Here is a 112,600-nt window from a genome sequence, read left to right on the forward strand (position 1 = left end):
CCCCCCCCGGCCCCCCCCCCCCCCCGCCGCGGAAAGCGGGTTTTCGGCGATCGCGGCCAAGGCCGGCCCCGGCGGCAAAAAGCCCGCCAAGAAGCCTGCCGAGGAAGCCAGCCCCGCCCAGCCCGCCAACCCGCACGCGCTGCAGGCGCTGCGCATCGCCGGCGCCAGCGGCCACAACCTGCGCCAGGTGACGGTGGACTTTCCGGTGGGCCTGCTCACCTGCGTGACCGGCGTCTCCGGCTCGGGCAAGTCCACGCTGGTCAACGACACGCTGTACGCGGCGGCGGCGCACCAGATCAACCGCGCGCAGGACGAGGCCGCGCCCTACGAGAGCATCGAGGGGTTGGACCACTTCGACAAGGTGATCAACGTCGACCAGTCGCCCATCGGCCGCACGCCACGCAGCAACCCGGCCACCTACACCGGCCTGTTCACGCCGATCCGCGAGCTGATGGCCGAAACCAATACCGCCAAGGAGCGCGGCTACGGCCCGGGGCGCTTCTCGTTCAACGTGGCCGGCGGGCGCTGCGAGGCTTGCCAGGGCGACGGCGTGGTGAAGGTGGAGATGCACTTCCTGCCCGACGTCTACGTGCCCTGCGACATCTGCCACGGCCAGCGCTACAACCGCGAGACGCTGGAGGTGCAGTGGAAGGGCCGCAACATCGCGCAGATCCTGGAGATGACGGTGGAGGACGCGCACGCCTTCTTCAAGGACGTGCCCACCATCGCCCGCAAGCTGCAGACCCTGCTGCAAGTCGGCCTGTCGTACATCCGCCTGGGCCAGAGCGCGACCACGCTGTCGGGCGGCGAGGCGCAGCGCGTCAAGCTGGCGCAGGAGCTGTCCAAGCGCGACACCGGCCGCACGCTCTACATACTGGACGAGCCCACCACCGGCCTGCACTTCGCCGACATCGACCTGCTGCTCAAGGTGCTGCACCAGCTGCGCGACGCGGGCAACACCATCGTGGTCATCGAGCACAACCTCGACGTGATCAAGACCGCCGACTGGATCATCGACATGGGCCCCGAGGGCGGCGCCGGTGGTGGCCAGGTGGTGGCCACCGGAACGCCCGAGCAGGTGGCGGCCAACCCGGCCAGCCATACGGGGCGATACCTGGTGCCTTATCTGGAGAAAACCAAATAACTCATCAAGTTGTTGCTACATTTTTTTAGCAATCAAGACCAATATGATCCATTTTGGACGAACATATAATCCATTTTGGACGCCAAAATAGTCCATAATGGCCGACACCGTTCTTCAATTTGGCCGCCATCCATCGCCATGCATTCCAGCTCCGCCCCCCTGGTGCAACGCCATCTGGCGCCGCTGATCGCAGAATCCTTGCAGGATACGCCGGCCGTGCTGGTCAACGGGCCCCGCCAATGCGGCAAGACCACGCTGGTGCGGCAGTTCGCGGATGAAATGGCCTACTTCACCCTCGATGACCCTAACCTGCTGGCGGCGGTCCAGCAAGATCCACTGGGGTTTGCGCGGCAACTCGACCGGGCCATCATCGACGAAGTGCAGCGCGTCCCGCAACTGCTGCTGGCACTCAAGCTCGTGATCGACCAGGATCGCCGACCCGGGCGTTTTCTGCTCACCGGCTCGGCCAATATCATGGTGCTGCCGAGCATTGCGGACAGTTTGGCGGGCCGCATGGCACTGCATGCCTTGTTGCCCTTGTCGCAGTCCGAAATACAAGGCCGCGCCAATGATTTCCTGCAACGCGCGCAAGCACAGGATTGGCCTGTGATACACCCCGGCTGGGCCATGCCACAGGGAGGGCTGGTGCGCCATGTGCTAGCGGGCGGCTACCCGGAAATGCGCCTGCGCCCCACGCAAGCGCGCCGGCAGGCATGGGCGCGCTCGTACATGCAGACCCTGGTGGAACGCGACGTGCGCGATGTGGCTGAAATCGACCACTTGAATCAGCTGCCAATGCTGCTGGCGGTGGCCGCGGCGCATACCGGCCAGCTGATCAATGCCACGCAAATGGGCGCCCAGATGGGGTTCACCAGCAAGACTGCCGACAAGTACCTCGGCATTCTGGAAAAGCTTTTTCTCGTACAACGCCTTGCGGCCTGGAGCCGCAACGAGCTCAGCCGCCTCATCAAGGCACCCAAGCTCCATTTTCTCGATGCGGGGCTGCATGCCACGCTCACACGCCTGTCGCCCGAGTTGGTGCTCACGCAGCGCGAGCGCTGGGGCGCCACCCTGGAAACCTGGGTCTACGCAGAGCTGCGCAAGACCTTGAGCCTGAGCCCCGAGCCCTGGTTCATCAGCCACTACCGAGACAAAGACCAGGTGGAGGTGGACTTCATTCTGGAATCACCGTTGCGTGACCTGATCGGTATCGAGGTCAAGGCTTCTGCTACCGTCGATGCCGGTGATTTCAAAGGCCTGAGAAAGCTGCAATCCATGACCGGCACGCAGTTCAGCAGCGGCATCGTTCTCTACGATGGCGCCCAGGCCCTGTCGTTCGGCGACCGGCTATGGGCAGTTCCGCTGTCGGCGCTTTGAGCATGGAGCCGGCACCAGGCGTGGATAGCGCCCACGCCGGCATCTGGCCGGCCCGCGCAGCAGACAATATGGCCATGACCGATCACCCCCCTCTTGCCCTCTGGGATTTCGCCGTCATCGGCGCCGGCATGGCCGGTGCCTCCACGGCCTGGCAACTCGCGCAGGCCACCTCGGTGCTGGTGCTGGAGCGCGAATCGCAGCCCGGCTACCACACCACCGGCCGCTCGGCCGCGCTGTTCGAGGAGCACTATGGCCCCGCCCAGGTGCAGGCGCTCACCCGCGCCAGCCGCGCCTTCTACGAGCAGCCGCCCACAGGCTTTGCCGAACACGCGCTGATCAGCCCGCGCGGCGTGCTGTACGTGGCCACGGCCGGGCAGTTGCCGCAGCTGCGGGCCGCCTACGCCGAGGCGCTGGTGCACTCGCCCGGCGCCACCTGGCTGGACGCAGACGGCCTGGCCCGGCTGCTGCCGGCGCTCAACACCGAGGTGCTGGTGGCCGGCTTCACCGACGCGGGCGCGCGCGACATCGACGTGCACGGCCTGCACCAGGGCTTTGTGCGCGGGCTGCGCCAGCGCGGCGGCGCGCTGTGGACCGATGCCGAGGTCGGCGGCCTGCGCTGGGACGCGGCCCAGGCCTGCTGGCACATCGCGCTCGCCGACGGCCGCGAGGCGCGTGCGCGGCACCTCGTCAACGCCGCCGGCGCCTGGGCCGACCTGGTGGGGCAGCTGGCCGGCGCCGGCGCCATCCACCTCGTGCCCAAGCGCCGCAGCGCCTTCACCTTCGCCGCGCCCGAGGGCCTGCGGGCGCAGGCGGCGCACTGGCCGGCGGTGATCGACATCGCCGAGCAGTGGTACTTCAAGCCCGATGCCGGGCAACTGCTGGGCTCGCCCGCCAATGCCGACGCCACCATGCCGCACGATGTGGCGCCCGAGGAGCTGGACATCGCCATCGGCATAGACCGCATCAGCCAGGCGACGCACTTCGAGATCCGCCGCCCGAGCCACAGCTGGGCCGGGCTGCGCAGCTTCGTGGCCGACGGCGAAATGGTGGTCGGCTGGGACGGCGCCGTGCCGAACTTCCTGTGGGTCGCGGCGCAAGGGGGCTACGGCATCCAGAGCGCTTTCGGCTATTCGCTGCTGGCGCGCAACCTGGCACTGCGCGAGCCGCTGGATGCGCGCCTGGCGGCCCAGGGCGTGGCACCCGCAAAGCTGTCGCCGCAGCGTATCGCCCCCGGCCAGGGCGCGGAATCCGGCCCCCATGCCGGCAGCTAGCATGCCAGGCCGGCACGGCTGGCGCTGGCCGGTGGCGCTGGCCGGTGGGCTGCTTGCCGCCGACGGCATCGCGCTGGCGGTGGTGGTGGGGGGCTTGAACTTCGGCATCGTGCTGCCCGGCCTGCTCGGCCTTGCGCTGCTGGCCCTGGCATGGCGTCGCGCGCTGGCGGGCCGCCCGGCCCTGGCGCCAACGGCTGTGGCGCCTGGGCTGGGCCACGCTGATCGCCTGGGCGGCCAGCGTGGCGCTGTTCTTCCAGTTCATCCAGCGCAGCATGGACGGGCTTGCGCCGCAGCCTTCGGCGGCGCCGCAAGCCATCCTCATCCTGGGCTCGGGCTCGTCCAACTGCCAGGTCTCGGCCACGCTCGCCGCGCGGCTCGACGAAGGCCTGCGCCAGGCACAGGCCATGCCCACAGCCGCGGTGGTGGTGAGCGGCGGCCCGAACTTCGGCGGGCGGCCATGCACGGAAGCCGGCATCATGGCCCGCTACCTGCAGGCTCGCGGCCTGCCTGCGAGCCGGCTGGTGCACGAGGAACGCAGCACCAGCACCGCCGAGAACATGGTCTTCAGCCACCAGCTGCTGCTGCAAGGCGGCCGCATGGCGGACCCGGTGCTGGTGGTGACCAGCGATTTCCACCTGCTGCGCGCCGAGCGCATCGCACGCAAGGTGGGTTTTCCAAGGGTCTTCGGCGCGGCGGCGCTGACGCCGCTCCATATCCGCTACAACGCCTGGCTGCGCGAGTATTTCGCGTACATCAGCGGCTGGCTGCTGAACGAATATTGAGCATGCGTCGCCGCCCTACTTGGCCGCCAGGCCCAGGCGCTCGATGAGCAGCTTGTCCTTGGCATAGGCCTCCTTGGCCCACTGCGCGTACTCCGGCCCCGAGCGGTACCAGACGTCCTGGTTGAGCTGCGCCAGCACCTCCGCGTGGCGCGGGTCGTCCATCGCGAGCTTGAATGCATCGTGCAGCTTCTTCACCACGGCGGGGTCCATGCCCTTGGGGCCGACCAAACCATAGGGCGAGGAGGAGACCACGCCGTAGCCCAGCTCCTTGGCGGTGGGCACCTCGGGCCAGCGCTTGGTGCGCTTGTCGCCAAAGGTGACCAGCAGGCGCATCTGGCCGCCGTCCACGTACTTGTCCCAGCCCGTGGCATCGCTTTGCGCGGACACATGGCCGCCCAGCAAGGCCTGCTGCAGGTCGGCGTTGCCCTTGAACGGCACATGGTTGAGCCTGACCTTGGCGTTCTCGGCCAGCTCTTCCATCAGCAGGTGCGGCGACGAGCCAGCGCCGGTGGAGCCGTAGTCCACCGCGCCGGGGTTCTTGCGTGCGGCGGCGATGTAGTCGTTGAAGGTCTTGTACGGCGAGTCGGCCCGCACGGTGAACCCGAAGGTATAGCCCGAGACGCCGATGATGTAGGTGAAGTCGGTCACCGGGTTCCACGCGGTCTTCTGCATGTGTGCCATGCGCAGCATGGACATGGGGAACTGCGTGATGGTGTAGCCGTCGGGCCGGGCGGTGCGCGCCAGGGTACCCGGGCCCAGCGTGCCGCCGGCGCCGGGCTTGTTCTCGACGATCACCGGCTGGCCCAGGTGCTTGCCGGCGATCTCGGCCAGCAGGCGCATGTGGCGGTCGGTGGAGCCGCCGGCGGGAAATGGCACCTGCAGCGTGATCGGGCGGGTGGGAAAGTTCTGCGCAGCGGCCGGCAGCGCTGCGGCCAGCGCGGTGGTGCAAACAAGTGCGGCGGTGAAGCAACGGCGTTGCATGGCGATCTCCTGTAGTGGTATGCGGGCCGGTTTACCCGATGCTGCGTGCGAGGCGCTGGGCGATGATGGCCTCGGCCTGCGCCATGATGCCGTCGATCAGCTGCCGCACGGTTGGCACGTCGCGCACCAGGCCGGCGACCATGCCGCAGGACCATACGCCCGCGTCCATCTCGCCCTGCTGCATGATGCGCGGGTAGACGCCGGCCACCTCGGGCGCGATGTCGGCGAAGCTGATCGCCGCGCCCAGCTCGCGCTCCTTTTGCAGCACGCGCTCGGTGGCGGGGTTGGTGAGCACGCGCTCGGTGTTGCGCAGCGGGCGCATCACCAGGCGCGTATCGAGCTCGCTGGCCGCGACGATGGCCTGCTTGACGTTGTCGTGCACCGGCGCCTCCTGGGTGGCGATGAAGCGCGTGCCCATGTTGATGCCGTCGGCGCCCAGCGCCATGGCCGCCACCAGCGAACGGCCGTCGGCCATGCCGCCCGAGGCGACGAAGGGCACCTTCAGCTCCTCGGCCGCGCGCGGCAGCAGGATGAAGTTGGGGATGTCGTCCTCGCCGGGGTGGCCGCCGCATTCGAAACCGTCCACGCTGATCGCGTCGCAGCCAATGGACTCGGCCTTGAGTGCATGGCGCACCGAGGTGCATTTGTGGATGACCTTGATGCCGGCCTCCTTGAGCGCGGGCAGCCACTTCTGCGGGTTGTTGCCGGCGGTCTCGACGATCTTCACGCCGCCGTCGATGATGGCCTTGACGTAGCCCGGGTAGTCGGGCGGATTGACCGAGGGCAGGAAGGTCAGGTTCACGCCGAAGGGCTTGGCGGTCATCTCGCGGCAGCGCGCGATCTCGCGCGCCAGCAGCTCAGGCGTGCGCTGCGTGAGGCCGGTGATGATGCCCAGCCCGCCGGCGTTGGAGACGGCCGCGGCCAGCTCGGCATAGCCCACATGGTGCATGCCGCCCTGGATGATGGGGTGCTCGATGTTGAAAAGCTCGGTGATGCGTGTCTTCATGGTGTGTCTCCTGTGCGCTGCTGTGTTTACTCTGACGCGATGCCCTTGTCGCGGATTACCTGGCCCCACTTGGCGTAGTCCTGCCGGATGCGCCCGCCAAACGCGGCCGGCGGCAGGTAATGGGCGAAGGCGCCAGCGCCCATGATCTTGTCTTGCACCTGCTTGTCGGCCAGGATCTGCTGCACCTCGGCGGCCACGCGGTCGATGATGGCCTGGGGCGTGCCCGGCGGCGCGACGAAGCCGCCCCACGACACCGCCTCGTAGCCCTTGAAGCCCTGCTCCGCCACGGTCTTGACGTCGGGCAGCGTGCTCACGCGCCGGGGCGAGCCGACGGCGATGGCGCGCAGCTTGCCGGCCTTGATGTGCGGCAGCGCGGCGACAAGATCGGAGAACATCACCGGCACCTGGCCGCCGATGGTGTCGGTGATGGCCGGCGCGCTGCCCTTGTAGGGCACGTGCTGCATGTCGAAGCCGCCCATCTGCTTGAGCAGCTCCATGCTCAGGTGGCCGAAGCTGCCGTTGCCGGCGCTGGTGTAGTTCATGGGCAGCTTCTGGACCTTGGCATGCTGCACGAGCCTGGCCAGGTCGCTCACCTCGGGCAGTAGCGCGGGGTTGACCACGATGACGATAGGCAGGTCGTAGACCATCGCGACGGGCGCGAAATCCCGGGCACTGTCGTAGCCCGCGGCCTTGTACAGGTGCGGCGCCAGCAGCGTGGGCGTGGCCAGCGTCATCAGCGTGTAGCCGTCGGGCGCGGTCTTGACGATCTGGGCCGCAGCGATGGAGCCCGAGGCGCCAGCGCGGTTGTCCACGATCACCGACTGCTTGAGCCGCTCGCCGAGCTTTTGCGCAACGATGCGCGAGGCGGTGTCGGTGGGGCCGCCGGCCGGGAACGGCACGACCAGCTTGATCATCTTGCCGGGCCAAGCCTTGCCGGTCTGCGCTGCCGCGGTGCCCAGTACCTGGCTGCCGCCCAGTGCGGCCAAGCCTTGCAGCAGCCTGCGGCGGCTCAGATCGTCGAATGTCATAGGGTTTCCTTCATGCAAAGAAAGCCGCGCGCCGCATGGCGGCGCGGGCCTGGTTCATCTGCGCCGGCTCAGCGTTCCGGCAGCGTCAGCACGCCCTTGTCGCGCAGGGCCTGCAACTCTTCCTCCGGCAGCTGCAGCAGCTGCTGCAGCACCTCGCGCGTGCCTTCGCCCAGCGTGGGCGGCGCACGGCGGATCGGCAGGCGCCGGCCGTCCAGGCGATAGGGTGGCGCGAACACCGGCGTGGTGCCGACCACCGGGTGCGGCATGTCCTGCACCAGGCCGCCCTGGCGGGTGCGCTCGCTGGTCAGCGCCTCATGCAGGCCGGCCACGCGGCCGCAGGGGATGCCGGCGGCCGAGAGGCGTTCGAGCAGTTGCTCGCGTGGGAAGCTGCGGATCAGCTCGCGCAGCATCGCGCCCAGCTCGTGCCGGTTCTGCGTGCGGTTGACGTTGGTGGAAAAGCGCGGGTCCTCGACGATGTCGGGCCGCTGTATCACCTGGCGGCAGAACTTCTCGAACTGCGCGTTGTTGCCCACCGCGATGATCATCGGGCCGTCGGCCGATTCGTACATGCCGTAGGGCACGATGGACGGATGGGCGTTGCCGTAGCGCTCGGGGTCGTGGCCGAGCTTGAGCGCATCGAGCCCGTAGTAGCCGGTGACCATGATGCCGCTGTCGTACAGCGCCATCTCGATGAGCCGGCCCTGGCCGGTGCGGCTGCGCCGGAACAGCGCCGCCAGGATAGCCTGGGCCGCGTACATGCCGGTCATCAGATCGACCACCGCCACGCCGAACTTCAGCGGCGGCATGCTGGCGTCGCCGTTGAGCGCCATGAGCCCGGCCTCGCCCTGGATCACCAGGTCGTAGCCGGGGCGCGCGGCCTCGGGGCCGCTGCTGTTGTAGCCGGACACCGCGCAGTAGATCAGCTCGGGCTTGATGGCCTTGAGCTGCTCGTAGCCCAGGCCGAGCTTTTCGGCGCCGCCGGTCTTGAAGTTGTGGATCACCACGTCGAACTGCGGCAGCATCTCGTGGATGAGTTTCAGCCCCTCGGGGCTTTGCAGGTCGATGGTGATGGACCGCTTGTTGCGGTTCATGCTGTTGTAGTAGGTGGTTTCGGTCTTGCCGATGCGCATGCCCCAGTCGCGCGTATCGTCGCCGCGGCCAGGGTGCTCCACCTTGACCACCTCGGCGCCGAAATCGGCCAGCACCATGCCGCACAGCGGACCGGCGAACACGCGCGACAGATCGAGCACGCGCACGCCCTCCAGCGGAAAGTCCATGCCATCCAGGCCATTCGGGCGGTCATTGCCTGCCATTGCTTGTCTCCTTGGGTTGGGTTTACTTGCGCAGCTTGGCGTAGTCGGGGCTGCGTTTTTCGAGGAAGGCGCCTATGCCCTCGCGCGACTCGCCCGTCTCCTGCGACTGGATCATGAACTGCGCCTCCAGCTCCAGCTGCTGCTCCAGCGTGTTGCGCGGCGCCATGCGGCACAGCTGCTTGATGCGCGCCATGGCCAGCTCGGGGCCCTCGCCCACCTGGCGGGCGAGCGCGATCGCGGCCGCCAGCGCCTGGCCGGGCTCGGCCAGGCGGTTGACCGCGCCCAGCGCGTGCAGGCGCTCGCCGCTCAGGCGCTCGCCGGTGAGGCACAGCTCGGTCAGCACCTGGCGCGAGACGAACTCGGCCAGGAAGGCGGTGGCGCCGCCGTCGGGCGTGAGGCCGACCTTCACGTAGGCCACCGAGAACACCGCGTTCTTCGCCGCCACCAGCATGTCGCAGGCCAGGGCCACCGACAGGCCGGCGCCGGCGGCCGCGCCCTCGACCGCGGCGATCACCGGCTTGGGACAGTCGCGCAGCGTGCGCACCAGGTTGTGCAGGCCTTCGAGCTTGATGCGGCGCGCGGCGATCGGCAGCTCGCGGCGCGTGGCCAGCTGGCGCAGGTCGCCGCCGGCGCAAAAATGCCCGCCCTCGCCGGTGAGCACGATGGCCGTGACCGCGGGGTCCACCGCGGCCGCGTTCAGCGCCGCCGTGACGGCCGCGTAGAACTCGGGCGAGAGGGCATTGCGCGCGGCCGGGTTGTTGTTGCTCAGCACCAGCACGCCGCCTTCGCGGCGCGCCAGCAGCGCGGCAGTCGTATCCGGCGCGGCGCTCATGCCAGGCCCAGCGCCATGTAGCGGGCGAGGTGGTGGTCCATGTCGCCGAGCTGGTGGTCGATCATCACGATGCGCTTGGCATAGTGCGCCAGCGGCAGCTCCCAGGTCACGCCGATGCCGCCGTGCATCTGGATCGATTCCTCGGCGATCAGCGTGCCGATCTGGCCTACGCTGTACTTGGCGGCCGACAGCGCCTTCTCGCGCGCGCTGCGGTCGCTCTCGTCGATGGCGGCGGCGGCGTTGATCACCGCCGAGCGCGCCTGCTCCACTTCGAGCAGCATGTCGGCCATGCGGTGCTGCAGGGCCTGGAAGCTGCCGATGGGCACGCCGAACTGCTTGCGGGTGCGCAGGTATTCCAGCGTGTGGTTCTTGGCCACGTCCATCGCGCCCAGCGATTCGGCGGCCAGCGCCAGCAGGCCGAAGCCGCTCACGCGCTCCAGCAGCGCATGGCCCTGGCCCTCGCCGCCCAGCAGCGCGTCGGCGCCGAGCTTCACATCCTTGAACACCAACTCGGCCGCATGGCCGCCGTCGATGCGGCCGTAGCCGCGGCGGGTGATGCCCGCGGCATCACCCGGCACCAGGAACAGCGAGATGCCGGCCTCGTCGCCCACGGCGCCCGAGGTGCGCGCGCTCACCAGCAGCAGCTGCGCCTGGTCGCCGAACAGCACCACGGCCTTGCTGCCGCTCAGCACCCAGCCGGCGCCATCTTTGCTGGCGCTGGTGGCGACGCGGTTGAGCTCGTAGTGGTTGGCGGGCTCGTCGTGCGCCAGCGCGCACACCGTCTCGCCGCCGATGATGCCTTCAAGCCGCGCCTTCTGCGCGTCGCTGCCGGCCTCGGTCAGCGCGCGGCCGACCAGCAGGGCGCCCAGCAGCGGCTCGGCCACCAGGTGCGTGCCCAGGGCCTCGAACACCACGCTGATGTCCACGCCTTCGCCGCCAAAGCCGCCGTCGGATTCCTTGAACAGCGCGCCGATGGCGCCCAGTTCGGCCAGCTTGGCATAGGTCTCGGCGCTGTAGCCGGCCTCGCCGTAGGCCATCTTGTTGCGGTACTCGGTGGCGTACTGCTCGCTGAGGTAGCGGTTCAGCGCGTCCGCCAGCATGCGGCGGTCTTCATCCAGTTGGAAGTTCATCGTTGTCTCCTTACAAACCCAGGATCATCTTGGAGATGATGTTGCGCTGAATCTCATTGGAGCCGCCGAAGATCGACAGCTTGCGGTAGTTGAAGTAGGCCGCCGCCGCGGTGGCGGCCTCCTTCGGGCCCACCGGCTCATCGGCGTATTCGGCGAACTGCGCCTCCTCGATGTAGGGCAGCGCATACGGGCCCATGGCGCGGCGGATCAGCGACAGCAGCTCCTGGCGGATCACCGTGCCCTTGATCTTGAGCATGGAGCTTTCCGCGCCCGGCACGCCGCCGTGCGCCACCGATGCGATCACGCGCAGGTTGGTGGTGGCCATGTTCTGCAGCTCGATCTCGACCTTGGCCATGCGGGTGGCGAACTGCGGATCCTCGATCAGCGGCTTGCCGTTGCGCTGCACGCGCTGGGCGATCGCCTTGAGCTTTTCCAGCCCGGCCATCGAGAAGCCCACGCCGGCGATGCCGGTGCGCTCATAGGTGAGCAGGTACTTGGCGTAGGTCCAGCCCTTGTTCTCCTCGCCCACCAGGTTCTCCAGCGGCACCTTCACGTCGGTGAGGAAGACTTCGTTGACTTCCTTGTCGCCATCGAGCGTGCGGATCGGGCGCACTTCCACGCCGGGCTGGTTCATGTCGATCAGCACGAAGCTGATGCCTTGCTGCGCCTTGACTTCCTTGTTGGTGCGCACCAGGCAGAACATCATGTTCGCGTGCTGGCCCTGGGTGGTCCAGGTCTTCTGGCCGTTGACGATGTAGTGGTCACCCTGGCGCACCGCGCTCGTCTTGAGCGACGCCAGGTCGGAGCCCGCGCCCGGCTCGGAATAGCCCTGGCACCACCAGTCGTCGCCGTTCAGGATGCGCGGCAGCCAGTGCTGCTTCTGCGCGTCGTTGCCGTACTTGATCAGCACCGGGCCGAGCATGGACAGGCCGAACGGCACCAGGCGCGGGCCGCCGGCGAGCGCGCACTCGTCGTCGAAGATGAACTTCTGCACCGCCGTCCAGCCGGTGCCGCCGTGCTCCTTGGGCCAGTGGTAGGCCAGCCAGCCCTGGGCGTTGAGGATGGCGTGCCAGCCCTCCTGGTCGGCGCGCGTCAGGCGCTGGCCGTTCTTGACCTTGGCGGCCAGCGCCGGGGGCAGCTTGTCTTTCAGGAAGGCCCGCACCTCGGCGCGGAACGCTTGCTCTTCGGGGGTGAATTGCAGATCCATGGCGCTCTCCTCAGAAAATTTCGAACAGCCCGGCCGCGCCCATGCCGCCGCCGATGCACATGGTGACCACGCCCCACTTGGCCTTGCGGCGCCGGCCTTCGAGCAGGATGTGGCCCGCCAGGCGCGCACCGGTCATGCCAAAGGGGTGGCCGATGGAGATCGCGCCGCCGTTGACGTTCAGGCGCTCGTTCGGAATGCCCAGCTTGCGCTGGCAGTACAGGGCCTGCGAGGCGAAGGCCTCGTTCAGCTCCCACAGGTCGATGTCGTCGACCTTGAGGCCGGCGCGCTCCAGCAGGCGCGGCACCGCGAACACCGGGCCGATGCCCATCTCGTCGGGCTCGCAGCCGGCGATGGCAAAGCCGCGGAAGGCGCCCAGCGGCGACAGGCCCCGGCGCTCGGCTTCCTTGGCCTCCATCATCACGCAGGCGGCCGAGCCGTCGGACAGCTGCGAGGCATTGCCGGCGGTGACGAACTTGCCCGGGCCCTTGACCGGCTCGAGCTTGGCCAGGCCTTCGAGCGTGGTCGAGGGGCGGTTGCAGTTGTCCATGGTGGCCACCACGTCCTTGTAGCTGAGCTCGCCGGTCTCCTTGTTCTTCTCGGCCATGCGCGCGGCGCAGGGCACGATCTCGTCCTCGAACACGCCGCCCGCCTGCGCGGCGGCGGTGCGCTGCTGGCTTTGCAGCGAGAAGGCATCCTGATCCTCGCGGCTGATGCCGTAACGCTCGGCCACGATGTCGGCGGTGTCGATCATGGCCATGAACAGCTCGGGCTTGTGCTCGACCAGCCAGGGATCGGCATCGGCCGGGTTGGTGTTGCTGGAGCGGATCAGCGAGATGCTCTCCACGCCGCCGGCCACGATGGCGGGCACGCCCTCGGCCACGATGCGGCCCGCGGCCACCGCGATGGCCTGCAGGCCCGACGAGCAGAAGCGGTTGATGACCGTGCCGCCCACCGTCACCGGCAGGCCCGCGCGCAGCGCCGCCTGGCGGCCGATGTTGCGGCCGGTCGTGCCCTCGGGGTAGCCGCAGCCCAGGATCAGGTCTTCGAGCAGGGCCGGGTCCAGGCCCGAGCGCTCGACCGCGGCCTTGACCGAGTAGGCCGCCAGCTGCGCGCCGGGGGTGACGTTGAATTCGCCGCGGTGGGACTTGGCCAGCGGCGTGCGGGCGGTGGATACGATGACGGCTTCGCGCATGCTTGCTCCTTGGGTGATTGTTGGAATACGATTTTGATAGCTGTCAGCACTTAACCACATTGGTTTTCAATATATTTTCACATTGAAAACCTTGCTGATAAATCGCCAGCAGCTCCTGTTTTTACTTGGCAGCCTGGTTCAGGCTGTCGAAGTTCTTGCCTTCGGCCACCAGCTTTTGCAGCAGCGGCGCGGGTTGCCAGAACAGCGGGTCTTCCTTGGCGAAGGCCTGCACGTCGGCCAGCACCTTATCGAGGCCCACCATATCGGCGTACTTCATCGGGCCGCCGCGAAAGCGCGGAAAGCCGTAGCCGGACAGGAAGGTCACGTCGATGTCGAGCGGGCGCAGCGCGATGCCCTCCTCCAGCACCTTGGCGCCTTCGTTGATCATCGCGGCCAGGTAGCGGCGCATGATCTCCTCGGCCGTGAACTTGCGCGGCACCACGCCCTTCTTGGCGCGCTCGGCATCGACGATGGCCAGCACCTCCGGGTCGGGCTGGCCCACGCGCGCGCCCTGCGGGTAGAGGTAGAAGCCGCGGCCGGTCTTCTGGCCGAACCAGCCGCGCTCGCAGATGCGGTCGGCGACCTCGACATAGCGCGCCTTGGGGTCGCGCGTGGCGGCCTTGCGCTTGCGCGTGGCCCAGCCGATGTCGCCGCCGGCCAGATCGGTCACCTGGAACGGGCCCATGGGGTAGCCGAAGCCGCGCACCGCCTCGTCGATCTCGTAGGGCGAGGCGCCGTCTTCCATGATGTAGTCGGCCACCTGCTTGTACACGGCCAGGATGCGGTTGCCGATGAAGCCGTCGCACACGCCGGCGCGCACCGGGATTTTCTTCATCTTCTTGGCCAGCTCGAAGGCGGTGGCCACCACGTCGGCGCTGACCTTGGCCGGCACCACGATCTCCAACAGCTTCATGATGTTGGCCGGGCTGAAGAAGTGCAGGCCGATCACGTCCTGCGGGCGGCTGGTGGCGGCGGCGATGGCATCGATATCGAGGTACGAGGTGTTGGTGGCCAGCACCGCGCCCGGCTTGCAGACGCGGTCCAGCTCCTTGAACACGCCCTTCTTGACCTCGATGTCCTCGAACACCGCCTCGATCACCAGGTCTGCGTCGGCGATCGCGTCATAGCTGGTGCTGGGCGCGTAGCGCGCCAGGATCGCGGCCTTGGCCTCCTCGGTCATGCGGCCCTTGGCGATCAGGCCGTTGTAGACCTTCTCCACATTGGCCTGGCCGCGGGCGATGGATTCGGCATCGCGCTCGACCATCACCACCGGCAGGCCGGCATCCAGCGCGGCCACGGTGATGCCGGCGCCCATGGTGCCGCCGCCGATGACGGCGATCTTGCCCAGGGGCCGGGGCTGGGCCGCCTTGGCCTCGGGGATCTTGGCGGTCTCGCGCTCGGCGAAGAAGGCATGGACCAGGCCCTGGCGCTGCGGGCTGTTCAGGCATTCCACGAACAGCGCGCGCTCCTTGGCGATGCCCTGGTCGAACGGCAGCTCCACGGCGGCGCGCACGCACTCGACGATCTTCAGCGGCGAGAACAGGCCGCGGCTCTTCTTGGCGGTCTCGGCGGCCAGCGCATCCAGCTCGGCCAGCGCGGCGGCCTTGTCGGTGATTTCAATGTCGCGCGTGCGGCGCGGCGCGGCCTTGGCGGCCAGCAGCTCGTTGGCATAGGCCAGGCCGGCGGCCACGGGGCCGTCGCCCTCGGCCAGCTGGTCCACCAGGCCGGCGGCGAGCGCCGCCTTGGCCGACAGGTGCTTGCCACTGAGCATCAGCTCGGCGGCGGCCTTCACGCCCATCAGGCGCGGCGCGCGCTGCGTGCCGCCGGCGCCGGGCAGCAGGCCCAGGTTCACCTCGGGCAGGCCGAGCTTGGCACCAGCCAGCGCCAGGCGATAGTGGGCCGAGATGGCGACTTCGAGGCCGCCGCCCAGCGCCGGGCCATGGATGGCGGCGACCACCAGCTTGTCCGAGGCCTCAAGGCGGTTCAGCACCTCGGGCAGCGAGGGCGGCATCGGCGGCTTGCCGAATTCGCGGATGTCGGCGCCAGCGATGAAGGCCTTGCCCTCGCCCACGAGCAGCACCGCCTTGACCGCGGCGTCGGCCTCGGCCTGCTCGATGGCGGCCAGCAAGCCGGCGCGCACGGCCTGGCCCAGGGCATTCACGGGGGGATTGTTGATGCTGACGACCAGGACCTGGCCGTGAAGATGCGTTGAAACAGCGGCTGCGGACATGCGGGAGTCTCCTGGATGAATTTTGAGGAAAAACCTTTGCATTGTGTTGATGACAATGCACTTTGACAATCCTAGAATTTATTGACAAACTGTCATATCTATTTAGACAATCGCCATGGATCTGCAATCCCTCACCCTGCTGGTGGAAATCATAGACTGCGGCAACCTCAGCCAGGTTGCCCGCAAGTTCAACATGACGCGCGCCAACGTGAGCTACCACCTGGCGCAGCTGGAGAAATCGGTGGGCGCGCAGCTGGTGCGCCGCACCACGCGGCGGGTCGAGGCCACCGAGGTGGGCCTGCGCCTGTACGAGCACGGGCGCAACATCCAGAACGAGATCCTGGCCGCGCGCGAGACGGTGGCGCGCCTGGGCCAGGGGCTGCAGGGGCGCGTGGGCATCAGCGTGCCCAGCGGCTACGGCGACCTGGTGGTGGCCGACTGGCTGGTCGAGTTCAAGCACCTGTACCCGGGCATCGTGCTCGACGTGCTGTTCGAGAACCGCACCGACCACCTGCGCGACGAGGTGGACCTGGCGATCCGTGTGATGACCGATCCGCCGCAATCGCTGGTGGCGCGCCGCCTGGGCGACGTGCGCTGCATCGCCTGCGCCTCGCGCGAATACGCCGAGGCCCACGGCATGCCGCAAACGCCGCAGCAGCTGCGCGAGGCTCCCATCATCTCGGTGGGGGCGCTGGGCCGGCAGATCCGCATGTACGCCGACGACGGCGCCACCCGCCACGAGGTGGTGCTGGAGCCCACGCTGATCTCGGATCACTTTCCCTTCCTGCGCAAGGGCATACTCGCCGGCCTGGGGGTGGGCCTGGTGCCCGACTACGTGGTGCCCGACAAGCTGGCCAGCGGCGAGGTGGTGGCCGCGCTGCAGGACTACCGCCTGAGCATCTACGGCGACCACATGTACCTGCTGTACATGCCCAGCCGCCACCAGACCAAGGCCATGCGCACCTGCATCGACTTCCTGCTGGAGAAGGCGCGGGCGGCGCAGCCCGGCGCGCAGTGACCACAAGCGTTTCTCTACAGTTGCCCAGCCCCGGCGGCCGCACCATCGCGGCATGAACCCTTCATTCGCTCCCTCGTCGGCCTTCGGCATTGCCCTGGTATCGCTGGCCGGCGTGCTCTGGGGCACCAGCGGCACCGCGCAGCACCTGGGCGCGGCGGGGCTGTCGCCGTTCTGGGTGGGCGCGGCCCAGCTGGCGGCGGCCAGCGTGTTTCTGCTGGCGGCGCTGCTGCTGTCGCTGCGCCGCCGCCCGCCCGATTTTTCGCTGAACCCGCGCGCGGCCGGGCTGCGCTGGTCGTGGTTCGCCTGGGCGTCGCTGGGCATCGGCGGCTACAGCGTGTTCTTCTACGAGGGCGTGAAGCTCGCCGGCGTGGGCGTGGGCACCGCGGTGGCCATCGGCAGCAGCCCGATCTGGGCCGGGCTGCTGCAGGCGCTGGTGCTGCGCGCGCCGCTGGCGCTGCTGTGGTGGGTGGGCACGCTGGTGAGCGTGGCCGGCGGCGCGGCCATGGTCATGGGCAAGGGCGCGGGCGGCGCGGTCTCGTGGCCGGGGCTGGCCCTGTGCCTGCTGGCCGGGCTGTCGTATGCGGGCTATGCGCTCATCAACAAGCGCCTGGTCGGCCAGCTGCCGCCCAAGGTGGTGAATTTCTATGTCTTCACCGGCGCCGCGCTGCTGGCGGCGCCCGTGGCCTGGCTGCAAAGCGGCCCGCCGGCGTTCACGCTATCCGCGCTGCTGGTCGTGGTCTACCTGGGCGCGGTGGTCTCCGGCATCGCGCACATGCTGTTCTCGGTGGGGCTGCGCCACATCTCCGGGCCCACCGGCGTGGCACTGAGCCTGATCGAGCCGGTGGCCGCCTTCGTGCTGGCGGTGTGGGTGGTGGGCGAGCGGCAGCCGCCGCTGGCCTGGATGGGCCTGGCCGCGGTGCTGGCCGGCCTGCTGGTGGTGGTGCGGGCCGAGATGCGGGCGCAGCGCCGCGCCAGCCGGCTGCAGGCCACATAATGCGGGCATGCAACCCGCCCCAGCCACTCCCCTTCGCCGCCGCTGCCGGCTGTTCGCCCTGGCCGCCATGCTTGCCGCCGCGCCGGCGCTGGCCCAGGTGGACGTGGGCCGCTCCTCGACGCTGCGCACCCTGGTGCCGGCCGAGACGCTGGAGCAGGCCGCGCGCCAGCAGTACGGGCAGATGCTGCAGCAGGCCGCCGCCAAGGGCGCGCTGGCCAAGCCGGGCGATGCGCAGCTGCAGCGGCTGCGCGCCATCGCCCAGCACCTGATCCCGCAGGCCATGGCCTGGAATGCGCGCGCCCGCGACTGGAAGTGGGAGGTGAACCTGATCGACAGCAAGGATGTCAACGCCTTTTGCATGCCCGGCGGCAAGATCGCCTTCTTCAGCGGGCTGCTGGCCCAGATCCAGCCCAGCGACGACGAGATCGCCATGGTGATGGGCCACGAGATGGCGCATGCGCTGCGCGAGCATTCGCGCGAGCAGCTGGCCAAGAATCAGGCCACCAGCCTGGGCATAGGGGTGGTCACCTCGCTGCTGGGCCTGGGCGACATGGGCACCGCCGCCGCCAACCTGGGCGGGCAGCTGCTGTCGCTCAGGTTCAGCCGCAGCGACGAGACCGATGCCGACCTGGTCGGCCTGGAGCTGGCCGCGCGCGCCGGCTACAACCCGCAGGCCGCGGTCAGCCTGTGGGAGAAGATGGGCCGCATCACCGGCAGCGGCGGCGTGGGCTTTCTCTCCACCCACCCCACCGGGCCGGACCGCATCCGCATCCTGCAGGCCAACGTGCCCAAGGTGCAGGGGCTGTACGCGCAGGCGCGGCGGCGCTGACTACGATAGCGCCGGCTGCTGGCGGGCGGCGGACCAGACGCTGTCCTGCGGGCCGCCGCGCACGCGCCGCGCGGTGGCCCGCGCCATCCAGGCCAGCGCCAGCGCCCCGGCGAGCGCGGTGAGGTCCACGCCCAGCAGCGCGCGCTCGGCCCAGGCGCCCGTGCCCGGCGCCAGCCAGCCCAGCAGGCTGGAGGCCGGAATCGCCAGCGTGCATGCCACCGCCAGCCACAGCAGCGGCACCGCGGCGCGCGCCGCACCGCGCGCGAAGGCCCAGGCGATGCAGGCGAAGAACACGCTGTAGTAGATGCCCACATGCCAGGCTGCCAGGCCGTCCACCCGCCCTGGCAGCCACTTCGCGGCGGCCACGGTCAGCGAGATGCCGGCCACGCAGCCGATGCACACGCCGACCGTGGCCGATGCCATGAGGGCGGTGTCGCGCCGCTGCGCCGGCAGCTCTCCGCCCCTGCGCTGGGCCTTGCGCCGCGTCTCCACCCACAGCAGGTTGCCGCTGTAGAACAGCCAGGCGCCCGCCAGCCCGAGCAGCAGGTACAGCCAGGGCACGGCCGCGCCGCCGAACGAGGCCATGTGCAGCGCGAAGAAGCTGCTGATGAACAGGTTGGGCGTGCTCTGCGCGCCCGTCAGGTAGTCGCTCGACAGCAGCTTGCCGCTATAGGGGTCGAGCGCGGCAAAGCCGCCCAGGGCGCGCGGCGAGACGGCCTCGGGGTTCTTGCCCCAGACGCGCACCATGGGCTTGGGCCCGGTGACCTGCGAGTACTGCAGCCCGACCGGCTCGAAGCCCGGCGCGGCCTCCTGGACGATCTGCACCAGCCGCGAGGGCGGGAGCATGTCGGCCGTGTTGCGCGGCGGCGGCGCCTCGCCAGGCTTGGCCTGCTGCCGGGGAAACGCCTGGGACCACTGGCCCTGGTGCACCAGCTTGTCCTGCAGCGCGAAGATCTGGTCGTGGTAGGCGAACACCACCGCGCTCAGCGCCATGACGATGTGGAACGGCAGGCTGACGATGCCCACCACGTTGTGCGCGTCCAGCCACATGCGCTTGAGGTTCTTGCCCACGCGCAGCGCGAAGAAGTCCTTGACCAGCGAGGGCAGCAGCACCACCACGCCGGACACCAGGGCCAGAAAATACAGCGCCGAGATCACGCCCATGATCCAGCGGTTCGGGTCCGAATCCACCGGCAGGCCGACGACGCGGTGCAGCACGTCGATGAACTCCACCAGCCGCGACGGCGGCCGCTCGCTCACCTGCACGCTGCCGTCGCCCGCCAGCATGGCGCTGAAGTGGCGCACGGCGCTTTCGTCGTGGTCATCGGCCTTGGGGTTGCGCACCTGCCACTCCAGGCGCGCAATGGCCTGCCCGCCTTCGAGCTGCAGCGTGGCGCCGCGCCCGGCGGCGGGCGTTGTCGCCAGGGTCTGCACGATCAGCGGCTGCGCCGCGTCCATCGGCACCGGCTGCAGCCGCGCGGCGGGCGGCGTGGACCAGCGGCGCAGCGGCTCCTTGAACACGGTGAGCGCGCCCGCATAGAAGGCGATGAACAGCGCCATGCCGGCGACGATGCCCGTCCAGGTATGGACGGACTTGTAGATGCGGATATAGTCGGCCCTCATGCCGCGCCCCCTTGCCGGATCAGCCACCACAGGCCCAGGGCCAGCGCATTGGCGCCCAGCAGCCAGGCCCAGGCGCGCAGCCCGCTCTCGAAGAAATACACGCAGGCCAGCACCAGCAGCCACACCGGCGGCACCAGCCACATGGCGAGCTGCCCGCTGACCGCCACCGGCAGCTCGCGCAGCTGCGTCATCAGCAGGCCCGAGGCGATGATCGACAGGCTCGCGCCCAGCAGCAGCCCGGCCAGGGTCTTGGACAGCCAGTCGGCGCGCACCGGGCGCGGCCTGGCGCGCCGGCCGGCTTCGGTTTCAGCGGGTGCGGCGGACATGGCTCAGCGCTCCGGCATAGGGCAAGACGGCGAGCACCAGCATCAGCATGGTGCCCAGCAGAAAGCTGGCGGTGAGGCGCTGCATCTCCTGCACCAGCGCCAGCCAGCCAAGCGCCAGCAGCAGCACGCAGGCGCTGCGCGCGGGCCGGCGCGGCCACGGCGCGGCCCACAGCCGCTGGTTGGGCGAGGCCGCGTACAGGCACAAGCCCGCCAGCGCGGTGGCGGTCAGGCCGAGTAAGGTAAAGACAGGCATGGGCTTGCGTCAAAAAATTGGCCCCCGCCGGCCCGGGCGGCCGGCGGGGAAGCGCGCAGTGCAATAGGCCACAAGGGGCTGCTTAGAACGACACGGTTGCCGACAGGCGCAAGGTGCGCGGCGCGCCGGGCATCACGAAACCGTCGGTGAACATGCCGATCCAGTAGTTCTTGTCGGTCACATTTTCCACGCTGGCGTTGAAGCGCACCGGCGTGGTGCCGAACTTGGTCGCATACCTGGCCATCAGGTCCAGGCGGTTCCAGGACGGCACGCGCAGCTTGTTGCCCGAGTCGGCCCACTGGGCGCCGGTATGCAGCACGCGGGCGCCCACCGACAGGCCGGTGACCGGGGTCTCCCAGTCCAGCCCGATGCGGGTGCGCAGCTTGGGAACGCCGTAGTTGTCCAGCCCGGTGTTGATCTGGCGCGACTGGATGTACTCCACGCCGCCCAGCAGCGACAGCGTGCGCGAGAGCTTGCCGAAGGCGCTCCACTCCAGCCCGCGCAGACGCTGCTCGCCGTCGAGCACCTGGTAGTTGTCCTTGGTGGTGACGACCGAGGGCTTCTTGATCTGGAAGGCGCTGATGGTGTGCGTGGTCTCGCCCGACTGCAGCTTCACGCCGACCTCGCCCTGCTTGGAGTGCATGGGCGCCAGCGACTCGCCGGCGTTGGCATAGCCGGTGCCCACGATGCGGCCGGGCTCCAGGCCTTCGGTGTAGTTGGCGAACAGCGAGACGTTGTCGCCCCAGGGCCGCACCACCACCGCGGCCATGGGCGAGAGGCGGCTTTCGCTGTAGTCGGAGGCCGCGCCGTTGACCAGCGGGGTCTTGACCGTCTGGTGGCGCGCGCCCAGCGTCAGCAGCACCTTGTCATCGGCGAAGCTCATGATGTCGGCCACCGCCAGCGAGCGGAATTCGTTCTCGGTGGTGTAGGCCTTCCAGGTCGGCTCCGTCGGGAACACCGGCGTCGTCGGGTTGTACATATTGGTGGTGTAGCAGTAGTTGCAGGGCGTGTTGACCGTGCCTTCCTTGTGCTTGAGCAGGTTGAACGACAGCTGCAGGCGGTGCTTGACGCTGCCGGTGTCGAACTTGCCGATGACGCCGGCCTCGGCGGTGCGGCGCTCGGACTTGGTGTGCACGTTGTAGATGGCGCCGCGGGTGGTGCCATCCGCGCCGGTGACGATGGCGCGCGTGCCGAACAGCAGCCCCTGGCCCTCGGCCTCGGAGCCGCCCACCGCGAAATAGCCCTGCCAGTTGTCGCTGAAATCGGCCTCGGCGCGGGCCAGCGCGCCGCTGTTGTCGTACTGGCCGTGCGTGCCGCGGAACATGTTCACGTCGCCGCTGGGCGGCGCGAGCAGATGCCCCACGCCGGGAATCGCCGCATTGCCAAGGAAGTTGAACATGCCAGGGCTGCCGCCGTCGATCTTGTTGACGCTGTTGTACAGGTCGAGCGAAAGGCGGACCCGGTCGCCCAGGTAGTCCAGCGCCAGCGCGCCGACCTTGCGCTTCTGGCTCTCGTCCTGGGCGCCCATGTCGCCCGAGCCATAGACGCCGTTGAAGCGCAGGCCCAGGCGCTGCTCGGGACCGAAGCGCTTGCCCACGTCGGCATGGACCTGCAGGTAGGAGTCGGAGACATAGGTGGTGGTGAGCTCGGCGATCGGCTGGGCCAGCGCGCGCTTGGTGACCATGTTCACCGAGCCGGCGACGCTGGCCAGCGGCGGCATGCCCGACAGCAGCACGTTCGGGCCGCGCATCACCTCGACGCGCTCGAACATCTCGATCGGTACCGAGTTGGCCGGCGCAATGCCGTACAGGCCGTTGGTGGCGATGTCCATCGCGGTCACGTCCAGGCCGCGCAGGTTGAAGTTCTGCAGCAGGTGGCCCTTGTTGGTGGTGAAGACCACGGCCGCGTCGTTCTCCAGCACGTCCTGCAGCGACAGCGCCGACCAGTCCTCGGCCAGCTCGCGGGTGTAGGCATTGACGTGCACCGGCGCATCAACGATGGAGGTTGCGCCCAGGATGCCCAGGCGCGCGCCCTTGGCGGCCTTGCGCCCCGGCGCGAGCGAAGGCAGATCCTCGCGCTCGTAGCGGTCGCGTACCGTCACCTGCGGCAGCGTGCTCACCTCGCCTTCGGCCTGGCGTTCGGCCTGGGCCTCTGCCTGGGCCTCTGCCTGGGCCTGGGCCAGCGCCGCGGGGGTTGCGCCAGCGGCCATCAGCGCCAGCACCAGGGTGTTGAGCCGCAGCTTGCGGCCATGGGTTGTTTGCATGGTTCTCGATCCTCAATGACAACAAAAAACAAGGGCCGGCGGCGCTCAGGCGCCATCGGCGGATGGGCCGGGGTGCCAGTGCACCGCCAGCGGATGCTTGCGCGAGAACAGCGCGATATGCCCGTCGATCGCCTCGCGCACGCGCGCCAGCGCCTCGTCGCTGTCGGCCGCGCAGGCGAAATGCAGCGCGGCCTCGTCGGCGCGCATCTCGCAGCTGCCCCAGGGGAATTGGGCATGGCCTGTGCGCTCGTCGTAGCGCACCGCGATCTTGCGGCTGAAGTGAAAGCACAGGCGCTGCAGCCAGCGGCTGGCCTCGGGCGTGGCGACTTGGCCTTGGGCGTGGATCATGGCGTCTCGTGGTTCTCTGGAATGGGGGCGATGGCCGCTTCGGCCAGCACGATGGGATGGCCCAGCGAGCATTGCTCTATGCGGGCGCGCACGCCGTAGGCGGCGCGCAGCAGCTCGGGCGTGAGCACCTCGGCCGGGCGGCCCGCGGCCAGCAGCCGGTTGTGGGCCTGGCCCGGCCCCAGCACCACGATGCGGTCGCAAAAGCGCAGCGCCAGGTTCAGGTCGTGCACCGCGATCAGCGCCAGCGTGCGGCCGCCGGCCACCTGCGCGCGCACCGCCTGCAGCACCTGCAGCTGCCAGCGCAAATCGAGCGCGCTGGTCGGCTCGTCGAGCAGCAGCAGGCGCGGCTCGCGCACCAGCACCTGGGCCAGGCCGATCATCTGGCGCTGGCCGCCCGAGAGTTCGTTCAAGGGCCGCAGCGCCAGCGCGTCCAGCCCGAGCTCGGCGAAGACGCCGGCAATCGCCGCCTCGGCCTGCGGGCGGCTGAGCTCGGCGCGGCTGGCGCGCAGCGCGCTGAGCATGGCTTCGTAGGCCACCAGCGAGCTGGCCTGGGGCAGCGCCTGCGGCAGGTAGCCCACGCGGCGCAGGCGCTCGCGCGGCGCCAGCGTGGCCAGGTCGGTGCCGTCCAGCAGCACCTGCCCGCGCACCGGCCGCAGCCCGGCGATGGCCTTGAGCAGCGTGGACTTGCCCACCGCGTTCGGGCCCGCCAGCGCGACCAGGCTGCCGGGCGCGATGCGCTCCAGGTCCAGCCCCTGCAGCACCGGCCGGCGCGCATAGCCGGCGCCCAGCTGGCGCAACTCCAGGCCCTGGCTCATACCCCTCTCCTGCGGGCCAGCACCAGGGCCATGAACATGGGCACGCCGACCAGCGCGGTGATGATGCCTATGGGCAGCACCACGCCGGGCACCAGCGTCTTGCTGAGGATGGATGCGCCCGAGAGCATGAGCGCGCCCGCCAGCGCGCTGCCGGGCAGGTAGTAGCGGTGGTCCTCGCCCAGCAGCAGCCGCGCGATGTGCGGCCCCACCAGGCCGACGAAGCCGATGGTGCCCACGAAGGACAGCGCGGTGGCCGCGAGCAGGCTTACGCGCAGCAGCGTCACCAGGCGCAGCCGCTCCACCGCGATGCCGAAGCTGCGCGCCTGGTCTTCGCCGGCGCGCAGCGCGGTCAGCAGCCAGGCGTTCTTCGCCGACCACAACGCGCACAGCAGCAGCACGGCGGCGACCAGCGCGATCTTGTTCCAGGTGGCGCGCGCCAGGCTGCCCATGGTCCAGAACACGATCTGCTGCAAGGCATTGCTGTCGGCGATGAACTGCATCAGCCACAGCAGCGCCTCGAAGGAAAACAGCAGGGCGATGCCGAACAGCACCACCGTGTCCACCGTGGCGCCATAGCGCCAGGCCAGCAGCTGGATCAGCAGCGTGGCCGCGGCGGCCACCACGAAGGCCGACAGCGGCACGGCCAGGTTTTCGCCGAACGCCATCAGCGTGAAGCCGCCCACCACCGCCACCGACGCGCCCACGGCCGCCGCGGCCGACAGGCCCAGCGTGAAGGGGCTGGCCAGCGGGTTGTTGAGCACCGTCTGCATCTCCGCGCCCGCCAGGCCGAGCGCGGCACCGACCAGCAGCGCCATCACCGCATAGGGCAGGCGCACCTCCCAGAGGATCACGCGCTGCTCCAGCGCCAGGGCCGAGGGCCGCAGCAGCCCGGCCACCACGTCGCCGAACGGCAGGCCCGAGGGGCCGGTCGCCAGGTCGAGCGCCAGCGTGGCGCAGAGCGCGCCGGCCAGCGCGGCCAGCAGCCACAGGCGCAGCGCGGCGAAGCGGCGGTAGCGCGCGGCGAGCGAGTTCATCCGCGCCCTCCGGCCCCAGCCCCACCGATCGCCAGCGCCAGCGCCTGCTGCACCGCCGGCAGCATGCTGCTGCCGTGGTCGGCGCCGGCAAACGAGGCAAAGCGCAGATCCAGGCCGGGCACGCCGCGCAGGCCGTCGAGCAGCGCACGCAGGCGCTCGCCGCCCTGGCGCTCGCGCACCAGAGCCGCGCGGGCGGGGTCTTGGGGCGGCTCGACGGCAGCTTGCGCCTCGCGCTCGCCCTGGGTGACCAGCAGGCGCAGCGGCGGCGCGCCGGCGTGCCGCCCGGCCACGAAGCGGGCCTGCTCTTGCAGCACAAAGCCGCCGCGCCACCACAGCGAGGGGCTGGCGGCCACGTAGTTGCGAAAGCCGCCGGGCCGCGTGAACAGCGCATGCAGCGCGCACAGCCCGCCGTAGGAATGGCCGAACAGCGTCTGGCGCGCCGCATCCACGCGCACCGCGCGCGCCACCTGCGGGCGCACCGTGGCGTCGATGAAGTCGAGGAAGGCATCGGCCCCGCCCTCGCGGCGGCCGCGCGCGTCCGTGGCCGGCCCCGGCGCGGGGGGCGTGTAGTCGTAGCTGCGCGCGTCCAGATCGAGCACCTGCTCGCCCCCATAGCCCAGGCCCACCACCACGGCGCCCTCGGCCGCCACGCCCGGCCCGCGCGCGAAGCGGTTGCGCATCAGCTGCGCGGCCAGCGCGAACAGCAGGTCGCCATCGAGCACATAGAGCACCGGCCAGCCCTGCGCCGGCGCCGCCGCGGGCGGCAGCGCGAGCATGATGCGGCGCACGCGGCCTGCGGCATCACCGGCCGCGACATCGATCTGCCGCGTGCCCGGCAGCGCCACCGGCGGCGCAGCTTGCAGCGAGGGCTGCACGGCGCAGCCGGGCAAGGCCAGCGCCGCGCCCAGGCCCAGCAGCGCGCGGCGGGAGCAGGCGCGCGTCATGGCTTGAGCTGCGTCCAGTAGACGCCTTCCAGGGGAATGGGTTGGAAGCGCTCGTACATCGCCTGCAAGGTGGCGCGCGGCTCGAGATCGGCGAACAGCTCGGGGTGCAGCCACTTGGCGAACACCTGCACCGCCACCACGTTGAATGGCGAGTTGTAGAAGTGGTGCCACATCGCATAGGCGCGCCCTTGCTGCACGGCCTGCAGCTGCGCGATGCCGCGCCGCTGCACTGCGCGCGCCAGCGACGCCTGCGCGGCCTCGGGCGTGGCGTCGGCGCCGAGCACGATGCGCAGCGGCGTCTGCTTCGCGCCGGCCAGCGAGCCGATGCCGGTGCCGATGTAAAAGCGTGGCTGGCGCGCGATCAGGAACTCGGGGTTGAGCGTGCCGAACTCGCCCGGGATCAGGTCCTTGGCCACATTGCGCGAGCCCGCCGCGTCGAGCAGCTTGCCCACCAGGCCGACCATGGTGTCGCAGCAGCCCTCCGACAGGCCCACCCGGTTTTCGAGGAACACCGTGGGCGCCTCGGGCCGGGCCTGGGCCAGGCGCCCGGTCACCAGCGCGAGCTGCTCGCGCCAGAATTTCACGAAGGCCTCGGCCTCGGCCTTGCGGCCCAGCACCTCGCCCAGCAAGGCCATGCTGCGCGGCGTATTGCCCAGCGGGTCGTGGCGCAGGTCGATGAACACCACCGCCACGCCCGCGGCCTCCAGGCGCGCCAGGGTCTCGCGGTCGCGCTCGCTCGGGCCGTGGCCGCCGGCCAGGCCCAGGATGGCCAGCTGGGGCTTGAGCGCGATGGCCTGCTCTTCGCTGAAGCTGCCGCTGCTGGTGCGGCCCACGCGCGGCACCTTGTCGAGCTGCGGAAAGCGCCGCGCCCACTGCGCGTAGCCGGGCGCATCGAGCTTCTCGAACTCGCCCATCATCGCGACCAGGCGGCGCGCGGGGTCGGCGCGCTCGAACACCGCCAGCGCGGGCAGCAGCCGGCCTTCGCCCAGCAGTATGCGCTCGACCTTGGCGGGCACCTGCACGCTGCGGCCGGCGAGATCGGTAACAGTGACGGCGGCCCCCTGCTGCGCACGGGCCGTGGCCAGGGCCGACAAGGCCAGGCCCGCGCCGATCATCCGGCGGCGCCAGCAAAATAGAGACGAATTCATGACAGGCTCAAGTTTGCAAATCTGCTTATTTTATTGAGAATGATTTGCATTAGTAATCTCGACCGAATAGGATGGCACAATCTGCCACAGTCCACGTTTGCCGCAGCAACAAAGATATTTGCCAGCACCTGGCTTTTCTCATGGTGTTCCACGCTCCCTCCCCGCCTGCCGACGACGGCGCAGCACCCGCCGAGGCGCAGCTGCGCGAGCACCGGGCGCGCCTGCACCGGCTGCGTCCCGGCCTGCTGCTGCACTACGACGACGCGCGCAGCCGCTGCGACCTGACCGCGCAGGCCACCATCGCCGCCAGCCTGTGCCTGGTGGTGGTGCTGGAGGGCAAGGTGGATGTCTCCTACGGCCTGCTGCGCGTGGCGCTGTCGCATACCGGCACCGGCGCCAGCGCCGCGCTGGTGACGGTGGCCCAGGCCGAGAGCTTCACGCGCCGCGTGCGCCGGGGCGTGTATTCGCGCTATGTGTGCCTGGTGCTCGAGCCCGAGTGGCTGGCCCAGGCCGGCGGCAACGGCACCCCGCCCGGGCTGGAGCAGTTTCTGCGGCAGCACCTCGCCATCCAGCGCTGGCAGCTGTCGCCGCGCGTGGCGGCGATCGCCGAGCAGATCGTGCGCCCGCCGGCGCTGGCGCCGATGCTGCAGCACATCTACCTCGAAAGCCGCGCGCTGGAGCTGGCCGGCGAGGCCCTGGGCACGCTGTGCCAGGCCGCGCCCGCGGCCAGCGCGCAGGCGCTGCTGCCGCGCGAGCACCAGCGCCTGCGCGAGCTGCATGCCTTGCTGGCCTCGGGCCAGGCCGACGAATGGTCGCTGGATGCGATCGCGCGCCACGCGGGCGTGAACGCCAATACGCTGCAGCGCCAGTTCCGCAGCGTCTACGGCACCACGGTGTTCGAGCACCTGCGCGAATGCCGCCTGCAGCGCGCGCGCCAGGCGCTGGAGCACGACGGCATCACCGTAGGCCAGGCCGCCCTGGTGGCCGGCTACACCAGCGCGGCCAACTTCGCCACCGCCTACCGGCGCCGCTTCGGCCTGCCGCCCAAGCTGGCGCGGGCGCGGGTATAGCGCAAAAACAGGAGCTGCTGGCGCTTGACCACATTGGTTTTCAAAGCAAAAACCATCTCAAACCATTTACTGGCAAGCGCTAACAGCTCTCATTTTAGACAACCCTCTCCCGCCAACGCCTCAGGTGCCGCCCACATAGGGGTTGCTCTTGCGCTCACGCCCGAAACTGCTCTCGGGCCCATGGCCGGGGATGAACACCGTCTGGTCGCCCATGGGCCACAGGCGCTGGGTGATGCTGTCGATCAGCTGCTGGTGGTTGCCGCGCGGGAAATCGGTGCGGCCTATGCTGCCGGCGAACAGCACGTCGCCGACGAAGGCACGGTCGATCTGCGGCGCGTGGAACACCACATGCCCGGGCGTGTGGCCCGGCGTGTGGCGCACGTTCAGCGTCTCGCGGCCGATGGTGACCGTATCGCCGTCGTGCAGCCAGCGCGTGGGCACGAAGGGCAGCGCCTCGGGAAAGCCGAACATCGCGCTTTGCTGCGGCAGGCCGTCGATCCAGAACTGATCTTCCTGCTGCGGCCCGATGATGGGCAGCTGCAGCCTGCGCGCCAGCTCGCCGGTGCCACCGGCATGGTCGATGTGCGCATGGGTGAGCCAGATGGCCTTGAGCGCGAGGCCCAGGCGCTCCAGCTCCCACTCGATCTGCTCCAGGTCGCCGCCCGGATCGATGACGGCCGCCTCCATCGTCTGATCGCACCAGACCAGGGAGCAGTTCTGCTGGAACGGGGTGACGGGAACGGTGTGGTATTGCAGCATGACAGCGTGGGAAAGAAAGCCAACCACGCAGTGTAGCGGCAAGCCCCCAGCCCGCGCCCGCCACACGCCACTGCGGGAAATGCGAAGATGGCCGCCCTGTTCATTGCCGAAATCTATCCGCCATGCCCCGCAGCCCCCGCCCACGCACCGCGCCCGCTCCAGCCACCCGCCCCCCGGACCAGGCCGTCAACAAAGCCGTCAAAGCACTGGTGCTGCAGGGCGGCGGTGCGCTGGGCGCCTACCAGGCCGGGGTGTACGAGGCGCTGAGCGAGCAGCACCAGGACCTGGACTGGGTGGCCGGCGTGTCGATCGGCGCGATCAATGCAGCGCTGATCGCGGGCAACGCGCCCGAGCGGCGGGTGCAGCAGCTGCGCGCGTTCTGGCAGTCGGTCTCGTCCGGGCCGGGGCAGATGCTGCCGGCCTGGGCCGGCGAGCGCAGCCTGCTCGGCCAGTGGAGCGCGGCCGCCGCGGTGCTGGGCGGCATTCCCGGCTTCTTCGAGCCGCGCTCGCCGCTGGCGCTGCTGCTGGGGCCGGCCGCGCCGGTGCAGAGCTACTACGACACCAGCCCGCTCAAGGCGACGCTGGAGCGCCTGGTCGATTTCGACCGCATCAACCATGGCGAGGTCCGCCTGTCGGTGGGCGCGGTGAATGTGAGAAGCGGCAACTCGGTGTACTTCGACAGCCGCAGCGACACCATCCGCGCCGAGCACATCATGGCCAGCGGGGCGCTGCCGCCGGGGTTTCCGCCAGTGCAGATCGACGGCGAGGACTATTGGGACGGCGGCATCGTCTCCAACACGCCGCTGCAGTATCTGCTGGACGAGCACCAGCGCCTGCGCCGCCTGCTGGTGCTGCAGGTCGACCTGTTCAGCGCGCGCGGCGCGCTGCCGCGCACGCTGGCCGAGGTGGCGGCACGGCAAAAGGACATCCAGTACTCCAGCCGCACCCGGCTGAACACCGACGTGCTGGCCGCCGGCGTCAACCTGCAGCAGGACCTGGCCGCGCTGCTGCAGAAGCTGCCGCCGCGGCTGCGCAATGCGCCCGAAGTGGCCGCGCTGCGCGAGCGCCTGCACAGCGCGCCGATCGACATCGTCCACCTGATCTACCGCCACAAGCCCTACGAGCTGGACTCGAAGGACTACGAGTTCTCGCGCGTCGCGGTCGAGGAGCATTGGGAAAGCGGCATGCGCGACATGCGCACCACGCTGGCCCACCCCGAATGGCTGCGCCGCCAGGCCGAGCCCAGCGGCGTGACCACCTACGACCTGGCCGAGCCGCAGGCGCCGCAGGTGCGCCACCCCCATGCGGCCGAGAGCGGCCGGCCCGGCTGACACCGCTGTGCAGCGCCCGCTTCAGTTTCGTCTAAGCCGGCGGGCGCAGGCTATGGAGCCAGGGATTTCCCTCATCTTCAACCCACACCGCTTTGCCATGAATGCAGCCGAACTCCGCCAGAACGCCTTTGCCATGCCATTCACCAGCCCGGCATTCCCGCCGGGCCCCTACCGCTTCGTCAACCGGGAGTTCGTGGTGATCACCTACCGCACCGACCCGGACGCGCTGCGCGCGGTGGTGCCCGAGCCGCTGGAGATCACCGAGCCGCTGGTCAAATATGAATTCATCCGCATGCCCGACTCCACCGGCTTCGGCGACTACACCGAATCGGGCCAGGTGATACCGGTGCAGCTGCGCAGCGCCCGCGGCACCGAACAGGGCGCCTACGTGCACGCCATGTACCTCAACGACCACCCGCCCATCGCCGGCGGCCGGGAGCTGTGGGGCTTTCCGAAGAAGCTCGCGTCGCCGCAACTCGCGTACGAGACCGACACCATCATCGGCACCTTGGACTACGGCAAGGTGCGGGTGGCCACCGCTACCATGGGCTTCAAGCACCGCACGCTGGAGCCCGGCGCCATCCTGGCGGGCATCGCGCAACCCAATTTCCTGCTCAAGATCATCCCGCATGTGGACGGCAGCCCCCGCATCTGCGAGCTCGTGCGCTACCACATGGTGGACGTGCAGCTCAAGGGCGCGTGGTCGGCGCCGGCCACGCTGGAGCTGCATCCGCATGCGCTCGCGCCGGTGGCGCAGCTGCCGGTGCTGAAGGTCGAATCGGCGGTGCACTACATCGCCGACATGACGCTGGCGCTGGGCAGCGTCGAGCACGACTATCTCGCCTGAAACAGACCAACCCCGCACAACGAAAGGACTACCCCATGCAACTCAAGGACAAAGTCGCCTACATCACCGGCGCGGCCAGCGGCATCGGCAAGGAGATCGCCATCGTCTACGCCCAGGAGGGCGCGAAGATCGTGATCGCCGACCTCAACAAGGAGGCGGCGGACGCCGCCGCGGCCGAACTCAAGGCCACCGGCGCCGAAGCCATCGGCGTGGCGGTGGACGTGACCGACGAAGCCCAGGTGAACGCCTCGGTCGAAGAGGCGGTCCGCGCCTTTGGCGGCATCGACATCCTGGTCAGCAACGCGGGCATACAGATCGTGCACCCGGTCGAGGAATTCAGCTTCGCCGACTGGAAGAAGATGCTCGCCATCCACCTGGATGGCGCCTTCCTCACCACCCGCGCCTGCCTCAAGCACATGTACGCGCAAGGCCGCGGCGGCAGCGTGATCTACATGGGCTCGGTGCACTCCAAGGAGGCCTCGCTGCTCAAGGCGCCCTACGTGACCGCCAAGCACGGCCTCATCGGGCTGGCCAAGACCGTGGCGAAGGAAGGCGCCAAGCACGGCGTGCGCGCCAATGTGATCTGCCCCGGCTTCGTGCGCACGCCGCTGGTGGACAAGCAGATCCCCGAGCAGGCGAAGACGCTGGGCATCACGGAAGACGAGGTGATCAAGAACGTGATGCTCAAGGAGACGGTGGACGGCGAATTCACCACCACCGACGACGTCGCCCGGGTGGCGCTGCTGTTCGCCGCCTTCCCCACCAATGCGCTGACCGGCCAGTCGCTGGTGGTCAGCCACGGCTGGTTCATGCAGTAAAACCTGGCTGCGGCGCCAGCCGTTTCCTGCAAACCGCCGCGCGGGCCTGAAGGCCCCCGCGGCGGTTTGTCGCATATAGGCGACTCGCGCCGACGTTTTCCCTATGGCCCGCGCCATGCGCCTATGCTACAAGTCTGCCCAACACGCAGGCGCGCGCGGCCCAGGGGATGCGGCGCGCCTGGCATAACGATTACCAAACTCCAGGAGAGATCCTTCATGCAGACACAATCCACCCCAGCGGTGCCGCCAGGCAACGCCCCGCCCGGCGCTGCCCAGCGCAGCGCCGCCCAACGCATAGGCATTCCGCGCGAGACCTTCCCGCTGGAAAAGCGGGTCGCCACCGTGCCCGACGTGGTGGAAAAGCTCATCAAGCTGGGCTTTCAGGTCGCGATTGAAGCCGGCGCCGGCGAGGCCGCCAACTTCAGCGACGACGCCTACCGCGCCGCCGGCGCACAAATCCTGCCCGATGCCGCGTCGCTGTGGGCCGCATCCGACATCGTGTTCAAGGTGCGCCCGCCAAGCGAGGCCGAAGTCGGCCTGATGCGCGAAGGCGGCACACTGATCGACTTCATCTGGCCCGCGCAAAACCCCGGGCTGATGCAGCAGCTGGCCGCCAAGAAGACCACGGTGCTGGCCATCGACTGCCTGCCGCGCACGCTCTCGCGCGCGCAGAAGATGGATGCGCTCACTTCCACCGCCGGCGTCTCCGGCTACCGCGCCGTGATCGAGGCGGCCAATGCCTTTGGCCGCTACTTCAACGGCCAGATCACGGCCGCGGGCAAGGTTCCTCCCGCCAAGGTCTTCATCGCCGGCGCCGGCGTGGCAGGCCTGGCCGCCATCGGCACCGCGGCCAACCTGGGCGCCATCGTGCGCGCCAACGACACGCGCGCCGAGGTGGCCGACCAGGTCAAGTCGCTGGGCGGCGAGTTCGTCAAGGTCGATTACGAAGAGGACGGCTCGGGCGGCGGCGGCTACGCCAAGGTCATGAGCGAGGGCTTCCAGGCCGCGCAGCGCCAGATGTATGCCGCGCAGGCCAAGGATGCCGACATCATCATCACCACCGCGCTGATCCCCGGCAAGCCGGCGCCGAAGCTCATTACCGCCGAGATGGTGCAGAGCATGAAGCCCGGCAGCGTGATCGTGGACATGGCCGCCGAGCAAGGCGGCAACTGCGAGCTGACCGTGCCCGGCGAGGCCGTGGTGCGCCATGGCGTGACCATCATCGGCTACACCGATCTGGCCTCGCGCCTGGCCAAGCAGTCGTCCACGCTGTACGCCACCAACCTGCTGCGCCTGACCGAGGAGCTGTGCAAGGCCAAGGACGGCGTGGCGGTCGTGAACATGGAGGACGACGCGATCCGCGGCCTCACCGTCATCAAGGATGGCGAGATCACCTGGCCCGCACCGCCGCTCAAGCAGGCGCCCGTGCCCGCACCCAAGGCGGCCGCCGCACCGGTGGCCGAGAAGAAGAGCGGCCACGGCCATGGCGCCGGCGCGCCCATGGCGGTCAAGTCGCTGGTCATCGTCTTCGCGGTGGCGGCCGTGCTGTTCGCGCTGATCGGCGCCTATGCGCCCGCGGCCTTCCTGGGCCACTTCACGGTCTTCGTGCTGGCCTGCTTCATCGGCTACATGGTGGTGTGGAACGTGACGCCCGCGCTGCACACGCCGCTGATGAGCGTGACCAACGCCATCTCCAGCATCATCGCCATCGGCGCGCTGGTGCAGATCGCGCCACCCGAGGCGGGAGCGAACGGACGGCCCGATGGGCTCATCATGTGGCTGGCATTCGCCGCCCTGGTGCTCACGGCCGTCAACATGTTCGGCGGCTTTGCCGTCACGCGCCGCATGCTGGCCATGTTCCGCAAGTAAATAACGACAACAAGAAAGAAGACGAACATGTCCCAATCCCTCGCTACCGTCGCCTACCTGGGCGCGGCCATTCTTTTCATCCTCAGCCTGGGTGGCTTGTCCAACCCGGAAACCTCGCGCCGCGGCAACCTGTTCGGCATGATCGGCATGGCGCTGGCCGTGCTGGCCACCGTGTTCGGCCCGCGCGTGAGCCCGTCCGGCATCGCCTGGATCGTCGCCGCGCTGGTGATCGGCGGCGGCATTGGCCTGTATGCAGCCAAGATCGTCAAGATGACCCAGATGCCCGAGCTGGTCGCGCTGATGCACAGCCTGGTGGGCCTGGCCGCCTGCCTGGTGGGCTTTGCCAGCTACGTCGACACCTCGGTGCAGTTCAGCGGCGCCGAAAAAGCCATCCACGAGGTGGAGATCTACGTCGGCATCCTGATCGGCGCGGTCACCTTCAGCGGCTCGCTGATCGCCTTCGGCAAGCTCAACGGCCGCATCGGCGGCAAGCCGCTCTTGCTGCCCGGGCGCCATTGGCTCAACCTGGCCGCGCTCTTGGTGGTGATCTGGTTCGGCAAGCAGTTCCTGAACGCCCATGACGTGCAGGCCGGCATGACGCCGCTGATCGTGATGACCGTGATCGCGCTGCTGTTCGGCGTGCACATGGTGATGGCGATTGGCGGCGCGGACATGCCGGTGGTGGTCTCCATGCTCAACAGCTACTCGGGCTGGGCGGCCGCGGCCACCGGCTTCATGCTGAACAACGACCTCTTGATCGTCACCGGCGCGCTGGTGGGCTCGTCGGGCGCGATCCTGTCGTACATCATGTGCCAGGCGATGAACCGCAACTTCATCAGCGTGATCGCCGGCGGCTTCGGCTCGGGCGCGCCCAAGAAGGCGGCCGGCGGCGGCGCGGCTGCAGAACCCCAGGGCGAGGCCGTGCCGGTGAGCGCGGCCGAGACCGCCGAGATGCTGCGCGAGGCCAAGAGCGTGATCATCGTGCCCGGCTACGGCATGGCCGTGGCCCAGGCCCAGCACACGGTCTACGAGATCACCAAGGCCCTGCGCGAGAAGGGCGTGGATGTGCGCTTCGCCATCCACCCGGTGGCCGGGCGCATGCCGGGCCACATGAACGTGCTGCTGGCCGAGGCCAAGGTGCCCTACGACATCGTGATGGAGATGGACGAGATCAACGAGGACTTCCCCGACGCCGACGTGGCGATGGTGATCGGCGCCAACGACATCGTGAACCCCAGCGCGCTGGACGACCCCGACAGCCCCATCGCCGGCATGCCGGTGCTGGAAGTGTGGAAGGCCAAGCACTCCATCGTGATGAAGCGTTCGATGGCCTCGGGCTACGCGGGCGTGGACAACCCGCTGTTCTACAAGGACAACAACCGCATGCTGTTCGGCGACGCCAAGAAAATGCTGGACGAGGTGCTCTCGGTGCTCAGGGGCTGAGCCGGCATCCTCAAAACCATAGCGGCTGGCGCTTGCCTGATGGTGAATTCAGGGTAAAAACACTTCGAATTCAGCGATTGGCAGGCGCTGGCCGCTATATTTTTAAATCCTAACCAGAGCGCCGCCCCAGCGCCCCCCCGCAGGAGCAGCCCATGAGAGTCGAAAACGGAATGGTAGTCGGCGATGTCCGGATCACCGAGCGCGTGGAGATGCGCGGCCTGTACACCGGCTCGGTCACGGTCGAGGCCGGCGGCGAGCTCATCCTCAAAGGCATGGTGAGCGCAAACCTGGTCTGCAAGCCAGGCGGCAAGGCCCAGGTGCATGGATTCGTGTGCGGCGACCTGATCGCCGAAGGCGAGGTGACGGGACAGGGAATGGTGGGCGGCAAGCGGGTGGTTGGCTGAGGCAGGCCAGGAATGCGCGCTCCCGCTCTTCGGTAAAGCACCGCTTTGCCACATGGCGGCAAGCCCCCGCCATGGTCTGCCCAGCGGCGGCTCGTTACGCGACACAATTTTGTCGCGTAACCTACTTTCGCGACAAATTGCGCGACACTTTTTGCCGTAGGCATGGGCTACGATGCCTGCATTGCAGCAATCTTGGCGAGTTCCCCCATGACCCAGCTTGGTTTCGATCCCGCGCGCCTGGCCCGCATCGGCCGCCACTTTGCCGCCTATGTCGACGACGGGCGCCTGCCGGGCTGGCAGGTGCAAGTCTGCCGCCATGGCGAGATCGCCTACCGCGAGAACTATGGCTGGCGCGATGTGGAGAACCAGCTGCCGGTCGAGGACGACACGGTGTTCCGCATCTACTCGATGACCAAGCCCATCACCACGGTGGCGGCCATGATGCTGTACGAAGAGGGGCGCTTCGAGCTGACCGATCCAGTGGCCAAATACCTGCCCGCGTTCGCGCAGATGCAGGTGCTCACCGGCGGCACGGCGCTCAAGCCGGCGCTGCGGCCGGCCACCGGGCCGATGCGCATCGTGCACCTGCTCAACCACACCTCGGGCCTGACCTACGGCTTTCACCATGTCCACGTGCAGGACGAGATGTACCGCAACGCGGGCTACGAATGGGGCGCGCCCAAGGGCCATACGCTGGCGCAATGCGTTCAGGACTGGGCCCGGCTGCCGCTGCGCTTCGACCCGGGCACGCGCTGGAACTACTCGGTGGCCACCGACGTGCTGGGCCACCTGGTGGAGGTGATCTCGGGCCAGAACCTGGAGCAGTTCTTCCACGAGCGCATCTTCGCCCCGCTGGGCATGAAGGACACGGCCTTGCGGCTGCACGGCGACCAAGGCAAGCGCTTGGGCGGGCGCCTGGCCGCGCTCTATGTGCCCGGCGAGCAGGGCCGGGCCACGCGCTTCGAGGATCCGCTGGCGCGCGGCGAGGCCGGCTTTCTCTCGGGCGGCGGCGGGCTGGTGTCCACAACCGCCGACTACCACCGCTTCACGCAAATGCTGCTGCGCGGCGGCGAGTGGGGAGGCCAGCGCCTGCTGGGCAGCCGCACGCTGCGCTACATGACCACCAACTCCCTGCCCGGCGGGCAGGACCTGAGGCAGTTCGGCATTCCGCTGTTCGCCGAGGTGGGCTTCGACGGCCAGGGCTTCGGCCTGGGTTTTTCGGTGCTGCAGGACCCGATGGCCGCCGGCACCCTGGGCTCCAAGGGCGAATATGCCTGGGGTGGCGCGGCCAGCACCGCGTTCTGGGTCGACCCGGCGGAGCAGATCACCTGCATCTTCATGACCCAGCTGCTGCCGTCGAGCACCTACCCGCTGCGCACCCAGCTGCGGCAGCTGGTGTATTCGGCGCTGGTGGATTGAAGAAGCATGGGCCGGCGGCCACGGCTTTCGCAGCCTACAGCGCCAGCTCGTAGTCAATCGTGATCGGCGCGTGGTCCGAGAACTTCTGCTGCTTGTAGATATGCTCGGCGCGCGCCAGCAGCGCGGTGGCCGGCGTGGCCAGGTGGTAGTCCAGGCGCCACCCCACGTTGTTCGCATAGGCCTGGCCGCGGTTGCTCCACCAGGTGTAGCAGGCGTCGGTGGTGTCGGGCTGCAGCAGGCGGTACACGTCCACCAGGCCGCCGGCCTCGGCTTCCTTTTCCAGCACCCGGGTCATCCAGGCGCGCTCCTCGGGCAGGAAGCCGCTGTTCTTCTGGTTGCTGCGCCAGTTCTTCAGGTCGGCGTTCTGGTGCGCGATGTTCACGTCGCCGCAGAGGATGAATTCGCGCTCGCCCTTGAGGCGCATCAGCAGCGGGTGCAGCTCGGCCAGAAAGCGGTACTTGGCCAGCTGCCGGTCCTCGCCCGAGCTGCCGCTCGGGAAGTAGCAGCTGATGATGGAGAGCTTGCGCCCCGGCTTGTCGAAGCGCAGCTCCACGTAGCGGCCCTCGGCGTCGAATTCGCCGGGCGAAAAACCGGTGATCACGTCGCTGGGCTCGTGGCGGCTGTACACGCCCACGCCGGAATAGCCTTTTTTCTCGGCGAACTGGAAGTAGCCGTGCATGCCGCCGATCTGCTCGAACTTGCCTTGCATGTCCGCGTGCTGCGCCTTGATTTCCTGTACGCAAATACAATCGGGCCGGGTCGCCTCGACCCAGGGAATCACTCCTTTGTTGGCCGCCGAGCGGATGCCATTGAGGTTGAGGCTGGTTAATTTGAACAAGGATTGGGTCATGGTGGATAGTCTCCCACAGTCGGGCGATGCCGGCGAGCTGGCGCAGGCGTTCGTGCGTTTTGCGGTGGAATCGGGCGTCTTGCGGTTTGGAGAATTCAAAACCAAAGCCGGGCGCATGAGCCCGTATTTCTTCAACGCCGGGCTGTTCGACGACGGCGCCAAGATGGGCCGGCTGGCGGCCTTCTATGCCAACGCGATCACGGCCAGCGGCATCGAGTTCGACATGGTCTTCGGCCCGGCCTACAAGGGCATCCCGCTGGCGGCCACGGTGGCGGTCGAGCTCGCGCGCCTGGGCAAGAACGTGCCCTTCGCCTACAACCGCAAGGAAGCCAAGGACCACGGCGAGGGCGGCACGCTGGTGGGCGCGCCGATCCGGGGCCGGGTGCTGATCATCGACGATGTGATGTCCGCCGGCACCGCGGCGCGCGAGTCGATCGCGCTGATCAAGGCCGCCGGCGCCACGCCGCATGCGATGGCGATCGCGCTCGACCGGCAGGAAAAGGCCACCGAGCATGGCCAGGACGTGCCCTACAGCGCGGTGCAGTACGTGCGCGACCAGCTGGGCATGCAGGTCTGCACCATCGCCAGGCTCGAAGACCTGCTGCGCTACCTGGGCGCCGGCGCGGCCAGCGAGCACCATGCGCGGGTGCAGGCCTACCGCGAGCGCTACGGCGTCTAGCCACGGTGTCCGGCATGGCCACGACCACCCCGCCCGAAGGCTTGTTCGCCGGCAGCGACGGCGCGCTGCGCTGCGCCTGGTGCTCGGCCACCCCGCTGTACCAGCGTTACCACGACGAGGAATGGGGCTTTGCGGTGCACGACGACCGGCGGCTGTTCGAGAAGATCTGCCTCGAAGGCTTCCAGGCCGGGCTGTCGTGGCTCACCATCCTGAACAAGCGCGAGGCCTTTCGCGCCGGCTTTGCCGGCTTCGATCCGGCGCAGGTGGCCCGTTTCGGCGCGGCCGACGTGCAGCGCCTGCTGGCCGACGCCGGCATCGTGCGCCACCGCGGCAAGATCGAATCCACCATCAACAATGCGCGGCGCGTGCTGGAGCTGCAGCAGGAGTTCGGCAGTTTCGACGCCTATGTCTGGCGCTTTGCGCCCGCCCCCGAAAGCCGCCCCCGGCTGCTCACCTGGGCGGCATTGCGCGCGATGACGACCTCGGCCGAGGCGGTCGCGATGTCCAAGGACCTGAAAAAGCGCGGCTTCAGCTTCGTCGGGCCCACCACGGTCTACGCCTTCATGCAGGCCATGGGCATGGTGAACGACCATGTGCAGGGCTGCCATGTGCGGCAGCGCTCGCCCCAGGCCTGATCACGGCGCCGGCAGCTCGCCGCGCAGCAGCGAATAGCGCTTGAGCGATACGTAGCGCGCGCCCCGGCGCGTGCATTCGCGCAGCAGCCCTTCGTATTGGAAGCCGCCGGCCAGCAGCACCCGCTGCGATGCCTCGTTGGCCGGCTCCGCATAGGCCACCAGGCTGTGCAGGCGCAGCCGCGCAAACACCAGCGGCGCGAACCGCCGCAGCGCCTGGCGCATGGCGCCCCGCCCCCAGTACGCCGGCAGCAGCCAGAACCCCAGGTCGGCGCTGTCGCCGTCGTCGTCGCGGTCATAGGCGCCTATGCCGCCCACCAGGGCGCCGTCGCCAGCCGCCACGACGGCCTGCCACCAGCCCTCGCCCTGCGCCTGCAGCTCGCGCAGCCAGTCCAGTTGCTCGCGGGCGATGGCCTGCGGCGTGCCGGCCTCGGTGCCCAGCCCGTAGTACGCGGTCACGCGCGGGTCGGTGAATGCCTGCGCCAGGACGGGCAGGTCGGCGTCGGCAAAATCGCGCAGGCGAATGGCCGGCGCGCCAGGGGTTGCATGCATCAAAAGTACCCGAATGGCCTGTGGAAACAGCGTCGGCAGGTACTTTATCAGCGCCAATCAGGCCACATGCCAGCGCTGCGGCGCCTGGCTGGCATCGCCCGGCACGGGCTGTATGCCCAGCAGCGCCGCATTGCGCAGCAGCAATTGCTCGAACTGGATGTGGCGGCTGGTGGTGACGAGGCCGCCGAACTCGTCTCCCTTGGCGCTGTCCCAGTAGTCGGCCGCCACCTGCGCGGCGGTGAAATCGCGGTGCTGGAACTTTTGCACGATATTGCGCAGCTTGTCGAGATTGATCCTGTGAACGTCCGTCATGGCGACTCCTGCCCGCACTGCGCTGCGGGTATGCAGCTGTTGTAGGACCAAAGCCGGGGCCTGTCAATCAGGCGAACGCTGGGGATAGCGCTATTCTTTCTCGCACAGCATCTCGTCGGCCAGGCTGCCCACCAGCACCCGCATCTTGCTGCCCTGCACCGCCTGCACCGTCCAGGTGTCGCTCAGGTCTTCGGGCACCAGGTCCTTGTCCTTGAGCAGCTCGGGGTTCTTCTGCTTGGAGCGGTCCTGCCGCACCACCTCGGGCACGATCAGGGTGATGGTGTCGCCCTCCATGCGCCAGTGCCCGCTGCCCTGCAGCACATAGGCGTATTGCTGGCGGGTGCTGGGCATGTCGTAGACCAGGTAGGCCTGCGAGCGCAAGCTGCCGTCGCCTTGGAACTGGTCGGTGTAGGTGAAGTTGGCCACATCCTCGCCCATGCGGATCTGGAAGCTGCATTCCCACACGCCCTGCAGCTCGCCCGCGCCGATGCGCGCTGCCCCGGCCTTGCCGGCATCGGCAGGCGCGGCGCTGTTGGCGGCGGGGGTGCTTTTGGCGGCGGCCTGCGTTGGCAGCGGGGCTTCGGCGGCCTTCTTGGCGGGCCACAGCGAGCAGGCCGACAGCGCCATCGGGGCCGCGGCCAGCAGCCAGGCCCGGATCAACAAGTGTTTCGACATAGCCGCGACTGTAGCAAATCGTCCCGCCGCGGCCATGGCGACCTGCATGGCTAAACGCATACCGGTTTGCATTCGAAGCGAGAGTCAGGCGCGAAGCCGCAGACAGTATGGGCATACGGCAAGGCGAAGCAACGCAGTTATCGCTTTGAAGGCGAATCGGTATCAGGCCGGCTGCAGCGCGGGGTAGTCGACATAGCCCGCCTCGCCGCCGCCGTAGAAGGTGGCGGAGTCGGGCTTGGCCAGCGGCGCATCGCGGCGCAGCCGCTCGACCAGGTCGGGGTTGGAGATGAAGGGCCGGCCGAAGGCCACCATGTCGGCATAGCCGCTGGCCACGGCCTGCTGCGCCAGCGCGCGGGTGTAACCATTGTTCACCATCCAGGCGCCGCGCCCGCCCGCCTGCCGGTAGGCGTGCTTGAGCGCGGCGAAGTCGAACGGCCGGCCCTCGACCTCGCGCGGGCCGCCGGTGGCGCCCTCGATCACATGCACATAGGCCAGGCCCAGCGGCGCCAGCTGCCGCACCACATGCTCGAACAGCGGCTGCGGATCGCTGTCGCTCACGCCGTTGGCCGGAGTGACGGGCGACAGGCGTATGCCTACCTTGCCATGGCCCACCGCGTCGGCCACCGCGCGCGCCACCTCCAGCGTCAGCCGCGCGCGGTTGGCGATGGAGCCGCCGTAGTCGTCGCTGCGCTGGTTGGCGCCGTCCTTCATGAACTGGTCCAGCAGGTAGCCGTTGGCCGCATGGATTTCCACGCCGTCGAAGCCCGCGGTTTCCACCGCATTGCGTGCCGCCACCGCAAAGGCGTGGACCACGCCGGGCAGCTCGCCCGCGTGCAGCGCGCGCGGCGCGGAGGTCGGCAAAAAGCCTCCCTGTCCGGTGCCACGGTCGATCACATAGGTCTTGGCCTGGGCCGCGATGGCCGAAGGCGCCACCGGCGCGGCGCCGCCCGGCTGCAGGCTCACATGCGACACGCGCCCCACATGCCACAGCTGGCAGGCGATGCGGCCGCCGTGCGCGTGCACCGCGTCGGTCACCTGCCGCCAGCCGTCGAGCTGGCCGGTGCCGTACAGGCCCGGCACGTCCGAATAGCCCTGGCCCTCGGGGCAGATCGCGGTGCCTTCGGAGATCAGCAGCCCCGCCGATGCGCGCTGCGCATAGTAGGTGGCCGCCATCGGCTGCGGCGTCGCCTCGGGCGAACGGTTGCGCGTCAGCGGCGCCATGGCGATACGGTTGCGCAGCTGCAGGTCGCCAACCTGCACGGCATCAAACAAACTCGGGGTGGGGTGCTCGGTCATGCCAGGGCTTTCGTCAAAAAACACCCGCCAGGTTGTACCACGCTGCCAGAATCCGTGTGTCAACCTGATAAACACTAGTGGCATCCATTCTGGGCCATGATCGCCCGCAACCCAATGCATTCCAAGACCCTGAGACCCTCTATGGCCAAGACCTCGCTCGATAAATCGAAGATCAAGTTCCTGCTGCTCGAAGGCATCCACCCGTCTGCGCTGCAGGTGCTGCGGGATGCGGGCTACACCAATGTGGAAGCCCTCGCCGGCGCGCTGGAGGGCGACGAGCTCAAGCGCAGGATCGCCGATGCGCATTTCGTCGGCATCCGCTCGCGCACCCAGCTCACCGCCGATGTGTTTGCCGCCGCCCACAAGCTGGTGGCCGTGGGTTGCTTTTGCATAGGCACCAACCAGGTGGACCTGGACGCCGCGCGCGAGCGCGGCATCGTCGTCTTCAACGCCCCCTACTCCAACACCCGCTCGGTGGCCGAGCTGGTGCTGGCCGAGGCCATCTTGCTGCTGCGCGGCATTCCGCAGAAGAACGCGGTGGCGCACCGCGGCGGCTGGCTCAAGAGAGCCGACGGCGCCTACGAGATCCGCGGCAAGACGCTGGGCATCGTCGGCTACGGCTCCATCGGCACCCAGCTGTCGGTGCTGGCCGAGGCGCTGGGCATGCAGGTGCTGTTCCACGACGTGGTCACCAAGCTGCCGCTGGGCAATGCGCGCCAGGCCGCGAACCTGAAGGATCTGCTCGCCCAGGCCGACATCGTGACCCTGCACGTGCCCGAGCTGCCTTCCACGCAGTGGATGATCGGCGCCGACGAGCTGGCAGCGATGAAGCCGGGCAGCATCCTCATCAATGCCTCGCGCGGCACCGTGGTGCAGATCGACGCGCTGGCCGAGGCGCTGGCGGCCAAGCGCCTGCTGGGCGCGGCGGTCGACGTCTTCCCCACCGAGCCCAAGAGCAACAAGGACGAGTTCGTCTCGCCGCTGCGCGGCATGGACAACGTGATCCTCACGCCGCACATCGGCGGCTCCACCATGGAGGCGCAGGCCAACATCGGCCTGGAGGTGGCGGAGAAGCTGGTCAAGTACAGCGACAACGGCACCACCACCTCGGCCGTGAATTTCCCCGAGGTGGCGCTGCCCGCGCACCCCGGCCAGAACCGCATCCTGCATGTGCACCACAACGTGCCGGGCGTGCTGTCGGCGATCAACCTGGTGTTCGCCGACAACGGCATCAACATCGCCGGCCAGTACCTGCGCACCGACGAGAAGGTGGGCTATGTGGTGATCGATCTGGATGCGCAGTCGTCGGCGCTGGCGCTGGAAAAGCTGGCGCAGGTGCCGGGCACGATCCGCTGCCGGGTGCTGTTCTGAACTAGGCCTTGGCGGCCCTGGCGGCCGCATTCAATGCCACCGCCGCCCGCACCAGGGCCTGGAACGCCTGCGCATCGACCTCCTCGCCCTCGCGGATGTCGATCGCGCGCCGGGTGTTGCCGTCGAGGCTGGCATTGAAGAGCCCGGCCGGATCGGCCAGCGCCGCGCCCTTGGCGAAGGTCAGCTTCACCACCGCCTTGTAGGTTTCGCCGGTGCACAGGATGCCGCCGTGCGACCAGACCGGCGTGCCACGCCATTTCCACGCTTGCACCACCTGCGGCTCGGCCTGGTGGATGAGCTCGCGCATGCGGCGCAAGGTGGCGCCGCGCCAGTCGGCCAGCTCGGCGATGCGCCGGTCGATCAGCGCGGATGCCGAGGCTTGCGCTTCGGGCTTGGGTGCTTGCATGGCTGTCTCCTGAAGTGCCGATGGTAGGCGCTTCCCACACCCGGCCCGCCGATACTTGCTTTCGGCATATCCAAACGCGAAAACCTTCGTTCTCCGACGCGGGTCGGCTGCCTAGCATGGCCTTCCCAGCTTGCAACCACGATCTTCGGAGAACAGCCCATGAATGCAGTCACCCATGCCCACCATCTGTCCACCCGTGCCGACGACGATGCCGCCCAGGCGCTGCGCATCACGCCGGTATCCGCCCGCATCGGCGCCGTGGTGCATGGTGTGCGGCTGTCGGGCGAGCTGCCGGCGGGGCAGTTCGCGGCCATCCGGGCCGCGCTGCTCAAGCACCGCGTGCTGTTCTTTCGCGACCAGCAGCATCTGACGGACGAGGGCCACCAGGCCTTCGGGCGGCTGTTCGGCGAGATCGAGTCCCATCCCACCGTGCCCGCGCCCGGCGGCACCGCCTTTCTCGAACTCGACTCGCAGCATGGCGGGCGGGCCGATTCCTGGCATACCGACGTGACCTTCCAGGCGGCCTTTCCCAAGGCCTGCGTGCTGCGCGCGGTGGCGCTGCCCGAGGTGGGCGGCGACACGGTATGGGCCAACACCGTGGCAGGCTACGAGCACCTGCCCGCGCCGCTGCAGCAGCTGGCCGAGCAGCTATGGGCGGTGCACGGCAATGACTACGACTATGCCGAGAACTTCCGCCACGGCAATGCCAGCGCCGACGAGCTCGCCGGCCGTGCCGCCTACCGCAAGACCTTCACGCGCCGCACCATCGAGGCCGAGCAGCCGCTGGTGCAGGTGCATCCCGAGACCGGCGAAAAGGCGCTGTTGCTGGGCCACTTCGCCAAGCGCATCAAGGGCCTGCGCAACAGCGAATCCAGCGCGCTGCTGCAGCTGTTTCACGAGCGCGTGACGCGGCTGGAGAACACCGTGCGCTGGCAATGGCGCGAGGGCGACGTGGCGCTGTGGGACAACCGCGCCACGCAGCACTATGCGGTCAACGACTACGGCGATGTCCGCCGCGTGGTGCGCCGCGTGACCGTGAGCGGCGACCGCGCCACCGCGGTGGATGGCCGCCGCAGCGTGGACCTGAGCCAGGCTGCCGCCTGAGCCGCTCCATCCACCTTGTTCCCCACTACCGCCTTTCCTCCATGACCCGTACCACCTACCATCTCGAAGGCGGCGTGCTGGTGCCGCGCCGCAGGCTGCTGGCCTCGGCCCTGGCCGCCGGTGCCAGCCTGGGCTTTCCCGCGCTGGCCTTCAGCAAGCCGCTCAAGGGCGTGACGCTCAACACCTCGCTGTACAGCTCGCCGTACTCCAAGCTGATCCGCCCCTGGATTGGCGAGTTCGAGGAGGCCACCGGCGCCAAGGTCAATTTCGACACGCCGGGCTTTCCGGTCTACAACCAGCGCGCGGACCTGGAGCTGTCCACCAAGGGCGCGGCCTTCGACGCGGTGAACCTGACCTTCATCTACTCCAGCCGCTGGATCAACTCGGGCTGGCTCACCCCCCTGGACGATTTTCTTGCCGACCCCAACAAGACGCCCGCGGGCTTCGACGTGAAGGACTTCCTCGAAGGCGCGCTGGCGCCCGAGCGCGGCAGCGACGGCAGGCTCTATGGCATTCCCTGGCAGGCCGAGGTGACGATTGCCGCCGCCTCGCGCTTCGACCTGCTGCGCCAGGCCGGCCTGTCCTTCCCCGATACCACGCAGGATCTGCTGGCCGCCGCCAAGGCGCTGAACCGCAAGGAGCGCGCCGCGGGCTTTGTCACCGACAACCACTACGGCTGGACCTTCATCCCCTTCCTGCAGGCCTTCGGCGGCGATGTGTTCCGCAAGGCGCCGAACGACCTGTTCCCCACGCTCGACAGCCCCGAGGCGATTGCCGCCGCCGACTACTTCTCGCGCCTGCTGCGCGAATACGGGCCGGACGGCGTGGTCTCGTATACCTCGGACCAGGCGGTGCAGTCGCTCAAGGCCGGGCGCAGCCACCTGAGCGTGCAAGGCCAGATCAACCTGTCGCAGCTGGCCGACAAGGCCAGCAGCAAGGTCGCGGCATCGGCCGCCTGGGGCCAAGTGCCCAAGGGGCCGGCAGGGCGCTTTCCGGGCACGGCCATCCATGGCTGGGCGATTCCCGTGGGCAGCAGGAACAAGGATGCGGCCTGGCAGTTCATCACCTGGGCCACTTCCAAGGCCATCCTGCAGCGCGCGATTGCGGCGGGCTATGGCTCGCCCACGCGGCGCTCGGACATCGACTCGCCCGCCTACCGCGAGCGCCAGCGCGCCAACGGCTTCGACATCGCCTCGCTGGTCACGCAATCCATCGAGCTGTCGGGCCGCCAGGGCCACATGAAGTACCGCACGGTCGCGGCCTATCCGCAGGTGGACCAGCAGATCAACAAGGCCATCGAGCTGATCGTGACCGGCCAGCGCACGCCCGAGCAGGCGATGAAGCAGGCCCAAGCCGCCTCGATTGCCGAGCTGCGCCGCGCCGGCGTGGCGATCTGAGAGGGGGATTGCCGATGCCGCCCACCGCCTCCCTGCCCGCCGCGGGCGCTCAGCCCGGCAGCGCCCAGGCGCCCATCGCCCGGCCCCGCAAGGCGGCGCCGGCAACCCCGCTGCGGCAGCCACGGCAATGGCGGCGCGAATCGGCGCGCGCCTATGGCCTGGGCCTGGCACCCGCGCTGGTGGTGCTGGGCGGCATCACGCTGGCGCCGCTGCTCACGCTGCTGGCCGTGAGCCTCACGCCGCTGAGCCTGACCGATCCGGCCGCCAGCTTCCGCTTCGATGCGCCGCTGGGCAACTACGCGCAGCTGCTGCACGACGAGCGCTTTGTGCATTCGCTGTGGGTGCAGGCCAGGCTGTCGGTGGCGGGCGTGCTGCTGCAACTGCTGGTGGGCCTGGGCCTGGCCCTGCTGCTGAACACCCCGGGCCGGGTGGCCTCGGGGGTGCGCACGCTGTTCCTGATTCCCATGGTGCTGCCGCCCATCGTGGTGGCGCTGATCTGGAAGATCATCTACACGCCCGACATCAGCCCGGCCCATGCGCTGCTGGAGCAGTGGGGTTGGCCCGTGCGCTCGCTGATCGCCAACCCGGACACGGCGCTGTGGGCCATCGTGGCAGCCGATGTCTGGCAGTGGTTTCCCTTCACCATGCTCATGGTGCTGGCCCAGCTGCAGATGGTGCCGCGCGACCCCATCGATGCCGCGCGCATCGACGGCGCCAGCCGCTGGCAGGTCTTTCGCTACGTGGTGCTGCCCTATCTGCAGCGCATCCTGGTGGTCTGCGCGCTGTTCCGCCTGATCGACAGCTTCAAGGCCTTCCCGCTGCTGTATGTGCTGACCAACGGCGGCCCGGGCACGGTGACCGAGGTGACCAATTTCTACGGCTTCATCCAGGCCTTCAACTTCTCGTACTGGGGCTATGGCAGCGCCATCGCGGTGGTGATGCTGGCCATCATCTTCGTGCTCAGCGCCCTGGTCAGCCGGCTGGGCCGGGCAGGAGGCAGCGATGGCCGTTGAAGCCCTGGCGCGGCGGCCACCCTTGAGCCGCCTTGCACGGCGCCATGCCCGCAGCACGGCATCGGTGGCGCTGCTCATCGCGGTGCTGCTGCCCTTCGCCTGGATGGTGCAGATGGCGTTTCGCCCGGCCGCCGACGCGCTGGAGCTGAGCCTGGCCTTCAGCCCCACGCTGGAGGCCTTCGCCGGGCTGTGGCAGGACAGCTTTGCGCGCTCCTTCGGCAACAGCCTGCTGGCGAGCACGCTGTCCACCGGCCTGTCGCTGCTGCTGGGCGTGCCGGCGGCCTATGCGCTGTCGCGCTGGCGCTTTCGCCACCGGCGCCATGTGGCGCTGTGGATACTGTGCACGCGCATGGCGCCGCCCATCGCCTTCACCATTCCCTTCTTTCTGGCCTTTCGCTGGCTGGGGCTGCTGGACACCGTCTGGGGCCTGGTGCTGGTCTACCTGACCTTCAACCTGGCCATCGTGATCTGGATGATGCAGGGCTTTTTCGACGCCATTCCCGCCGCGCTGGAAGAGGCCGCCTGGCTCGACGGCTGCGGCATCTGGAGCGCCTTCTGGCATGTGACCCTGCCGCTGACCCGGCCCGGCCTGGTGGCCACGGCCGTGCTGTGCTTCATCTTCTCGTGGAGCGACTTCTTCTTCGCGCTCATCCTCACGCGCACCCAGGCGGTCACGGCACCCGTGGCCATCGTCAACTTCCTGCAGTACGACGGCTGGGAGTGGAGCAAGATCGCCGCGGCCGGCACGCTGGTCATGCTTCCCGTGCTGCTGTTCACCGTGCTGGTGCGCAAATACCTGGTCCACGGCCTCACGGCCGGGGGCGTCAAGGACTGACAACCATGGCTTCCATCACATTGAGCGAGGTGCGCAAGCACTTCAACGGGCACGAAGTGCTCAAGGGCATCTCGCTGGACATCGCCGACGGCGAATTCGTCGCCCTGGTCGGTCCCTCGGGCTGCGGCAAGTCCACCCTGCTGCGCATGCTGGCGGGGCTGGAGGAGGCCAGCGGCGGCGAGCTGCGCCTGGGCGAACGCCTGCTCAACGACGTGCCGCCGCGCGAGCGCAATATCGCGATGGTGTTCCAGAACTACGCGCTCTATCCGCACATGACGGTGGCCGACAACCTGGGCTTTGCGCTCAGGCTGCAGCGCCAGGATGCCGCCGCCATACGGCGGCGCGTGCAGCAGGTGGCCGAGGTGCTGGGGCTGCAGGCGCTGCTGCAGCGCCTGCCCGCCCAGCTGTCGGGCGGACAGCGCCAGCGCGTGGCCATGGGCCGGGCCATCATCCGCGAGCCGCAGGCCTTTTTGTTTGACGAACCCCTGTCCAATCTCGACGCCAAGCTGCGCGTGCAGATGCGCACCGAGATCAAGGCGCTGCACCAGCGCCTGCGCACCACCACCGTCTATGTCACCCACGACCAGATCGAGGCCATGACCATGGCCGACCGCATCGTGGTCATGCGCGAAGGCGTGATCGAGCAGGTGGGCACACCGCTGCAGCTCTACGACCAGCCGCGCAATGCCTTCGTGGCGCAGTTCATCGGCTCGCCGTCGATGAACCTGGTTGCGGCGCGCACCCGGGTCGCCGATGGCCAGCTGCAATTGGTGACAGACGATGGCCTGGTCTTGCCGACGGCGCCGGGCGCCGACCTGCCGCACGAGCGCGAGATCTGGCTGGGCGTGCGGCCCGAGCACGTAGCGATCGCCGACGCTGCCGACCAGGCCTGGCCCGCGATGCTCGAAGTGGTGGAGCCCACGGGCGCGGAAACGCTCGTGGTCTCGCGCCTGGGCTCGCAGCAGATCACCGCCACAGTCAAGGAGCGGCTGCAGCTCACGCCCGGACAGCGCCTGCACCTGCGGCCGGATGCCAGCCGCTGGCACGTATTCGATCGAGCCAGCGGGGCACGCATTCGATAGCCCATGGGGGGCGGAGCCCGCCGCCCCCCGGGGCGTTTGCCTGGGATCAGCGCAGAGAAATCCCGGCCGACTGGATGGCCTGCGCATACAGCGGGCGCTCGGCCCGCAGGCTGCGCGCCAGATCGCCGGGCGTGCTGCCCGCGATCTTGAAGCCGATGTGCTCCAGCTGCGCGCGCACGTCTGGCGCCTGCAGCACGGTCTGGATGTCGCGGTTGATCTTCTGCACGATGGCCGCCGGCGTTCCCTCGGGCGCGAAGTAGCCCTGCCAGCTTTCCACCGCAAAGCCAGGCACGCCCGCCTCGGCCATGGTCGGCACCTGGGGTAGCGCATCGGAGCGGTATGGCGTGGTCACCGCCAGTGCGCGCAGCTTGCCGGTGCGCACATGCTCGGTCACGGCGGCCAGGGTGATCAAGGTGGCATCGGCATGGCCGCCCAGCACATCCAGCGTGGCCGGGCCGCCACCGGAGTAGGGAATGTAGTTCACCTTGGCGCCGGTCTGCTGCGAGAGAATTTCATGCGCCACGTGCGCGATGCCGCCATTGCCCGGCAACGCCAGGTTGATGCTGCCGGGCCGGGCCTTGGCGCGCGCGATGTAGTCGTGCAGCGTGTTCAGGCCGGTGGCCGGGTTGACCACCAGCACCTGCGGGTTGACCACGGCCTTGATGATGGGCGAGAAGCCTTTTTGCGGATCGTAGGGCAGGTGCGGGAACAGCAGGCTGTTGAGCGTCAGCCCCTCGCCCTGCTGCAGCAGCGTGTAGCCGTCGGGTGCCGCCTTGGCCACGCGGGCCGCGCCAATGGTGCCGCTGGCACCGGGCACGTTCTCCACCACCACGGTCTGGCCCCACAGCGCGCCCAACTTGTCGGCCAGCGTGCGGGTGAGCTTGTCGGCGCTGCCGCCCGCCGCCACGGGCACGACGATGCGCACGGGCTTGCTGGGCCAGGGCGCATCCGCCCAGGCAGGCGGTGCGGCCAGGGAGGAGGCGGTCAATGAAAGCGCAAATGCGCGCAGCAGGGTTCTTCGCGGTATCCGGGACATGGCTGGCAATCAAGAAAATGAGATGCCCGCCAATCTAGAAAAACAGGGCTGCCAAGGGAACGAAGCTTTCCGCATATCGATGCACGCTTTTTGCGGCGCGGCACAGCGATTTTTCGCATATGCACATGCGCAAAGCGTTGTTCACGGAACGGCCGCCGCTCCGTAATCTGGCGCGCTGCATTGTTTTCACCGCTTCTGCCACTACCGCATGACATCCCTTCAGCCCTCCAGCCCCGATCCACGCACCCGACTGGCCGTCGACGTGGGCGGCACCTTCACCGACATCGTGCTGCTGCGCGGCGCCAACAAATACACCGCCAAGGTCCTGACCACGCCCGGCGCCCCCGAGCAGGCCGTGCTCGCCGGCATCGACGACATCCTGCGCCAGGCCGCGCTGGGCTGGAGCCAGGTCGACCTGGTGATCCTGGGCACCACCTTGGCCACCAATGCGCTGATCGAGCGCAAGGGCGCGCGCACCGCGCTGATCACTACCGAGGGCTTCCGGGATCTGGTCGAGATCGGCCTGGAAGACCGATTCGCGCAATACGACGTGTTCCTGGACAAGCCGGCGCCGCTGGTGCCGCGCCACTGGCGCCATGGCCTGCCGGAGCGCGTGGATGCCGCCGGTCAGGTGCTCGCGCCGCTGGATGAGGGGCAAGTGGCCGGGCTGGCGCGCCGGCTGGTGGCAGACGGCATCGAGAGCGTGGCCGTCTGCTTTTTGCATGGTTACGCCAATCCGGTGCACGAGCGCCGCGTGCGCGAGCTGCTGCGCGAGCATGCGCCGGGCCTGTGGGTATCGCTGGCCTCGGACGTATGCCCTGAAATCCGCGAATACGAACGCCTGTCGACCATCTGCGCCAACGCCTATGTGCAGCCGCAGGTGGCAGGCTATCTGGAGCGGCTGCAGGCTGGCGTGCAGGCGCGCGGCCTGCGCGCCGAGCTGTTCCTGATGACTTCGGGCGGCGCCATCACCACGCTGCAGACCGGCATCGCCGAGCCGGTGCGCCTGGTCGAATCGGGCCCGGCGGGCGGTGCGGTGCTGGCGCGCCAGGTGGCCGAGCAGATCGGCGCGGCGCGCGCGCTGTCGTTCGACATGGGCGGCACCACCGCCAAGATCTGCTTCATCGACGACTACCAGCCGCAGATCAGCCGCAGCTTCGAGTTCGGCCGCGTGCACCGGCACCTCAAGGGCTCGGGCCTGCCCATCCGCATTCCGGTGATCGAGATGGTGGAAATCGGCGCGGGCGGGGGTTCGATCGCCCGCGTCAACCACCTGGGCGTGGTGCAGGTGGGGCCGGACAGCGCCGGCTCCGCGCCCGGCCCCGCCGCCTATGGCCTGGGCGGCACGCAGCCCACCGTGACCGATGCCCATGCCGCGCTGGGCACGGTAGACCCGGGGCGCTTTGCCGTGGGCAAGGTACGGCTCGATCCAGCGCTTGCCCGCACCGCGCTGCAGCAGGCGCTGGCCGGCGAGACCGGGCTGGAGGTGGAAGCCGCCGCGCAGGCCGTGGTCGAGATCGTGACCGAGAACATGGCCAACGCCGCGCGCGTGCATGCCAGCGAGCTGGGCAAAGCTGCCGACGAAAGCACGCTGATCGCCTTCGGTGGCGCGGCTCCACTGCATGCCGCACTGTTGGCGCGAAAGCTGGGAATCGCCCGGCTGGTGATTCCCAACTCTGCAGGCGTGGGCTCGGCGCTGGGCTTTCTGTGGGCACCGGTCGCGTACCAGACGGTGCGCAGCCTGCACCAGCGTATCGGCCATGCCGACCATGCGGCCGTGCAGGCGCTGCTCGACGAGTTGAGCGCGCACGCCGACGACGTGGTGCGGCCCCCCCCACCCGGAGCGCCGCTGCTGCGCCAGCGCGTCGTGTACATGCGCTATGCGGGCCAGGGCCACGAGATCCCGGTCGAACTGCCCGACGGGCCCTTCGATGCCGCCGCCGCGCGGATACTGCATGCCCGCTTCGAGCAACGCTATGCGCAGCTCTATGGCCGCAGCCTGCCGCATATCGCGGCCGAGGCGGTGAGCTGGTCGGTGGCGGTCGAGGCCCAGGGCCGCGCCGCGCCCGAGCCCGACGAGATACCCGCCGACACCGGCAGGGCCGCACCCACGGGCAGCCGCCGCAGCTACGACGCCGAAGCTGCCACATGGCGCGAAGTTCCCGTCTATGAACGCGCCAGCCTGCAGCCGGGCCAGTGGCTGGCCGGACCGGCGCTGGTGGTCGAAGATGAAACCACGACCCAGGTGATCGCCGGCTTTGAGCTGCGCACCAGCCGCCTGGGCGCGCTGGTGCTGACCGACACCACCCTCGCCGCACCGCAGGCCGCGGCACAGCAAGAAAACGAGGTAGCCGCATGAACGCGCCCACGCATTCCAAGCTCCAGGCCCCGCGCCAAGCAACACGCCACGCCATTCGCCAGCAACTGGTATGGAACCGCCTGCTGGCTGTGGTCGAGGAACAGGCGCAGGCGCTGATCCGCACTGCCTTCGGCACCCCCACGCGCGAGGCGGGCGATCTCTCGGCCGGTGTGTTCCTGCCCGACGGGCGCATGGTGGCGCAGGCGGTCACCGGCACACCGGGCCATGTGAACTCGATGGCCGATTCGGTGCTGCATTTCCTGCGCGCCTATCCGGCGCAGACCATGCAGGATGGCGACGTCTTCATCACCAACGATCCCTGGAAGGGCACAGGCCACCTGTACGACGTGGTCATGGTCACGCCGGTGTTCCATGGCGGCAGGATCGTGGCACTGTTCGCCTCCACCGTGCATGTGGTGGACATCGGCGGTCTGGGCGCGGGGCCCGACGCGCTGGAGATCTACCACGAGGGACTGTTCCTGCCGCTGCTGCGCTTCGCCCGGCGCGGAGTGATCGACGAATCCATCCTCGCCATCGTGCGCGCCAATGTGCGCGAGCCGGCGCAGGTGGAAGGCGACCTGCATGCGCTGGTGGCCTGCAACGCGGTGGGCGCGCGCCGCCTGCAGCAGCTGCTGCGCGAGTTCGGCCTGCCCGACCTGGAGGCCGCGGGCGACTACATCATCGAGCGCAGCGCGCAGGCCATGCGCGAGGCGCTGCGCGACTGGCCCAAGGGTACCTGGCACAACCAGATGACGGTGGACGGCTACGACCAGCCAGTACGGCTGCAGGCCGCGGTGACCATCACCGACGAGCAGATCCTGGTGGACTTCGGCGGCACCTCGGGCACGGTGGCGCGCGGCATCAACGTGCCCAAGGCCTATACCGACGCCTACACCTCCTTCGGCATCCGCTGCCTCGTGGGGGCCGATGTACCCAACAACACCGGCTCGCTCGCGCCGATCCGGGTGACGGCGCCCGAGGGCAGCATCGTCAACGCATTGCCGCCGGCGGCGGTCGCGGCGCGCGCCGCCATCGGCCAGATGCTGCCCGACCTGGTGTTCGGCGCGCTGCGCCAGGCACGGCCCGACCGTGTACCGGCCGAAGGGGCCTCATCGCTGTGGAACATCCGCCTGACCGGCGGCCAGCCCATCGAGGGCGGCCCCAACGAGGTGATCGCGCGCTCGCCGCGCTTCGGCATCACCAGCTTCACTACCGGCGGCACCGGCGCACGCCCCGGCAAGGATGGCCTCTCGGCCACGGCCTACCCCAGCGGCGTGCGCAATGTATCGCTGGAAATCCTGGAAACGCAGGCGCCGGTCCTGTTCCGCCGCAAGGAGTACCGCGCCGACTCGGGCGGCGCGGGTGCCGCGCGCGGCGGCCTGGGCCAGACCATTGCCATCGAGCACGCACAGGGTGCGCCGATGGTGCTGGAAGCCACCTGGGACCGCGTGCACTATCCGCCGCGCGGCGCCCTGGGCGGGCGCGACGGCGCGGCCGGCTCCGCGCACCTGGCGCACAGCGGCACGGTGCTGCGCGGCAAGGGCCGCCAGCTCGTGCCCGCGGGCGAGGTGCTGGTGGTGCAGACGCCCGGCGGTGCCGGCCTGGGCGAGCCCGGGCAGCGCAGCGCCGCGCTGGTGCAGCGCGACCTGCAGGCCGGCTTCATCACCCCCGAGGCCGCGCAGCGCTTCTATTTTGAGAGCTGACAGCGCCTTCGCACCAATAAATCCAGTATAGAACCCGTCTGAAATCACGGGACAGCAATCGCTCCAAGCTATCTTTTTTGATATGAAACTCCACTCTCGCATTCTTCCCGCCGCGGCCCTGGCGGCCGCCGGCATCGGCCACGCCGCACCGCCCCAGCACGCAGGCACGCTGACGCTGCTGCTGCCATCCGAGCCCACGGCGCTGGTCACTATCGGCAACGTCGCCACATCCATCCTGAGCGTCAGCGCCAAGGTCACCGAAGGCCTGCTCAAGTACGACTACGACGTCAATCCGCAGCCGCAGCTTGCCACCAAGTGGAGCATCAGCCCCGATGGCCTGACCTACACCTTCACGCTGCGCCAGGGCGTCAAGTGGCACGACGGCAAGGACTTCAGCTCGGCCGACGTCGCCTACTCGATCAACCTGCTCAAGCAGATCCACCCGCGCGGGCGCAACACCTTCGCCAACGTCACCGCCGTGGACACACCGGACAAATACACCGCCGTGCTGCGCCTGTCCAAGCCCGCGCCCTACCTGATCCGCGCGCTGGCGGCGACCGAGACGCCCATCGTGCCAAAGCACATCTACGACGGCACCGACGCCCGCGCCAACCCCAACAACAACGCGCCGATTGGCACCGGGCCATTCCGCTTCAAGGAATGGGTGCGCGGCAGCTACATCGCCTACGAACGCAACCCCGACTACTGGGACAAACCCAAGCCCTACATCGACCAGCTGATCGTGCGCCCCATCGCCGACGCCGCCGCGGCCGCCGTGGCCTTCGAGACCGGCACGGTCGACCTGGGCTACCGCACGCCCGTGCCGCTGGCCGACCTGGAGCGGCTCAAGAAGCTGCCGTCGCTGCGCTTCAGCACCCTGGGCAACAGCTACTCGCACAACGTGACGCGGCTGGAATTCAACCTGGACAATGAGTACTTCAGGAACGACAAGGTGCGCCAGGCGGTGGCGCATGCCATCGACCGCAATGTCATCGTCAAGGTGGTGCACTACGGCTATGGCAAGATCAGCTATTCGCCCATCGCCCCGGGCCTCAAGGCCTTCCACGATCCGGCGCCCTCGCCCTACGCCTTCGATGTGAAGCAGGCCAACGCGCTGCTCGACGAAGCCGGCTATCCGCGCAAGGGCAGCGCGCGCTTTTCGGTGCCGCTGGACGTAAACCCCATCGGCGGCCCGGATGGACAACGCCTGGCCGACTACATCCGCACCGCGCTGGCGCGCGTGGGCATCGCCGTCACCGTGCGCTCGCAGGACGCCAGCGCCTTCATCAAACGCATCTACACCGACCGCGACTTCGCCTTCACCACCAACGGCGCCAGCAACCTGTTCGACCCCACCGTGGGCGTGCAGCGCCTCTACTGGTCCAAGAACTACATCAAGGGCGTGCCTTTCTCCAACGGCACGCACTATCACAACCCGGTGGTGGACAAGCTGCTGGAAGACGCCGCCGTCGAGAACGATCCGGCTCGCCGCAAGCAGCTGTTCAAGGACTTTCAGGACACCGTGGCGCGCGACGTGCCCGACCTGAACCTATACCAGCCCGAATACATCACCATCGCCAACCAGCGCGTGCACGACCATTCGCTGACGGCCGACGGCGTGGAGTCGAACCTGGCAGACGTGTGGGTGGATCCGAAGAAATAGGACGGAATCAGGCCGCCAGCCGCTGGTGCCCGCCCGGCACCGCTTCCAGCAGCCGGCGCGTGTACGGGTGCCGCGGCTGGCTCCACACCGCCGCGGTGTCGCCGCTCTCGACGATGCGGCCCTGGTGCATGACCAATACGCGATCGGCGATGTAGCGCACCACGGCCAGGTCGTGCGAGATGAACAGATAGGACAGGCCGAACTCCTGCTTCAGATCGACCAGCAGATTCAGGATCTGCGCCTGCACCGACACGTCCAGCGCCGACACCGGCTCATCCAGCACCAGCAGCGACGGCCGCACCACCAGCGCCCGCGCAATGCCGATGCGCTGGCGCTGGCCGCCGGAAAACGCATTCGGGTAACGGCTCGCGGCATCGGCCGGCAGGCCCACCCGCTCCAGAATGGCGGCGATGCGCGCGCGGCGCGCGGCACCTTCGGCCACGCCATGCACACGCAGCACGCTGTCCAGAATGTCGAAGACCGTGCGGCGCGGGTTCAGCGATGCATACGGGTCCTGGAACACCATCTGCAGCTTGCGCCGCCACGGGCGCAGCGCAGACTCGCGCAGCAGTGCAATGTCCTCGCCTTCGAACACGATGCGTCCGGCCGCAGGCTGCATCAGCCGCAGCAGCGTGCGCGACAGCGTGGATTTGCCGCAGCCCGACTCGCCCACCAGGCCCACGGTCTCGCCGGCCTGGATCGTGAAGCTCACCCCGTCGACGGCCCGTACCGGGCCGGCGCGGCCCGCGTATTCACTGCGCAGCTCCAGCACCGACAACAGCGCCTCGCCCGGGCGCCGGGGCAGCCGCAGCGCGGCGGACAGCGGCGGCTCACGCAGCTCGAAGCGGCGCTCGCCGCTGGCGGCATCGACGCTGTGGCGGATCTCGGGCAGGCGCCGCTCGCGGTAGCTCAAGCCTCCACCCGTGTGCAGCGATGCGCCGAGCAGGCCTCGGGTATAGGCATGGGCCGGCGCAGCAAACAGCTGTGGCGTGGCGGCCTCCTCGACCTTTTCCCCGCCATGCATCACCGCCACGCGATCAGCCCATTGCGCAACCAGCCCCAGATCGTGGGTGATTAGCAGCAGGCCCATGTCCAGCTCGCGGCGCAAGCCATCGAGCAGCTCCAGGATCTGCGCCTGGATGGTCACGTCCAGCGCGGTGGTCGGCTCGTCGGCCACCAGCAGGCGCGGGCGGCAGGCAACCGCCATCGCGATCATCACGCGCTGGCGCTGCCCGCCCGAGAGCTGGTGCGGATAGTCATGCACGCGGCGCTGCGGCTCGGGGATGCGCACCAGCTCGAGCAGCTCGATGGCGCGCGTGTGCGCCGCCGCGGCGGACAGTCCTTCGTGCAGGCGCAGGGTCTCCGCCAGCTGCGCGCCGATGGTGTGCACCGGGTTCAACGAGGTCATCGGCTCCTGGAAGATCATCGCCACGTCGCGCCCGCGCAGGGCGCGCAAGGCAGGCGCCGGCAGCTGCAGGATGTCCTGCCCCTCGAACAGGATCCGGCCCTGGATGCGCGCCTCGGGCGGCAGCAGGCGCAGCAGCGACAGCGCGGTCGTCGACTTGCCGCAACCCGACTCGCCGACCAGTGCCAGCGTCTCGCCGCGCTGCAGCTGCAGATCCAGGCCGCGCACGGCGGCTATGCCCCCGGGAAATCCGATGTGCAGGCCGCGGATGTCGAGCAGCGGCGCGCGGGCAGAAGATGCTTCGGTCGTCATGGTGTCAGCGGGCGCGCAGGCGCGGGTTGAGTGCATCGTTCAGGCCATCGCCCAGCAGGTTGAGCGCCAGCACCGCCAGCACGATGGCCGCGCCCGGCAGGGCTGTGAGATACCAGGCGGAGCGCAGCAGCTCGCGCCCTTCGCCGATCATGCTGCCCCAAGAGACGACGTTGGGATCGCCCAACCCCAGGAACGACAGCGCGGACTCGATCAGGATGGCGCTGGCCACCAGCACCGATGTGGTGACGATCACCGGCGGCAGCGCGTTGGGCAGCATCTCCTGCGCGATGATGCGCAGGTGCCCGAACCCCTGGCTACGCGCAGCGAGCACGAACTCGGCCTCGCGCAGGCTGCGGAACTCTGCCCGCACCAGCCGCGCGATCACCGGCCACGATGCCAGGCCTATCGCCAGCACGATCACCGGCAGCGAAGGCTGGCCGATGGCCACGATCACCACCACCAGCAAGAAGGACGGCACGGTCTGGAACAGCACCGTCAGGCGCATCAGCGCGCCGTCGATCCAGCCGCCGAAATACCCGGCCGCCGCGCCGACGACGGTGCCGATGCACAGGCTGACCGCGGCGGCCACCACCCCCACCAGCAGCGACACCCGCGCGCCATGCGCGAGCCCCGCCGCCACATCGCGGCCCATCGAATCGCTGCCCAGCGGGAACGCCGCGCCCTGCCCCGGCCACAGCAGCGGCGGCGCAACCATGTCCAGCGGATCGCCCGGGTAGAGCCATGGCGCCAGCAGCGCGAGCACGGCCATTGCAAGCAGCAGCGCCATGCCCGCCAGGGCCGAAGGGTTGCGCACCAGCGCCCGCCAGGCGGCGCGGCGCGCGGACAAAGGGGCCGCGGCACGGGCCGCGACAGCAGGATCAAGAGGTAGGGAAAGCGACATGGAAACCCATCGGAGAATCAGTGGCTGCGGATGCGGGGATCAAACCATGCATGCAGCAGATCGACCAGCAGATTCGCTGCGATCACCAGCAGCGACGACAGCAGCAAAATGCCCAGCAGCACCTGGTAGTCGCGCGCCATCACTGCCTCGAACGCCAATCGTCCCAGGCCCGGCCAGTTGAACACGGTCTCGACCACCAGCGCGCCGCCCAGCAGTGCGCCCAGATGCATGCCCGCGACGGTGCTCACCGGGATCAGCGCATTGCGCAGCACGTGGCGCAGCGTCACCGCCGCCGGCGCCAGCCCCTTGGCAACCGCGGTGCGCACGAAATCCTGGCGGCTGACCTCCAGCATCGCGGCGCGCGTCAGCCGCGCGAAGATGGCGATATAAAAGCCCGACAGCGCCACGGCCGGCAGCACCAGGTGGCGGGCGGCGTCGGCCCAGGCAGCCATGCCGCCGGCCGTATCGCCAATCGTGCCGCCACCGCCCGGCGGCAGCCAGCCCAGGTGCACCGAGAACAGCACAATGGCCATCAGCCCCAGCCAGAAGCTCGGCGTGGAGTACAGCAACAGGGCCAGCACCGACAGCAGGCGATCAGGCCAGCGCCCGGCCCAGCTGGCCATCGCGATCCCCAGCGCAATGCCGAGGGCCAGCGCCACGCCCAGCGACGAAAACATCAGCAGCACCGTGTGCCCCAGGCGCTCGCCGATCAGCGTGGCCACCGGCAGGTTGTAGCGCGGCGACTGGCCCAGGCTGAAATGCGCGAGCTGCCCCAGGTAGTTCGCCAGCTGCTGCAGCACCGGCACGTCCAGCCCGAAATGGCTGCGCAGCTGCGCCATGCTCTCGGCCGTCGCCGAGCCGGATTCGGCCGCGATCACATCCGCCGCATCGCCCGGCACCAGCTGCAGCAGCAGGAAATTGAGGATCACCACGCCCAGCACGGTGGGCAGGGCTTGCAGCACGGCGCGGGCCACGGTGCGCAGCGTTCGATTCGACATGGGGCAAAGCGGAAGCCAGGCATCCGCCACAACAAACAAGCCGCCGACTGTAGGCAGCCGCCCGGCGGCCGCCAACGACGCTTTACGCATATCGATGCGCGGATTTCTTCCTTGGCTACATGCGCCGCCGCGCCTACCGTGGCGCACTCCCTGTCCAAGAATCCCGCAACACAGCCATGACCCAGACCCACCTCTCCATCGACTTCAGCGGCAGCGACACCGCCAGCCGCCGCGCCGCCGCCGTGGCGCGCTTCATCGCCACCGCGCAGCGGCTGCTTCCCGATCCCGGGCACGCTGCGCCCGAGCAGCTGCAGGCCGTGGCGCAGGAGCTGCGGACGCTGGGGCTGCAGCATGAGCTTTTCGCTGCCGAGCACTTCCCGGTCAGCGCCGCCGACCCGGCCCGGGTCTATCGACTCTACGAGAACGCGGACGGGCGCTATGCGCTCTACGTTTCGGCAGGACTGCCTGGCAAAGCGGTGCTGCCGCACGACCATACGACCTGGGCCATCATCGCCGGCGTGCAAGGCGTGGAGCGCAACGTGTTCTATCGCCGCGACAAGACCGCCGACCCGGCCCGTGACGCACTCACGCCCACGGGCACCGTGGACGTGGCGGCCGGCAGCTCGGTGGTGCTGAGCCCGGAGCAGGTCCACACCATCGAGCTGGTGGGCGAGCAGCCCGGCCTGCACCTGCACTTCTACGGCCTCGGCCTGGACCGCCTGTCCGGCCGTGTCGTATTCGAGAGCCGCGACGGCGGCAGCTTCCGTACCTTTGCCCCCCCGGCAGGCATTCGCCATGCGCGCATCACGCCGCTGGCATTGAAGGCCGCGCTAGCGGACGGCGAGGAAATCGCGGTCCTTGACGTGCGCGAGGCCGGCGTGTTCGCGCGCCGCCACATCCTCTTTGCCGCATCGGCGCCGCTGTGGCGGCTGGAGCTGCTGATCGACCGGCTGGTGCCGCGCCGCAACACCCGCATCGTGCTCACCGATGGCGACGAGACGCTGGCCCACGCCGCCGCGCACAAGCTGGTGCGGCTGGGCTGGAGCAACGTCTCGGTGCTGGCTGGCGGCACCGAGGGCTGGGCCGCCGCAGGCCTGGAGGTCTTCAGCGGCACGAACGTTCCCAGCAAGGCATTCGGCGAGGTGATCGAGCATGGCAAGCACACGCCCTGGATCAGCTCGGATGATCTGGAGGCGCGCATCGCGCGTGGCGAAAACATCGTCGTCGTGGACAGCCGCACGCCCGAGGAATTCGCCGCCTTCAGCCTGCCATTCGCGCACAGCGTGCCGGGCGCGGAGCTGGTGTACCGCATCGGCGAGCTCGCGCCCGATCCCGAGACCTTCGTCGTTGTCAACTGCGCCGGGCGCACACGCAGCATCGTTGGCGCGCAAACCCTGATCGACGCCGGTATTCCCAACCCCGTGGCCTCGCTGCGCAACGGCACCATGGACTGGCTGCTGACCGGCCGCGAGCTGGCCCACGGCCGCCACACACCGCTGCCGGAGCCCGGGCCCGCCACGCTGGCCGCCGCGCGCGAACGCGCCGAACATGTGGCCCGGCGCGCGGGCGTGCAGCGCATCGACGGCGCCACGCTTGCCCGCTGGCAGGGCGAGGCCGCCGAGCGCACGCTGTACCTGTTCGACGTGCGCACGCGCGCGGAATACGAAGCCGGACACCTCGAAGGCTGGCGCTGGGCGCCGGGCGGCCAGCTGGTACAGGCCACCGACGAGTATGCCGCCACGCGCGGCGCCCGCATCGTGCTGGCCGACTGGGACGGCGTGCGCGCGCTGACCACCGCGGCCTGGCTGGCCCAGCTCGGCTGGGAGGCAGCCGTCCACGCTCCGCCGCCACGCGCCACGCGGGTGACCGGCCCCGAGCCGGTGCGCGTGCAGGCTTTGCACGCGCCCGCTGCACAGCTCGCGGCCCCGCAAGCCGCCACGCTGCTCGGCGCCGGGCAGGCAGCGGTGTTCGACGTGGACAGCCGCGCCGCCTATGAGCGGCGCCACATCGCTGGCGCCCGCTTCGCCACACCCGAGCGGCTGGCTGAATTCGTCGCCGACCTGCCCTCCGGGCAGGCGGTGCTGCTCACCTCGCCCGACGGCGTGCTCGCACAGCTCGTGGCCTCGGCCCTGGTCGGCACGGGCCGCGAGGTGCGCGCCATCGCTGGCGGCACCCAGGCCTGGGCGAATGCAGGCCTGCCGCTGGCGCAAGGCAGCGACGGCGTGCTCACCGGCGACGACGACCAGAGCTACAGCCCCTACCTGCATGCCGACCACAAGCTGCGCGACGCGGGCTTCGTCGAATACCTGGACTGGGAACTGGGCCTGGTGGCACAGCTGGAGCGCGAAGGACACACTGGCATTCAGCTGCTGGACTGACCCACCCCCGAGCGAGCAGCCAGGGATTGACTTCAAATACCATGCCCACCACCATTTCCGCCGCCACTGCCCGCCACTGGCTCAACGATGCCGATGAGATCGCGCTGATCGACGTGCGCGAGGCCGGCCAGTTTGGCGAAGGCCATCCATTCTTCGCCGTCAATCTGCCCTACAGCCAGCTGGAGTCCCAGGTCCTGCAGCTCGTGCCGCGCCGCGGCACGCGCATCGTGCTGCTCGACGCCAGCGACGGCGTGGCCCTGCGCGCCGCGCGGCGGCTGCAGGCGCTGGGCTATGGCGCCGTGCACATCCTGGAAGACGGAGCGCCGGGCTGGGCCGCCGCAGGCTATACCCTGTTCCAGGGCGTGAACCTGCCCTCGAAGACCTTCGGCGAGCTGGCCGAGCATGCGCTGGGCACGCCGCACATCAGCGCCGGCGAACTGGCCGACTGGCAGCGGCGCGGCAAGCACTTCGTACTGCTCGATGGCCGCACGCCGGCCGAGCATCGCAAAATGAGCATCCCCGGCGCGCTATCGGCGCCCAATGGCGAGCTGCCGCGCCACCTGTACACGCTGGCGCAGCAGCCGCTCACGCCAGTCGTGATCCACTGCGCGGGCCGTACGCGCAGCATCATCGGCGCGGAAATCCTGCGCGGCCTGGGCCTGTCCAACCCCGTGTTCGCACTGGAAAACGGCACCCAGGGCTGGGCGCTCGCCGGACTGGCGCTGGCCCATGGCGACAGCCGCGAGCGGGCGCGCCCCGCACAGCCGCACGAAAGCGAACGCGCCGCCGCCACGCGCCTCGCGCAAGGCGCGGGCGTGCCGCAGCTGCGGCACGCACAGGCGCAGCAATGGATTGACGATGCCACACGCACCACCTATGTGCTGGATGTGCGCAGCGCCGAGGAATTTGCCGCCCGCACGCTGCCCGGCGCCCGGCATGCGCCGGGCGGCCAGCTGCTGCAGGCCACCGACCAGACACTGGGAACACGCAAGGCCCGCGTGCTCCTGCTCGACGACGACGGGGTGCGCGCACCCGTGATCGCCGCATGGCTGGCACGGCTGGGCTGGCAGGCGGCAACGGTGGCCGACGGCATCGACGCACCGCTGCGCCTGGCCGCCGCATCTGCCGCCAAGGCCGCCGCGCCCGGGCTGGCGCGCATCGGCGCGCCCGCGCTGGCCGGCTGGCTCCGGTGCCATGCCCCCCAGCTGCTGGATCTGCGTTCATCGGCGCAGTACCGCCAGCAGCATGCGGCGGGCGCCGCCTGGGGTATCCGCCCGCGCCTGCACCGGCTGGAGCTGGCCGCCGATCGCCCCGTGCTGCTGCTGGCGCCAGACGCGAGCACGGCCCAGCTCGCCGCCGTCGACCTTGCCGAGGCCGGGCACCAGCACATCGCCTGGGCGCTGGCGCAAGACTGGCACGATGCCGGCCTGCCGCTGCAAAGCGGCGATGCGCGCCCCGCCGATGCCGAGCGCATCGACTACCTTTTCTTCGTGCACGACCGCCACGACGGCAACCTGGACGCCGCCCGCAGCTATCTGGCTTGGGAGACCGGCCTGCTGGCCCAGTGCGCACCCGATGAGTTGGCGGTGTTCCGCCTGCCGCATGCGGCACAAACCGCATAAGCAAGCGCGAAAAGCTTCGTTGCCGCGGCGCCGGCGCCCTTGCAAGATCGGTGCTTGTTCCTGCATTTCGACAAACCACGACCATGCGTTTTCCGCTCTCCCGCTCCGCTTCCTGGTGCACCGCTCTCATTTCCGCGCTGGCCTGCCATGCCGCCCAGGCCGATGCCACGCTCGACAAGATCAGGCAGCGCGGCAAGGTCGTCATCGGCGTGGCGGTCAGCGGCAGCCAGTTCGGCTCCATCGACCCCGCCACCCAGCAGTTCGTAGGCTGGAACCCCGAACTGGCGCGCGCGCTGGCCAAGGGCCTGGGCGTGGAGGCCGAGCTGGTGCAGGTACAGACGGCCACGCGGATGCAATTCCTGCAGGCGGGCAAGGTCGATCTGCTGATCGCCTCGATGGAACTCAACCCCGAGCGTGCCGAGAGCCTGGGCTATGCGCCGACGCCGTTCTACCGCGTGGGCGGCGCCGCGGCAGTGCGCAAGGACAGCGGCCTGAACACCTGGGAAGACCTGCGCGGCAAGCCCGTGTGCGTATCGCAAGGCAGCAGTTTCGCCAAACCGCTGGCCGGCGAGTACGGCGCGCAGGTGCGTGGCTACAAGGGCCCGTCCGAGTCGCTGCTCGCCCTCAAGGGCGGCAACTGCGTGGCCTCGGTTCACGACAGCACGCTGATCCACCCGCTGGTCAACACCAACCCCGAATGGCGCGACTATGCCGCGCCGTTCAAGACCGACCTCCTGCCCGCGCTCTCCGTCGTCTGGACGCGCAAGGGCGAGACCGACACCATCGCTGCCGTGGACAAGGTGGTACAGGACTGGCACCGCAGCGGCTGGCTGATCGCCACCGAAAGGCGCCTGGGCATCACGCCGCCCAATCCGCTGCTGCCCGAGCTGCAAGCCAAGTTCAAGAACTGACCACCGCCTACCGTCCACGGCACGCGGCCCCGCACCATGAAACACCTTCTCGCTCTTGTCGCCATCCCTGCGAGCGCCATCGCCTTCACCACGCCGGCCCACGCCGACGCCACGCTCGACAAGATCAAGCAGCGCGGCAAGCTGGCCGTCGGCATCGACGGAACCAGTCCGCCTTTCGGCACCCACGACCCGGCCACCGGCAAGACCGGCGGCTACCAGACCGAACTGGCATCCGACCTGGCCCGCCGCCTCGGCGTGGAGCTACAGACGGTGCCTGTCACCGCCTCGACGCGCGTGCAGTTCCTGCAGAGCGGCAAGGTCGATCTGCTGGTGGCCAACATCCAGTGGACGCAAGAGCGCAGCGAGGTGCTCTCGTTCGCGCCCACGCCGTACGACCTGATCGGCGGCGGCGCGCTGGTGGCCAAGGCCAGCGGCATCAAGAGCTGGGAAGACCTGCGCGGCAAGGTGGCCTGCGTCTCGCAGGGCAGCAACTACGCCAAGCCGCTGGCCGAAACCTATGGCGCGGTCGTCAAGGGGCTGCGCGGCATCGCGGAATCACTGCTGGCGCTCAAGGGCGGCACCTGCGCCGCATCGGTGCATGTCTACCCCGCCATGTACACCACCTTGCACGGAGCCAGCGGCAGCCAGTGGCAGGACTTCACGCTCGCCACCCAAGAGCAGCTGATTCCCTCGCCGACCGTGGTGTGGACACGCAAGGGCGAGGCCGACACGCAGGCTTTCGTGGACAAGGCGATCCAGGATTGGCACCGCTCCGGCTTCCTGCTCAAGCAGGCCCGCCAATGGGGCGTGCCGGATACCTGGATAGCCAGCCGCCATGAGCGCGCGCTCAAGGGCCAGTTCGACCGTGCGCCTTTCGATTTCGAGATCTACAAGCATGCACTGGCGGCCACTGCCGGCAAGGAAGCCAGGCAATGAATGCGATGAGCCCGCAGCGCGCGCCAGCCAGCGCCGCAGTGCTTTCCGAGTTCAAGAAGAACGGTTGATGAGTACTCCCGCCGAGCACAGCGAACAGCGCTTCGCAGCCAACAGCCTGCGGGCGCAGGCCACGGCCATACTGCGGGCATGGGGCATGCCGGCCGAGGCTGCCGCCGCCACGGCGCAGCTGATGGTGGAAACCGACCTGCTGGGCGTGGAGTCGCACGGCATATCGATGCTGCCGCACTACGAAACCATGCGTGCCAGCGGTCGCCTGAACCTGTCCGCCGCACCACGTGTGCTGCGCGACACGCCGGCGACCGCCGTGCTCGACGGCGACGCCGGACTGGGCCACGCGGTATCCGCGCGGGCCATGCAGCTGGCGGTGGACAAGGCCCGGGCCAGCGGCATCGCCCTGGTGGCGGTGCGCAATTCGCACCATTTCGGCGCGGCGGGCGTGTATGCCCGCATTGCCCAAGGCCAGGGCTTGATCGGCCTGGTGACCAGCTCGGCCAGCGGCATACTGCTAGTACCCGCCCGGGCCGCCGAGCCGGTGCTGGGCACCAACCCGATCGCCTTTGCGGCACCGGTGCCCGAAGGCTCGCGCAACAACGCCTTTGTGCTGGACATGGCCACCACTACGGCCGCCGCCAATCGCGTCAAGGTGAAAGCGCTGCGCGCCCAGCCTGTGCCCGCCGGCTGGGTCGTGGATGCGCAGGGGCAGCCCGTCACCGCCCCCGAGGCGGCGCGGGCGCAGGTGTTCGATGCACCGGACGGCGGGCTGACCCCGCTGGGCGGCAGCAGCGACGGCGGCAGCCACAAGGGCTACGGGCTGGCGTTGCTGGCCCAGGTGCTAGGCGCAACGCTGGCCGGCGGGGCGTTCGCGCCGCTGCACAACCAGCGCCACGGCGCGGATGAGCCGGCCAACGTAGGCCACAGCTTCATCGCCATCGACCCGGCATTCTTCGGCGCACCGGGTGCGTTCGCTCGCGACCTGGACGCGATCATCGATGTGCTGCATGCTGCACGCCCCTGCGACCCGGCCCTGCCCGTGCTGGTGCCCGGCGACCCGGAAGCCGCGCAGCGGGCCGAGCGCGAACAGCGGGGCATTCCGCTGCCCGATGCGCTGCTGCGCCAGATCCGCGCCATTGCGGCCCGCGCCGGCGTGGCCGATCTGCTGCATGCCGCCGCCGCTGAAGGAGCACGCGCATGAGCGATCTGCTGAATGGGCTGCGCACCGCACTCGGCCCCCACCATGTGCTGACCGGCGCCGACGCTCAGGGCTACCTCACCGACCAGCATGGCCGCATCACCGGTAGAGCACTGGCCGTGGCCCGCCCGGCCAGCACGCAAGAGGTGGCCCAGATCGTGCGCCTGTGCCGGCGGTACCGCGCGCCCATCGTGCCGCAAGGCGGCAACACCGGCTTGATGGGCGCGGCAACACCCGACGGCAGCGGCCATGCCGTGCTGCTGTCGCTTGGCCGGCTCAACCGTGTACGCAGCGTTGACACCGATAACGACACGCTGACCGTGGAGGCCGGCGCCGTACTGGCCAGCGTACAGCAGGCCGCGCATGAGGCAGGCCGGCTGTTCCCGCTGAGCCTGGGCTCGGAAGGCAGTTGCACGATCGGCGGCAACCTCTCGACCAACGCGGGCGGAACGCAGGTGCTGCGCTACGGCAATGCGCGCGATCTGGTGCTCGGGCTGGAAGTGGTCACGGCCGAAGGCGATATCTGGGACGGCTTGCGCGGGCTGCGCAAGGACAATACCGGCTATGCGCTGCGCGAGCTGTATGTGGGCAGCGAGGGCACGCTGGGCATCATCACCGCGGCTACGCTCAAGCTCTACCCACTGCCCGCCGCGCGCCACACGGTCTTGCTGGCCTTTGGCTGCATCCACGACGCACTGGCCTTCCTGAATGCAGCGCGCACCGGCTTCGGCGCGGGACTGACGGCGTTCGAGTTGATGTCGGAGTCCGTGCTCGGCCTGGTGGCACAGCATGTGCCCGAGCAGCCGATTCCGCTGCCGCTGGAACATGCCTGGTACGCACTGGTCGAGCTGTCGGACAGCGAGGGCGAGGCCCATGCCCGCGCGCGCTTCGAGGCCGTGGTCGGCCAAGCGTACGAAGACGGCATCGTGGCCGATGCGGCGATTGCCGAAAGCGGCCAGCAAAGCCTGCAGCTCTGGCGCCTGCGCGACGAGTCGCTGGGCCGGGCCCAAAAGCTCGACGGCGGCAACGTCAAGCACGACATCGCGCTGCCGATCTCGCATATTCCCGCTTTCCTGTCGGCCACCGCCGCGGCGCTGCAAGCACGCTTTCCCGGCGTGCGGCCCATGCCTTTCGGGCACCTGGGCGACGGCAACCTGCACTACAACGTGTCGCACGCCGCAGGTGGCACGGCAGCCGACATCTTTGCCGTGGAAGACGAGATCCATGCCGTCGTGCACGACAGCGTGCATGCCCACCACGGCTCCATCAGCGCCGAGCACGGCATCGGCCAGACCAAGCGCGAACTGCTCCCGCGCTACAAGAGCCAGGTCGAGTTGGCTCTGATGCACAGGCTCAAGGCGGCGTTCGATCCGCTGGGGCTGCTCAACCCCGGCAAGGTGCTCATATCCGAAGAAAGCCCTCATCCATGACCACGGCAGCCTTTCCCCTGTTCTCCGCCTCGCGGCTTTCCCAGCGCGTGCAGCGCGCCAGGCTCTCACCCAATGCCGCCGCCAGCGCCCGCGCCGCCGCACTGGCATCGCAGGGCCGCGACGTGATCGCGCTGACCACCGGCGAACCCGATTTCGACACGCCGGACTTCATCAAGCAGGCCGCCATCGCCGCGCTTGCGCGAGGCGAGACCAGGTACACCGCCACGCCCGGCACCTTGGCGCTGCGGCTCGCGATCCAGGCCAAGTACCGCAGGGAGAATGCACTGGACTACGGCCTCGGCGACATCATTGTCAGCAATGGCGGCAAGCAGGTGATCTACAACGCCTTTGCCGCGACGCTGAACGCAGGCGACGAAGTGATCATCCCGACGCCCTACTGGCCGTCCTTCCCGGACATGGTGCTCGTCAACGACGGCGTGCCGGTATGCGTTCCCTGCGGCATCGGCACGGGCCACAAGCTCACGCCGGCGGCGCTGGAGGCGGCCATCACGCCGCGCACGCGCTGGCTGGTGCTGAACACGCCGGGCAACCCATCGGGCGCGGTGTATGGCAGCGGCGAACTCGCCGCACTGGCGCAGGTGCTGCGCAGGCACCCGCAAGTGCAAGTGCTGCTCGATGAACTGTACGAACACATCTGGTTCACCCCCGAGGCGCCCGTGCACTGGCTGCATGTGGCACCCGATCTGCGCGAACGCACGCTGCTGGTGGGCGGCGTCTCCAAGACCTATGCCATGACCGGCTGGCGCATTGGCTGGGGAGCGGGCCCCGCCGCCCTGGTGCAAGCCATGGTGGTGATCCAGTCACAGGTGTCGTCTGCGCCGAACGCGATCGCGCAGGCCGCCGCGCAGGCAGCGCTGGAATCAGCCGACCAGAGCTTCGCCGCCGCCGGGCGCGCCGCCTATGCGCGCCGCGCCCGGCTGGTGGAGCAGGCCATCGCGGACATTCCGGGTCTGGCGCTGCGCCGCATCGAGGGTGCGTTCTTCGCCTTCGTGCACTGCGGCGGCCTCATCGGCCAACTGCGGCCCGACGGCCGCGCGATCACGACCGACACGGACGCTGCCGAATGGCTGCTGGAGTCCGAAGGGCTGGCCGTGGTCGATGGCGCGTCGTTCGGCCTGTCGCCCTACCTGCGCCTGTCCACCGCCGCCAGCGATGCCGTGCTGCGAGATGCGGTGGAGCGCATCGCCCGCGCGGTGCGTGCGCTGCGCCAACCCGCAGCCGAGCCTGCCCAGGAGCTACCCGCATGAGGCACGCACGGGAAGGCTGGGCGCCATGACCCAGAATGTGCTGACCCAGGCCGTGGACGCATTGCGCCCGCTGGGATTGAACTATGCCTTCGTGCTGGACGCGGGCGAGCGCCAGTCATTCGTGCGTGGCATGTGGGTGACGGTGCAGCTGTGCCTGTGGACGATTCCGGCCAGCCTCGCCGCTGGCGTGCTGCTGGCGGCGGCGCTGACATCGCAGCGCGCATGGCTGCGCGCGCCGGCCCGCGCCTGCGTCGAGTTCACACGCAACACGCCCACGCTGGTGCAGCTGTACTGTGCGTTCCTGGTGCTCAACATGCTCATCACGCAGCAGCTGCGCGACTGGGGTGCGGGCAACAACCCGCTCACGCCCTTCGTATGGGTGGTGGTGGTCGTATCGCTGCACAAGAGCGTATTCCATGCCGAGGCGCTGCGCGCAGGCCTGGAGGCGGTGCCAGCCACCACGCTGGAGGCAGCGCGCTCGCTGGGCTTTTCGCGACGGCAGCTGCTGGCGCGCGTACAGCTGCCGCTGGCTGCGCGCTTTGCGCTGCCCGCGCTGGTCAACAACCTGGTCGACCTGGTGAAGATGACCGCCGTGGCCTCGGCCATTGCGGTGGGCGACGTGACCTATGAATCAATCATGATCTGGTCGCAGCGCGACAACGTGCTGGAGCTGCTGCTGCTGATCCTGCTGTGGTTCGGCCTGCTGACCTGGATAGTCAGCCACGCCGGCCGCTGGCTGGAACGCCAATGGAGGATGCCCGGCTATGGCCAATGACGCTGCACTCAACCCCGGGGCAAGCACCCCGGCCGCCGCGCGCCTGCCCTGGCTGCACATCGGCATCGCAGCGGCCGTCTTGCCGGCCGCCGCCTGGCTGTGGCGCGATACGCCCACGGCCGTGTCGCACCTGTGGGCCTGGTCGCCCGCGCTGCTGCGCGGGCTGGGGGTGAACATCGGCATCAGCCTGCTGGCCATGGCGGTAGGCACCGCCGCGGGCCTGGTGCTGGGCGCGCTGGCGCTATCGCCCGTGGCGGCGCTGCGCCACCTGGTGCGCAGCTACGTGCAGGTGTTTCGCAACGCGCCGGTGCTGGTGCTGGTCTATTTCACGACCTATGTGTTCCCGTTCGAGCTGCCGCTGGCCGGGCATACCCTGCCCTTCCCCGACTGGCTCAAGGTGGTACTGGGCCTGGCGCTGCCCGCCAGCGCCATCGTGGCGGAGGTCTTTCGCGGCGCGATCCAGTCGATTCCCGCCGCGCAGTGGGAAGCAGCGCAATCGCTGGCCTTCAGGCGGCGCCAGATATTCCGGTTGATCGTGCTGCCGCAATGCCTGCGCCGCATGCTGCCGCCGTGGATGAACCTGTACGCCAGCATCACCATGAGCACCTCACTGGCCTCGCTGGTAGGCGTGCACGACGTGGTGGACACCGCGCAGATCGCCAGCAACACGGTGGCGCGCACGGATTTCACCATCCTGGTGTACTTCACATTGCTGGCGCTGTTTTTCGCCTATTGCTACCCGATCGCCCGCGCCACGCGCGCCCTGGAGCGCAAACATGAACGCCACTGACGCCTTTTTCTCATCCATCGCCGCCCCCGGCAACCCGGGCGAAGCCGCGCTGCAGCCGCTGGTCGAGCTGCGTGGCATCCACCTGTCATTCGGCGCCAACGAGGTGCTCCAGGGCATCGACGTGCAGGTCGGCCGGGGCCAGGCGGTGTCCATCATCGGGCCCTCGGGCTCGGGCAAGTCGACCATCCTGCGCTGCATCACCGGGCTGCTGCGGCCGCAGCGGGGCAGCATCCACGTGGACGGCACCCGGGTAGACCAGCTCAGGACCGAATCCGAGCTGATCGCACTGCGCAAGCGCGTGGGCTTCGTATTCCAGCAGTACAACCTGTTTCCGCACCTGACGGTGCTGGAGAACCTGGTGATCGCACCCACCCATGTGGCCGGGCGCAGCCGAGCCGAGGCAGAGCGCACCGCCCGTGCGCTGCTGGAGCGCGTGCGCCTGCCGCACAAGGAAAAGGCCTACCCCGGCGAGCTCTCGGGCGGCCAGCAGCAGCGGGTGGCCATCGCCCGCGCGCTGGCGATGCGGCCGGAGCTGATCCTGTTCGACGAGGTGACCTCGGCGCTCGATCCCGAGACGGTAGGCGAGGTACTGCTGGTGATCCGCGAGCTGGTGCGCGAAGGCATGGCTTGCGTGCTGGTCACCCATGAGATGCGCTTTGCCGAGGAAGTGAGCGACCATGTCTACTTCACCGAGGCGGGCCGCATCGTCGAGCACGGCGCGGCGGCGCAGATCTTTCGTGCGCCGCGCAGCGAACGCACACGCGGCTTCCTGCAGCGCGCGCTGGGCGAGCGGCCGGCCCCGGCGACCCATTCCATCCACGATGCGCCATCCGTGGCGCCCTGAAACCAGGAGTCTCGCAATGACCACATCCCTCACCGCAGAACGCCGCCAGGCCGTTGATGCCGCGCTGGCCGACGTGCGCCAGCTGATCGGCGCCGACAGCCCCAGCCGAAAAACGCTGGCCGCAGTCACCGCGCGGCTGGAGCAGCTGGCCGCGCGCCGGGAGCTGTTCAGCCGCGCCGACTTTCCGCCGCCCGCGGCGACGGCCGGCGTGGGCGCCTCCACACGCTACCGGCTCAACCCCGACGACGGCGATGCCGCCCTGGCGCTGTACCTGAACTCGATCAACCCTGGCAAGAGCACCGCGCCGCACAACCACACCACCTGGGCGGTGATCGTGGCCGTGGAGGGCCGGGAGCTCAACCGCATCTACGAACGTACCGACGACCGCAGCGACCCTGGCCGCGCCGCCATCCACGTGGCGCGCGAGCACACCGTGCAGCCGGGTGCGCCCATCGCGTTCCTGCCCGACGACATCCACAGCATCCACGTGGTGGGCGACACGCCAACCCTGCATTTCCACCTGTACGGCCAGCCGTTGGAGACGCTGACCGGGCGCGTTGCCATCGACCCCGACACCGGCGAGATCAAGAACTACAACGCCGCCTACTTCCGCGCCAGCGAGGCCGTGGCATGAGCACATCCCATTGCGCCGCCCCGACCACGCGGCTGCTGCATGCGGGCGCGCCCGCAACGCGCGACGGCTCCGGCCCGGTGAACGTGCCCGTGGTGCGCACCAGCACCGTGCGCTTCGACAGCTGCGCCACGCTGGAGGACTACCACCACCGCCGTGCCGCCGGCGAGCGCCTGGCCTCATACGGGCGCCATGGGCTGGACACCCACCGCGCGCTGGAAGACGCGGTGCTCGCCCTCGAAGGCGGGCACCGTGCCTTTCTCGCGCCCTCGGGCCTGGCCGCAATCACGCTGGTGCTCGTTGCCCTGCTCTCGCCCGGCGACCATGCGCTGGTGGCCGACAGCGTGTATTCGCCGGTGCGCCGCGTCGACACCACGCTGCTGCAGCGCCTGGGCATTGCCGTCGAATATTTTTCGCCGTCGCGCGATGACCTCGCAGCCAAGATCCGGCCCAACACCAGGCTCGTCTACCTGGAGTCGCCCAGCTCGCTGCTGTATGAGGTGCTGGACCTGCCCGCGCTCGCCGCGGCAGCGCATGCACGCGGCATCCCCGTCGCCACCGACAACACCTGGAGCGGCGGCTGGTTCCACCAGCCGCTCAAGCTCGGAGCCAACATCTCCATCCAGGCCGCGACCAAGTACATCGCCGGGCATTCGGACCTGATGCAAGGCATCGTGGTGGCCGACACGCCCAAGCTGGCAGCCCGGATAGCCACCGCCTACGAGGCGCTCGGCCTCACGGTGGGCGCGGACGACGCCTACCTCGCGCTGCGCGGCCTGCGCACCCTGCCGGTGCGGCTGGCGCAGCACCAGCGCCATGCCACCCAAGTGGCCGAGTGGCTGCAGGCGCAGCCGCAGGTGCAGCGCGTGTTCTATCCCGCCCTTGCCTCCGATCCCGGCCACGCACTGTGGCGGCGCGACTTCAGCGGCGCCAGCGGCCTGGTGTCGTTCGCCTTCGCCGATGGCGTGGATGCGCGCACCGCCCAGGCTTTCGTCGATGCGCTGCGCTGGTTCGCCATCGGCGCCTCTTGGGGCGGCTACGAAAGCCTGGCCCTGCTCGCCGCACCCGAGCGCCTGCGCGAGCATAGCGCGTGGACCGGAACCCAGCCCGTGGTGCGCCTGCATATCGGACTGGAAGACCCGGCAGACCTGATCGCCGACCTGGGGCAAGCCTTCGCCAGCACGGTCATCGGCCAACGGCTAGTGGCTTGAGCACAAGCTGAATCAGCGCGGAAACACCGCCGCGCGCGCCGCCGCGTGCGGCAGCACGCAGGCCACATCGTGGGCGCAGCCGGGCACCACCGCCAGCGTGCGCGGCCGCGCCGGGCGCAGCACTGCCTGCTCGTAGGCCAGGTAGGCCAGCCCGCGTTGCAGGCGGTAGGGGCCCTGGAGCATGGCCGCGCAGGATTTGTCGAGCACCCGGTAGGCCGTGCCCCGCGCCGAGCCGCTGTCGAGCGCGCCCTCCAGGTAGGCCACATCCGCTGCAGCATAGCGCTGGCGCGCCTGCTGCGCGCCGCGACCCAGGATGGCGGGCAGCGCGCCAGTGCCGTATTTCCAGTCGTCGTAGCCGCGGCAGGCCGCTTTCGCGGTGGGCGCGGCAAAGGCAAAGCTGCACGGCGTTTGCCCCTGCGCATCCACGCTGCATGCCTGCCAGTCGGCCGGCTGCCCCTGCACCAGCGGCTGCGGGCGCACCGGGTCGAAATACAGCCAGCTGCTGGGGTCGGCAACCACATAGCGCAGGCGCAGGCCGGCCGGCGGCTGCGCCGCAAAGCCGATGCTGCGCTGAACCAGCTGCGCGCCGGCGGAAAACCCGGCCAGCGTGGCCTCCTGCAGATCAGGCCATTGGCGCTTGAGCTCGGCCAGCAGCGCATCCAGCGCCGCGATGGCGCTGATGCCATGCTCGCCCGCCGATGCCAGCCCGGCGGGCCAGCTGCCGCAGCTCCAGAGCGCATCGCCGGGCTGCGCCTGCGGGGTGTCCGGAGTCCGGCAGCGCGCGGACCGCGATGCCGGCACCTGGAACAGCGGCGCGATGACCACCGTCTGCCCCAGCCGGCCCGCGCGCTCGGCCGCCAGCAGGCCGGCCTGGAAGCTGTGCCCGGCATCGCGCGAATGGCCGTGCATCACGATGAGCGCGCTGCGCGGCCCGGGCTGCGCGGTGGCGCCGGGTGGGCGCGACGCATAGTAGTGCAGCTGCCCCGCGCCGCCCGGCAGCTGCATGGCCATGAAGCAGGCGGCCGCGGCCTCGCGGCTGCAGTCCGGGGCGTCGGTTTGCGGGGCCTGGGGGGTTGCAGCACCACAGCTACCCAGCCATGCGCTCAGCACAGCCGCAGCCCAGGTACTGGCACGAAAGAAAGCAGGCCGTATCATCACTACCTCCACCCGGCGGATGTTCGCATGCCGCCGGCCCGCCCATCATGCCAGACCGCGCACCACCTGCATCGCTTCGTCCACCCGCTCCACCGCGTGGATGGCGAGGCCTTCGATGGGCTTCTTCGGCGCATTGGCCTTGGGCACCACGGCCACGGTGAAGCCGAGCTTGGCGGCCTCCTTCAGCCGCTCCTGCCCACGCGGCGCGGGCCGCACCTCGCCGGCCAGGCCCACTTCGCCGAAGGCGATGAAGCCCTTGGGCAGGGCCTTGCCGCGCAGGCTGCTGGTGATGGACAACATCACCGCCAGGTCGGCCGCCGGCTCGCTGATGCGCACGCCGCCCACCGCGTTGACGAACACGTCCTGGTCGGCGCAGGCCACGCCCGCATGGCGGTGCAGCACGGCCAGCAGCATGGCCAGGCGGTCGCGGTCCAGCCCCACCGACAGGCGGCGCGGGCTGGGGCCGCCGGCATCGACCAGGGCCTGCACCTCGACCAGCAGCGGGCGCGAGCCTTCGAGCGTGACCAGCACGCAGCTGCCCGGCACCGGCTCGGCATGCTGGCTCAGAAAGATCGCGCTGGGATTGGAGACGCCCTTGAGGCCCTTTTCCGTCATCGCGAACACGCCGATCTCGTTGACCGCGCCAAAGCGGTTCTTGATCGCCCGCACCAGGCGGAAGCTGCTGTGCGTGTCGCCCTCGAAGTACAGCACCGTGTCGACCATGTGCTCGAGCACGCGCGGGCCGGCCAGCGCACCCTCCTTGGTCACGTGGCCCACCAGCACCACCGCGATGCCGGTGCTCTTGGCCATGCGCGTGAGGTGGGCCGCGCATTCGCGCACCTGGGCCACCGAGCCGGGCGCGGAGCTGAGCTGGTCGGAGTACATGGTCTGGATCGAGTCGATCACCACCACCGCCGGCTGCGTGCCATCGCAGGTGGCGAGGATTTTTTCGAGCTGGATCTCGGCCAGCACATTGACCTGGCTGCCCTCGATGCCCAGCCGGCGCGAGCGCAGCGCCACCTGCGAGCCGCTTTCCTCGCCGGTCACGTACAGCGCGGGCAGGCCCTGGCGCTGCAGCGCATCCACCGCCTGCAGCAGCAGCGTGGACTTGCCGATGCCCGGATCGCCGCCGATCAGCACCACGCCGCCCTCGACCACGCCGCCGCCGAGCACGCGGTCCAGCTCGTCGATGCCGCAGGGCGTGCGGGCCACGTCGCTGGCCTCGATGGCCGCCAGCGGCACCACCGCCTGCGCCTGGCCCGCATAGCCGGCATAGCTGGCCTGGCTCAGGCGGTTCTTGCCGCCGCCCGCGGGCTCGGGAAGCGACTCGATCAGCGTGTTCCAGGCGCCACAGGCCGGGCATTTGCCCAGCCAGCGCGGGCTGGTGCCACCGCATTCGGTGCAGGTGTAGATGGTTTTTTCCTTGGCCATGGGCAGAAGATGGGCGCGATCGGCAGAATGCAAAGCGGCTATGGTACCCGCCGCGACTGCGCCGCCGGCGCAGTCGTGCCACAATCCATGGCCATGCACGGATTATCAAAATTGATAGCTTTACGCATAAAACCCTATTGGCTTTGAATCGGATTTCATTCAAAAAAGGAGATTGGGCATGTCCACCACGCTCTACTATGTGCCCGGCACCTGCGCGCAGGCCGTGCTGATCGCGCTGTACGAGGCCGGCGCCGAGTTCGCGCTCAAGACACTGGACTTCGCCGCCGCCGAGCAGCGCAGCCCCGCCTACCTGGCCGTCAATCCCAAGGGCCGGGTGCCCGCGCTGGTCACGCCGCGCGGCGTGCTGACCGAGGTGCCGGCGCTGCTGCTGTATGTGGCGCAGACCTATCCGCAGGCCCGGCTGGCGCCGCTCGATGATCCGTTCGCGCTGGCGCAGCTGCAGGAATTCAACGCCTACCTGGCCTCCACCGTGCACATCGCCCATGCCCACCGCCCGCGCGCCGCGCGCTGGGCCGACGACGAGGCCGCCCAGGCCGCGATGCGCGCCAAGGTGCCGCAAAACATGCGCGAATGCTTTGGCGTGATCGAGAACCACTACCTCGGCGACGGGCCCTGGGTGATGGGCGAGCAGTACTCCGTGGCCGACGGCTACCTCTACACCATCGCCGGCTGGCTCAAGAGCGACGGCGTGGACATCGCCGAATTCCCCCGCGTGGCCGCGCACTCGGCCCGCATGCGCGAGCGTGCGGCGGTGCAACGGCTGGCTGCCTGAAAGGCCGGCCATGAACCTCCACCCCATGCCCGCTTGCACGCCCAGGCCCGCCCGGCCTGCGATCTCGCGCCGCCAGGCCGGGGCAGCGCTGGCGCTGATGCTGGCGTTTGCCAGGGCCGGGGCGCAGACCCCGGCCGCCGGCAGCTGGCCCGCCAGGCCCATCGTCTTCGTGGTGCCGCAAAACCCCGGCGGCGCCAACGACGTGATTGCCCGGGCGGTAGCGCAAGGGCTGGGCAATTCGCTGGGCCAGCCTGTGGTGGTGGAAAACCGGCCGGGCGCCAACGGCAACCTCGGCACCGGCCAGGTCGCGCGCAGCACACCCGACGGGTACACCTTCCTGGTCACGGCGCAAAGCGCCCACACCATCAACCCGGCGCTGTACGCCAGGGTGCCGTTCGACCCGATCAAGGACTTCACCCCCATCATGCAGCTGGCGGTGGCGCCCTACCTGCTGGTGGTCAACCCGGCCTTTGCGGCCAGGAACCTGGACGAGCTGGTCGCCTATGCCAAGGCCCATCCCGGCAAGGTGGAGTACGCATCGGCGGGCAACGGCACGCTCAACCACCTGCTCGGCGAGATGCTGAAGAAACAGCGCTCGGTGCAGTTGCTGCACGTGCCCTACAAGGGCGCCTCCGCCGCGGCCACCGACGTGGTGGCCGGCCAAGTACCCATGACCTTCGGCAGCTTTCCGGGCGTGATGCCCTTCGTGCTCAGCGGCAAGCTGCGCGTGCTGGGCGTCGCATCGGACAAGCCCACCGCGCTGGCGCCGCAGATCCCGCCGCTGGGCAAGGACATGGCGGTCACCTCATGGTACGGCCTGTTCGCCCCCGCGGGCACGCCTGCGCCCATCGTCGACAAGCTGCACGATGCCATCGCCAAGGTCATGGCCAGCCCCACCATGCAGGAGCGCCTCAGGAACCTGGGCGCCGAGCCGGTGGCCTCCACGCCCCAGAGCTTCCGGGCGGCGCTGCCTGGCGAGCTGGCCCACTGGAAGCAGGTGGTGCAGGACTCGGGCGCTCACATCGACTGACGCACGCCCGCCGGGCCCAGCGCGCCGCTGGCCTCGATCGCCGCACCGAAGCGCGGATCCAGCATCGCGCCCACGTTGCAGCGCGACCAGCGCGAGCTGGCCGCCGCGTCGAGGCTGAACACGCGCCCCGGCGCCATCGTCACCTTGTGCGGCAGCAGCCGCTCGGCCAGCTGCACCGAATCCGCCGCGCCGGGGAAGGCCGCCCACAGGTACAGCGACTGCTCGCTGCGCGCGAACACCTCGCAGCCATGCGCATCCATCCATGCCAGGGCCTGGCCGGTGGCCTTGCCCAGCCGCTGGCGCAGGCGCACCAGGTGGCGCTCGTAGTGGCCTTCGCGCAGCATCACGTCCACCATGCGCTCGCAGTATTCCGAGCCGCTCACATGGATCAGCGTGCGCAGGTCGGCCAGGTCGCTGGCCAGCGCGGCATTGCAGGCGACGAAGCCCACCCGCAGCGCCGCCGAGAACGACTTGGAAAAACTGCCGACATAGATGCTGCGCTCCAGCTGGTCGAGCACCGACAGGCGCATGGAAGAAGTGGGCTTGAAGTCCGCCAGCGGATCGTTCTCCACCAGCAGCAGGTCGTGGCGCGTGGCCAGCTGCAGCACGCGGTAGGCCTTGGCGGCGCCGATGTCCGAGCCGGTGGGGTTGTGCGCCAGCGACTGGGTGAAGAACAGCCGGGGCCGCTCGGCGAGCAGCAGCTGCTCCAGCACCGCCGTGTCGGGGCCGTCGGGCAGGCGCGGCACGCCCAGTACGCGCGCGCCGGCCAGCCGCAGCTTGCCGAACAGCAGGTAGTAGCCCGGATCGTCGACCAGCACCGTGGCGCCGGGCGGCACGAAGTAGCGGATGATGAGATCGAGCGCTTCGTTGGCGCCTTGCGTCAGCACCAGCTGCGCGGGCGTGACGCCCAGCCCGAAGACGCCGAGCTTGCGCACCAGGCTGTCGCGCAGCGGCGCATAGCCGAAGCGGCTGCCGTAGCGAAACAGTGAGCCGAGCCCGGTGCGCACCACCTTCTGGTGGTAGCGGTCCATGCGCATGTCGGCCAGCCAGTCCAGCGGCGGAAAGCCGTCGCCCACCGCGACCGCGTCGGGCTGGGTCTTGAGCTGCTCGCGCATGAGCCAGACCACATCCATTGCGCGATGCAGCTGGCCAGCCTCGTCATCGGCGGCCCGGGGGGCGCTGGCATCCTGGTTGGCGGCCTGGTGCGCCACGTAAAAGCCCGAGCCGCGGCGCGACTCCACCAGCCCGCGCGAGACCAGCAGGTCGAAGGCCGCGACCACCGTGTTCTTCGCGTAGCTGTGCAATTGCGCCAGCTCGCGCAGCGAGGGCAGCTTGTCCCCCGGGCGGTAGGCCCCATCGGCGATCTGCCGGCCGATCAGGTCCGCCAGTTTCTGGGCAATCGGCGCCCGGCGCCTGCTGCTGCCTGCCATGTCCGTCTCCTGTGCGGCCGCTGCATGCGAATGCTGCATTGCAATACCGCTGTCCCCCCAAACTGTACCTGTATTCAACGGTACAGTTTAGGTACATTCGCGGCCAAGCATCCCACTTTACCCAGGAGTTTCCATGGCCGCCGATTCCCGCCTTCCCCAATTCCGCGCCCTCAACCCGTCCCAGCGCTGGGACTTCGTGGCCGATGCCTGTGGCCTCTCGCCTGAGGAGCGCGCCCTGCTCGTGCAGCCCGGCGCCCTGCCCGTGGCCCTGGCCGACGGCATGATCGAGAACGTGATCGGTACCTTCGAGCTGCCCCTGGGCGTGGCCGGCAACTTCCGCGTCAATGGCCGCGACGTGCTGGTGCCGCTGGCGGTAGAGGAGCCCTCGATCATCGCTGCCGCCTCGTACATGGCCAAGCTGGCGCGCGAGGACGGGGGCTTCCAGACTTCGAGCACCCTGCCGCTAATGCGCGCACAAGTCCAGGTGATTGGCCTGAGCGACCCCTACGGCGCCCGGCTGACGCTGTTCCAGGCCCGCGACGAGATCCTGGCGCTGGCCAACAGCCGCGACAAGGTGCTGATCGGCCTGGGCGGCGGCTGCAAGGACATCGAAGTCCATGTCTTCCCCGACTCGCCGCGCGGCCCCATGCTGGTGATGCACCTGGTGGTCGACGTGCGCGACGCCATGGGCGCCAACACGGTGAACACCATGGCCGAATCGGTGTCGCCGCTGGTCGAGAAGCTCACCGGCGGCTCGGTGCGCCTGCGCATCCTGTCCAACCTGGCCGATCTGCGCCTGGCCCGCGCCCGCGTGCGCCTGACGGCCAAGACCCTGGCCACCGCCGAGCGCAGCGGCGAGGAGATCATCGAGGGCGTGCTCGACGCCTACACCTTCGCCGCCATCGACCCCTACCGCGCCGCCACCCACAACAAGGGCATCATGAACGGCATCGACCCGGTCATCGTCGCCACCGGCAACGACTGGCGCGCGGTGGAGGCCGGCGCCCATGCCTACGCCAGCCGGGGCGGCCGCTACACCTCGCTGACCCATTGGGAGAAGGACCGCAGCGGCGCCCTGGTGGGCACCATCGAGCTGCCCATGCCCGTGGGCCTGGTGGGCGGCGCCACCAAGACGCACCCGCTGGCGCGCCTGGCGCTGAAGATCATGGACGTGAAGTCGGCCCAGGAGCTGGGCGAGATCGCCGCCGCCGTGGGCCTGGCGCAGAACCTGGGCGCGCTGCGCGCGCTGGCCACCGAAGGCATACAGCGCGGCCACATGGCCCTGCATGCCCGCAACATCGCCCTGGTGGCGGGCGCGGTGGGCGAAGAGGTGGAGCTGGTCGCCAAGCGGCTCGCCGCCGAGCACGACGTGCGCACCGACCGTGCGCTCGAAGTGCTGCGCGAGCTGCGCGGCCAGGCCTGAGCGCCCCCGCCCCTACCGCACACCACCGTGCCGGCCGCGCCCCCGCCGGGCGCGGCCGGCGGCGCTTTTTCTTTTTCCCCTATCCATATACCCCATCAAGGAGACCCTGCCATGGCACCCGCACAGCCACCCACGCCGGCCCAGTTGGCCGAAGTCTGGGGCGACACCGTCGACCTGCGCCACCTGGCCTGGTCCATCGCCACCGGCATAGGCATCAGCGTGCTGGGCTTTTACCTGGCCAGCCGCTGGCTGCGCTCGGTGGTCGAATCGCCGCAGCTCGCCCATGCCTACGCCATGCTCGCGGGCCTCGCCGGCTGCCTGATCGCCGGCCTGGTCTGCGCGCGCGCCTTCCCGCCGAAGCGCGAGGTGACGGAGATGGACGTATCGACCGACCCCGCCTGGCGCGCCGAGGTACTGAGCGAGCTGGAGCAGCAGCCCGGCGGCCTGGGCTCAGTGGCCGACCTGCCGCCCGCCGTGGTGCAGGAGTTGCGCGAGCTGCGGCTCTATGACCTGTTCGCCAGCCCCGGCGCCGCCGGCCGCGACGGCCGCTAACCCCCTCTGGAGCGCATTCGAATGGACCCCATCTTGATCGAACAGATCGGCGTTGCCGCGGGCATGGGCCTGATCGGCGCCGTGGTCTTCGCCGCCATCGGCCTGGTTCAGAACGTGTTTACGATCTTTGCGGCACCGCGTTGAATGCGCAATCGGGATGAGTGCGAGTCGATGTGGCGCAGCGTGCACTCGTGTGCACGCAAGCCGCAGCGCGAAGCAATCGCCCGATTGCGCCCCAACCCATAGGGCCAGGGCCTTTGCGGGCGGTCTGCGGCGTTGCGAATCCTCGCAATAGCCGAGCTATTGCTGCGGTATCGCGCCTTGCATCCCATCCCGCAAAGACCCTGGCGCGGCGCCGCAAAGATCGTAAGCACGTTCTCAGGCACCGATGAAACCACCACGCTCGCGCCGCTGACGCTTCTGGTCGTGCTGCTGGGCGTGCCGCCCGCGGGCGTGTTCACCTTCTTCCTGGCCGGCGCGGTGGCCAAGCACATGACGCATGCCATCCCCACCGCGCTGCTCGGCATCCCCGGCGACACGCTGGCCACGCCGCTGCTGCAGGACGCCGACCTGCTGCGCAAGCTCGGCGTGCCGCACATCGCGCTGCGCAAGATGATCTCGGGCGCCATCGTGGCGGCCTTCGTGGCCGTGCCGCTGGCGGTGCTGTTCGCGGTGATGCTGGCGCCGTTCGGCACGGCCATCACCAGGACGGCGCCGTGGATCTTCCTGGCTGCGGCGCTGCTGATCGCCTACTTCTCCAAGGGCCGCTGGGCCGCCGTGGCGCTGCTGGTGCCGTTCGTGGTCGTCATCCTGGCGCTGCAGGCGCTGACGGCCAAGTACGACACCAAGCTCAGCATCAGCTACTTCCTTGGCATCGCCATCGGGCCGCTGATCGCCGACCTGTTCTCGGTGCTGGCGCCGGCCGGCCGCGCCCGCATGGCGCGCGAGCGGGGCCGCCAGTTCAACCTGGCGCCCGACGTCAAGGGCTGGTCGGGCTACTTTCCCAATCCGCTGAAGGTGCTGGACCGCACCCAGGCCCGCTGGACGCTGGCCACCGCCGCCATCTCCAGCGCCACCTTCGTGTTCAGCCCCGTGGCCATGACCGTGGTGCTGGGCGAGCTGGTGGGCTCGCGCATCAAGCATGCCTACCACCGCCTGACCACGGTGCTGAGCGCGCGCAACGGCGTGACCGAGGCCACCTACATCGCCGAGGCGCTGATCCCGCTGATCGCCTTCGGCCTGCCGCTGAGCCCCGTGGCCGCGGGCCCGGCCGCGCCGCTGTTCAATGCGCCGCCGCGCTTCACGGTCGATGCCGCGACCGGCCAGACGCACAACCTGCACAACCTGTTGAGCCACTGGGAGTTCCTGGGCTATGGCATGCTGGCCGTGCTGCTGGCGGCGGCCGTGTCCTACCCCTTCGCGATGAACTTCGCGCGCCGCGCCGCGCTGTTCGTCTCGCGCAAGGTCAGCCACGAGGCCATCATCGCCACCTTCGTCGGCCTGATCATCGTGATCAGCGTCTGGGAAGGCGGCCTGCTCGGCCTGCTGGTGATCCTGACCATGGGCCTGCTCGGCGGCCTGCTGTCGCGCTTTTTCGGCTTCAACACCGGCGTGCAGTTCATGGGCTACTACACGGCGGTACTGAGCGTGCCGGCGCTGGTCAAGCTGTTCTAAGAACCTGTTCACGATCTCTACGATGCCGCGCCAGTGCATTTGCGGGCGCCCGGCTAGGGGATGGGATGCAAGGCGCGATACCGCAGCAATAGCCCAGCTATTGCGAGGATTCGCGCGGCCGGCGAGGCAACGCCGCAGACCGCCCGCAAATACACTGGCCCTAAGGGTTGGGACGCAATCGGGCGATTGCTTCGCGCTGCGTCTTGCATGCACACCAGTGCATGCTGCGCCACATCGACTCGCACTCATCCCGATTGCGTCTGCAACGCGGCTGCGTAGAGATCGTGAACAGGTTCTAAGGCCGAGCCCAGGCCTCAGGGCTTGGGCGCAATCACCTCCAGCCCCGTCTTCTCTATCACCGGCCTGGCCACGGCCGACTGGTAGAAACGCAGCAGCGCGCGGGCACCCTCGGGGTTCCGCGCCTTGGCGGCGATGCCGGCCGAGAACACCGCGTAGCTCTGCACCGAATCGGGCAGGCGCCCCACGAAGCTGATGCCAGGGATCGGCAGCAGCTCGCTCACCTGCTGCAGACCCAGCGCCGCATCGCCGCGCGCCACGATGGTGCCCACGCGGTCGCCCACTACCTTTTTGCTCTTGGGCAGCACCTGGGCCTCGATGCCAAGCTGCTTGAGCATCTTCGTTTCATAGAAAGTGCCGCTGGCGCTGGCCGAATAGGCGATCGACGGCGCCGCGAGCAGCACCTGCCTGAACTTGGCCTCGGTGCCGATGTCGGGCACGGGCGCGCCCGCGCGCACCGCCAGGCCGATGGACGAGCGCACCAGGTCCACCTCGCTGCCGCGCAGCACCTGGCCCTGGGCCACGAGCTGGTCGAGCGCGCCGCGCTCCAGCACCACCACGTCTATGGCCTCGCCGCGCTCCAGCCGGTGCGGGATCGAGGTGGTGGACGCGCCCATCGACGAGCCGTAGGCCGACTCGACCTTGGCGCCGGTCTGCTGCTCGAACAGCGGGAACAGGCGCTGGTGCGCCTCGGCAAAACCGCCCGAGGTCACCAGGCGTATGGGCTGCTCCGTTGGCGGCGCCTTGGACGGCCCCGCGCAGCCGGCGACGAGCGCCGCGGCGGCCAGCAGCAGCGCGCGGCGCGCCAGGGTGAAAGACGCAGGACGCATGGGTGTCTCCTCGGTATGCCCGGCCCGACCGCAGGCCGCCGGCCCGTCGATTGTGCATGAGGCATCGCCAAGCGGACACCGTCGAGCCGTAATGCAATGGGTACACGCGGGCAGCCGCTTCAGTGGAAATCCGCTTCCCGCTGGTGGCGCACCGCCAGCACCGTGACGATGTGGCCGGGCTCGATCTCAAACAGCGCCACATGGCCCGTGGCGACGGCTTCGCGCAGGTAGGGATTGCCGGGCCCGGCCTTGCGGCAGGTGTAGGGAAAGCGCTCCAGCAGCTGGATGCCCTGCGCTATGCCATCCAGCGCACGCTCGGCCACGGAAGTGTCCCCATCGGATGGCTGCTCCACGAGGTAGTCGTACAGGCGCAGCAGATCGGCTTCGGCTTCTTCGGTAAAACGAACCGTGTGCAGGATCATGCCTTGCCGCCACGGGCCCGGGCCTGGTCGCGGACCGTATGCAGCCGTGCCTGCAGCTTGCCCAGCACGTCTGCCACAGCAATGTAATGGCCGCGTTGGCGCGCCTGGTCGCGCGAGGCGAGGCCGCGCGCAATGAAGTCGGCCTGTGCCTTGCGCAGCGCCACCTGTTCGCGCACTGCATTTTCAACGAACTCCGACAGGCTTTCTCCGTCGTGCAGCACGCTCTCGGTGTCCGGGCGCAATTGCGGATGAACCCGAAGAGAAGGGAAGGATGCAGTTTTCATGGGCGATTTGCGTTGCATTTGCAGCGCATGGAAGCGTACTCCACCGAAAAACTGCAGTCCGCACGAGGTAGTCAGGTGTAGCGCTTCTCCAGTGCATCCCAGGCGGGCTTGCCCACCAGGCGCTGGCGCTCGGCAAACGGCGCCACCAGGCCGCTGGCCTCCTGCACCTCCTTGGTATCGCGCAGCACGGTCAGCGCCTTTTGCATGCCGGCCACCGCGCCCTGCAGCGCGGCATTGGCGTAGAGCACGATGCCGTAGCCCAGCTCGCCCAGCTGGTCGGCATTGAAGATCGGCGTCTTGCCGCCGATCACCATGTTCATCAGCTGCGGCTGGGGCAGCAGCCGGGGCAGCGCACGCACCTCCTCCTCCTTGGTCACCGCCTCGACGAAGAGGATGTCGGCGCCCGCTTCGGCGAATTTCTGGGCGCGCTCCACCGCGGCCTCGAAGCCATGGGTGGCGGCCGCGTCGGTGCGGGCCATCACCAGGAAGTCGCTGTCGCGCCGCGCATCGACCGCGGCCTTGATCTTGCTCACCGCCTCGTCGGCCGAGATGACTTCCTTGCCCGAGAAGTGGCCGCAGCGCTTGGGCGCGACCTGGTCCTCGAGCTGGATGCAGTCGGCGCCGGCGCGCTCCAGCACGCGCACCGTGTGGTAGACGTTGAGTGCATTGCCGAAGCCGGTGTCGGCGTCGACCAGCAGCGGCACATTCACCGTGTCGCGGATGCGGGCCGTGTGGTCGGCGATCTCGGCCAGGCCCATGAAGCCCTGGTCGGGCATGCCGAACCACATGTTGGTCACGCCGGCGCCGGTCACGTAGATGGCTTCGAAGCCCAGGTCTTCGATGACCTTGGCGGACAGCGCATTAAACGCGCCGGGCACGAGCACGCCACGGCGGGCCTCGACCAGTTTTCTGAGTTGCTGTTTGGTATTCATGGCAAGGATTCCATCAATCGAGAGTGATATGGGCGTTCTTGATCACCGGCCCCCACTTGGCGCGCTCCTGCGCGATGAACTGGCCGTAGGCCGCGGGCGTGCCGCCGACGACGATGCCGCCGCTGCCTTCGATCATCTGGCGGATGCCGGGCTGCCTGAGCGCCTCGTTCACCGCCTGGTTGAGCCTGGCAACCACCGCATCGGGGGTATCGGCCGGCGCGATCATGCCCAGCCAGTTATACGACTCGAAGCCCTGGATGCCGGCCTCGTCCAGCGTGGGCACCTCGGGCAGCACTTTCACGCGCTGCCGGCTGGAGACGGCCAGCGCCTTGATCTTGCCGGCCTGTATGGACGGCAGCGCCGAGTAGCCCATCTCGAACATGAAGGCCAGGTGCCCGCCCATCAGGTCGGCCGCGGCCGGCGCACCGCCCTTATAGGGCACGTGCGTCATCTCGGTCTTGGTCTGGAAAGCCAGCAGCTCGCCCGACAGGTGGTGCGCGCCGCCCACGCCCGAGGAGCCATAGCTGAGCTTGCCGGGGTTGGCGCGGGCATAGTCCACCAGCTCCCGGACGGTCTTGAAGTTCTGGTTCGGCGCGATGGTGAGGAACAGCGGCGCCTGCTCGATGAGGATGATGGGCTTGAACGCCTTCTCGGCGTCGTAGGGCATCTTCTTCATCAGCATGGGATTGGTGACCAGCGGGCCCGGCGAGCCGAAGCCGAAGGTATGGCCGTCGCCGGCCTTGGCGATCGCGTCGGTGCCGGTGACGCCGCCGGCACCGCCGCGGTTGTCCACGATCACCGGCTGGCCCAGGGCCTTGCCCAGCGCATCGGCGATCTTGCGGGCGCGGGTGTCGGCGAAGCCGCCGGCGGCATAGGGCACGATGAGCTTGACGGGCTTGCTCGGCCAGGCGTCCTGCGCGCGCAGGGGCGCGGCGGCGCAGGCGGCGGCCAGCGCGGCGAATGCGATCAGGGTGCGGCGGGCGGTGTTCATACGGTCTCCTTGCAGGGCAAAAGAGCCATTGTCATCCCAGCAGCACCTCGCCCGGCACACGCACCCAGCCTTCCATCAGGATGCGCGCGCTGCGGCTCATCAGCGCCTTGGTGACCTGCCACTGGCCGTCCACCTGTTTGGCCTCGGCGCCCACGCGCAGCGTGCCCGAGGGGTGGCCGAAGCGCACCGCACCGCGCTCGCCGCCGCCCGCCGCCAGGTTGACCAGCGTGCCCGGCACCGCCGCCGCCGTGCCGATGGCCACGGCCGCCGTGCCCATCATGGCGTGGTGCAGCTTGCCCATCGAGAGGGCGCGCACCAGCAGGTCCACGTCGGCCGCCTTCACCGCCTTGCCGCTGGACGAGAGGTAGTCCGCCGGCGGCGCCACGAAGGCGACCTTGGGCGTGTGCTGGCGCGTCGCGGCCTCGGCCACGTCCTTGATGAGGCCCATCTTCACGGCGCCCCAGGCGCGGATGGTCTCGAAGCGCGCAAGCGCGGCCTGGTCCTCGTTGATGTCGCCTTGCAGCTCGGTGCCGGTGTAGCCGATGTCCTTGGCGTTCAGGAAGATGGTGGGAATGCCCGCGTTGATCAGCGTGGCCTGGAAGGTGCCGACACCCGGCACCTGCAGCTCATCGACCAGCCTGCCGGTCGGAAACATCGCCCCGCCGTCCTCTCCCTCGTCGGCGGGATCGAGAAACTCCAGCGGCACCTCGGCGGCGGGGAAGGTCACGCCGTCCAGCTCGAAGTCGCCCGTCTCCTGCACTTGGCCCTCGGTGATGGGCACGTGCGCGACGATGGTCTTGCCGATATTGGCCTGCCAGATGCGGATGGTGCAATGGCCGTTCGCAGGAATGCGCGCCGCGTCGATCAGCCCCATGTGGATGGCGCAGGGGCCGACGGCGGCCGACAGGTTGCCGCAGTTGCCGCTCCAGTCCACAAAGGGCTGGTCGATCGAGACCTGGCCGAACAGGTAGTCCACGTCGTGCCCGGGCCGCGTGCTGCGGGCCAGGATCACCGCCTTGCTGGTGCTGGACGAGGCGTTGCCCAGGCCGTCGATCTGCTTGCCGTACGGATCGGGGCTGCCCAGCGTGCGTAGCAGGATCGCATCGCGCACCGCGCCGGGCTGCTGCGCGGCCTCGGGCAGGTCCTGCAGCCTGAAGAACACGCCCTTGCTGGTGCCGCCGCGCATATAGGTGGCGGGAATCTTGATTTGCGGTGCGAAGGCCATTCAGGCTCCTTGGTTGCTCGCGAGAAAATCCTGGGCGAAGCGCTGCAGCACGCCGCCGGCTTCGTAGACCGAGACTTCCTCGGCGGTGTCGAGGCGGCAGGTGACTGGCACGCGCACGGCCTCGCCACTCTGGCGCTGCACGACCAAAGTGAGGGTGGCGCGCGGCTGCAGCTCGCCCTCCACCTCGTAGGTCTCGGTGCCATCGAGCTGCAGCGTGAGGCGGGTGGTGCCCGGCTGGAATTCCAGCGGCAGCACGCCCATGCCGATGAGGTTGGTGCGGTGGATGCGCTCGAAGCCCTCGGCCACCACGGTCTCCACGCCCGCCAGGCGCACGCCCTTGGCGGCCCAGTCGCGGCTGGAGCCCTGGCCGTAGTCGGCGCCGGCAATGATGATCAGCGGCTGGCGGCGGTTGAGGTAGGTCTCGATCGCCTCCCACATGCGCACCACCTGGCCTTCGGGCTCGATGCGGGCGAGCGAGCCTTTCCTGACGGCGCCATCGACCATCGCCATTTCGTTGACCAGCTGCGGGTTGGCAAACGTGGCGCGCATCGCGGTGAGGTGGTCGCCGCGGTGCGTGGCGTAGGAGTTGAAGTCCTCCTCGGGCAGGCCCATCTTCGCCAGGTACTCGCCGGCCGCACTGCTCGCCAGGATGGCGTTGGACGGCGAGAGATGGTCGGTGGTGATGTTGTCGGGCAGGATGGCCAGCGGCCGCATGCCCTTGAGCGTGCGCGGGAAGGCCGCCAGCGCGCCCACGCCCTCGGTGTCCCAGTACGGCGGGCGGCGGATGTAGGTGGACATGGGGCGCCAGTCGTACTGCGGCAGGGCTTTTTCGCCATCGTCGTGGCGAATCGCGAACATGGGTTCGTAGACCTTGCGGAACTGCTCCGGCTTGACCGCCTGGGCGACGATGGCGTCGATCTCCGCATCGCTGGGCCAGAGGTCCCGCAGGCGGATCTCCCGGCCATCGACCACCGCGAGCACGTCCTGCTCGATGTCGAAGCGCACCGTGCCGGCGATGGCATAGGCCACCACCAGCGGCGGCGAGGCGAGGAAGGCCTGCTTGGCGTAGGGATGGATGCGGCCGTCGAAGTTGCGGTTGCCCGAGAGCACCGCGGTGGCGTAGAGGTCGCGGTCGATGATTTCCTGCTGGATCCTGGGCTCCAGCGCGCCGCTCATGCCGTTGCAGGTGGTGCAGGCGAAGGCCACGATGCCGAAGCCGAGCTGTTCCAGCTCGTGCAGCAGCCCGGCCTCCTGCAGGTACAGCTCCACCGCCTTGGAGCCAGGGGCCAGCGAGGTCTTGACCCAGGGCTTGCGCGTGAGGCCCAGGCGGTTGGCATTGCGCGCCAGCAGCGCGGCGGCGATCACGTTGCGCGGGTTGCTGGTGTTGGTGCAGCTGGTGATGGCGGCGATGATGACGGCGCCGTCGGGCATCAGGCCCCGGGCTTCTTCTGCCCTGCCCGCGGCCAGCTTGGCCGGGTCGGCGATGCCGCGCTCTTGCAGCGCGGATACCGGCAGGCGGCGGTGCGGGTTCGAGGGGCCGGCCATGTTGCGCACCACGCTGGACAGATCGAAGCTCAGCACGCGCTCGTATTCGGCGGTTTGCAGCGCGCTGCCCCAGAAGCCCGCCGCCTTGGCGTAGCTCTCGACCAGCGCGACCTGCTCGGGGCTGCGGTCGGTGAGCCTGAGGTAGGCGATGGTCTGCTGGTCGATGTAGAACAGCGCGGCGGTGGCGCCGTATTCGGGGCACATGTTGGAGATGGTCGCCCGGTCGCCGATCGACAGGCTGTCGGCGCCCTCGCCGAAGAACTCGACATAGGCGCCCACCACCTTTTCCTGGCGCAGGAATTCGGTCAGCGCGAGCGCCATGTCGGTGGCGGTGATGCCGTCTTGGCGCCGGCCGCTGAGCCGCACGCCCACGATGTCGGGCAGGCGCATCCACGAGGCGCGGCCGAGCATCACGTTCTCGGCTTCCAGCCCGCCCACGCCCACCGCGATCACGCCCAGCGCATCGACATGGGGGGTGTGGCTGTCGGTGCCCACGCAGGTGTCGGGGAAGGCGACGCGGCCCTCCCCGTCCTGCTGCACATAGACCACGGGCGACATCTTCTCCAGGTTGATCTGGTGCATGATGCCGTTGCCCGCGGGGATCACATCCACGTTGGCGAAGGCCTTCTTGGTCCACTCGATGAAGTGGAAGCGGTCTTCGTTGCGACGATCCTCGATGGCGCGGTTCTTGGCGAAGGCATCGGGGTCGAACCCGCCGCACTCCACCGCCAGCGAATGGTCGACGATGAGCTGCACCGGCACCACGGGATTGACCGCGGCCGGATCGCCGCCTTCCTTGGCAATCGCGTCGCGCAGGCCGGCGAGGTCCACCAGCGCGGTCTGGCCCAGGATGTCGTGGCACACCACGCGCACCGGAAACCACGGAAAGTCCAGGTCGCGGCGGCGCTCGATCAGCTGCAGCAGGTAGCCCTCGAGCTGCGCCGGGTCGGCGCGGCGCACCAGGTTCTCGGCATGCACGCGCGCGGTGTAGGGCAGGCCATCCCAGGCGCCGGGCCGGATGGCATCGACGGCGGCGCGCGCGTCGTAGTACTGGAGGTCGGTGCCGGGCAGCGGCTTGCGGTAGGGAGAAGTCATCGTGGAGGGTAGGAAAAGCCTATTGGCTATGGATGTTGTTGTCGCGCACGACCTTGCCGTAGCGCGGTATCTCGGCCTTGATCAGCGCGCCGAACTGCCCGGGGGTGCCGCCGGCGGGCGACACCCCCGTGGGTTCGAGCTGGGCGACCAGCGCCTTGGCCTGCAGGCCGGCATTCAGCGCATCGTTGAGCGTGGCCAGCACCGCCGGCGGCAGGCCCTTGGGCGCCACCAGGCCATGCCAGGCGACCACGTCGTACTCGGGCAGGTTGCCGGCCTCGGCCACCGAGGGAATCTCGGGATAGGCGGCCAGGCGCTGGCGCGTGGTCACCGCCAGCGCGCGCAGCTTGCCGGACTTCACATGCTGCATCAGCGCCTCGGTGCCGGCCAGCATCATGTCCACATTGCCCGCCAGCAGGTCGGCCACCGCCGGGCCCGTGCCCTTGTACGGCACATGGGTGGCCTTGACGCCGGCCATGCCGAACAGGTACTCGGTCACGATGTGCAAATGCCCGCCGTTGCCCGAGGAGGCGTAGGTGAGCTTGCCGGGATGCTGGCGGCCGTAGGCCAGCAGCTCCTGCAGGCTCTTGGCGGGCACGTTGTCGTTGACGCACACCACATACGCGCCCTTGGACAGCTGGATCACCGGCGTGATGTCGGCCACCGGATCGAAGCGCAGCTTGTAGATCGCCGGGTTGACGGTGTAGCTGCCCGCGATCAGCAACAGCGTATAGCCGTCGGCCGGGTTGCGCAGCGCCAGCTCGGTGCCCAGCGTGCCGCCCGCGCCGGGGCGGTTTTCCACGATGGTGGCGCCCAGGCGCTCGCCCAGCACATTGGCCGCCACCCGGGCGATGAAGTCGGAGCCGCCGCCGGGCGCAAACGGGCAGATGATCTTGATCGGCTTGGACGGGAACTTGTCCTCGGCATGCAGCGTGAACGCAGCGGGCAGCGCCAGGCCGGCCAGCGCGGCATTGAAGTGGCGGCGGTTGAATGCGGTCATGGTTGTCTCCTGAGCATCATCGAGAACCACACTGTAAATCCCGCATCCCATACGCCGTGTAAACCCGGCGGGCTCAGGCGCGCTGCTCCAGCGGCACGAAGCGCTGGTCCTCGGGGCCGGTGTAGTTGGCGCTCGGGCGGATGATCTTGTTGTCCACGCGCTGCTCGATCACATGCGCGGCCCAGCCGCTGGTGCGGGCGATCACGAACAGCGGCGTGAACATCGCCGTGGGCACGCCCATCATGTGGTAGCTCACGGCGCTGAACCAGTCGAGGTTGGGGAACATCTTCTTGGCCTCCCACATCACCGACTCCAGCCGCTCGGCGATGTCGTACATCTTCGTCGAGCCGGCGCCGTCCGACAGCCGCCGGGCCACGCCCTTGATGACCGCGTTGCGCGGATCGCTCACCGTGTAGACCGGGTGGCCGAAGCCGATCACCACCTCCTTGGCCGCGACGCGGCGGCGGATGTCGGCCTCGGCCTCATCGGGGTTGTCATAGCGCTTTTGCACCTCGAAGGCCACCTCGTTGGCGCCGCCGTGCTTGGGGCCGCGCAGCGCGCCGATGGCGCCGGCGATCGACGAGTACATGTCGCTGCCGGTGCCGGCCACCACCCGGGCGGTGAAGGTGGAGGCGTTGAACTCGTGCTCGGCATACAGGTTCAGCGAGGTATGCATCGCCCGCACCCAGGCGTCAGAAGGCTTTGCGCCATGCAGCAGGTGCAGGAAATGGCCGCCGATGGATTCGTCGTCGGTCTCCACCGCGATGCGCTTGCCGTTGTGGCTGAAGTGGTACCAGTACAGCAGCATCGAGCCCAGCGAGGCCATCAGCCGGTCGGCGATGTCGCGCGCCCCGGCCAGGTGGTGGTCGTCCTTCTCGGGCAGCACGCAGCCCAGCACCGACACGCCGGTGCGCATCACGTCCATCGGATGGGCGGCGGCGGGCAGTGCCTCCAGCGCATGCCGGACCGCATCGGGCAGGCCGCGCAGCGCCTTGAGCTTGGCCTTGTAGGCCTGCAGCTCGGCGCGCGTGGGCAGCTTGCCGTGCACCAGCAGGTGGGCGACCTCCTCGAACTCGCAGACCTCGGCGATGTCCAGGATGTCGTAGCCGCGGTAATGCAGGTCGTTGCCCGTGCGGCCCACGGTGCACAGCGCGGTGTTGCCGGCCGCAACGCCCGAGAGGGCCACGGATTTCTTGGGCTTGGGGGCGGTGGGGGCGGCAGGGGTAGCGGCAGCGGTAACGGCTGAGAGGGCGTTCATGCGATGGATTCCTTGTCTTGGTCGTTGGTATGGATGGCGGTCGGAAGGCCGGCGGCATCCACCGCGACCATCTCGAACACCGCCTTGAGCACCTCTTCGGGTGGTATGCGCGGCAGCTGCGCGACGGCGCTGACGCAGACCGTCATCGAGCTCTTGCCCACGCGGCTGACCCAGGCGCGCAGCACCAGCTCGCGGCCCACCGGCACCGGCGCCAGAAAGTCCGCCTGGTTGACGCGGGCCATCACCACCTCGCGCTGGGCGAAATTGCGCGCCGCGAGAAACGCCGCCTTGGACAGCAGCTGCAGGCCCTGGCCCGCAAACAGCGTCTGGCGGTGGTTGGCATGCACCGGCAACACCAGTTCATGCAGCTCGGCTATTGCGGAAAATTTGGTCATGCTTCGCAATTTACGCAAAATACCAGTCTGTCGCCAGCACTGAAAAGGCGAATACTTGCGAATGAAAATGCGGAGATTTGCGAATTTTGCAAATTTCCGCTCACCACCACGGGGCATGGAATGAGCAAAACCTTCATGGGCGTGCGCTTGCGCAAGCTGCGCAGCGAGCATGGCCTGTCACAGATCGCCATGGCGCAGGCGCTGGGCCTGTCGCCCAGCTACCTGAACCAGCTGGAGCAAAACCAGCGGCCGCTGACGGTGAGCGTGCTGCTCAAGATCCATCGCGTGCTCGGCGTGGACATCCAGCAGTTCTCCGAGGACGAGGAGGCGCGCCTGATCGCCGGCATGCGCGAGGCGCTGGCCGATGCGCCCGAGGCCATCGCGCTGCCCGAGCTGCAGGAGGTGGCTGCGCAGATGCCGGCGCTGGGCCGCGCGCTGCTCGCGCTGCACCGCCGCCATCTGGAGGCGCTGGAGCGCCTGGAAGGCCTGTCGCAGCACATGGGCGACGGGCGCGGCGAACTGCCGCCGGCCCTGGTGCCGGCCATGCCTTTCGAGATGGTGCGCGACTTCTTCTTCGAGCACCGCAACCATTTCGACGCGGTGGACCGCGCCGCCGAAGACTGCGCGCAGCAGGCCGAGGCCCATGCCCAGGAGCACGGCCAGTCGCTGCTCGGTTGGCTGGAGGCGCGCCTGGCGCAGCGCCATGGCGTGCGCGTGCTGCGCACGCAAGCGCCGGAGCACAAGCGCCGCTACGACGCCGCCACGCGCACGCTGCACCTGTCGCCCGCGCTGGAGCCGGGGCAGCAGGCCTTCCAGCTCGGCACGCAGCTGGCGCTGCAGGAGCACGGCGCGCTGCTCGACACCCTGGTCGACGTGGCGCCCTTCACCCAGGATGCCGCCGCCCGCCGGCTGGCGCGCATCGGCCTGGCGAACTACTTTGCTGGCGCGCTGCTGCTGCCCTACGGCCGCTTCCTGCAGGCCGCCGAGGCGCTGCGCTACGACATCGACCTGCTCAGCCAGCGCTTTGGCGTGGGCTTCGAGACGGTGTGCCACCGCCTGTCCACGCTGCAGCGCCCCCATGCGCCGGGCGTGCCCTTCTTCTTCGTGCGGGTGGACCGCGCGGGCAACATCAGCAAGCGCCAGTCGGCCACGCATTTCCACTTCAGCCGCACCGGCGGCACCTGCCCGCTATGGAACGTGTACGAGGCCTTCAGCCAGCCCGGCCGCATCCTGCCGCAGGTGGCGCGCATGCCCGACGGGCGCTGCTACCTGTGGATCGCCCGCACCGTCACCCGCGGCGGCCAGGGCTGGGGCAGCCTGGGGCAGACCTTCTCGGTCGGCCTGGGCTGCGACATCCGCCATGCGCCGCGCCTGGTGTACGCCAAGGGCCTGGACCTCGCCGACCCCGATACCGCCACGCCCATCGGCATGGGCTGCAAGGTGTGCGAACGCGCGCACTGCCCGCAGCGCGCCTTTCCCTTCATCGGCCAGCCACTGGATGTGGACGAGAACCAGAGCCGGGTGGCGCCGTATGGGGTGGCGGTGCGGGCGGGCGTCCTGTAGTCGTCCCAGAGGAATCTGTAGCCGCCGTAGCCTTTCAAGAATCGGTAAAAATCACGGCACCATGGCAACTTCTCCCACCCAACTTCAACAGTGGCTGCTTGAACCCGAAGGCTTGCGCCTGGAATTCAAGGAAGCCAAGCAGCGTTATGACTTCGAAAAGCTGCTCAAGTACTGTGTCGCGCTGGCCAACGAAGGAGGCGGAACCATGGTGTTGGGCGTGACGGATAAGAGGCCCCGACGCATTGTTGGCACCCAGGCATTTGAGGACCCGAGCCGCACAGAGGCTGGCCTGTATCGACAGTTGAGCCAACGTATTCCGGTCGAGGAATTACTCCTGCCCGAAGGGCGTGTGCTGGTGGTGCACGTGCCAGCACGGCTCCCGGGAACGGCGTGGAGCATCAATGGCAGCTACTACAAACGCGAAGGCGACGACCTGACGCCACTGAAGGAGCAAGAGCTGCGGGCCATGTTTGCCGAAACCGGGCCTGACTTCTCAGCCCAGCCTTGCCCCAAAGCCACATTAGCTGACCTGTCTTCGGAGTCAATCGCATTGTTCCGTGACCGCTGGGCTCGCAAAAGCGGAGACCTTCGAAAGCGGGAATTAGGCAATGCACAGACCCTGCGTGATGCCGAGCTGCTAGTGGAAGGCGATCAAGTAAGCTATGCAGCCTTGATCCTGTTCGGCACCCGCACCGCACTCACACAGCACTTGGCACAAGCCGAACTGGTGTTCGAATACCGGTCCTCAGAAGCCGCAGGTCCAGCAGCCGACCGCGAGGAATTCCGAGAGGGCTTTTTTGCTTGGCAGGACACGCTGTGGAAAAAGATCAACCTACGCAATGACCGCCAAAGCTATCAGGATGATTTTTTCCGGATGGACCTGCCCACATTCGATGAAGTACCAGTGCGGGAAGCCATCCTGAACGCGGTGGCACACCGCGACTACCGACTGGGTGGCTCAATCTTTGTGCGCCAATTCGCCAAGCGGCTGGAAGTCGTTAGCCCCGGAGGCTTTCCACCGGGTATCACGCCCGAGAACATTATCGACCAGCAAAATCCGCGCAACCGCCGATTGGCGGAAGCTCTGGCCCGTTGCGGTCTGATCGAGCGCTCTGGCCAAGGCTTGAATCTGATGGTGGAAAGCGCCGTGCGCCAAGGCAAGCCTCTGCCCAGTTTTGCAGGCACTGCTGCGCATGAAGTGCGCCTGATACTGGAAGGCGGGATACGCAACCCTGCCTTTGTGCGGTTCATGGAGCGATTGGGCGAAGACCGATTGCGCAGCTTCTCGACGCTGGACTATCTGGCTCTGGAATGCCTGGAACTAGGCAAGGCACTTTCCCCTGCCTTGAAAGAACGCCTGCCGGGACTTGTGGCCGCAGGTGCTGCCGAAGCCATAGGCCGAGGCAAGGGCGCGCGCCATATCCTGTCCGAGGCGTTGTATGCATCGCTGGGCACCAAAGGAACGTACACCTACCAACGCGGCCTGGACAGGGAGACCAACAAGGCGCTTCTCGTCAAGCATTTGATGACGCAAGGGGATCTGGGTGCACCGCTGGCAGAGCTGCGACAGGTGCTACCGACCTTGCCCGAAAGCGCTGTGCAAGACCTGCTGCGGGAATTGCGAGAGGAGGGCAAGCTGGGCTTGAGAGGCACTCGACGATGGGCACGCTGGCATATTCACGGCGAATGACGCTCTTTAGCTGCTTTTTAGCAGCTCTATTTTCAAAACAAAAATCAAATAAAAACAACAGCTTATAAAGAAAAATCTAAAGAGATCATCGCATTTTTAAAGCTTTAGCCCCGCCAAGCCACAGCCGCTGCATGCGCCGCCCCCTGCAACACCGCCTCACAGCGCATACCCGCCAGTTGTACCTTGAGCGCCCCGCTCCACTCCACCAGCCCCAGGCCCGCGCATTTGAGGCGGGCCTCGTGCTGCGTCCAGGCCACGGCAAAGGCCTCGAAAAACAGGGCTTCCTGCGCAATGCCCATCAGCGCCCGGGCGGTGCTTTCATCCAGAAACAGCTTGGCCACACCTTCCAGCTCGCTGCGCGGCACGGTGGTGTCCAATGACTGGACATCCACGCCCACCGGCCCCTGCCAGTGCCAGGCCAGCAGCGCCATCCCGGGCGCATGGCTGATGGAGCAGTGCGGCGCCGCCAGCGGCACGCCGCGCAGCAGCAGCTGCGGTGCCTGGCTGCGCTGGTTGGTGATGTGCAGTTCGCCCTCGCTGCAGTCCAGCTCCGGCGCCAGGCAGGCGCGCAGCGCGGCGCGGGCCTGCAGGCGCGCCTGGCTGCGGTCCACGGCCAGCCCCAGCACCTGCCGTACCTGCGGCGCGCCGGCCTCCTGCCAGCCGGCAAAGGTGCAGGGCTCTATCCGCATCAGGCCGGGCTGGCGCTGGGCGCTGCGGGCGCGCCCTCCCAGCGGGTGCGCGCGGGCAGGGCCTCGCCTTTCATCACCAGGGTCAGCGGGCCGAGCTGCACACCGTCGCCCACGCTGGCGCTGTACAGCACGGTGCAGCGCGGGCCCATGGTCACCCGGCTGCCGATCACCACATGGTCGATCTTCATCACCCGGTCTTCGAACAGATGGGTCTGCGGGCAGCACATGGCGTTCAGCTCGCTGTGCGCGCCCACGGTCACGCAGTCGTGCTCGGTGATGTCGATGGTGTCCATGTAGGCGCTGGCGGCGATCTTGCTGCCCATCAGGTTCATGGCCAGCGGCAGCCAGGGCGTGCCGCGCAGGTAGCGCAGGAAGTTGGGCACCGCCATGCCTTCGTACATGTTGGTGGCGGCTTCGGAGAGCCAGACGAAGGGGGTCCACATGGGCACGGCCTTCTTGCGGTAGCGCCCCACGGTGAGCCACTTGAACAGCGCCACCAGGAAGAAGGCCACCATGCCGAAGACCACGCCCGACACCGCCAGGTCCACCACCACCGCGCCCCAGCGCCCCTTGGAGGCCAGCGGCATCGCGTCGAGCACGATGGCATAGCCCACCGCGATGACCAGCGCATGCGGCGCGGCGATGCGGAAGGCCTCGACCAGGCCGCGCCCCAGGCGCCGCCAGGGCGAAGGCGCGAAGGTCAGGTGCTCGGGGTAGCCCTGGGCCACCTCGCGCGCCGGCAGGTTGATCGCGGGCGCGCCCAGCCAGGTGTCGCCGCTTTGCATGTCGGCATTGCGCGGCACCGCGGTCATCACGCCGATGAGCACGTTCTCGGGGATGGTGGAGCCATCGGGCACGTAGGCGCCGTTGCCGATGAAGCTGCGGCGCGACACCACGGTGGGCTTGACCGTCATCCAGCCGCCGTCGATATGCTCGTCGCCCAGCATCACCGCATCGGCCACGAAGCACTCGTCGCCCAGCGTCAGCATGTCGGGCACCACGCCGAGCGCGGTGGACAGCTCGGTCTGCCGGCCCACCTTGGCGCCCAGCAGCCGGTACCAGGTGGAGGAGTACACCGTGGCGTAGATGCCGTGCAACGTACCCAGGCTCGCCTCCTGGATCTGGTTGACCAGCCATTTGCCGAGATACCGGCCGCTGTGCAGCGACCAGGTGCCGGCCCGGGTGCGCGGCAGGAACAGGTAGCGCACCAGCGCCGCCACCAGCACCGTGCACGCCACCAGCACCGCGCTCGATGGCAGCGCCAGCAGGAAGAACTTGACGAAGCGCAGGATGAACGCGCCCACCGCATCGACCACGCCGTGCTCCAGCAGCGGCCGCACCGAGATCGCCTCGATGTCGAGCACGTCGATCAGCATGAAGGTGGGGAATACCGGCATGAAGAACAGCGTGGCCACCAGCAGGCCGCCGGCCAGAAAGACGAACAGCTCCCACACCCGCCGCGCCCGGCCCGCTGTCTGGCGCGGCGGCAGGCTGGCGGGGTCGAACTCGCCCACGGCGCGCGCGGGCGAGCCGGCCCACACGCTGCGCGCGGGCTGCACCATGCCGTCGGCCAGCGCCGACTGGCCCTCCAGGTGCGCCCAGTCCTCCAGCCGGGTGTTGCCCTCGACCACCACGTACGAGCCTATGCAGGCCTCGCTGCCGATCTCGATGCGGCCCAGCACCAGCTCGCCGCCTTCGACGCGGGCGTTCTCCAGGTTCACCGCGTTGCCGATGCTCACGCCGTCGCCGATCGAGAGCAGGTCGTGCGCGCGCACCGTCATCGAGCCGAGGTTGGCCTCGCTGCCCACCTGCGCGCCCAGCGCGCGCAGCCACAGCGGGTGCAGCGACGAGCCGGTGATCATCGCGATCGGCACCGCCTCCACCAGCCGGTCGGCGAACCACCAGCGGAAGTAGGTCAGCCCCCACAGCGGATAGCGCCCGGGCCTGAGGCGCCCGGCCACCAGCCACTTGCCAGCCCAGGCGATGCCGAATTCGGCCAGCGTGGCGATCGCGAAGGCCAGCACCGACATGGCCACCGCAAACCAGACCGAGTCGGAGTCGTCGCCGGTGAAGAAGTGGTAGGTGAAGAACGGCGCCAGCCACTGCGCCATCTTGATCAGCACCAGCAGCGGGATCGCCACCGCCTGCGCCGCGCCGCAGCGCCAGCGCCGCCAGGCGGAATGGATGCGAAAGGGCCGCTCGCGGGCCGGTGCGTCGCCCTGCGGCATCGCGGCCTGCAGCGCCTCGGCGATCAGCCCGATGCGGCGCTGCTGGTAGATGGTGCTCACCGTGGCCTGCGCAAAGCGCGCATCAGCGCGCAGCAGCGAGGTCAGCCGCGCCGCGAACAGCGAATGCCCGCCCAGGTCGCTGAAGAAATCCAGCCCCCTGCGGATGGGCTGGCCGGGAAAGAGCTGCGCCAGCGCGGCGAACAGCACCTCCTCGGCCGGGGTTTCGGGCGTGTCGGAATCGGACAGGTCCTGCGCGCTGGCCAGCGCCATCGCCTTGAGCGCCTTGCGGTCGATCTTGCCCGAGGTCAGCCGCGGCATCTCGGCCAGCGCCTCGAAGCGGGCGGGCACCATGTAGGGCGGCAGGCGCTCGGCCAGGGCACTGCGCAGCGCGGTGTGCGTGGGATGATCTTCAGTGGGCACATAGAAGGCCACCAGCTGGTCCATGCCATCGTCACGGCGCAGCAGCACCGCCGTGGTGCCCACGCCCGGCTGCTGCGCCAGCACCGCCTCGATCTCGCCCAGCTCCACGCGAAAGCCGCGGATCTTGACCTGGTCGTCGGCCCGGCCCAGGCAGTGGATCTGGCCATGCTCGTCGATGCGCGCCAGATCGCCGGTGCGGTACAGGCGCGTGTCGTGCGGTCCGTTGGCCCAGGGGTTGGCAAGGAATTTCTCGGCCGTCAGCTCCGGGCGGCCCAGGTAGCCGGCGGCCACGCCGGGGCCGGTGATGCACAGCTCACCCACCTCGCCCTGCGGCAACCCCACCAGAGGGGGCGCGGTGCCGGCCGCAAAGCTGTCGGCCTCGATCACCTGCACCACCACCAGGCCGTAGTTCGGCAGCGGCGTGCCTATGGTCACCGGCTCGCCGGCCCTGAGCTCGGCCAGGCTGGCCGAGACCGTGGCCTCGGTCGGGCCGTAGGTGTTGAACATCTGGCGCTGGCCGTTGGCCCAGCGCGCCACCAGCGATTCAGGGCACATCTCGCCGCCGAGGTTGATGAGGCGCAGGTTGGGCACGTCCTGCGCGAACAACGCCAGCAACGTGGGCACGGCATGCAGCACCGTGACCTGCTGCTCGACCAGCGCGCGCGGCAGCGCCTCGGGGTCGCCGGCGATCTCGCGCGGCGCCAGCCATAGCGTCGCGCCCACGAGGTAGCTGATCCAGATCTCCTCGAACGACATGTCGAACGCCACCGAGAAGCCCTGGTAGACCTTGTCGGTCTGGCGCACGCCCAGGCGCGCATTCTCGCTGCGCAGGAAGTGGCAGATGCTGCTCTGGGTGATGGCGATGCCCTTGGGCTTGCCGGTGGAGCCGCTGGTGTAGATCACATAGGCCGGATGCCCGGGCAGCGCGCCCTCGCGGCGGCGCAGCGCGGTGCCCGCGGGCAGCGGCGCGAGCAGCTCGGTTTCGGCCAGAATTCGGGCTGAAATGCCTGCCTGCCCTTGCACCATGTGTGCCTGCCGCTGTGCAATCAATAGCGCCTTGGCATTGGCGTCCTCCAGGCAGGTGGCGATGCGCTCGGGCGGGGTTTCGGCGTCGAAGGGCAGCCAGGCCGCGCCGGTCTTGGCAATCGCCAGCTGCAGCGTGAGCAGCTCGATGCCGCGCGGCAGCCACAGGCCCAGCATGTCGCCGGGGCGCACGCCGGCCTCGATCAGCCGATGCGCGGCCCGGCTGGCGTCGGCATCCAGCTCGGCGTAGCTGCGCTGGCGCGCCCCGCCGCCCTGGCCCTCGATCAGCGCAACCTGCTCGGGGTGCGCGTAGGCGGTGGCCTCGAAGATGTCGGCCAGCACCTCGTGGCGCAGCAGGTCTGGCCGCTCGGGCCCACGCAATACAACAGTGTCAGACATACCATCAGCGGCTTACCCGGTGCAACCGTGCACCAGAACGTGGCGGCGCCGCTCTTTTCAGCTCGCCATTATTGAGCGGCGCGGCGGCTTTTCCGCGCGCTGGGGCCTGCTTCCTGGCGCTGCGTTGCGCAATATTTACATTGCCGGTGCCGGGGCGGCGCCTGCCTGCCAGCCGCCGCCCAGCGCCTTGTACAGCGCGATCAGGTTCTGGAACTGGCTCTGGCGCAGGCCGATCACATCGATTTCGGTCTGGTAGAGGTTGCGCTGCGCATCCAGCTGCTCCAGGTACGAGGAGTAGCCGGCCTGGTAGCGGTCCTGCGCATAGCCCAGGGAGCGCGCCAGCACCGCGCGGCGGCGCGTGGCGCCGCCCCACTGCTCCTGCAGGCGCAGCGTGCCGACCAGCGCGTTTTCGACTTCGGCAAAGGCATTGAGCACCGCGCCGCGGTAGGCATAGGCGGCCTGGTCGCGCTGGGCGGTGGCGGCGTCGTACTGGGCATCGAGCCGGTTGCCGTCGAACAGCGGCGCAAGCACGCTGCCGCCCAGCTCCCAGATGCGGATCGGATCGTAGTGCAGCGCATTGGCATACAGGCCGCCCAGGCTGGCGCTCAGGCGCACCGAAGGCAGAAAAGCCGCGCGGCTCACGCGCAGGCTGGCGTCGCTGGCGGCCAGCTGGGCGGCGGCCTGCGCCAGGTCGGGGCGGCGGCCCAGCAGCTCGGACGGCAGCATGCCGGGCACCGGCGGCAGCGCCAGCGACTCGAATTGCGCCGCCAGCGCCGCTGCATCCGCGTCGGCATCCTCTTCGGAATCCCGTTCGGCGGCCGCCGGCAGCTCGCCCGCCAGCAACTGCAGCGCATTGCGCTGGCGGCTGATGGCCAGCCGCAGCGCCGGTATCTGCTGCTGCACGGCCTCGAGCTCGGCCTCGGCCTGGGTCAGCTGCAGCCGCGAGATATAGCCGTGGGCCTGCTGGTCCTGCGCCAGCGCGAGCGACTGGCGGCGCAGCTCGGCGGTCTTGCGGGTCTGCGCCAGCTGGGCCTCGCGCGCCAGCAGGTCGACATAGGCCTGGGCGGTGGCGGCGGCCACGCTGAGCGCCACCGCATCGCGCTCGGCCTGGCTGGCGCGCAGCTGCCAGTCGGCGGCGCGCCGGCGATCGGACAGGTGGTTCCACAGGTCGGGCTCCCAGCTGGCCTGCAGCTGCGGCTGGACAATGCGGCTGGTGCCCACGCCAGCCGCGGTGAGGGTGTGGCTGGCATCCGCCGCCATGGCGGCGTTCAGCGTCGGCAGCAGCGCGCCCTCGGCCAACGCCAGCTGGGCCCGCGCCGCGGCCACCCGGGCGCCGGCCTGCTGCAAATTGGCATTGCGCGCCAGCGCCGCCTCCACCTGGCGGTTCAGCCCGGCATTGCCAAAGCCTTCCCACCAGCGCGCGGCCACGGGGATGGCAGAGCCGGCCGCCGTGCTCCAGGCGGCGGGCGGGTCGACGCGCGCATCCTCGGGCACGGCGCGCAGCGCCGGGGCGCAGGCGCTGAGCAGCAGCGCGGCGGCGCAGGCCGGGGCGATGGCGAGCAGGCGCATATTCACTGCTTTCCCTCGGCCGTGGAAGGTTCGGCCGCGGTGTTGACCCGCGCCTCCACCGACATGCCGGGCCTGAGGCGCGCGGCCAGCGGCTGGCCTGGATCGATGCTGATGCGGATCGGCAGCCGCTGCACCACCTTGGTGAAGTTGCCGGTGGCGTTGTCGGGCTTGATGACGCTGAATTCCGAGCCGGTGGCCGGCGCGATCTGCTCGACCTGACCGTGGATGAGCTGGCCCTCCAGCGCATCGACCGCGAAGCTCGCGGGTTGGCCGATCCGCATGCGGGCGGTCTGGGTTTCCTTGAAGTTGGCCACCACCCACAGCTGGCGGGGCACCAGGAACATCAGCTGCGAGCCCGCCGTCACATACTGGCCCAGGCGCACCGAGGCCTCGCTGATCTGGCCATCCTGCGGCGCGCGGATCAGCGTGTTGGCCAGGTCGATCCGCGCCAGCCCGAGCTGCGCCTCGGCCGCCTTGACCTGGGCCTGCAGGCTGGCGCGCGAGACATGGGTGGACTTGATGCTTTGCTCGCCGATGTGGATGTCGGCCTGGGCCTTGAGCACATTGGCCTGGGCCAGCTGGGCCGTGGCGCGGGCCTGGTCGCGCTCGCGCAGCGACACCGAGCCGCGGCTGGCCAGCTCTTCCACGCGGGTCAGGTCGGCGCCGGCGCGGCGCGCCTCGGCCTGCACCGCGGCCAGGCTGGCCTGGCGCGCGCCGAGGTTGGCGCGGTTCTGCGCCTGGGTCTGGTCGGAGTTGGCGAGCTGCGCGCGCGCATTGTCGAGCTGCGCCTGGGCCTGGGCCACCTTGTCCTGGTAGATGCGGTCGTCGATGGCCAGCAGCACCTGGCCCTCTTTCACATGGTCGAAGTCGCGCACCTCCACGCGGCTGACATAGCCGCTGACCTGCGGCGCCAGCACCGTGACCTGGCCGCGCACGTAGGCGTTGTCGGTGGTGGCCCAGACCGGCTTGAACGGCGGCAGCTTCCAGGCCCACAGGATCAGCAGCACGCCCGCCAGCGCGACCAGCGCGGCCAGCAGCACGGCCCGGGCGGAGGGGCGGATGAGTTTGGGTGGAGCCGCCGGCTCGGCGGCAGGCGTGGTGGCAGGGGCATTCATGGGACGGAATCGGTTGTCAGTATGGTTTTCGGGTCACGGCACCGGCGATGCGCGGATGCACCTCGGCCCGGTAGCGGGTGTAGACGTAGCGCAGCACGGCATAGCCGAGAAAGCTGAACGCCATCAGCGCGATCAGCACGAAGACGTCGTTGTAGGCGCGCACGCCAGCCTCGCGCCGCACGGTCTGCGCCAGCTGCGAGCGCCCCTGGGCGCTGCGCAGCATGGGGTCGGGCTGCACGCGGGCGTAGGGCTGCTGCTGGATCTGCAGGCGCCGGGCCACCTGCGGGTCGGTGGCCTGCATCTCGGCCGCGATGGCCTGGACATAGGCCTGGGTGCGCTGCGCCTGCAGCGTGCCCAGCAGCGCCGGGCCGAGCACGCCCCCCAGGCTTTGCGTCACCGCGAACAGCACGATGAAGGTGACCAGGTGGTCCAGCCCCTTGGCCAGCACCTGCATGAAACCCGAGATCAGAATGGGCCCGATGAACAGCGCCGCCGCGAACGAGATCAGCACCTGGCTGAAGAAAAAATCATGCGGCCGCACCTGGCTGGTGGCATGCCAGTCGAGCCAGCCGCCCACGCCGATCAGCGCGATCGACGCGAGGATCATCCACAGCACCCGCGCGGGGCTGAAGACCGCCGCGCCCACCAGGGTGCCCAGTACCATGCCGGCCAGGATCACGCCGTACAGCGGCTGCAGCTGCTCGGGCTGCATGCCCAGCATGCGCAGCAGGCCCACCACGCCATAGCTTTGCTCGGCCACCATGAAGCGCATCACGATGGCGCCCAGCATGAAGGCCAGCGTGCTCGGGTGCAGCAGCCAGCGCAGCTGGATCAGCGGCCTGCGGCGCGAATACTCCAGCACCGCGGCCAGCGCGAACAGCACCAGCGACGCCGCCAGCGCCCAGGCCAGCCAGGGCGTGTCGAACCACCAGGCGTTCACGCCCTGCACCAGCACCGCGCACAAGAGCGCGATGGCCGGCGCCACCAGCGCGAAGGTCAGGAAGTCCAGCGGCTCGAACACATGGATCTGCATGCTGGACGGCAGCTTGAGCACGATCACCGCCGCCAGGCTGCACAGCGCCAGCCCGGCCTCGAAGGCATACAGCGACGGCCAGGGCGAAATATCCACCAGCGACGGCGACAGCACCCAGGCCAGCGGCACCGCGATGGACGACAGGTTCATGCCGATGATGAAGGCCGACAGCACCTTGGTGGGCGGAAATACCTGCACCATGTACAGCGTGGCCAGCGAGGTGGCCGCCGCCGCCGACATGCCGCTGACCGCGCGCACCAGCAGCGACATCTCGTAGGTGTGCACGAACAGGTGCAGCACCGCCACGAAGGCGTAGATGCCCAGGCCCCATTCGGCGAACACGCGCAGGCCGAACTGCTGCCGGGTCTTGAACACCAGCAAGTTGGCGGTCATGTTGACCATGTAGTACACCGCCGGCAGCCAGGCGGCCTCGACCGGCGTCAGCCCCAGCTGGCCCTGGATGGCCTGCTGGTTGGCCACCACCAGCCCGTTGCCCAGGCCGCCGGTGACGCCGATCAGCAGCGCGACGAGGAAATACGCCACGCGCCGCCGCCGCGAGTGCGCCAGCTTGGCCGGCGAGCCCGGCAGCGTGGGGCGCTCGTGCTCCTCCCACTGCGGCGGCGGGACGATATAGCGGGGACTGTTCACGGCGCGGCGCCTTCCGTGCCCGGCGCGCGCAGGCCGCCCTCGATCAGCTCCCAGGCCCGCTGGCCCAGCGCGAGCTGCTCCTCGCGGGTGCGGCCGCGCCGGGCGGCGCCGAACATGCCGCCGATCAGCACCAGGTCGTCGCTGCCCAGGTCGGCGCGGCAGCGGCCGCCCTGCAGCGCCTGCGCCAGCAGCGGCTCCAGCATGCTGCGCAGCTGCTGCTGCGCCAGGACCAGCGTGGGGTCGCTGCGGTCCAGCGAGCGCCAGAAATCAAGCAGCGGCGTGGTGCGCACCACGGCCTCGGCCCAGTAGCGCATGAAGGCGAACAACGCATCCGGCCCGAGCGGGCTCAGCTCGTCGGCGCGGGCCTGCAGCTGCTGCAGCATGCGCAGCAGCAGCGCGCGCATCAGCGCATGGCGGTCGGCGAAATTGCGGTACAGCGTGGCCCGGCTGACGCCGGCGCGCTCGGCCACCAGGTCGAGCGCCGCCTGGGCGCCCTGCTCCGAAAACACCTCGAAAGCCGCGTCCAGCAACTGCTGGAGGTTGGCCTGGGCATCGGAGCGGACTTGGCGTGGGCGCATGGAAAATCTCTTAAACGTACAAAAGTGTACGCTACAGGTTTCCAGCCTGCACCAGCCCAGGGATTACCCTAGTCGGGCACGATGTCTTGCGGGCCGCTCCTATTCGGCCTGCACCGGCACGCGCGGCGCCAGCGCGCACATCAGCTCGTAGCCCACGGTGCCGGCGGCCTGGGCCACCTCGTCGATGGACAGCACCGCGCCATTGCCGGCCCGGCCCCACATGGTGACCTCGGAGCCGAAGCCGGCCTCGGGCAGGTGCGTCAGGTCGATGGTGATCATGTCCATGCTCACCCGTCCCACCAGGCGGCTGCGCTGCCCGCCCACCAGCACCGGCGTGCCGGTGCCACAGTGGCGCGGGTAGCCGTCGGCATAGCCGCAGGCCACCACGCCGATGCGCATGGGCTGCTCGGCCACGAAGGTGGAGCCGTAGCCCACGCTGTCGCCGGGCCGCAGCTGCTGCACGCCGATCACGCGGGTGGCGAGCGTCATCGTGGGCTGCAGGCCCCAGTCGGCGGCGCTGCGCTCGGGATAGTCGGGCGCGCCGCCGTACAGCATGATGCCGGCGCGCACCCAGTCGCCGCGCTCGGCGGCCGGCATGTCGGGGTAGCGCAGCATGGCGGCGCTGTTGCAGATGCAGCGCTCGCCGGGCAAATCGCGCGTGGCCTCGTCGAAGGCGGCGAGCTGGGCGGCGATGCCCTTGGGCCCGTCGGCATCGCTGAAGTGGGTCATCACCGAGATCTCGTCGACCTGCGGCAGCGCATCGAGCCGCGCCCAGGCGGCGCGAAAGCGCTCGGGCGTGAAGCCCAGGCGGTTCATGCCCGAGTTCATCTTCAGGAACACCCGGTGCGGCGCCTGGGTCTTGTGGGCCGCGAGCCAATCGATCTGCTGGTCGCAGTGCACCGCGTGCCAGATGGACAGGCGCGAGCACAGCTCCAGGTCGCGCGGCTCGAACACGCCTTCGAGCAGCAGCAGCGGGCCGCGCCAGCCCAGCTTGCGCACCCGCTCGGCCTCGGCCAAGTCGATGAAGGCAAAGCCGTCGGCGGCGAGCAGGCCCGCGAACACCCGCTCGATGCCATGGCCGTAGGCATTGGCCTTGACGACCGCCCAGACCTGGGCGTCGGCGGCCGCGCGCCGCGCGCGCTCCAGGTTGTGGCGCAGGGCGGCGGTATGGATGGTGGCTAGAATGGGACGCGGCATGAGAGCTTGCTGTTCAGAGAAAACACGGGGGAATCGCCTGCCATTCTGTCACCGCCTGGCACCATGCGCGTGCTATAACCGCCAGTCCCGGCCCACGCCATCTCCATTTCTCTGCCTCCATTAGCGCTACTGATACAGAACCAGAACCAGAAACAGGATCTCGATGAAGCGCGGTTTCTACACCATCATGGCAGCGCAGTTCTTCAGCTCGCTGGCCGACAATGCCTTGTTCGTCGCGGCCGTCGACCTGCTGATGCAGGCGAGCGCGCCCGAGTGGCAGCGGGCGGCGCTGGTGCCGATGTTCGCGCTCTTCTACGTGCTGCTGGCGCCGTTCGTGGGCGCATTCGCCGATGCCTACCCCAAGGGCCAGGTCATGCTGGTCAGCAACTTCATCAAGGCCGTGGGCTGCCTGCTGATGCTGTTCGGCTCGCATCCGCTGATGGCCTATGCGGTGGTCGGCCTCGGGGCCGCGGCCTATTCCCCGGCCAAGTACGGCATCCTCACCGAGCTGCTGCCGGCCAGCCAGCTGGTCAAGGCCAACGGCTGGATCGAGGGGCTGACCATCACCTCCATCATCCTGGGCGTGCTGCTGGGCGGGCAGCTGGTGGGGCCGGTGGCCTCCAGCGCACTGCTGGCCTTCGACCTGCCGCTGGTGGACACGCCGGTGGACACGCCTGCCGAGGCCGCGATCTCGGTCATCGTGCTGCTGTACGCGCTGGCCGCCTGGTTCAACACCTGCATTCCGCGCACCACCGCCAGGCTGCTGCCGCTGCGCCAGGACCCGTCGCGCAGCCTGGCCGCCAACGTGCTCGACCTGCTGCCCGATTTCTGGCGCTGCAACCTGCGCCTGTGGCGCGACAAGCTGGGCCAGATCTCGCTGGGCACGACCACGCTGTTCTGGGGCGTGTCGGGCAACCTGCGCTATATCGTGCTGGCCTGGAGCGCGGTGGCGCTGGGCTACAGCACCACCCGGGCCTCGGCGCTGGTGGGCGTGGTGGCCATAGGCACCGCAGTGGGCGCGGTGCTGGCCTCGGTGCGCATGCGGCTGGACGACGCCACCCGCGTCATTCCGCTGGGCATCGCCATGGGCCTGCTGGTGGTGGCGATGAACTTCATCCACACCATCTGGCTGGCCGTGCCCTTCCTGATCCTGCTCGGCGGCCTGGGCGGCTTTCTGGTGGTGCCTATGAACGCGCTGCTGCAGCACCGCGGCCACAACCTGATGGGCGCGGGCCGCTCAATCGCGGTACAGAATTTCAACGAGCAGGCCTGCATACTGGCCCTGGGCATCATCTACAGCCTGTTCACCAAGATGGGGCTGTCGGCCTATGGCGCGATCACCTGCTTCGGCCTGCTGGTGGCGGCCATCATGTGGTGCATAGGCCTGTGGTACCGCCGCAATTGCCGCCGGCACCCGCAGGAGCTGGAACAGCTGCTGGACATCGCCCGGCGCGACGACAGCCACTGAGTCAGCCTGGCTTGCACCAGGAATATCGTTATTCATAGCACCTAGCGCCCACCAGCTTTCGTTTTCAATATAAAAACCATCTGAAAACATTGTCTGATAAGCGCTAGCAGCTATTCTTTTTTCTTTCTGGATGCATTCCGCGCTCCCTTTCCTGTCACTGCTGTGCAACGCCTTCATCTGGGGCACGATCTGGTGGCCCTTCAAGCTGCTGCAAGCCCACGGCGTGCACCCGGTGCTCGGCACCACGCTGATGTATGCGCTGCTGTTCAGCGGGCTGGCGTTGCTCAAGCCCGGCGCGATCGCCATCGCGCGCCGCCACCCCATGCTGCTGGCGCTGGCGGCGGCATCGGGCACCACCAACATCCTGTTCAACTGGGCGGTCACCTCCGGCGAAGTGGTGCGCGTGGTGCTGCTGTTCTACCTGATGCCCGCCTGGTCGGTGCTGCTGGCCTGGTATTTCCTGGGTGAAAAGCCCACCCGCTACTCGCTGCTGCGGCTGGCGTTGGCCTTTGCCGGCGTGGCGCTGGTCATGCTGCCGCCGGGCATCACCTGGCAGGCGCTGACCGCGCACCTGGCGCTGCCCGACCTGCTGGCGATCGCCGGCGGCTTCAGCTTCGCCTGCACCAATGTGGTGCTGCGCAGCCAGTACCGCGTGGCTGGCGAGGCCCGCATGCTGGCCATGTTCTGCGGCGGGCTGGTGGCCGGCGCCCTGATGTCCTGGCTGGGCACGCGCACCGGCCTGCTGCCGGGGCTGCCGCCCCTGGCATGGCAGTGGCCGGCGCTGATCGCGGCGATCGCGCTGCTGCTGATGCTGAGCAACTGGTCGCTGCAATATGGCGCCGCGCGGCTGGCCGCCACCACGGCGGCGGTGGTCATGCTGTCGGAAGTGGTGTTCGCCAGCGCCTCCAGCGTGCTGATCGAGGGCACGGTGCTCAGCGGCCGCCTGCTGCTGGGTGGCGCGCTGGTGCTGTCGGCAGCGCTGCTCGCGGCGCTGGAGAAAAAGCTAACATAGGCAGGCCATGCCCACCACCGCCTTCGACTTCACGCTGCGCCAGGCCGACGGCGCGCCGCTGCCGCTGTCGCGCCATGCCGGCCAGGTGCTGCTCATCGTCAACACCGCCACCGCCTGCGGCTTCACGCCGCAGCTGGCCGGCCTGCAAGCGCTGCACGAGCGCTATGCGCAGCAGGGGCTGGTGATCCTGGGCGTACCTTGCAACCAGTTCGGCGCGCAGGCGCCGCAGGACGCGGCGGCCATTGCCCAGTTCTGCGAACTGCGCTACGCCACCGGCTTTGCCAGCCTGGGCAAGGTCAATGTCAATCCGCCGGAGGCCGATCCGCTGTTCGCCTGGCTCAAGGCCCGGGCGCCGGGCTGGCTGGGCGGGCGGATCCAGTGGAATTTCACCAAGTTCCTGGTGGGGCGCGACGGCCGCACGGTGCAGCGCTTTGCACCGATGACCAAGCCCGGGCGGCTGGCGCACGCCATCGAGGCGGCGCTGGCCCGCGGCGCTACAGTGCCGCGTCCAGCCCCGCCAGGATGCTGACGGTGCCCGCGGCAACGCAGATGGCGCCCCAGAGCTTGCGCAGCCAGGTACGCGAGCGTGGAGACAAGGGCATGGCGTACTCCTTTACAACAAGGCATTCAGTGTAGAGCGCCATGGCACTTTAGGCAAAGGCCGGCCCAAGCCCATGCCCCGCCTTGGATCAAGCTATCTTTTCAGAAGCGCTTGCCAGGGTTTTCAGCTGCTGCGCCCGCTCCAGGTGGCGCTGCACCGCGCCCGGGTGCATGCCGTACATGTCGGCGAACTCGGCCACGCTCTTGCCGCTGGCGGCATAGGCGCTGGCCAGGGCCTCGGCCTTGGCATCGAACTCGGCCACTTCCTGCAAGGCGGCGTCGAGCATGGCCTGGGTGGCCTCGTCGCGCACCTGCACCTTCTCCAGGTAGGCCTCGCGGCTCAGCCCCGAGGCCACGAAGGCCATGCCCATGCGGCGGCGCAGCTTGAGCTGCAGGTCTTCGCCGTCGCGCGGCTTGCGGCGGCGAAAGGCCTCGACCAGCGCATGGAACACATGCTCGGGCGCCATGGCCTCGACCACCTGGCCCTGCAGGTCATGGCGCGGCTGGCCCATGGACACCGCATTGAGGTAGCGCGTGGAACGGGTGTGCAGGCCCAGCGCCACCTTCAGCTCGGCCTTGTCGAAGGCGTCGGCGTGCGCGGCCAGCAGATCCTGGTAGATGCCGCGCTTGAGCGGCAACGGCTGTTCGCCGAACAGCGCCGGGTACAGTCCGGCCAGCTTCTCGACGACCGGGTGGCGCGGACGCGGGGGCGCCTTGGGGGCTGCAGGTGCCGCATCGCGGCGCGGGCCACGGCCCTGGCCGGCGCCATCGCGGCGCGCACCGTTGCCGGGCTTGCTGCTGCGCGGGGCGCCGCTGCGTGCCGGGCGCTCGCCCTGGGCGCGATTCTGGCGCGCCACGGCAGCGGCGGCAGGCTCGGCAGTGGCGGGCGCCTCTGCCACTTCCAGCGCATGGCCCTTCGTGGCAGCGCGCAGCGCATCGGCCATGGCCGAGTTCAGCACCGGCTTGCCGCCCGCGGGGCGCTCGGCACGGGGCTCGCGGCGGTCTTGCTTGCGCTGGCCCTGGTGGTGACGCTGATCACCGCCCGCTGCGGTCGCTGCCGGAGCAGTCGCCGGCACGCAAGCATCAGAAGAGGTGTTGGAGGTCGGTTCGGTCATAAACAGGGCTTGCGCAGAAAAAAGTGCGGCCTCGCCAACCGCGGCTGCACTGGTCATTCCTCTTATAAATCAAAGGAGTACGCGAAAGCGAAGCGAACACAGTGCAAACGCACAGTATGCGAAGCCGACAAAATGATTGTTGGGTCGGGAGATGGATTGTGCAAAGCAAAACGCCCCGGTCACCCAAGGCAGGCCCGCAAGTATAACGAATCACCCCACCGGGCCGGGTTAGCAAGTGCAAACCCGGGCGGGGCGGCAGGGTGCGAGATTCACGCCCGCATCGCCTTGGGGCCGTACCGCAACGTCAGCAAGGTGCCCAGCGTGATGGCCACGAAGGCAAAGGCCGGGCCGCCGCGCGCGCCGATGTGGTCCACCAGCAGGCCGCCACCCAATGCACCGCTGGCGATGGCGATCTGGAATGCGCACACCAGCAGCCCGCCGGCCCCTTCCGCATGGTCGGGCGCCGCATGCACGATCCAGGTCTGAAAGCCCACCGGAAAGGCGCCAAACGCCAATCCCCACAGCGTGATGGCCACCGCGGCCAGCCAGGGCAGCTGCCCGCCAAGCCACAGGCCGAGCGCCATGAGGGCGACCAGGGCGCCGCCGCAGACGATGGCCAGCCGCTCGCTGCGCCCGGCCAGCCAGCCGGCCACCAGGTTGCCCAGGAAGCCCGCCACGCCATACGCCAGCAAGACGCCCGAGACCGCGCCGACGGACAGGTGCGTGACCTGCTCCAGCAGCGCACGGACATAGGTAAACCCGGCGAAGTGCCCCGAGATCACCAACAGCACGGCAATGAGGGCCATGCGCACCGGCGGGCGACGCAGCAGCTCGCCCAGTACGCGCAGGCCGGGCCTGT

The 112,600-nt window shown here is 69.2% G+C and carries 100 protein-coding genes (1 of these 100 cut by a window edge); 49 read left to right on the top strand and 51 right to left on the bottom strand.

Annotated features, from left to right (window positions below; all coding sequences use genetic code 11):
* From ACODRX_RS09980 to ACODRX_RS09995, 4 genes are all read left to right on the top strand, one after another.
* A partial coding sequence (locus tag ACODRX_RS09980) for an ATP-binding cassette domain-containing protein (protein ID WP_488871326.1) occupies positions 1-1,144 on the top strand: 1,144 nt, incomplete at its 5' end.
* 138 nt (positions 1,145-1,282) lie between these two features.
* Positions 1,283-2,521, top strand: a complete 1,239-nt coding sequence (locus ACODRX_RS09985) for an ATP-binding protein (protein WP_488871327.1) — start codon at positions 1,283-1,285, stop codon at positions 2,519-2,521.
* Between the two features lie 74 nt (positions 2,522-2,595).
* Positions 2,596-3,792, top strand: coding sequence for an NAD(P)/FAD-dependent oxidoreductase (locus tag ACODRX_RS09990; protein WP_488871328.1), 1,197 nt, complete (start codon positions 2,596-2,598; stop codon positions 3,790-3,792).
* 131 nt (positions 3,793-3,923) lie between these two features.
* Complete coding sequence (locus ACODRX_RS09995; protein WP_488871329.1) at positions 3,924-4,574, top strand: YdcF family protein; 651 nt, start codon at positions 3,924-3,926, stop codon at positions 4,572-4,574.
* 15 nt (positions 4,575-4,589) lie between these two features.
* Here the strand turns inward: ACODRX_RS09995 and ACODRX_RS10000 are convergent, their stop codons facing one another.
* From ACODRX_RS10000 to ACODRX_RS10040, 9 genes are all read right to left on the bottom strand, one after another.
* Entirely contained in the window at positions 4,590-5,555 is a 966-nt protein-coding gene (locus ACODRX_RS10000) for a tripartite tricarboxylate transporter substrate binding protein (RefSeq protein ID WP_488871331.1), read from the bottom strand.
* 31 nt (positions 5,556-5,586) lie between these two features.
* The gene (locus tag ACODRX_RS10005) at positions 5,587-6,561 is read right to left on the bottom strand and encodes an NAD(P)H-dependent flavin oxidoreductase (protein WP_488871332.1); all 975 of its coding nucleotides are present in this window, start codon (positions 6,559-6,561) and stop codon (positions 5,587-5,589) included.
* Between the two features lie 26 nt (positions 6,562-6,587).
* Complete coding sequence (locus tag ACODRX_RS10010; protein WP_488871334.1) at positions 6,588-7,589, bottom strand: Bug family tripartite tricarboxylate transporter substrate binding protein; 1,002 nt, start codon at positions 7,587-7,589, stop codon at positions 6,588-6,590.
* 68 nt (positions 7,590-7,657) lie between these two features.
* Entirely contained in the window at positions 7,658-8,902 is a 1,245-nt protein-coding gene (locus ACODRX_RS10015) for a CaiB/BaiF CoA transferase family protein (protein WP_488871336.1), read from the bottom strand.
* Positions 8,903-8,924: 22 nt separating this feature from the next.
* A complete protein-coding gene (locus tag ACODRX_RS10020) occupies positions 8,925-9,734 on the bottom strand; it encodes an oxepin-CoA hydrolase, alternative type (RefSeq protein WP_488871338.1) in 810 nt (269 codons plus the stop codon).
* On the bottom strand, positions 9,731-10,864 hold the full coding sequence (locus ACODRX_RS10025) for an acyl-CoA dehydrogenase family protein (protein WP_488871339.1): 1,134 nt from the start codon (positions 10,862-10,864) through the stop codon (positions 9,731-9,733). The genes ACODRX_RS10020 and ACODRX_RS10025 overlap by 4 nt, the downstream gene beginning before the upstream one ends.
* Positions 10,865-10,874: 10 nt before the next feature.
* Positions 10,875-12,071, bottom strand: coding sequence for an acyl-CoA dehydrogenase family protein (locus ACODRX_RS10030; RefSeq protein WP_488871341.1), 1,197 nt, complete (start codon positions 12,069-12,071; stop codon positions 10,875-10,877).
* 10 nt (positions 12,072-12,081) lie between these two features.
* Positions 12,082-13,263, bottom strand: coding sequence for an acetyl-CoA C-acyltransferase (locus ACODRX_RS10035; RefSeq protein ID WP_488871343.1), 1,182 nt, complete (start codon positions 13,261-13,263; stop codon positions 12,082-12,084).
* Between the two features lie 121 nt (positions 13,264-13,384).
* Complete coding sequence (locus ACODRX_RS10040; protein ID WP_488871344.1) at positions 13,385-15,493, bottom strand: 3-hydroxyacyl-CoA dehydrogenase NAD-binding domain-containing protein; 2,109 nt, start codon at positions 15,491-15,493, stop codon at positions 13,385-13,387.
* Between the two features lie 115 nt (positions 15,494-15,608).
* Between ACODRX_RS10040 and ACODRX_RS10045 the strand changes: the two genes are divergently transcribed.
* Genes ACODRX_RS10045 through ACODRX_RS10055 form a run of 3 tightly spaced genes read left to right on the top strand, consistent with a single transcriptional unit; the run spans position 15,609 to position 18,334 of the window.
* Positions 15,609-16,511: a LysR family transcriptional regulator gene (locus ACODRX_RS10045; RefSeq protein ID WP_488871345.1), complete on the top strand. Its 903-nt coding sequence runs from the start codon at positions 15,609-15,611 to the stop codon at positions 16,509-16,511.
* Between the two features lie 52 nt (positions 16,512-16,563).
* Positions 16,564-17,505 carry a DMT family transporter gene (locus ACODRX_RS10050; RefSeq protein ID WP_488871346.1) on the top strand — a complete coding sequence of 314 codons (942 nt, stop codon included), beginning with the start codon at positions 16,564-16,566 and terminating at the stop codon, positions 17,503-17,505.
* 7 nt (positions 17,506-17,512) lie between these two features.
* Positions 17,513-18,334, top strand: coding sequence for a M48 family metallopeptidase (locus ACODRX_RS10055; RefSeq protein ID WP_488871347.1), 822 nt, complete (start codon positions 17,513-17,515; stop codon positions 18,332-18,334).
* On the opposite strand, the gene ACODRX_RS10060 is transcribed toward ACODRX_RS10055, so the two are convergent.
* The 9 genes from ACODRX_RS10060 to ACODRX_RS10100 form a co-directional block, all read right to left on the bottom strand.
* A complete protein-coding gene (locus ACODRX_RS10060) occupies positions 18,335-19,957 on the bottom strand; it encodes a PepSY-associated TM helix domain-containing protein (protein ID WP_488871348.1) in 1,623 nt (540 codons plus the stop codon).
* Positions 19,954-20,283 carry a hypothetical protein gene (locus ACODRX_RS10065; RefSeq protein ID WP_488871349.1) on the bottom strand — a complete coding sequence of 110 codons (330 nt, stop codon included), beginning with the start codon at positions 20,281-20,283 and terminating at the stop codon, positions 19,954-19,956. Before ACODRX_RS10065 ends, ACODRX_RS10060 begins: the two co-directional genes overlap by 4 nt.
* Positions 20,264-20,536, bottom strand: a complete 273-nt coding sequence (locus ACODRX_RS10070) for a hypothetical protein (RefSeq protein WP_488871350.1) — start codon at positions 20,534-20,536, stop codon at positions 20,264-20,266. Before ACODRX_RS10070 ends, ACODRX_RS10065 begins: the two co-directional genes overlap by 20 nt.
* A gap of 82 nt (positions 20,537-20,618) precedes the next feature.
* On the bottom strand, positions 20,619-22,799 hold the full coding sequence (locus ACODRX_RS10075; protein WP_488871351.1) for a TonB-dependent receptor: 2,181 nt from the start codon (positions 22,797-22,799) through the stop codon (positions 20,619-20,621).
* 45 nt (positions 22,800-22,844) lie between these two features.
* Positions 22,845-23,147, bottom strand: a complete 303-nt coding sequence (locus tag ACODRX_RS10080; protein ID WP_488871352.1) for a DUF2218 domain-containing protein — start codon at positions 23,145-23,147, stop codon at positions 22,845-22,847.
* A complete protein-coding gene (locus tag ACODRX_RS10085) occupies positions 23,144-23,962 on the bottom strand; it encodes an ABC transporter ATP-binding protein (RefSeq protein WP_488871353.1) in 819 nt (272 codons plus the stop codon). Before ACODRX_RS10085 ends, ACODRX_RS10080 begins: the two co-directional genes overlap by 4 nt.
* Entirely contained in the window at positions 23,959-24,996 is a 1,038-nt protein-coding gene (locus ACODRX_RS10090) for a FecCD family ABC transporter permease (protein ID WP_488871354.1), read from the bottom strand. The genes ACODRX_RS10085 and ACODRX_RS10090 overlap by 4 nt, the downstream gene beginning before the upstream one ends.
* The gene (locus tag ACODRX_RS10095) at positions 24,993-25,940 is read right to left on the bottom strand and encodes an alpha/beta hydrolase (RefSeq protein ID WP_488871355.1); all 948 of its coding nucleotides are present in this window, start codon (positions 25,938-25,940) and stop codon (positions 24,993-24,995) included. The genes ACODRX_RS10090 and ACODRX_RS10095 overlap by 4 nt, the downstream gene beginning before the upstream one ends.
* Complete coding sequence (locus tag ACODRX_RS10100; protein ID WP_488871356.1) at positions 25,937-27,088, bottom strand: ABC transporter substrate-binding protein; 1,152 nt, start codon at positions 27,086-27,088, stop codon at positions 25,937-25,939. The genes ACODRX_RS10095 and ACODRX_RS10100 overlap by 4 nt, the downstream gene beginning before the upstream one ends.
* A gap of 140 nt (positions 27,089-27,228) precedes the next feature.
* Between ACODRX_RS10100 and ACODRX_RS10105 the strand changes: the two genes are divergently transcribed.
* On the top strand, positions 27,229-28,158 hold the full coding sequence (locus ACODRX_RS10105; RefSeq protein ID WP_488871357.1) for a helix-turn-helix transcriptional regulator: 930 nt from the start codon (positions 27,229-27,231) through the stop codon (positions 28,156-28,158).
* Positions 28,159-28,278: 120 nt separating this feature from the next.
* On the opposite strand, the gene ACODRX_RS10110 is transcribed toward ACODRX_RS10105, so the two are convergent.
* A complete protein-coding gene (locus tag ACODRX_RS10110) occupies positions 28,279-28,917 on the bottom strand; it encodes an MBL fold metallo-hydrolase (RefSeq protein ID WP_488871358.1) in 639 nt (212 codons plus the stop codon).
* A 122-nt stretch (positions 28,918-29,039) separates the two neighbouring features.
* Between ACODRX_RS10110 and ACODRX_RS10115 the strand changes: the two genes are divergently transcribed.
* The 7 genes from ACODRX_RS10115 (at position 29,040) to ACODRX_RS10145 (ending at position 37,048) form a co-directional block, all read left to right on the top strand.
* Complete coding sequence (locus ACODRX_RS10115) at positions 29,040-30,248, top strand: patatin-like phospholipase family protein (protein WP_488871359.1); 1,209 nt, start codon at positions 29,040-29,042, stop codon at positions 30,246-30,248.
* A 97-nt stretch (positions 30,249-30,345) separates the two neighbouring features.
* Positions 30,346-31,095: an acetoacetate decarboxylase gene (locus tag ACODRX_RS10120; RefSeq protein ID WP_488871360.1), complete on the top strand. Its 750-nt coding sequence runs from the start codon at positions 30,346-30,348 to the stop codon at positions 31,093-31,095.
* A gap of 35 nt (positions 31,096-31,130) precedes the next feature.
* Positions 31,131-31,913, top strand: coding sequence for a 3-hydroxybutyrate dehydrogenase (locus ACODRX_RS10125; protein WP_488871361.1), 783 nt, complete (start codon positions 31,131-31,133; stop codon positions 31,911-31,913).
* A 216-nt stretch (positions 31,914-32,129) separates the two neighbouring features.
* Positions 32,130-33,782 (top strand): Re/Si-specific NAD(P)(+) transhydrogenase subunit alpha, encoded by a 1,653-nt coding sequence (locus ACODRX_RS10130; protein ID WP_488871362.1) that lies wholly within the window; start codon positions 32,130-32,132, stop codon positions 33,780-33,782.
* 27 nt (positions 33,783-33,809) lie between these two features.
* On the top strand, positions 33,810-35,225 hold the full coding sequence (gene pntB / locus ACODRX_RS10135) for a Re/Si-specific NAD(P)(+) transhydrogenase subunit beta (protein WP_488871363.1): 1,416 nt from the start codon (positions 33,810-33,812) through the stop codon (positions 35,223-35,225).
* A gap of 152 nt (positions 35,226-35,377) precedes the next feature.
* Positions 35,378-35,629, top strand: coding sequence for a hypothetical protein (locus ACODRX_RS10140; RefSeq protein ID WP_488871364.1), 252 nt, complete (start codon positions 35,378-35,380; stop codon positions 35,627-35,629).
* A gap of 207 nt (positions 35,630-35,836) precedes the next feature.
* Entirely contained in the window at positions 35,837-37,048 is a 1,212-nt protein-coding gene (locus ACODRX_RS10145) for a serine hydrolase domain-containing protein (protein ID WP_488871365.1), read from the top strand.
* 34 nt (positions 37,049-37,082) lie between these two features.
* Here the strand turns inward: ACODRX_RS10145 and ACODRX_RS10150 are convergent, their stop codons facing one another.
* On the bottom strand, positions 37,083-37,886 hold the full coding sequence (locus ACODRX_RS10150; RefSeq protein WP_488871454.1) for an exodeoxyribonuclease III: 804 nt from the start codon (positions 37,884-37,886) through the stop codon (positions 37,083-37,085).
* Positions 37,887-37,896: 10 nt separating this feature from the next.
* Between ACODRX_RS10150 and pyrE the strand changes: the two genes are divergently transcribed.
* On the top strand, positions 37,897-38,577 hold the full coding sequence (pyrE, locus tag ACODRX_RS10155; RefSeq protein WP_488871366.1) for an orotate phosphoribosyltransferase: 681 nt from the start codon (positions 37,897-37,899) through the stop codon (positions 38,575-38,577).
* 14 nt (positions 38,578-38,591) lie between these two features.
* A complete protein-coding gene (locus ACODRX_RS10160) occupies positions 38,592-39,212 on the top strand; it encodes a DNA-3-methyladenine glycosylase I (RefSeq protein ID WP_488871367.1) in 621 nt (206 codons plus the stop codon).
* Here the strand turns inward: ACODRX_RS10160 and ACODRX_RS10165 are convergent, their stop codons facing one another.
* The 4 genes from ACODRX_RS10165 to ACODRX_RS10180 form a co-directional block, all read right to left on the bottom strand.
* A complete protein-coding gene (locus tag ACODRX_RS10165; RefSeq protein ID WP_488871368.1) occupies positions 39,213-39,761 on the bottom strand; it encodes a GNAT family N-acetyltransferase in 549 nt (182 codons plus the stop codon).
* Positions 39,762-39,818: 57 nt separating this feature from the next.
* Complete coding sequence (locus ACODRX_RS10170; RefSeq protein WP_488871369.1) at positions 39,819-40,073, bottom strand: hypothetical protein; 255 nt, start codon at positions 40,071-40,073, stop codon at positions 39,819-39,821.
* A gap of 90 nt (positions 40,074-40,163) precedes the next feature.
* Positions 40,164-40,748: a hypothetical protein gene (locus tag ACODRX_RS10175; RefSeq protein WP_488871370.1), complete on the bottom strand. Its 585-nt coding sequence runs from the start codon at positions 40,746-40,748 to the stop codon at positions 40,164-40,166.
* A gap of 162 nt (positions 40,749-40,910) precedes the next feature.
* Positions 40,911-42,044: an alkene reductase gene (locus ACODRX_RS10180; RefSeq protein ID WP_488871371.1), complete on the bottom strand. Its 1,134-nt coding sequence runs from the start codon at positions 42,042-42,044 to the stop codon at positions 40,911-40,913.
* A gap of 141 nt (positions 42,045-42,185) precedes the next feature.
* Here ACODRX_RS10180 and serA point away from each other — a divergent pair, with 141 nt between their 5' ends.
* Positions 42,186-43,415, top strand: a complete 1,230-nt coding sequence (serA, locus tag ACODRX_RS10185; RefSeq protein WP_488871372.1) for a phosphoglycerate dehydrogenase — start codon at positions 42,186-42,188, stop codon at positions 43,413-43,415.
* A gap of 1 nt (position 43,416) precedes the next feature.
* Here serA and ACODRX_RS10190 read toward each other — a convergent pair whose 3' ends face one another.
* Entirely contained in the window at positions 43,417-43,821 is a 405-nt protein-coding gene (locus ACODRX_RS10190) for a DUF1801 domain-containing protein (protein WP_488871373.1), read from the bottom strand.
* 159 nt (positions 43,822-43,980) lie between these two features.
* Between ACODRX_RS10190 and ACODRX_RS10195 the strand changes: the two genes are divergently transcribed.
* The 5 genes from ACODRX_RS10195 to ACODRX_RS10215 are packed head-to-tail and all read left to right on the top strand — an operon-like array spanning position 43,981 to position 49,252.
* Positions 43,981-44,925, top strand: a complete 945-nt coding sequence (locus ACODRX_RS10195) for a TauD/TfdA dioxygenase family protein (RefSeq protein WP_488871374.1) — start codon at positions 43,981-43,983, stop codon at positions 44,923-44,925.
* A 41-nt stretch (positions 44,926-44,966) separates the two neighbouring features.
* Positions 44,967-46,322, top strand: coding sequence for an ABC transporter substrate-binding protein (locus tag ACODRX_RS10200; RefSeq protein WP_488871375.1), 1,356 nt, complete (start codon positions 44,967-44,969; stop codon positions 46,320-46,322).
* A gap of 14 nt (positions 46,323-46,336) precedes the next feature.
* Positions 46,337-47,335: a carbohydrate ABC transporter permease gene (locus tag ACODRX_RS10205; RefSeq protein WP_488871376.1), complete on the top strand. Its 999-nt coding sequence runs from the start codon at positions 46,337-46,339 to the stop codon at positions 47,333-47,335.
* A complete protein-coding gene (locus tag ACODRX_RS10210) occupies positions 47,325-48,170 on the top strand; it encodes a carbohydrate ABC transporter permease (protein ID WP_488871377.1) in 846 nt (281 codons plus the stop codon). The genes ACODRX_RS10205 and ACODRX_RS10210 overlap by 11 nt, the downstream gene beginning before the upstream one ends.
* Before the next feature lie 5 nt (positions 48,171-48,175).
* Positions 48,176-49,252, top strand: a complete 1,077-nt coding sequence (locus ACODRX_RS10215) for an ABC transporter ATP-binding protein (RefSeq protein WP_488871378.1) — start codon at positions 48,176-48,178, stop codon at positions 49,250-49,252.
* Positions 49,253-49,298: 46 nt separating this feature from the next.
* Here the strand turns inward: ACODRX_RS10215 and ACODRX_RS10220 are convergent, their stop codons facing one another.
* A complete protein-coding gene (locus tag ACODRX_RS10220; protein WP_488871379.1) occupies positions 49,299-50,288 on the bottom strand; it encodes a tripartite tricarboxylate transporter substrate binding protein in 990 nt (329 codons plus the stop codon).
* A 208-nt stretch (positions 50,289-50,496) separates the two neighbouring features.
* On the opposite strand from ACODRX_RS10220, the gene ACODRX_RS10225 reads away from it, so the two are divergent.
* The 3 genes from ACODRX_RS10225 (at position 50,497) to ACODRX_RS10235 (ending at position 56,013) form a co-directional block, all read left to right on the top strand.
* Positions 50,497-52,647: a hydantoinase/oxoprolinase family protein gene (locus ACODRX_RS10225; protein ID WP_488871380.1), complete on the top strand. Its 2,151-nt coding sequence runs from the start codon at positions 50,497-50,499 to the stop codon at positions 52,645-52,647.
* On the top strand, positions 52,644-54,350 hold the full coding sequence (locus ACODRX_RS10230) for a hydantoinase B/oxoprolinase family protein (RefSeq protein WP_488871381.1): 1,707 nt from the start codon (positions 52,644-52,646) through the stop codon (positions 54,348-54,350). The genes ACODRX_RS10225 and ACODRX_RS10230 overlap by 4 nt, the downstream gene beginning before the upstream one ends.
* Before the next feature lie 82 nt (positions 54,351-54,432).
* A complete protein-coding gene (locus ACODRX_RS10235) occupies positions 54,433-56,013 on the top strand; it encodes an ABC transporter substrate-binding protein (RefSeq protein ID WP_488871382.1) in 1,581 nt (526 codons plus the stop codon).
* 7 nt (positions 56,014-56,020) lie between these two features.
* Here ACODRX_RS10235 and ACODRX_RS10240 read toward each other — a convergent pair whose 3' ends face one another.
* Genes ACODRX_RS10240 through ACODRX_RS10250 form a run of 3 tightly spaced genes read right to left on the bottom strand, consistent with a single transcriptional unit; the run spans position 56,021 to position 59,629 of the window.
* A complete protein-coding gene (locus tag ACODRX_RS10240) occupies positions 56,021-57,730 on the bottom strand; it encodes an ABC transporter ATP-binding protein (protein ID WP_488871383.1) in 1,710 nt (569 codons plus the stop codon).
* Between the two features lie 4 nt (positions 57,731-57,734).
* Complete coding sequence (locus ACODRX_RS10245; protein WP_488871384.1) at positions 57,735-58,631, bottom strand: ABC transporter permease; 897 nt, start codon at positions 58,629-58,631, stop codon at positions 57,735-57,737.
* Positions 58,632-58,648: 17 nt separating this feature from the next.
* Positions 58,649-59,629, bottom strand: a complete 981-nt coding sequence (locus tag ACODRX_RS10250; protein WP_488871385.1) for an ABC transporter permease — start codon at positions 59,627-59,629, stop codon at positions 58,649-58,651.
* Positions 59,630-59,805: 176 nt separating this feature from the next.
* On the opposite strand from ACODRX_RS10250, the gene ACODRX_RS10255 reads away from it, so the two are divergent.
* From ACODRX_RS10255 to metC, 12 genes are all read left to right on the top strand, one after another.
* Complete coding sequence (locus ACODRX_RS10255; protein WP_488871386.1) at positions 59,806-62,007, top strand: rhodanese-like domain-containing protein; 2,202 nt, start codon at positions 59,806-59,808, stop codon at positions 62,005-62,007.
* Between the two features lie 41 nt (positions 62,008-62,048).
* On the top strand, positions 62,049-63,629 hold the full coding sequence (locus tag ACODRX_RS10260; RefSeq protein WP_488871387.1) for a rhodanese-like domain-containing protein: 1,581 nt from the start codon (positions 62,049-62,051) through the stop codon (positions 63,627-63,629).
* Between the two features lie 83 nt (positions 63,630-63,712).
* Complete coding sequence (locus ACODRX_RS10265) at positions 63,713-64,540, top strand: transporter substrate-binding domain-containing protein (RefSeq protein ID WP_488871388.1); 828 nt, start codon at positions 63,713-63,715, stop codon at positions 64,538-64,540.
* Between the two features lie 36 nt (positions 64,541-64,576).
* A complete protein-coding gene (locus tag ACODRX_RS10270) occupies positions 64,577-65,476 on the top strand; it encodes a transporter substrate-binding domain-containing protein (RefSeq protein WP_488871389.1) in 900 nt (299 codons plus the stop codon).
* A gap of 67 nt (positions 65,477-65,543) precedes the next feature.
* Positions 65,544-66,689: an Ldh family oxidoreductase gene (locus ACODRX_RS10275; RefSeq protein WP_488871390.1), complete on the top strand. Its 1,146-nt coding sequence runs from the start codon at positions 65,544-65,546 to the stop codon at positions 66,687-66,689.
* The gene (locus tag ACODRX_RS10280; RefSeq protein ID WP_488871391.1) at positions 66,686-68,116 is read left to right on the top strand and encodes an FAD-binding oxidoreductase; all 1,431 of its coding nucleotides are present in this window, start codon (positions 66,686-66,688) and stop codon (positions 68,114-68,116) included. Before ACODRX_RS10275 ends, ACODRX_RS10280 begins: the two co-directional genes overlap by 4 nt.
* Complete coding sequence (locus ACODRX_RS10285; RefSeq protein WP_488871392.1) at positions 68,113-69,384, top strand: aminotransferase class I/II-fold pyridoxal phosphate-dependent enzyme; 1,272 nt, start codon at positions 68,113-68,115, stop codon at positions 69,382-69,384. Before ACODRX_RS10280 ends, ACODRX_RS10285 begins: the two co-directional genes overlap by 4 nt.
* Before the next feature lie 25 nt (positions 69,385-69,409).
* Positions 69,410-70,159: an ABC transporter permease subunit gene (locus ACODRX_RS10290; RefSeq protein WP_488871393.1), complete on the top strand. Its 750-nt coding sequence runs from the start codon at positions 69,410-69,412 to the stop codon at positions 70,157-70,159.
* Complete coding sequence (locus ACODRX_RS10295; protein WP_488871394.1) at positions 70,149-70,949, top strand: amino acid ABC transporter permease; 801 nt, start codon at positions 70,149-70,151, stop codon at positions 70,947-70,949. The genes ACODRX_RS10290 and ACODRX_RS10295 overlap by 11 nt, the downstream gene beginning before the upstream one ends.
* Positions 70,936-71,793: an amino acid ABC transporter ATP-binding protein gene (locus ACODRX_RS10300; RefSeq protein ID WP_488871395.1), complete on the top strand. Its 858-nt coding sequence runs from the start codon at positions 70,936-70,938 to the stop codon at positions 71,791-71,793. Before ACODRX_RS10295 ends, ACODRX_RS10300 begins: the two co-directional genes overlap by 14 nt.
* Before the next feature lie 16 nt (positions 71,794-71,809).
* Complete coding sequence (locus ACODRX_RS10305) at positions 71,810-72,427, top strand: cysteine dioxygenase family protein (protein ID WP_488871396.1); 618 nt, start codon at positions 71,810-71,812, stop codon at positions 72,425-72,427.
* Entirely contained in the window at positions 72,424-73,635 is a 1,212-nt protein-coding gene (gene metC, locus ACODRX_RS10310; RefSeq protein WP_488871397.1) for a cystathionine beta-lyase, read from the top strand. The genes ACODRX_RS10305 and metC overlap by 4 nt, the downstream gene beginning before the upstream one ends.
* A 12-nt stretch (positions 73,636-73,647) precedes the next feature.
* On the opposite strand, the gene ACODRX_RS10315 is transcribed toward metC, so the two are convergent.
* Positions 73,648-74,745, bottom strand: coding sequence for a hypothetical protein (locus tag ACODRX_RS10315; protein ID WP_488871398.1), 1,098 nt, complete (start codon positions 74,743-74,745; stop codon positions 73,648-73,650).
* A 90-nt stretch (positions 74,746-74,835) separates the two neighbouring features.
* Entirely contained in the window at positions 74,836-76,221 is a 1,386-nt protein-coding gene (gene radA, locus ACODRX_RS10320) for a DNA repair protein RadA (RefSeq protein ID WP_488871399.1), read from the bottom strand.
* A gap of 172 nt (positions 76,222-76,393) precedes the next feature.
* On the opposite strand from radA, the gene ACODRX_RS10325 reads away from it, so the two are divergent.
* Together ACODRX_RS10325 and ACODRX_RS10330 are read left to right on the top strand one after the other, a co-directional pair.
* Positions 76,394-77,014, top strand: coding sequence for a glutathione S-transferase family protein (locus ACODRX_RS10325; RefSeq protein WP_488871400.1), 621 nt, complete (start codon positions 76,394-76,396; stop codon positions 77,012-77,014).
* A gap of 97 nt (positions 77,015-77,111) precedes the next feature.
* A complete protein-coding gene (locus tag ACODRX_RS10330; RefSeq protein WP_488871455.1) occupies positions 77,112-78,044 on the top strand; it encodes a Bug family tripartite tricarboxylate transporter substrate binding protein in 933 nt (310 codons plus the stop codon).
* Here the strand turns inward: ACODRX_RS10330 and ACODRX_RS10335 are convergent.
* Positions 78,032-79,474 carry an aminotransferase-like domain-containing protein gene (locus ACODRX_RS10335; RefSeq protein ID WP_488871401.1) on the bottom strand — a complete coding sequence of 481 codons (1,443 nt, stop codon included), beginning with the start codon at positions 79,472-79,474 and terminating at the stop codon, positions 78,032-78,034. The genes ACODRX_RS10330 and ACODRX_RS10335 overlap by 13 nt on opposite strands.
* A 133-nt stretch (positions 79,475-79,607) precedes the next feature.
* Between ACODRX_RS10335 and ACODRX_RS10340 the strand changes: the two genes are divergently transcribed.
* From ACODRX_RS10340 to ACODRX_RS10355, 4 genes are all read left to right on the top strand, one after another.
* Entirely contained in the window at positions 79,608-80,897 is a 1,290-nt protein-coding gene (locus ACODRX_RS10340; protein ID WP_488871402.1) for a hydroxymethylglutaryl-CoA reductase, degradative, read from the top strand.
* A gap of 111 nt (positions 80,898-81,008) precedes the next feature.
* A complete protein-coding gene (locus tag ACODRX_RS10345; protein ID WP_488871403.1) occupies positions 81,009-81,449 on the top strand; it encodes a hypothetical protein in 441 nt (146 codons plus the stop codon).
* A 21-nt stretch (positions 81,450-81,470) separates the two neighbouring features.
* On the top strand, positions 81,471-81,593 hold the full coding sequence (locus tag ACODRX_RS10350) for a hypothetical protein (protein ID WP_488871404.1): 123 nt from the start codon (positions 81,471-81,473) through the stop codon (positions 81,591-81,593).
* 177 nt (positions 81,594-81,770) lie between these two features.
* Positions 81,771-83,123, top strand: coding sequence for a tripartite tricarboxylate transporter permease (locus tag ACODRX_RS10355; protein ID WP_488871405.1), 1,353 nt, complete (start codon positions 81,771-81,773; stop codon positions 83,121-83,123).
* 314 nt (positions 83,124-83,437) lie between these two features.
* On the opposite strand, the gene ACODRX_RS10360 is transcribed toward ACODRX_RS10355, so the two are convergent.
* From ACODRX_RS10360 to ACODRX_RS10405, 10 genes are all read right to left on the bottom strand, one after another.
* Positions 83,438-84,250, bottom strand: coding sequence for a substrate-binding domain-containing protein (locus ACODRX_RS10360; RefSeq protein WP_488871406.1), 813 nt, complete (start codon positions 84,248-84,250; stop codon positions 83,438-83,440).
* Between the two features lie 119 nt (positions 84,251-84,369).
* Entirely contained in the window at positions 84,370-84,672 is a 303-nt protein-coding gene (locus ACODRX_RS10365) for a type II toxin-antitoxin system RelE/ParE family toxin (RefSeq protein WP_488871407.1), read from the bottom strand.
* Positions 84,669-84,956, bottom strand: coding sequence for a YlcI/YnfO family protein (locus ACODRX_RS10370; protein ID WP_488871408.1), 288 nt, complete (start codon positions 84,954-84,956; stop codon positions 84,669-84,671). The genes ACODRX_RS10365 and ACODRX_RS10370 overlap by 4 nt, the downstream gene beginning before the upstream one ends.
* A 71-nt stretch (positions 84,957-85,027) precedes the next feature.
* A complete protein-coding gene (locus ACODRX_RS10375) occupies positions 85,028-85,888 on the bottom strand; it encodes an isocitrate lyase/PEP mutase family protein (protein WP_488871409.1) in 861 nt (286 codons plus the stop codon).
* 13 nt (positions 85,889-85,901) lie between these two features.
* Positions 85,902-86,879: a Bug family tripartite tricarboxylate transporter substrate binding protein gene (locus ACODRX_RS10380; RefSeq protein ID WP_488871410.1), complete on the bottom strand. Its 978-nt coding sequence runs from the start codon at positions 86,877-86,879 to the stop codon at positions 85,902-85,904.
* A 31-nt stretch (positions 86,880-86,910) separates the two neighbouring features.
* Positions 86,911-88,104 carry a 2-methylaconitate cis-trans isomerase PrpF gene (gene prpF / locus ACODRX_RS10385; protein WP_488871411.1) on the bottom strand — a complete coding sequence of 398 codons (1,194 nt, stop codon included), beginning with the start codon at positions 88,102-88,104 and terminating at the stop codon, positions 86,911-86,913.
* Entirely contained in the window at positions 88,105-90,744 is a 2,640-nt protein-coding gene (gene acnD, locus ACODRX_RS10390) for a Fe/S-dependent 2-methylisocitrate dehydratase AcnD (protein WP_488871412.1), read from the bottom strand. It abuts the gene before it with no gap.
* A gap of 19 nt (positions 90,745-90,763) precedes the next feature.
* Complete coding sequence (locus tag ACODRX_RS10395) at positions 90,764-91,741, bottom strand: tripartite tricarboxylate transporter substrate binding protein (RefSeq protein ID WP_488871413.1); 978 nt, start codon at positions 91,739-91,741, stop codon at positions 90,764-90,766.
* A gap of 73 nt (positions 91,742-91,814) precedes the next feature.
* Complete coding sequence (prpC, locus tag ACODRX_RS10400) at positions 91,815-92,999, bottom strand: bifunctional 2-methylcitrate synthase/citrate synthase (protein WP_488871414.1); 1,185 nt, start codon at positions 92,997-92,999, stop codon at positions 91,815-91,817.
* Complete coding sequence (locus ACODRX_RS10405; RefSeq protein WP_488871415.1) at positions 92,996-93,394, bottom strand: acyl-CoA thioesterase; 399 nt, start codon at positions 93,392-93,394, stop codon at positions 92,996-92,998. The genes prpC and ACODRX_RS10405 overlap by 4 nt, the downstream gene beginning before the upstream one ends.
* A gap of 120 nt (positions 93,395-93,514) precedes the next feature.
* On the opposite strand from ACODRX_RS10405, the gene ACODRX_RS10410 reads away from it, so the two are divergent.
* On the top strand, positions 93,515-94,957 hold the full coding sequence (locus ACODRX_RS10410) for a short-chain fatty acyl-CoA regulator family protein (protein WP_488871416.1): 1,443 nt from the start codon (positions 93,515-93,517) through the stop codon (positions 94,955-94,957).
* 61 nt (positions 94,958-95,018) lie between these two features.
* The gene (locus ACODRX_RS10415) at positions 95,019-96,647 is read left to right on the top strand and encodes an RNA/DNA-binding domain-containing protein (protein ID WP_488871417.1); all 1,629 of its coding nucleotides are present in this window, start codon (positions 95,019-95,021) and stop codon (positions 96,645-96,647) included.
* A gap of 104 nt (positions 96,648-96,751) precedes the next feature.
* On the opposite strand, the gene ACODRX_RS10420 is transcribed toward ACODRX_RS10415, so the two are convergent.
* From ACODRX_RS10420 to alr, 7 genes are all read right to left on the bottom strand, one after another.
* Positions 96,752-97,336 (bottom strand): 4'-phosphopantetheinyl transferase family protein, encoded by a 585-nt coding sequence (locus tag ACODRX_RS10420; RefSeq protein ID WP_488871418.1) that lies wholly within the window; start codon positions 97,334-97,336, stop codon positions 96,752-96,754.
* Positions 97,336-101,406, bottom strand: coding sequence for a Pls/PosA family non-ribosomal peptide synthetase (locus ACODRX_RS10425; RefSeq protein ID WP_488871419.1), 4,071 nt, complete (start codon positions 101,404-101,406; stop codon positions 97,336-97,338). Before ACODRX_RS10425 ends, ACODRX_RS10420 begins: the two co-directional genes overlap by 1 nt.
* A 135-nt stretch (positions 101,407-101,541) precedes the next feature.
* Positions 101,542-102,975 carry an efflux transporter outer membrane subunit gene (locus tag ACODRX_RS10430; protein ID WP_488871420.1) on the bottom strand — a complete coding sequence of 478 codons (1,434 nt, stop codon included), beginning with the start codon at positions 102,973-102,975 and terminating at the stop codon, positions 101,542-101,544.
* Between the two features lie 2 nt (positions 102,976-102,977).
* Positions 102,978-104,090, bottom strand: a complete 1,113-nt coding sequence (locus tag ACODRX_RS10435) for an HlyD family secretion protein (RefSeq protein ID WP_488871421.1) — start codon at positions 104,088-104,090, stop codon at positions 102,978-102,980.
* Positions 104,091-104,106: 16 nt separating this feature from the next.
* Entirely contained in the window at positions 104,107-105,771 is a 1,665-nt protein-coding gene (locus ACODRX_RS10440; protein WP_488871422.1) for an MFS transporter, read from the bottom strand.
* Positions 105,768-106,349 carry a TetR/AcrR family transcriptional regulator gene (locus tag ACODRX_RS10445; protein ID WP_488871423.1) on the bottom strand — a complete coding sequence of 194 codons (582 nt, stop codon included), beginning with the start codon at positions 106,347-106,349 and terminating at the stop codon, positions 105,768-105,770. The genes ACODRX_RS10440 and ACODRX_RS10445 overlap by 4 nt, the downstream gene beginning before the upstream one ends.
* Before the next feature lie 99 nt (positions 106,350-106,448).
* Positions 106,449-107,546, bottom strand: coding sequence for an alanine racemase (gene alr, locus ACODRX_RS10450; protein ID WP_488871424.1), 1,098 nt, complete (start codon positions 107,544-107,546; stop codon positions 106,449-106,451).
* A gap of 163 nt (positions 107,547-107,709) precedes the next feature.
* Between alr and lplT the strand changes: the two genes are divergently transcribed.
* The 3 genes from lplT (at position 107,710) to ACODRX_RS10465 (ending at position 110,555) form a co-directional block, all read left to right on the top strand.
* Positions 107,710-109,014, top strand: a complete 1,305-nt coding sequence (gene lplT / locus ACODRX_RS10455) for a lysophospholipid transporter LplT (protein ID WP_488871425.1) — start codon at positions 107,710-107,712, stop codon at positions 109,012-109,014.
* Between the two features lie 130 nt (positions 109,015-109,144).
* The gene (locus ACODRX_RS10460; protein ID WP_488871426.1) at positions 109,145-110,026 is read left to right on the top strand and encodes a DMT family transporter; all 882 of its coding nucleotides are present in this window, start codon (positions 109,145-109,147) and stop codon (positions 110,024-110,026) included.
* A gap of 7 nt (positions 110,027-110,033) precedes the next feature.
* Positions 110,034-110,555, top strand: a complete 522-nt coding sequence (locus ACODRX_RS10465) for a glutathione peroxidase (RefSeq protein ID WP_488871427.1) — start codon at positions 110,034-110,036, stop codon at positions 110,553-110,555.
* A 160-nt stretch (positions 110,556-110,715) separates the two neighbouring features.
* Here the strand turns inward: ACODRX_RS10465 and ACODRX_RS10470 are convergent, their stop codons facing one another.
* Positions 110,716-111,741, bottom strand: coding sequence for a ProQ/FINO family protein (locus tag ACODRX_RS10470; protein WP_488871428.1), 1,026 nt, complete (start codon positions 111,739-111,741; stop codon positions 110,716-110,718).
* 269 nt (positions 111,742-112,010) lie between these two features.
* Positions 112,011-112,600, bottom strand: partial view of an MFS transporter gene (locus tag ACODRX_RS10475; protein ID WP_488871429.1) — the 3' portion only. It continues 589 nt past the right edge of the window; only the last 590 of its 1,179 coding nucleotides appear in the window; the start codon falls outside the window, past its right edge; the stop codon is at positions 112,011-112,013.

The organism is Comamonas sp. FG99, assembly GCF_057808605.1.

Excerpts from the sequence above, each read along its gene's own strand:
- ACODRX_RS10465 (WP_488871427.1), top strand. The coding sequence starts at position 110,034 with ATGCCCACCACCGCCTTCGACTTCACGCTGCGCCAGGCCGACGGCGCG.
- ACODRX_RS10245 (WP_488871384.1), bottom strand. The coding sequence starts at position 58,631 with ATGTCGCTTTCCCTACCTCTTGATCCTGCTGTCGCGGCCCGTGCCGCG.
- ACODRX_RS10405 (WP_488871415.1), bottom strand. The coding sequence starts at position 93,394 with ATGACCAAATTTTCCGCAATAGCCGAGCTGCATGAACTGGTGTTGCCG.
- ACODRX_RS10370 (WP_488871408.1), bottom strand. The coding sequence starts at position 84,956 with ATGAAAACTGCATCCTTCCCTTCTCTTCGGGTTCATCCGCAATTGCGC.
- ACODRX_RS10260 (WP_488871387.1), top strand. The coding sequence starts at position 62,049 with ATGCCCACCACCATTTCCGCCGCCACTGCCCGCCACTGGCTCAACGAT.
- ACODRX_RS10125 (WP_488871361.1), top strand. The coding sequence starts at position 31,131 with ATGCAACTCAAGGACAAAGTCGCCTACATCACCGGCGCGGCCAGCGGC.
- ACODRX_RS10025 (WP_488871339.1), bottom strand. The coding sequence starts at position 10,864 with ATGAACTTCCAACTGGATGAAGACCGCCGCATGCTGGCGGACGCGCTG.
- ACODRX_RS10030 (WP_488871341.1), bottom strand. The coding sequence starts at position 12,071 with ATGGATCTGCAATTCACCCCCGAAGAGCAAGCGTTCCGCGCCGAGGTG.
- ACODRX_RS10235 (WP_488871382.1), top strand. The coding sequence starts at position 54,433 with ATGAAACTCCACTCTCGCATTCTTCCCGCCGCGGCCCTGGCGGCCGCC.
- prpC (WP_488871414.1), bottom strand. The coding sequence starts at position 92,999 with ATGAACGCCCTCTCAGCCGTTACCGCTGCCGCTACCCCTGCCGCCCCC.
- ACODRX_RS10105 (WP_488871357.1), top strand. The coding sequence starts at position 27,229 with ATGGTGTTCCACGCTCCCTCCCCGCCTGCCGACGACGGCGCAGCACCC.
- ACODRX_RS10330 (WP_488871455.1), top strand. The coding sequence starts at position 77,112 with ATGCTGGCGTTTGCCAGGGCCGGGGCGCAGACCCCGGCCGCCGGCAGC.
- ACODRX_RS10285 (WP_488871392.1), top strand. The coding sequence starts at position 68,113 with ATGACCACGGCAGCCTTTCCCCTGTTCTCCGCCTCGCGGCTTTCCCAG.
- ACODRX_RS10100 (WP_488871356.1), bottom strand. The coding sequence starts at position 27,088 with ATGAATTCGTCTCTATTTTGCTGGCGCCGCCGGATGATCGGCGCGGGC.
- ACODRX_RS10215 (WP_488871378.1), top strand. The coding sequence starts at position 48,176 with ATGGCTTCCATCACATTGAGCGAGGTGCGCAAGCACTTCAACGGGCAC.
- ACODRX_RS10000 (WP_488871331.1), bottom strand. The coding sequence starts at position 5,555 with ATGCAACGCCGTTGCTTCACCGCCGCACTTGTTTGCACCACCGCGCTG.
- ACODRX_RS10360 (WP_488871406.1), bottom strand. The coding sequence starts at position 84,250 with ATGCGTCCTGCGTCTTTCACCCTGGCGCGCCGCGCGCTGCTGCTGGCC.
- ACODRX_RS10435 (WP_488871421.1), bottom strand. The coding sequence starts at position 104,090 with ATGAATGCCCCTGCCACCACGCCTGCCGCCGAGCCGGCGGCTCCACCC.
- ACODRX_RS10300 (WP_488871395.1), top strand. The coding sequence starts at position 70,936 with ATGAACGCCACTGACGCCTTTTTCTCATCCATCGCCGCCCCCGGCAAC.
- ACODRX_RS10280 (WP_488871391.1), top strand. The coding sequence starts at position 66,686 with ATGAGCGATCTGCTGAATGGGCTGCGCACCGCACTCGGCCCCCACCAT.
- ACODRX_RS10095 (WP_488871355.1), bottom strand. The coding sequence starts at position 25,940 with ATGACGCGCGCCTGCTCCCGCCGCGCGCTGCTGGGCCTGGGCGCGGCG.
- ACODRX_RS10255 (WP_488871386.1), top strand. The coding sequence starts at position 59,806 with ATGACCCAGACCCACCTCTCCATCGACTTCAGCGGCAGCGACACCGCC.
- ACODRX_RS10060 (WP_488871348.1), bottom strand. The coding sequence starts at position 19,957 with ATGAGGGCCGACTATATCCGCATCTACAAGTCCGTCCATACCTGGACG.
- ACODRX_RS10470 (WP_488871428.1), bottom strand. The coding sequence starts at position 111,741 with ATGACCGAACCGACCTCCAACACCTCTTCTGATGCTTGCGTGCCGGCG.
- ACODRX_RS10210 (WP_488871377.1), top strand. The coding sequence starts at position 47,325 with ATGGCCGTTGAAGCCCTGGCGCGGCGGCCACCCTTGAGCCGCCTTGCA.
- ACODRX_RS10085 (WP_488871353.1), bottom strand. The coding sequence starts at position 23,962 with ATGAGCCAGGGCCTGGAGTTGCGCCAGCTGGGCGCCGGCTATGCGCGC.
- pntB (WP_488871363.1), top strand. The coding sequence starts at position 33,810 with ATGTCCCAATCCCTCGCTACCGTCGCCTACCTGGGCGCGGCCATTCTT.
- ACODRX_RS10040 (WP_488871344.1), bottom strand. The coding sequence starts at position 15,493 with ATGTCCGCAGCCGCTGTTTCAACGCATCTTCACGGCCAGGTCCTGGTC.
- ACODRX_RS10265 (WP_488871388.1), top strand. The coding sequence starts at position 63,713 with ATGCGTTTTCCGCTCTCCCGCTCCGCTTCCTGGTGCACCGCTCTCATT.
- ACODRX_RS10065 (WP_488871349.1), bottom strand. The coding sequence starts at position 20,283 with ATGTCCGCCGCACCCGCTGAAACCGAAGCCGGCCGGCGCGCCAGGCCG.
- ACODRX_RS10075 (WP_488871351.1), bottom strand. The coding sequence starts at position 22,799 with ATGCAAACAACCCATGGCCGCAAGCTGCGGCTCAACACCCTGGTGCTG.
- ACODRX_RS10180 (WP_488871371.1), bottom strand. The coding sequence starts at position 42,044 with ATGACCGAGCACCCCACCCCGAGTTTGTTTGATGCCGTGCAGGTTGGC.
- ACODRX_RS10295 (WP_488871394.1), top strand. The coding sequence starts at position 70,149 with ATGGCCAATGACGCTGCACTCAACCCCGGGGCAAGCACCCCGGCCGCC.
- ACODRX_RS10345 (WP_488871403.1), top strand. The coding sequence starts at position 81,009 with ATGGCACCCGCACAGCCACCCACGCCGGCCCAGTTGGCCGAAGTCTGG.
- ACODRX_RS10275 (WP_488871390.1), top strand. The coding sequence starts at position 65,544 with ATGAGTACTCCCGCCGAGCACAGCGAACAGCGCTTCGCAGCCAACAGC.
- alr (WP_488871424.1), bottom strand. The coding sequence starts at position 107,546 with ATGCCGCGTCCCATTCTAGCCACCATCCATACCGCCGCCCTGCGCCAC.
- ACODRX_RS09990 (WP_488871328.1), top strand. The coding sequence starts at position 2,596 with ATGACCGATCACCCCCCTCTTGCCCTCTGGGATTTCGCCGTCATCGGC.
- ACODRX_RS10380 (WP_488871410.1), bottom strand. The coding sequence starts at position 86,879 with ATGAACACCGCCCGCCGCACCCTGATCGCATTCGCCGCGCTGGCCGCC.
- ACODRX_RS10070 (WP_488871350.1), bottom strand. The coding sequence starts at position 20,536 with ATGCCTGTCTTTACCTTACTCGGCCTGACCGCCACCGCGCTGGCGGGC.
- ACODRX_RS09985 (WP_488871327.1), top strand. The coding sequence starts at position 1,283 with ATGCATTCCAGCTCCGCCCCCCTGGTGCAACGCCATCTGGCGCCGCTG.
- ACODRX_RS10445 (WP_488871423.1), bottom strand. The coding sequence starts at position 106,349 with ATGCGCCCACGCCAAGTCCGCTCCGATGCCCAGGCCAACCTCCAGCAG.
- ACODRX_RS10430 (WP_488871420.1), bottom strand. The coding sequence starts at position 102,975 with ATGCGCCTGCTCGCCATCGCCCCGGCCTGCGCCGCCGCGCTGCTGCTC.
- ACODRX_RS10230 (WP_488871381.1), top strand. The coding sequence starts at position 52,644 with ATGAACGCGCCCACGCATTCCAAGCTCCAGGCCCCGCGCCAAGCAACA.
- ACODRX_RS10110 (WP_488871358.1), bottom strand. The coding sequence starts at position 28,917 with ATGCTGCAATACCACACCGTTCCCGTCACCCCGTTCCAGCAGAACTGC.
- ACODRX_RS10410 (WP_488871416.1), top strand. The coding sequence starts at position 93,515 with ATGAGCAAAACCTTCATGGGCGTGCGCTTGCGCAAGCTGCGCAGCGAG.
- pyrE (WP_488871366.1), top strand. The coding sequence starts at position 37,897 with ATGGTGGATAGTCTCCCACAGTCGGGCGATGCCGGCGAGCTGGCGCAG.
- ACODRX_RS10160 (WP_488871367.1), top strand. The coding sequence starts at position 38,592 with ATGGCCACGACCACCCCGCCCGAAGGCTTGTTCGCCGGCAGCGACGGC.
- ACODRX_RS10080 (WP_488871352.1), bottom strand. The coding sequence starts at position 23,147 with ATGATCCACGCCCAAGGCCAAGTCGCCACGCCCGAGGCCAGCCGCTGG.
- ACODRX_RS10225 (WP_488871380.1), top strand. The coding sequence starts at position 50,497 with ATGACATCCCTTCAGCCCTCCAGCCCCGATCCACGCACCCGACTGGCC.
- prpF (WP_488871411.1), bottom strand. The coding sequence starts at position 88,104 with ATGGCCTTCGCACCGCAAATCAAGATTCCCGCCACCTATATGCGCGGC.
- ACODRX_RS10130 (WP_488871362.1), top strand. The coding sequence starts at position 32,130 with ATGCAGACACAATCCACCCCAGCGGTGCCGCCAGGCAACGCCCCGCCC.
- ACODRX_RS10305 (WP_488871396.1), top strand. The coding sequence starts at position 71,810 with ATGACCACATCCCTCACCGCAGAACGCCGCCAGGCCGTTGATGCCGCG.
- ACODRX_RS10195 (WP_488871374.1), top strand. The coding sequence starts at position 43,981 with ATGAATGCAGTCACCCATGCCCACCATCTGTCCACCCGTGCCGACGAC.
- acnD (WP_488871412.1), bottom strand. The coding sequence starts at position 90,744 with ATGACTTCTCCCTACCGCAAGCCGCTGCCCGGCACCGACCTCCAGTAC.
- ACODRX_RS10395 (WP_488871413.1), bottom strand. The coding sequence starts at position 91,741 with ATGACCGCATTCAACCGCCGCCACTTCAATGCCGCGCTGGCCGGCCTG.
- ACODRX_RS10050 (WP_488871346.1), top strand. The coding sequence starts at position 16,564 with ATGAACCCTTCATTCGCTCCCTCGTCGGCCTTCGGCATTGCCCTGGTA.
- ACODRX_RS10205 (WP_488871376.1), top strand. The coding sequence starts at position 46,337 with ATGCCGCCCACCGCCTCCCTGCCCGCCGCGGGCGCTCAGCCCGGCAGC.
- metC (WP_488871397.1), top strand. The coding sequence starts at position 72,424 with ATGAGCACATCCCATTGCGCCGCCCCGACCACGCGGCTGCTGCATGCG.
- ACODRX_RS10240 (WP_488871383.1), bottom strand. The coding sequence starts at position 57,730 with ATGACGACCGAAGCATCTTCTGCCCGCGCGCCGCTGCTCGACATCCGC.
- ACODRX_RS10145 (WP_488871365.1), top strand. The coding sequence starts at position 35,837 with ATGACCCAGCTTGGTTTCGATCCCGCGCGCCTGGCCCGCATCGGCCGC.
- ACODRX_RS10120 (WP_488871360.1), top strand. The coding sequence starts at position 30,346 with ATGAATGCAGCCGAACTCCGCCAGAACGCCTTTGCCATGCCATTCACC.
- ACODRX_RS10045 (WP_488871345.1), top strand. The coding sequence starts at position 15,609 with ATGGATCTGCAATCCCTCACCCTGCTGGTGGAAATCATAGACTGCGGC.
- ACODRX_RS10250 (WP_488871385.1), bottom strand. The coding sequence starts at position 59,629 with ATGTCGAATCGAACGCTGCGCACCGTGGCCCGCGCCGTGCTGCAAGCC.
- ACODRX_RS10170 (WP_488871369.1), bottom strand. The coding sequence starts at position 40,073 with ATGACGGACGTTCACAGGATCAATCTCGACAAGCTGCGCAATATCGTG.
- ACODRX_RS10350 (WP_488871404.1), top strand. The coding sequence starts at position 81,471 with ATGGACCCCATCTTGATCGAACAGATCGGCGTTGCCGCGGGCATGGGC.
- radA (WP_488871399.1), bottom strand. The coding sequence starts at position 76,221 with ATGGCCAAGGAAAAAACCATCTACACCTGCACCGAATGCGGTGGCACC.
- ACODRX_RS10175 (WP_488871370.1), bottom strand. The coding sequence starts at position 40,748 with ATGTCGAAACACTTGTTGATCCGGGCCTGGCTGCTGGCCGCGGCCCCG.
- ACODRX_RS10365 (WP_488871407.1), bottom strand. The coding sequence starts at position 84,672 with ATGATCCTGCACACGGTTCGTTTTACCGAAGAAGCCGAAGCCGATCTG.
- ACODRX_RS10420 (WP_488871418.1), bottom strand. The coding sequence starts at position 97,336 with ATGCGGATAGAGCCCTGCACCTTTGCCGGCTGGCAGGAGGCCGGCGCG.
- ACODRX_RS10020 (WP_488871338.1), bottom strand. The coding sequence starts at position 9,734 with ATGAGCGCCGCGCCGGATACGACTGCCGCGCTGCTGGCGCGCCGCGAA.
- ACODRX_RS10010 (WP_488871334.1), bottom strand. The coding sequence starts at position 7,589 with ATGACATTCGACGATCTGAGCCGCCGCAGGCTGCTGCAAGGCTTGGCC.
- ACODRX_RS10140 (WP_488871364.1), top strand. The coding sequence starts at position 35,378 with ATGAGAGTCGAAAACGGAATGGTAGTCGGCGATGTCCGGATCACCGAG.
- ACODRX_RS10190 (WP_488871373.1), bottom strand. The coding sequence starts at position 43,821 with ATGCAAGCACCCAAGCCCGAAGCGCAAGCCTCGGCATCCGCGCTGATC.
- ACODRX_RS10220 (WP_488871379.1), bottom strand. The coding sequence starts at position 50,288 with ATGTCCCGGATACCGCGAAGAACCCTGCTGCGCGCATTTGCGCTTTCA.
- ACODRX_RS10290 (WP_488871393.1), top strand. The coding sequence starts at position 69,410 with ATGACCCAGAATGTGCTGACCCAGGCCGTGGACGCATTGCGCCCGCTG.
- ACODRX_RS10005 (WP_488871332.1), bottom strand. The coding sequence starts at position 6,561 with ATGAAGACACGCATCACCGAGCTTTTCAACATCGAGCACCCCATCATC.
- serA (WP_488871372.1), top strand. The coding sequence starts at position 42,186 with ATGGCCAAGACCTCGCTCGATAAATCGAAGATCAAGTTCCTGCTGCTC.
- ACODRX_RS10200 (WP_488871375.1), top strand. The coding sequence starts at position 44,967 with ATGACCCGTACCACCTACCATCTCGAAGGCGGCGTGCTGGTGCCGCGC.
- ACODRX_RS10090 (WP_488871354.1), bottom strand. The coding sequence starts at position 24,996 with ATGAACTCGCTCGCCGCGCGCTACCGCCGCTTCGCCGCGCTGCGCCTG.
- ACODRX_RS10015 (WP_488871336.1), bottom strand. The coding sequence starts at position 8,902 with ATGGCAGGCAATGACCGCCCGAATGGCCTGGATGGCATGGACTTTCCG.
- ACODRX_RS10035 (WP_488871343.1), bottom strand. The coding sequence starts at position 13,263 with ATGCGCGAAGCCGTCATCGTATCCACCGCCCGCACGCCGCTGGCCAAG.
- ACODRX_RS10115 (WP_488871359.1), top strand. The coding sequence starts at position 29,040 with ATGCCCCGCAGCCCCCGCCCACGCACCGCGCCCGCTCCAGCCACCCGC.
- ACODRX_RS10375 (WP_488871409.1), bottom strand. The coding sequence starts at position 85,888 with ATGAATACCAAACAGCAACTCAGAAAACTGGTCGAGGCCCGCCGTGGC.
- ACODRX_RS10460 (WP_488871426.1), top strand. The coding sequence starts at position 109,145 with ATGCATTCCGCGCTCCCTTTCCTGTCACTGCTGTGCAACGCCTTCATC.
- ACODRX_RS10055 (WP_488871347.1), top strand. The coding sequence starts at position 17,513 with ATGCAACCCGCCCCAGCCACTCCCCTTCGCCGCCGCTGCCGGCTGTTC.
- ACODRX_RS10415 (WP_488871417.1), top strand. The coding sequence starts at position 95,019 with ATGGCAACTTCTCCCACCCAACTTCAACAGTGGCTGCTTGAACCCGAA.
- ACODRX_RS10270 (WP_488871389.1), top strand. The coding sequence starts at position 64,577 with ATGAAACACCTTCTCGCTCTTGTCGCCATCCCTGCGAGCGCCATCGCC.
- lplT (WP_488871425.1), top strand. The coding sequence starts at position 107,710 with ATGAAGCGCGGTTTCTACACCATCATGGCAGCGCAGTTCTTCAGCTCG.
- ACODRX_RS10165 (WP_488871368.1), bottom strand. The coding sequence starts at position 39,761 with ATGCATGCAACCCCTGGCGCGCCGGCCATTCGCCTGCGCGATTTTGCC.
- ACODRX_RS10425 (WP_488871419.1), bottom strand. The coding sequence starts at position 101,406 with ATGTCTGACACTGTTGTATTGCGTGGGCCCGAGCGGCCAGACCTGCTG.
- ACODRX_RS10335 (WP_488871401.1), bottom strand. The coding sequence starts at position 79,474 with ATGGCAGGCAGCAGCAGGCGCCGGGCGCCGATTGCCCAGAAACTGGCG.
- ACODRX_RS10340 (WP_488871402.1), top strand. The coding sequence starts at position 79,608 with ATGGCCGCCGATTCCCGCCTTCCCCAATTCCGCGCCCTCAACCCGTCC.